Raw genomic sequence first — 114,565 nt, 5'->3', positions numbered from 1 at the left:
ATGTGCCAGCACCGCCCGATTGACCATGATCACCACACCCGGATCATGCCACCTGCCAGGCATGACACCTCACCCGCTATCACGCACCAACTCGTAAGTAGAGGACACCGGTACAGAACCGGCCTCGGCCGGCGGCATCTCCTGGCCGCCGCTCACGTCCTTGTTCGCGTCCCAGCCGGGCAACCCGGCCTCGTCCTCGTTCTGCTCGCGGGTTGGGTCGAAAGCACTGAACGTCACAAAGACCAGATTGGTGAACGCCCCGGCCGCCCCGCCCGGCCAGACGATCTCCCCGGCCCCCTGCCGCTGCCCCTGCCGGCCGACCACCGCCGCAGCGATATCACCGAGCAGGGTGGTCTTGCCTACCCCATTGCGGCCGATCAGTACATGCACGTTGGTGGGGGGCTGTGCATGAGGGGTGACAAAGAACGACAACCGCCAACGCCCACACCCCTCGTCGTCTTCCTGCACGGTGTCGGCGAAGGAGGTGACGTAGTCGAAGCGGTACGCAGTAAGCCGGGTACCGCCCTGGGCGATCCGCCGGAACTGCACCTCCACCGTCTGTGGCTCGACGCTGCGCAGCAACGACGTCTGAGTCACATCCCACTGCACCGCCTGCCCGAAGCGCCCCGGGCTCAACGCAATGTCGCACAGGCTATCCAAGATCTCCCTGCCCACCCGGGGGCCGAGCCGCCGGATGTTCTCGTAGTAGAGATCGTTCTGGCCCACCGAGAACCAATACAGCCGCCGCCCCAGCCCCTCCATACGGGCAAACTCCCCGGCCTCCAGCGGCCATTCCTCTCTCAGCAGATCGGCATAACCGATCTTGACCGGCCCCAGCTCGGCGACCACCCCGCCACCGTCCCGGAACCACAGGCGATACAGCGTCATGTAACCGTCGTCCCCGGCCTCCCGCCTCGGCACCAGGAGACAGGCGCGCGGACCGTCCTGCACCCGCTCGCCATCCCCCAGCACGATGAACCGCATGCATCTCCCCCATGAAATCGAAACCGAGCCCCCCGCCCCGGGCAGCACACTTCCTCACAAACCCCCGGGCCGCAAAAGCGCCCAGGAGGCGGCTCAGCCGCAGTCCTTCATACTGCCCTCGCCGCCACTGACACCCCAAGGGCAACTGTCCACCCGCATACGCGGTGAAACAGGCTCAAAGCAGAAGTGGGACCGCTGTCGCAAGGCGCCAACTGTGGACGGGTGGCATGGAAAGCCGCCCAGTCACGGATCCGCCCAAGCCCTGCCCGGGCCCGTCAGGGCAGAAGCACTCGACCGCCGCCCGCCCGTGGTGTCAGCGCACCACCGCGGACGTCAGTGGTTGCCAGCGGGGACCGTCCGGGCCGCCACTCCAGACCCACTGCTCGTGCTCGGTGCGGGTGAGACCGAAGTCGTACAGCACCGGCGCACCGCGTTCCTCCCACACCTGCCAGGCGCGCGCCACCTCCTCGGCCAGACGCCGCGGCCCGCCTTGGAGGGCCACCGCGCCCTCTGACGCACCCAGATTGGCGTCGGCTCCCACACGGGGGGTGAGGGTGGCCCAGGAGGCATAGCCGTCGTGCAGCCACACCACCCCCGCCTGCCCGGCCTCGGCGGTGACATGAACGTGGATGCCGGGCAGCAGCACGCGCAGGGCGAACAGCAGATGCCCCCGCTCCGGCCCGACCAGCGGCCCCAGGGCGCGGGGAAAGGGCCCTTCGGCTTCCTGGGGCTGCCGGTCGCGGAGGTGGCCGAACGGCGCGCCCGGACCGGCGCCGCGGGCGGGCATGAACTGGGCCAGCCCCTGCACCCACCCCGACGCCGACCGCCCATCAGCGCCGACCGTGAGCGCGACATGACCAAGGCGCCCCCAGGGAGTGACGATCCGCCCGCCGGGCAGGACCTGTTCCACCCATGCCCACGGCACCTCCTCGACGGCGTAGGTGGCGACCAGCCGGTCATACGGGCAGCCCTGCGGCCACCCGGCTGTACCGTCCCCGATTTCCACCTCCACCCGGACATCGCGAACGGCCAGCCGCTCGCGGGCCGCAACCGCCAGCTCCCGGTCGACCTCGACACTGACCACCCGTCCCGCACCGGCACGATGGGCGAGCAGTGCGGCGTTCCAGCCCGTACCCGTCCCCAGCTCCAGCACCTGATGGCCGGGCTCCAGCAACAGCGAGTCGAGCATGTCCACCACGACCGCCGGACACGACAGGCTCGAAGAAGCCAGCCCGTCGGTGACTTGAGTGACGGCAGGGGCATCCGGCCCGGCGTAGACCTCGGCCACCCATCGCCTAGGATCGGCCGCCCGATCCACCGGCACGTAGACACCAGCAGTACCGTCCCAGTGCCAGAGCCGGTCGGGAGCGAATTCGTGCCGGGGCAGGGCCTCGACGGCCTGGCGGATCCATGGGGAGCGCTCGGGCCACAGACCGCGCTTTGCCATGGCCTCGGTCAGCTGGGCGCACCGCTCGTCGAGGCGCACCGGCTCAGTCCTTCTTGTGCTTGCCGCCACCCGGCGGCGGGGTGGGCACCTGCCCGTCGGCGTTCCCCGGTGGCGGCGTGCCCTGCCCGGGGTCCGGTTCCGGCTTACGGTGACCACCCACGGCAACCTCCTGTATCGGGAAAGTGACGCCCCATCATGGCTCAGCATCGGGTCCTGAAGTCGCCATATCCGCCAATCCGGCCGAGAACCCCGCCGCGCGTCCGGACCGGACGGCCCGATACGCCACAGACGGGCCCGCGCCGGGTTCCGAACCTGAGCGGACGCGTGCCGCCTTCTCCGCATGACGGACGGGTGGCACAGCGCCCGGGTGTCGAGCCCGGTTCCGCCGGTGGCCTTCGCGCGGAGCCGCCCGCCCGGCGGGCGAAGCCCGGCCGTCGGCTGTCCCCCGAGCGGCACCTGCGATCAGTGTTGCGGCCAAGTGAAAAGTCCTTTCCGTCCGGAACGGAGGCCGCCGGACGCGCTCTCGCACGGAGGCCCCGGGGGCAGGGCGGACCTGTACGCCTCGGCCACGCGCAGCAGGAACGCGGTCTCGTCCGCCAAGCCCCCGTCGTGGAGCCCCACGGGAACCGCCGGGACACTTGCCGCCGGGAGGCCCGAGAGCTTGGCCCGCCGGGCGCTGCGCAGCACGCACGCCAGTACGACGGCGTCGGTGTCCGTCCGTGGGACCCCGGCCCGCACCACGGCACAGCGGATCCGCTCCGGCACGTCCCGCCCGACGTACTGGTGCAGTACGAGGATGGCGTCCCGCACCTCGATCATCTTGCGGTAGGTGACGAGGTTCCAGGAGGCCCGGGGACGGAGGAACTCCATCACGCGGGGCCGGAGCTCGGTCAGCACCACGTGGGGTACCGCCTCCGTCAGATCCCGCCACATGGGCCACAGCCTCCAGGCCGTGGCGATGTGGCCTGCGGCCTCACAGGCTGCGGAAACCGTGGGGATGAGGATGGCCGCCGCCCTCAGCAGCGCGTGCAGGGACATAATGAAGGGCAGGAGGGGCATCAGCGCGTCCACCGGGAAGAAGAGATGGACCAGGTGGACGGTCCAGAACAGCCCGGCAAGCGCCGTCCCCCAGCCGAACAGCCATAGGCCCACGCGCAACGAGCGGCAGGCAATCCGGCGCCCGTACCGCCAGAACAGCCACACGCAGGCGGTGTTCCCCACCAGGTGCGTGCCGGTGGCGATCAGCCAGTAGACCCTCTCGTCCACGGAGCCGCCGGACCCGCATCCCCCGGACGAATGGTGCGCCTGAGTCGTCACCGCGAGGATCAGCAGGGCCGTCGTCACCGTGCCGACCCCCGCGAGCAGCACACCCTTCAGCCGCCGTCTTCCGGTGATCGACGCCACGAAGTGCAGGATGGCGCCGGCCGAGCAGACGCCGATGAGGTTCCGCACCAAAGTGACCAGGTGGGGCGGGCCGTCAGCGCGCGTCACGGCCTCGGTCAGAGGTGGCAGGCTCAGCGTCATGGCCGCCGCGGCGGTGGCGCCCGCCAGCCACAGCCCGCGCTGTTCGAGGGAGTGGACCGCGGAGCGGGAACGCAACAGGACGGCGGCCCACAGGGCGCAGGCGCCGATCGCCAGGGCGAGGTTGCCAAGGTCCCTCGGCTCAGTGTCCATGCGCGGCACTCACTCCCCGATCACCTCGGGGACACCCCGCGGGCCACGAGAAGACCCTGCGCCGCAGCCCTCGCGGGAACTCGGCCCGATGGTGAGCACATCGCCTCCTGTCCCTGGTGCAGGCCGAATCGCCTCACATGAAAAAGCACGCCGGAGCACGCGGTTCCATATCGTCCCCTCCATGCAATCAGCGGAAGGCAGGGACACGGAAGCGGCAGCAAGCGGATCTGGCCGATTCACTGCGACAAACATGCCTGAATTCATGAAGCGCTTCCCGTTCCGCGCGCCGCGCCCCTGACGCGGACGGGCGTCGTGTGCCGCCCGCGGGGGCACAGCCCAGTACCGCGCCCGGCACAGCCCCCGACGCACTCCTGCCGGGGCGGACATCTCACTGGTCCCCGCCCGCAGGACGCGCGCCGACCCATCACGACCTGGACCGAACCGCGCCGCCGGACAGACCGGGCGCCGCGCACTCGTCCACCGGCGGCGTCCAGCCCTCGGCCGCGGCACGGTGCCGCACCCTGCCGAAGGGGCGGCCCCGGTCACACTTCCGGATCGTTCTCTTTCATCCCGCGGTCGATCGTGCACTCCCCCTCCAGACCCGGAGGAGGAGTGCACGAAAGGATAATTGCCCACCACACCGACACCCGAAATAATTTCCTCCTCGCCGCTTCGGCGGATTCACACGGAGGTACCTTTCAGTGCGACGCGTGGGTTTCACCGCAGGCCGACGGGTTCCGGAAGACCGGACCGATCTCCACGACGGGAACGCAACCGTCGCGCCTTATCCGGACAGCATGTGCGTCCATGAATTGTTCGCGGCGCGGGCGGGGGAACACCCCGAAGCGCGGGCGCTGGCGTGGGGCGACGCGACCATGACGTACGAGGTGCTCGACGCCCGGGCCAACCGGCTGGCCCACCACCTGCGGCACCAAGGCGTGAAACGCGGCTCCCTGGTGGCCGTGTGCGTCGAACGCGGACCCGACTTCGTGGTGGCGTTGCTGGGCGTGCTCAAGGCCGGCGGCGGCTACGTCCCCCTGGACCCGTCACACCCGGCCGAGCGGATCGCCTCCCTCATCCGCAGCGCCGACCCAGTCCGGATCATCACACGGACGGCCACGGCCCGCCGCCTCTCCCTGGATCCGGACCGCACAGTGCTCCTCGACGAGGAGCGGCCGCTGATCGACCGGCTGCCGGCGAGCGCCCCCGCGGTGGCCGTCGCCCCGGACGACGTCGCCTGCGTCATGTTCACCTCCGGGTCGACCGGTGGACCCAAGGGGGTCGTGTCCACGCACCGGGCCATCCTGCGCACATTCTTCGGGCAGGATTACATCGATTTCGGCCCCGACCAGGTGTCCCTGCAGTGTTCTCCGGTCTCCTGGGACGTCCTGGCACTGGAGCTGTGGTCGGTACTGCTGCACGGCGGGCGGTGCGTGCTCGCCCCGGGCCAGAGCCCCGACCCGGCGATACTCGCCACTCTGGTGGCCGAACACGGGGTCACCACCCTCTGGCTGTCGGCCGGGTTGTTCGCCGTGGTCGCCGACGAGCACCCCCAGGTCTTCGCCCGGCTCCGGCAGGTCATGACCGGCGGGGAGACGCCCTCGGTCTCCCACGTGCGGCGGATCCGCCGCCGCTTTCCCCGCCTGCGGATGGTGCACGGCTACGGGCCGGTAGAGAGCATGGTCTTCGCCACCTGCCACCGCATCACCGAGGAGGACGGTGCGGACGGCGAGCCGATCCCCCTCGGGTCGCCGATCGCCAACACCCAGGTGTACCTCCTGGACTCCGCCCTGGAGCCCGTCCCCCTCGGCGTACCCGGCGAGATCCACATCGCCGGCGACGGACTGGCCCGTGGCTACCTCAACCAACCCCGCCACACCGCCGACCGCTTCATCCCCGACCCCTACGGCCCCCCCGGCACCCGCCTCTACCGCACCGGCGACCTCGCCCGCCGCCACCCCGACGGCCACCTCGAATTCCTCGGCCGCACCGACCACCAACTCAAGATCCGCGGCTTCCGCATCGAACCCACCGAAATCGAGACCACCCTCACCCAACACCCCCACATCCACACCGCACTCGTCACCGCACACCGGGCCGGTGGCGTCGGGAGCCCGCGCCTGGTGGCATACCTCGTCGGCGCGCCAGATCAGGCGCCCGCGCAAACGGTCACGGAGCACACGGACGAGTGGCGGCACGTCTTCGACCAGTCGCAGGGTCCCGGCCGGCCGGACAGCCCCTTCTTCGACCTGGCGGGCTGGACGTCCAGTTACACCGGGGAGCCGATCCCCGAGGACGAGATGCGCATCTGGGTGGAATCGACGGTGTCCCGCATCCGGGGCACCCGCGCCCGCCGCGTTCTGGAGATCGGCTGTGGTACCGGGTTGCTGCTGTGGCGGCTCGCCCCGCACGCGGAACAGTACGTGGGGACCGACTTCTCCGCCTCCACTCTCGACTCCCTAGGACAGGCCCTGCGGACCGGCGGGCTAGACCACAAGGTTCGGCTCGTGCACCGCGAGGCGGACGACTTCACGGGTTTCACACCGGGCGAGTTCGACACGGTGGTGGTCAACTCGGTGGTCCAGTACTTCCCGGACAAGGCATACCTCGATCGCGTCCTACGTGGTGCCGCTCACCTTCTGGCACCCGGCGGCACCCTGTTCGTGGGTGACATACGGAACCTGGCGCTGCTGACCGCACACCACTGTTCCGTGGAGTGGTCCAGGGGAGCGCGAGGCGCGCGGCTGGCGCGGCAGGTGGCCCGGCAGACCACTCGGGAGAGGGAGCTCCTGGTCAGTCCGCGCCACTTCACCGCCTTCTGCGGTCCGGACCGGGAGTTCACGAGCCTGGAGGTGCTGCCCAAGCGGGGCCGCGCGCACAACGAGCTGACGAAGTTCCGGTACGACGTGCTGCTCCGCAAGGCCGGACGGCCCCGGGAAGGCACTTCGGCCGACGCGCCCGCGATGGTGGCGACGTGGTACTCCTGGGATGCCGACGGAATCACCGCTGGGTGGTTGCGCGAACGGTTGGCCGGGGGCGGATCCTTCGGCATCCTCGGGGTGCCCAACGCAAGGGTCCGCACCGACGTGGCCCTGGCCGCCGGCCAGGGCGCGCAGGCGGTTCCCGACAGCGACGCGATCGACCCGGAGGACCTGTGGGAGTGGGCGGAGGAGCACGATTGTCACGCGGCCGTCAGCTGGGCGTCCGGACGAACGGACGGTTCGGTCGACGTGGCCTTCATACCCGCCGGCGCGGTCACGGAGCCCCTGAGGGTCGTGTTCCCCGACACCGCTGGGCCGTCGGGCGACACGACCAACGATCCACTGCGCGCCCGCTTCCTGAGGGAGGCCCGGCGCGACCTCGTCCCGGCCGTACTCACCTTCCTGGCCGACAAACTGCCCAGCCACATGATCCCGTCGGCGTTCGTCCTGCTGGACCGCCTGCCACTGACGGAGAACGGCAAGGTGGACCGCCGGGCGCTGCCCGAACCCGACGGCGACCGGCCCGACTGGCTGGGTGAGTCCACCGCACCGCGCGACGCCTGGGAGGAGATCCTCGCTGGACTGTTCGGTGATGTCCTCGGAGTGGAGGACGTGGGCGTCCACGACGACTTCTTCGAACTGGGTGGACACTCGCTGTCCGCGACCCGCCTCGTTTCCCGTGTCCGGAGCCGCCTGGGAGTGGAGCTGCCCCTGAGCGAGGTGTTCACGCACCGGACGGTCGCCCGGCTGGCGGCACGGGTGGCCGGGGGCGGCAGCCGTACTGTTGTCGAGCTGCCGGGGCGACTGCCGGCGGCGCGCGCGGAAGGGGCCCTGCCGTTGTCCTTCGCGCAGCGACGGCTCTGGTTCTTGGAACAGCTGGATCCCGGGACCGCCCGCTACCACGTGCCGTGCGCCGTACGACTGCGCGGCCCCCTGGACGCGGAGGCGCTGCGGCACGCCCTGGCCGAGGTGGTCCGGCGGCATGAGTCGCTGCGCACCACCTTCTCGCAGGAGGGTGGGGTACCCCGGCAGACGGTCCACGAGCCCGGACCCGTGCGCCTACGGGTCGAGGACGTCTCCAGGGCGGCCGATCCGCAGGCCCAAGCCCGTGAGCGGGTGGCCGACGAGCTGTCCCGGCCCTTCGACCTGGGCGGCGCGGCCCCGCCATGGCGGATCCTGCTGGTACGGACGGGGGCCGACGACCACGTGCTGTGCGTGGTACTGCACCACCTCATCTCCGACGGGTGGTCCCTCGGTGTCCTCCTACGTGAACTGAGCGTCCTCTACCGGGCGTTCGACGAGGGCGTGCCCTCTGCGCTGCCGGACCTGCCCGTGCAGTACGGGGACTTCGCCGTCTGGCAGCAGGAATGGCTGACCGAGGGCGCCCTCCGGCCCCAGTCGGAGTACTGGCAAGACCGGCTGGCCGGGGCGCCGGCGGCGCTGGAACTTCCCATCGACCACCCCCGCCCGGCCGTGCCCACCGGCCGCGGCGCGACGGTGGACGTCGATATCCCGCCTGATGTCGCCGAGCGGCTACGCGCGCTGAGCCGCAACCGGGGCGTGACGCTGTACATGACGCTGCTCGGCGCGTTCCAGGTCCTGTTGTCCCGCTGGACGGGCACCACCGATGTGACCGTGGCCTCTCCGGCCGCCGGACGGCGGCATCCGGACGTGGAAGGGCTCATCGGGTTCTTCGTGAACACGCTGGTCATGCGGACCGACTGCTCGGGGAACCCCTCCTTCACCGACATCCTGCACCGGGTGAGGGAGACAGCCCTGGGCGCCTATGCCCACCAGGACCTGCCGTTCGAGCGGGTGGTGGAGCAACTCGCGCCCGTCCGTGACCGGGGGCGTACGCCGCTGGCGCAGGTCGTCTTCCAACTGCTCAACGTCCCCCGCTCCGCCCTTGAGCTCACCGGGGTGCGCGGCGAACCCTTCGACGCACCGGACACCACGATCCGTACGGATCTGGAGTGCCACCTCACCGAGGAGGACGGGCGGCTGTCCGGGCGCATCGTCTACAGCACGGACCTGTTCGACCGCGGGACCGTCGAGCGGTTCGCCGGGCACTTCCAGCGCCTGCTGGCCGGTGTGGCGGACGACCCCGAACGGCCCATCGGAAAGATCGGCATCCTCACCGACGAGGAGCGCGAGTCGGTCCTGCACGCCTGGAACGCCCCCGTGACCGGTCTGTCGGACGGCCGGTGCTTCCACGAGCTGTTCGAGGCGCAGGTACGCCGCACGCCGCACGCCACGGCCGTGCTGTGCGGTCGTCGACACGTGTCCTACGCGGAGCTGAACGCACGGGCCAACCAGTTGGCGCGGCTGCTGGCCGCTCACGGGGTCGGCCCCGAGACGCCAGTGGCGGTGATGCTGCCCCGGTCGGTGACGGCGGTGGTGGCGCAGCTGGCAGTCGTCAAGGCCGGCGGGGCGCACTTGCCATTGGATCCGCAACTTCCCGCCCAGCGGGTCTCGCTCGTACTGGAGGACGCGCGGCCCGTCTGTCTGCTGACCGACTCCGGCACTGCCGCGTCGGTGCCCGGAACCACGGCGTGCGCCCGGATCGTACTGGACGAGCCCGGCACCACCGCGCGGATCGGCGCCTGCCCCGACGGGGACCTGACCGATGCCGAGCGCGGGACGCCGCTGTCCGTGGACTCGCCCGCGTACGTGATCTACACCTCGGGGTCGACGGGCGCGCCGAAGGGAGTGGCCGTCACCCACCGCGGCCTGGAGCCGCTGCGTGCCTCGCTGGCTCGGCGGCTGGGAGTGACCGGGGACAGCCGGGTGCTGCGCTTCGCCTCGCCGGGTTTCGACGCCTCCTGGGGAGAAGTGTGCCTAGCGCTGCTCAGCGGAGCGGCGCTGGTGGTCGCCGACGCCGCGCGCCTGCTCCCCGGGCCCGCGCTGTCCACCCTGGTGGCGGAGACGGGTGTGACCGTGCTGTCACTGCCCCCCAGCGCGTTGGGGATGGTGGACGAGAAGACCTTTCCCGAAGGGGTCACGATGGTGGTGGCGGGCGAGGTGTGCCCGCCCGGTCTGGTCAACCGGTGGGCCCCGGGCCTCCGGATGGTCAACGCCTACGGGCCGACGGAGGCCACCGTGTGCTCGACGACGAGCGGTCCGCTCCGGGCCGGGGAACGCCCTTCGCTCGGGTCGCCGATCGCCAACACCCAGGTGTACCTCCTGGACTCCGCCCTGGAGCCCGTCCCCCTCGGCGTACCCGGCGAGATCCACATCGCCGGCGACGGACTGGCCCGTGGCTACCTCAACCAACCCCGCCACACCGCCGACCGCTTCATCCCCGACCCCTACGGCCCCCCCGGCACCCGCCTCTACCGCACCGGCGACCTCGCCCGCCGCCACCCCGACGGCCACCTCGAATTCCTCGGCCGCACCGACCACCAACTCAAGATCCGCGGCTTCCGCATCGAACCCACCGAAATCGAGACCACCCTCACCCAACACCCCCACATCCACACCGCACTCGTCACCGCACACCAGCCAGCGGACAGCCCTGCCGTCCTCGTCGCGTACTGGACTTCGCAGCCCGCGGCTGCTCTTGGAGCAGACCCGTCCCCGGCGGAGCTGCGCCGCCATGTGTCCGATCGGCTGCCGAGGCACATGGTGCCGTCCGCCTTCGTCCGCCTGGGCAGCCTGCCGCTGACACCCAGCGGCAAGGTGGACCGGGCGGCGTTGCCCGCCCCGGTGTTCTCCGCCTCCAAGTCGCGACAAGCCCCGCGCACACCCGCTGAGGAAGCCGTGGCCGAGATCTGGGGACGGGTTCTCGGTGTGGAGCAGGTGGGCGTGGAGGACAGCTTCTTCGAGCTCGGCGGTCACTCCCTGCTCATTCCCCAGGTGATCGCCCGCGTGCACGAGCGGCTGTCGGTGAAGCTGCCCGTGGAGACGGTGTTCTCGTGTGAGACGGTGGCCGCACTGGCCGCCGCCGTCGACCGGGCGAAGCTGCCGGGGGCCCACCCGGTACACCGGGTGGACCTCGTGGCGGAAGCGGTGCTCGACCCGGAGATCACCGCAGTCCCGCACGGACGGACACCGGCCGGTGCCACGCCCCCGGCCGCCGCACGGCGGATCCTGCTAACCGGCGCCACCGGCTTCCTGGGAGCCTTCCTGCTCCGCGAACTGCTCGACAGCACCGACGCCGAGGTGTGGTGCCTGGTACGCGCCCCGGGAGAGCAGGAGGCATACGAGCGGATCCGCCGCAACCTGGAGGGGTACGGCCTCTGGGACGGAGCCCGGCACCAGCGCATCGTCGCGGTTTCCGGGGACTTGGAGCTGCCGTTGCTGGGGCTGGGTGCCGAGCGCTTCGCCTTCCTGGCCGACACCGTGGACGCGATCCACCACAACGGTGCCGCCGTCAACGGCGCCGCCCCCTATCACCGGTTGAAGGCGGCCAACGTCCTGGGGACACAGGAGATCCTCCGGCTAGCCACCCGCTCCCGGACCAAACCGGTGCACTACGTGTCGACCTCGGCCGTCGCCCTCGGCGCCGGCACGCCCCCTTCCCGTCCCCTGCCAGAGCGCCGCGCCGATCCGGCCCTGCTTCCGCCGGGCGGTTACATCGCGAGCAAGTGGGTCGCGGAAGAGCTGGTGCGCACCGCCGGAGCCCGCGGCGTACCCACCACCATCCACCGTCCCGGACGGGTCAGCGGCGATTCGCGGACCGGCGTGTGCGGGAGGGACGACGCGTTCTGGAACCTGGTCCGGGCCATGGTGACGCTCGGCGCCGTCCCCGAACTTCTCGGAGCCCACGGGTTCACGGATGCGGGGGCGGACGTGGGCCTCGTACCCGTCGACTACGTGGCTAGGGCGATCGTGCACCTGTCCACCAGCCGGTCCGCGCACGGTGAGACGTACCACCTCACAGGTGGCCGGCCGGTCGCCTTCGGCACCGTGGTGCGACGTCTCGTCCGCAGCGGCTACCGGCTCGACAGGGTGCCCTACGCGCAGTGGCGCGCGCTGCTCGACGACGGGCCGGCCGAGCTGGCTCCCGCCCGGCTGCTGGCCGGAACGCTCCAGGACCTGCCCCACACAGGTGCCTTCCGCTTCGATCGCCGCAACGTTCTCGCCGGGCTCGCCGGATCACCGGTGCGCTGCCCGGGCGTCGACGCGAACCTGCTGGACACCTACATCGGCCACTTCGTGGCCTCCGGTTTCCTTCCCGCTCCGCCTCCGCCCTCCGGGCGTCGGTGAACGGGCCCCATCCGTCGTCTGGTCAAGGAGGCGCTCCCGTGGACAGCACCACGACACACCGCACCGGCCCCGCCCTCGCACAGCAGTCGTACACGGATTTCCTCACCGACCGGATGGCACGCGCGTGCGACGCCCTCGGCATCGTGCGGGGACTGTCCCGGCCGGTCCTGCGGGAGGTCCGCTCGTTGCTCGACCCCTGGGGCCGGCAGCCGATCGGCACTCGCAGCCGCTACCCGTCCGCCGTGTCCCACGACGGCTTTCCCGCCGAGCTGTCCGTCAACTGGAGCGATGGACCGCCACAGATGCGCATCCTGTTCGAATCGCTGGGCGGTCCTATGACACCGCTGTCCTGCCGGCGGGCCGGGGTCGCGCTGAACGGCAGGCTCGCCGCACGGCCGGGTGTGTCCCTGGACCGGTACCTGAAGATCGAGGACTTGGTCCTCCCCTCACCGCCGGAGCCCGGTCCCGGACTGATATGGCACTCGCTGGCCTGGACCCCGGGCCGCTCCCCCCGCTACAAGGTCTACTTCAGCGCGCAGGCCCAAGGGCGTGCGCACAGCCACCACCTGGTGGAAGAGGCCATGGGGAGGCTGGGGCTGAGCACCGCGTGGAGTCATGTCCGGGGCGTTCTCGGACCGTCCGAGGACCAGGAGCACGAGCTGGAGTTCCTGGCGCTCGACCTCAGTGACACCCCGCGCTCCCGGGTCAAGGTCTACTACCGGCACCACGCCCCGACGGCGGCGGTGCTCAACCGGGTGGCGGGCCTGTCCGGTCGCCACGACAGCGAGCGCGCGATGGCGGCGTACCGCCGGATCCTGGGCGACGCTATGGTGCGGCAGTCCCTTCCCATCCCCAACGAACCCCTGACGTGCCTGGCCTTCCTCCAGGACCACGACATCCCGGTTGAGGCCACGACCTACCTCCGCCTCCCTGGCCTGGTCGGTTCCGACGAGGAGGCGTGCGGCCGGGTCAGCGGTCTGATGGAGGTCCAGGGGATCGACCCCGCTCCGTACCGCTCGATGATCGAGTCCCTGGCGCCCGGACCGCTGTCGCAGACCACCGGGCTGCAGGAGCTGGTCAGTGTCAGGTGCGGCCGACGAACCCCCGACGTCACGCTGTACCTTCGTTTCGCGGCCTACCCGTCGGACTGACGGGGCGGCGGCCGGCCCGGGTGTCAGGGGCGAGACCCATGGCCGCCTGGAGTCTGTCCAACACGCTGGCCGACTCGCTGCGCCCGCCCACTCGCCCGTGCCCCGTCCGCAGGAGGTCAGCGAACGTCTCGGCCTGCAGTTCCTGACGGGTGGTGTAGCGGGAGCGCCCGAGGAGCCGACGGATCAGGTCGGGATGAAGGTCGGGCAGGAGCCCGCCCGGGACCAGCCGGCCAATGGTGTCGTCGTCGAGCAGCACGTGGTGGTCGAACAGCAGGTGCCCGATCTCGTGGAGCACGATGTGCTCCTGGTGCGGAAGCACGGTGTACCGCTCGAAGAAGATGTGGTCGTCGGTGTCGGTGGCCAGTAACAGGCCGCACATCCCGGAGACGGCGGCCTGCGGCGGCAGGGGGTGGAGGTGGAGCGGACGCTGCCGCTGCTCGGCCAGCCGCTCACAGAACGCCTCGATCGAGAAAGGGTTCGGTACCGTGATCCGGCGTAGTATCGCTTCGCACTCTCGACGTATGTCGGCATGCCGGTAATGCGTACGCACGTCCTCTGGACCCTTCTTCACGCAGTGGTTGTCAGGAGAAGGACAGGAATTTCCGGGCGTGTTCCGTCTCCCGGCGTCGGCGGCCGGTCAGGGGCCGGACTCCGGGGATCTTTCCGGTGATGCGCCGCCGTTCTCGTCCGCGCTGGGAAGGTTCTGCACTCTGCGGGCCTCGTTGACCATGGCGAGCAGCGCGTCCAGGGTGGCCGGGGAGAGCCCCTCGGCTCGCAACGCCAGATTGCGGACCTTGGTGTCCCGCAACGCCACGGCGAGTGCCAGCTGGGCACTCACTCGTTCCGACACCTCGTCGTTGAAGAAGAACTCGGGTGGAACGCCGAAGAACTCGGCGAGAACGTCGAGCTGCTCAAGGGTCACATTGGACTTCTTGCCCGTCGCCAGTTCCCACAGATAGGTGCCGGAGATCTTACCGCCGGTCGTCTCGCTGATCTCCTTGGCGAGCTTGGCGTAGCCCGGGCGCCTGCGCTCGTCCGGATAGAAGGCCCCGATGAGTTCGTTGAGCCGCTGGGCGAGCTTGCGGGGCAGTGGCCGCTCGACTCCCCGAGGTGCTGACCTGTCGCTGCCCATGTGCCGCCTTCACGTGACGAGAGGGACCCAACGCTTCCGGCCTGTCCGCCGGGGCGAACAGACTACCTCCTCAAACCAATACAGCCGTCCGGCAGGGTGCACAAGACGCCGGCCGGGGGCGGGAGCACCGGCTCGCCCGGCCGGCCCGACGAACGGCGCACCCCCTCACCTCCCTGAGAGGCCCCGCGCCCCCTACTCCGGTAGCGGTGTCCCTCTGACGAAATGGCCAGCTCCCTCACTACTCGAGAACAATTGAGGAATACAGCGCAACCTTGCCATCATGGTCACGTCGCGACGCCGACGACCCTCACTCCCCGTTCACCCCTAATTTTCCCTGCCGGGGAGTGTCGATGACATCGAGGAGAGCCTCTTGGCCGGCCCGGAATCGGAAGCGGAGCACCAAGAAGTCAGCACCACAGAACTCCACGCTCTGCCATGGCTGCAATGGGAATTGTCGCTGCGCGGAGCATTGGACGAGAAAGAGCTAGCAATGGCGTGGCACGACACGCTGGACAGCCGCCACAAAACGGCTTCGGGCCCGTCGAGGCTGTGCGTGTTCGACGCGGGTGAGGCAGGAGAGGAGATCGGGGCTTTACGCGGGGCCGCGCCCGTCGACATGCGGCACGGCCCCCTCGTGCGCGGGGATCTGGTCCGCGAGGGAGAAGGTCGCTGGAGACTCGTCGTCACAGGGCACCCGCTGGTGGTCGACTCGGAGGCCCTGCGGCTGCTGACCGAGGAGCTGTTCTCGGCGTACGAGGACCGGATCACCGCGCCCCACCGCCCGCCGACTCCGGGGCGCCCCCTCGCAGCCGTGCCGTCCCAGCCGGCCAACGGCCCGGCCGTCGCATCCCGGCGCGTGGCCCGTCGCTCCCTGACTACCGTCATGCTCGGCGAAACGGCCGCTCACGGTCTGTCCCGTCTGGTGACCGCGTGTGGCACCAGCCCGGAGGCGGTCTGCGCCGCCGCCTGGTCCGTACTGCTTACACGACTCGCCGGACAACCCCGCTTCGAACTCGGTGTCTTCAGTGACGGACCAGGCCGTGCCGGATCCCCCGGCCGCTCACGCGCCTGCGCTCCTCTCCTGGTCGACCTCTCCGGTGTCACGTCGTTCGTCACCGCCGCACACGCAGTGGAGGACCTGCTGCGCTCCGCACGGACGACCGGCGAGAGGCCCGCGGACACCGGTGCGGACCCGGCCGGCCCCCTCGACTCCCTCGGCCTGGCCGGGCCCGTCGGATTCGCGTACCTGGAGCGCCACGACTCTGTGCTGGCGGTCACTGGTCTGGAGCCGGTGACCCTTCCGGCCCGCTGGTGGACGGCTGATGATGCCCCGTCCGCCCATCCTCTGGTCCTCAGGCTGGTGGACGCCCACGGCAAGCTGTTCGCCGGAGTGGCCCACGCCCCGGGCCTGCTGGACGAAACCGGCGCCCGCCTGTGGGCCACCCGCCTGGCGGCGCTGCTGACGGCGGCCGCCCGGGACCCCCTCGCCGCTCCGGGCTCCCTGCCGGTCATGTCTCCGGCCGAGTACCGGGCCGTCGTCGCGGAGCCCAACGCCACCATCGTCGCGCCACCCGCCGCATGTCACGCCGACCTGACCCTGTGCGGCCTGGTCGACGCGCAGGCACGGCGCACTCCCGAGGCGGTCGCGGTGGTGCACGAAGGAACCCGGCTGTCCTACGCCGAACTGTGCGAACGCAGCAACCGGCTGGCGCACGAACTGTGCGCCACCGGCGTCGGCCCGGGCGCCCGCGTAGCCGTGCTCCCGGACCGCGGCCCCGAGGCGGTGGTCGCGCTGCTGGCGGTCATGAAGGCGGGTGGCGCCTTCGTTCCGGTGGACCCGGCCTATCCGACGGCGCACATCGCCCACATGCTCGACGACTCCGGGGCCGCGGTGGTCCTGACGAGTCGCGGGTCGTACCAGCGGCTGCCCCCCGCCGGCGGGAAGCTGAGGACCGTCCTCCCCATCGGCCCGGGCGACGGCGCGGAATACGCACACCGGCCCGCCACCGCGCCCGACGTCCCCCTGTCTCCCGCCGACCTGGCCTACGTCGTCTACACCTCCGGCTCGACCGGCAGGCCCAAGGGCGTCCTGGTCGAGCACCGGGGCATCGTCAGCTATCTGCTGGGGATGCTGCACCACTTCCCCATGGGCCCGCGGGACCGGATGCTGCAGGCCACGTCGCTTTCCTTCGACGTGTCCGTCTACGAGATCTTCCTGCCCCTGCTCACCGGCGGCGCCGTGGTCCTGCCCCGATCGGGCAGCCACACCGACGCCCGGTACCTCGGCGAACTGATCGCCGAGCAGGGTGTCACCGGCCTGCACATGGTCCCTTCCCTGCTGCGGCTGGTGGTGCCGCAGCTCGACCCGGAACGGTGCCGCGGCCTGCGCCGTGTCTTCGTCAGCGGCGAGCCGCTGGACGGGACGCTGGTGGCCGCGCTGCACGATCGCCTGGAGGCGGCAGACGTGGTGAACCTCTACGGAGCCACCGAGGTCTCTGTCGACTCCACGTGGTGGATCCCCCCGCGGGACGGGCGGACGTCACCGGTGCTCGTCGGGCGCCCGATGGCCAATGCCACCGCGTACGTCCTGGACGGCGGGATGCGGGCGGTGCCCGCCGGGGTGGTGGGTGAGGTCTTCCTCGGCGGGGCCAGCGTCACCCGGGGCTACCACCGCCGGGCGGCGCTGACCGCCCAGCGCTTCGTCCCGGACCCGTTCGGCGCGCCCGGCGCCCGGCTGTACCGCACCGGGGACCTCGGACGGCTCACCCCGGGCGGCGAGCTGGAACTGCTGGGGCGGATCGACCACCAGGTGAAGCTGCACGGCCGGCGCATCGAGCCCGGTGAGATCGAGGCGACGATGGTCGCCCACCCCTCGGTGACGGGCGCGGCGGTCGTGGCCGAGGGGGATCGGGAGCAGGCCCGGCTGGTGGGCTTCTTCACCGGCACCCTGGCCGACCCCGCGGAGCTGCGTTCCTTTCTGCTGGAGCGTCTCCCCGGGGCCCTGGTGCCTGCCGCCCTGGTGCGGCTGGACTCCCTCCCGCTGTCCCCCAACGGCAAGACGGACCGTGCCGCGCTGGCCTTACTGGCGTCCTGTCCGCACGAGGAAGCGGACGGCGCCCCTCCGCAGGACGCGCCCCCGCAGGGCTCGCCCCGGCCCGGCGCGCACCCAGCCGGAGGCTGGGAGCCCCTCGTCCGGGAGGCGATGTCGCAAGCGCTCGGTGGCGTGTCACTCGCCGCGGACGACGACTTCTTCGCCCACGGCGGCAACTCGCTGCACGCCACCCGACTTGTGGCCCAGCTGCGGGCCGTGACCGGTTCTGCTGTCGGGGTCCGTACCGTCTACGACCACTCGACACCGGCACGGCTGGCCGAGGCGCTGAACACCGCCGAAGACGACGGTTCCCCGCCCGCCGCACCCGCACACGGGACCGGACTGTCCTCCGCGCAGCACCGGATGTGGCTGTTGTCGCAGCTGTCGCACACCCCTGCGGAGTACACCATCACGGTCGCCCACCGGCTGACCGGACGGCTCGACGTGGACGCGCTCGCCAGAGCCATGGACGCCGTGACACAGAGGCACGGCGCGCTGCGCTCCTGCTTCCCCGAGCGGGACGGCGTGCCGGTACGCCGCGAGGCGGCCACCCGGTCGCTCGCCCTCCAGGTGGTGCCGCCAAAACGGGGAGAGTCCCCGGACGAGACGCTACGCAGGGTCCTGGCAGAACAGGTCGCCGCGCTGGACCTCGCACACGGACCCCTGTTCCGTCCCGCTCTGGTGCCGCTGGCGGAGGACGACCACCTGTTGGTCATCGTGCTGCACCACATCATTGGCGACGGCTGGTCCACCGACGTCCTCCTCAAGGACTTGGCGGCCTGCTACCGGGCCCGGGTCTCGGCGGGCACGGGCCCTCGTGAGCCGGCCGCCGGCTACGAGCGGTACCTGGACGCCGAGCGTCGCCGGCGACAGGATGGCACGGTCGACCGTGACCTGGAGTACTTCACGGACGTGTTGGGCGACGCGCCGGACGAAGTCACCTTCCCGCTCGACCAGCCCCGTCCGCCCCAGCGCACGGGGCGGGGCGCGGCCCTCCACCTGGAGTTCGGCGCCGACACTTGCGCGGCGGTCCGGGAACTTGCCGCCGATCACCGCACGACACCGTTCTCGGTGCTGCTCGCGGGGCTGAGCGCCCTGTTGCACAGGACCGGGGGCCACCGGGACGTGGTGCTCGGCAGCGCCGTCGCCGGCCGGTTCGACGCGGGCCTGGAGGACGTGGTCGGCCTGTGCCTGAACAGTGTGGCGCTGCGCTGGCCCGTGGAACCCGGCACGCCCTTCACCACGCTGGTCAAACGGGCCGGAGCGGGACTGCTCAGCGCCATGGAGCACTCCGCGGCTCCCTTCGCCCAGGTGGTGGAGAGGCTCGGGGCCGTCCGTGACGCCCGGCGCACCCCCGTGTTCCAGATCGTCGCACTGTACGACGAGTACACCGACGTGCTGGACCTTCCTGGCGTGACGGCCCGGGTGATGGAGACGGACGACGGGTCCGCCCAGTGCGACGCGGTGTTCACCTTCTCACCGGCGCGCGACGGCGGACTGTCCCTGAAGGTCGAGTACTGCACCGACGTCTACCGGCCGGACTCGGTGCGGCGGTGGGCGGGCCAGCTGGAGACGTTGCTGACGGCAGCGGCCCGCTCCCCGCACAGCCCCGTACGCGACCTGCCGTTGATGCCGCCCGACCAGGTTCGTGCCGTACTGGAGGCGGGGCGGGGCGGCACCGGGCCGTTACCGGACGCCACGGTCGCGGACCTGTTCTCCCGGCAGGCCGCGAGCACCCCGGACCGTACCGCCGTCGTCACCGCGGACCGTACGCTCGACTACCGCGAGCTCGACGAGCGCAGCTCCCGACTGGCGCACGCGCTGCGAGCGCGCGGTGTGGTGCCGGGCACCCCGGTGGCGCTGTGCGTGACGCGTGGCGCGGACACGCTGATCGCGGTGCTCGGCGTGCTGAAGGCCGGCGGGGGCTACGTGCCGATCGAACCGGACACCCCTCCTGAGCGGGTGGACGCCCTGCTGGCCGACAGTGCGGTCCGGTTCGCGGTCACACAGCGGCGATGGGCGCACCTGCTCGGTCCCACCGTGCCGACCGTGCTGCTCGTGGACGATCCCGCGACGACGGCCGGATTCCCGGCCGACTCCCCGGCTCCGGTCGCCCGGCCGGCCGACCTGGCGTACGTGATCTACACCTCCGGCTCCACCGGGCACCCCAAGGGCGTCATGGTCGAGCACCGCAGCGTGGTCAACTACCTGACCGCCCTGCAGGACAGGTTCGGGCTTACGCCGCACGACCGGCTGCTCCTGAAGTCGCCGCTGTCCTTCGACGTCTCGGTACGCGAGGTCTTCTGGGCCCTGTGCACCGGCGCGTGCCTGGTTGTGGCCGAGCCCCGGCGGCACGCGGACCCCGACTATCTCGTGGAACTGATCGAGCGGGAGCGGGTCACTGTCGCCCACTTCGTGCCCAGCATGCTGCACGTGCTGCTGGAGACGCTCGACGGGCCCGGCCGGTGCCCAACGCTGCGCCAGGTGATGACCAGTGGTGAGACACTGCCGGTGCAGACCGCGCGGCGCTGCCTGGAGCTCCTGCCCGGTGAACTGCGCAACATGTACGGGCCCACCGAGACCACGGTGGAGATGACGGACTGGGATGTTCGAGGGTGGACCGAGGCCGAGCGCCTGCCCATCGGCCGGCCCTTCCCGCACACCCGGGTGTACGTGCTCGACGAACTGCTGCGTCCCGTGCCGGTGGGCACCGTGGGAGAGCTGTACGTGGGGGGTGCCCCCGTGGCCCGGGGCTACCTGGGTCGCCCCGCCCTGACCGCGGAGCGGTTCCTGCCGGACCCCTATGGCCCTGCCGGTTCCCGCATGTACCGCACCGGCGACCTGGGCCGGCTGACCGCCGACGGCCTGCTGGACTTCCACGGTCGCAACGACTTCCAAGTGCAGTTGCGCGGCCACCGCATCGAGCTGGGCGAGATCGAGAGCCTGCTGTGCCGGCAGCCGGGCGTCAGGACGGCCGTCGCGGTCGTACGACGCGCCGACGTCCCTGAGGCGGCTCACCTGGTTGCCTACGCTGTCACCGACTCGCCCAGGGCACCGGGAGCCGGGGCGCGGCTGCGTGCGGCGCTGGCCGCGCGGTTGCCCTCCTACATGCTGCCGACGGCCGTGGTCACGCTGGACGGGCTGCCGCTGACAGTCAATGGCAAGCTGGACCGCGCCGCGCTTCCCGCACCGCACGTCGGCGGCGAGGTGCACACCGGGCCCGACCCCCGGACACGCGCACCGGGCGGCCGCACCGCGCGGGTGATCGCCAGGATATGGCGCGAGCTCCTGGAGGTGCCGGAGGTCGGGCCGGACGACAACTTCTTCAGCCTGGGCGGGCACTCGCTGCTGCTCGCTACGCTCGCCGCCCGGATCCGCACGGAGCTCGGCGTGCGGGTTCCCCTGCCGCTGTTGCTGGGCAACCCCGTGCTGCGGGACCTGGCCGCTGCCCTGCCCACGGAGGATGACGACACGGGCGCCGGGCTGCGGCCGCGCCCCGAGGCCCGCGACCGGGCTCCGCTGTCGGCCGCACAGCGCCGGGTGTGGGTCGAGGAACAGATACGGCCAGGTACCCCGACCTACACGGTGCCCGAGGGCTTCCGGCTGCACGGACCCCTGGACGAAACGGCGTTCGAAGCCGCCTGGGGCGACCTGGTACGGCGGCACGACGCGCTGCGCAGCCACGTGACCGGGCACGAACGGCCAGAGCTGACGGTGTCCCGGGATGGGCCGTCGCTGCGCCGGATCGATCTGCGGGTCGCGGGCGCACCGGGCGAACGGGAGCTGCTGGAGCGCGAGGTCCGACGGGTGTTCCCCCTCGACGGGCCCCTGGTGTCGGGCACCCTCGCTCGGCTCGCTGACGACGTACGGCTGTTTCTGTTCACCGCCCACCACCTCGTGGTGGACGGCTGGTCGCTGGACGTGCTGTGGAAGGATCTGGAGCGGTTGTACCGCCGGCACCGGGAGGGAGCCGTACCGCCTCCGGAAATGCCGCGTCTCACCTTCACCGACTACACGTGGTGGGAGCGGGAGCAGGCCGCCGGGAGTGCCCTGGAACCCCACCTCGCCTTCTGGTCCCGGGAACTGACCGGCGTACCGGGTACGGCACTCCCCCTGCCGCCGCTTCCCGCCGAAGCAGACACGGTAGGCCTCAGCAGGACCGTCGCGCTCGGGACCGGGCTGTCGGAGCAGCTGCGGACCGTCGCCGCGGAGCTCGGAGCCACCCCGTTCCTGCTGACGCTCACCGCCTTCGGAGCGGCCCTGGCGGCGGAGCTGCCCGGTGAACCGGTGATCGGCGTGGAGACCGCCAACCGGACCGACGCCCGGACCGCCGAACTGGTGGGACTGTTCATCAACCATGTGCCGCTGCGGCTCCGCGGCCTGCGCGGCACCTCGGTGCGCGAAGCCCTGAACGCGGTGAACACCTCGTGGCAGCGGGTTCTCGGCCACGCCCACGTCCCCTTCGACACAATCGTGGACCACGTGGGACACCGCGAGCGGGGAGGCCAGCCCCCGGGCTCCGAGGTGGCCTTCTCCTACCTGGACCAGCGCGCCACACTGCGGATCGACGGCCTGCACGTGGAGCGGATGGCGCCGCGGTTCAACGGCACCACCAAGTTCGGGCTCCTGCTCGAGGTCTTCGACACCCCTGATGGAATCGTCGGTGTCTTCGAACATCGGCCCCACCGGATCGACCGCGGCCGGATGAACCGCGTCGTGCGGCGGTGGGAGGCCGCGCTGTTCGCGCTCCTCACCGGCACGGACGCCTCACTGGAAGCGCTGAGCTGAAAGGAGGCTCCGATGACGACACCACCGCTGGAACCCCCGGTGACACCGGAACACCGCGTCCTGGAGTACGTGAAGCGTTCGATCGCCGGCTACCCGCTGGTGCCCGTGCGGACCGTGGAGACGGAGATAGCCGGAACGACCAGGTCGATCACCCTCAAACTGGAAGGACACTCACCCTGGCGGTCCATCAAGGGCCGCACCGCGCTCAGCCTCATCAGGTCCGTGGCCGGGGAGATCACCTCACCGGACACCACCGTCGTCGAGTCGACCTCGGGCAATCTCGGTCTGGCGCTCTCCGCTATCTGCCACGACCTGGGCCTGCCGTTCGTCGCCGTCGTCGACCACCGGCAGTCCCCCGTCATCCAGCATGCCATCGAGGCCAATGGCGGGAAGCTGGAATGGGTCGCCACCTCTGCGGACGCCACGACGCATCTGCAGGACCGGATCGCCCGGGTCCGCTCCTTGGTGCGCGACTTGCCCCATGCCGTATGGCCCAACCAGTACGAGAACGACGCGAACTGGCGGATCCACGAGACGTGGACCGCCCCCGAGATCGACGCACAGGCCGGGGAGAGAATGCAGGCGCTGTTCGCGGCGGTCTCCACCGGCGGGACGCTGGCCGGGCTGTCCCGCTACTTCCGGCGCGCCAGGCCCGGAGTTCGGGTGGTCGCCGTGGACGTGGAGGGATCGACCGTCTTCGGCGGTACCCCCGGGCCCCGAGTCCTGACGGGGATCGGCGCCAGCCGGCGGTCCTCGTTCGTCCACGCGTCCCACTGTGACGAGGTCCTGGCCGTGGAGGAACGGCGGGCCGTCGCGTGCTGCCACACCCTGCGGGAGGACACCGGGATATCCCTGGGCGGTTCGAGCGGAGCGGTGATCGCCGGCTGCCTGGACTACCTCTACCGGCACCCCGAGATCCGCAACGTGGTGTGTCTCTGTCCGGACCTGGGCGACCACTACGTCCCGACCGTCTACCACCCGAGCTGGCTCGACCGCATCGGATTGCCCGGTGAGGCGAGCCGCCTGCGGCACCGCATGGGAGCGGCCTGCGCGGGTTTCCGCTTCGGCGACGCCGCTGACAGCCCCCACACACCGAAGGAGGACTCACCACGATGACCGTGCCCGGCACCCCGCCCCAGCACGCACTGCCCGGCGCCATGGGAGGCCCGTCCCCCGCGACGCCAGCGCTCGCCGAACTCCGGCTCAGCAAGGAGGAGGCCACCGCCGCCCAGGACCTGGCGCTCGACTGCGCCCGGTGGTACGCGGACGCGGACGCGCCCGACTTCCTCGTCGAGGCCGGGACGATCGCCCACGACATGCCCGCCCGGGTGCGCCGACACATCGAACGGGCCCGGCTCGGGGAGAGCGCACACGCCCTGCTGCTGCGCGGCAACCACGTCGACGACGACCGGCTGGGCCCCACCCCGGAGCACTGGCGCGAGGCGCGCACCTCCGAGTCCCGGCCGTACTCCTTCCTGCTCACGCTCTACGCGGCGCTGCTCGGGGACGTCTTCGCCTGGTCGACCCAGCAAGACGGCCGGGTGGTCACCGATGTGCTGCCCATCCGGGGCGGCGAACGCAGCCTGGTCAGCTCCAGCAGCCGGCTGGAGCTCGGCTGGCACACCGAGGACGCGTTCTCCGCCTACCGCGCCGACTACGTCGGGCTGTTCTCGCTGCGCAATCCGGACCAGGTGGCCACGACCCTGGCCGGCGTCCCGCTGGAACGGCTGGACCGCGACACCGTGGACCTGCTGTTCCAGGCACGCTTCCTCATCAGGCCCGACGACTCCCACCAACCCGTGAACAACGTGTCCACGAGCGCGGACGACCGGCACTTCGCGGACATCACCAATGCCTGCGACCACCCCTCCCCCGTGCCGATCCTGACCGGTCACCGCGCCGCCCCGCACCTGTGCATCGACGGTGACTTCAGCGCCCCGGTCGAGGGAGACGACGAAGCGGCGCGGGCCCTGGCCGAACTGCGTGAGGGCATCGGCACGGCGCTGTACGACGTGGTCTTGGACCAGGGCGACGTGGCCTTCATCAACAACCGTCACGCCGTTCACGGTAGGAGGGCCTTCGAGCCGCGCTACGACGGCCGGGACCGCTGGCTCAAGCGCATCAACGTCACCCGGGACCTGAGCCGCTCCCGCCGGGTCCGAGCCGATGCCGGCTCACGCGTCCTGGGGCACGCGTGAGGGGGCCGGGCGGCCTGCGGCGGGCCGCTCTGGAGGACTGGCTACGCGAACGCTACTTCCGCGCCACGACCGACATCAGCAGCAGCGGAGTGCACAATTACCCGCTGGGCGCCCTGCGGGAGCTGGACGCGGACCTGCGCGAGGACGAGCTCGACCGCCTGGTGTTCCGGGACGGCCCGCCGACGGGGACCGAACGGCTGAGGACCGCGATCGCGGCACGGGTACGCCCGGGGCCCGACCACACGGTGATGACGACGCACGGGTCGAGCGAAGCGCTGTTCCTGGCCTTTCACGCGCTGCTGGCCCCGGGGGACGAAGTCGTGGTGCCGGCACCGGCGTACCACTCGCTGGCGGCGCTGCCCGCCTCTCTGGGCGCCGTCCTGCGCGTCTGGCCACTGCGGCCGGAGAACGGCTTCCAGCCCGATCTCGACGACCTGCGGGAGGTCCTCAGCCCCCGAACCCGTCTGGTGGTGGTCAACTTCCCGCACAACCCGACCGGGGCCTGTCTGGACCCCGCGGATCGCGCGCCCTTCCTCGACCTGGTCGAGCGCAGCGGTGCCACGCTGCTATGGGACGGTGCCTTCGCGGACCTCACCCTCGACCATCCCCCGCTGCCCGACCCCACACGGGACCTGGAGCGCTCCCTGTCCTTCGGCACCCTGTCCAAGGCGTACGGCCTACCGGGTCTGAGGGTCGGCTGGTGCGTGCTGCCGACACGGCTGGTCCCGGAGTTCCTGCGGTACCGGGACTACCTGACGCTGAGCCTGTCGCCGCTGATCGAACTGCTGGCGGCGGTCGCCGTGGAGAACGCCGAGGCTCTGATCACGCCCCGGCTCATCGAGGCGAGGGAGAACCGGAAGCGGTTGAGGCAGTGGGCCGCCGCCCGTCCCGACGTGGTGGACTGTGTGGTACCGCGCGGTGGAGTGACCGCCTTCCCCCGGTTCCCCGGACACCCGGACACCGCCGCGCTGTGCGAGACCCTGCTGACCGACCACGGGGTGCTGACCGTACCCGGCGATTGCTTCGGCCATCCGGACCGTATGCGCGTCGGGTTCTCTCTGCCCGCGGCGGACCTGAACCGCGCCCTGGACGTGGTGGCGTCGGTGGCGGTGCGCACCGCGTCACCACAGGGGGCGGCTCCATGACGGCCACGGCCGCCGAGGGGCGGCCACAACGGCTGCGGGACAACCGCGACTTCCGCCTCTGGTGGGGCGGCACCCTGCTCAGCTCCGTCGGCGACGAGGCCACGCGGGTCGCCCTGCCCCTGCTGGTGCTGCTGGTGACCGGATCGCCGCTCCACGCGGGACTGGTCGGTAGCGTCCAGGCGATCCCGCCGCTGGTGCTGGGGCTGCCCCTGGGCGTGCTGGTGGACCGGGTCTCACGCCGATCGGTGATGACCACGGCCGCGTTCGTCAGCACCGTGTCCATCGCCACCGTGCCGGTCGCGTTCCTCATGGACGCGCTGACCCTCCCCCAGCTGTACCTGGTGGCCCTGTGCAACAGTGCCACCGCCACCGCGTACCGCATCGCCAACACCGCAGCACTGCCGCACATCACCGGCCCCCACCGGCTCGGTGAGGCGGCCGGTCAGAACGAGACGATCTGGGGTGTCTCCGCCCTGCTCGCCCCGCCGCTGGCCGGCCTGCTGTTCGAGACGGTCAGTCCCGCCGCACCGTTCCTGGTCGACGCGCTGTCGTTCACCGTCCTGGCCGTCGCCCTCCTGGCGATCCGCTCCCCGCTCGGTCCGGACGCGGACTCCGCGCCGCTGCGCTGGCGCCGCGAGCTGACCGAGGGCGCCCGCGTCATCCTGCGGCTGCCCGTGGTGCGCTGCCTGACGGTGCTGGCCACCATCGGCGACTTCGTCTTCGCCGGCATCGGCCTGCTGCTGATCGTGCTGGCCCGGGAGAGCGGCGCGTCAGGGCTCGAGGTGGGCGCGGTCTTCACTGCGGCCGGGGTCGGCAGTCTGGCCGGCTCTGCGCTGGCACGCCGCGTCGAACTGACCCTGGGACTGCGCGCCGCGGTCATCGGCAAGCACTGGCTGACCGCCGCGTTCTTCCCGGCCCTGCTGCTGGACGTACCGAGCTGGGGCATCGCGACGGTCTGGGGGCTCATTGCCTTCCAGGTCGCCGTCCTCAACGTGATGCAGATGAAGTACTTGATGGCGCAGGTGCCGGGCGACCACCTAGGCAGGGCCCAGGGCCTGATGACTCTGCTGTCGCAGGGCAGCGTGCCCTTGGGCTACGCCCTCACCGGCCTGCTGCTGGACCTGTTCGGTGCCCGGGGCACGGTGTTGTTCCTCGATGCCGTCCTGCTCGCGCTGGCCGGGTACGCCACGGTGGCCCGGGGGTTGCGGGCCACGGTTGAGAACGTCCACTTCGACGGGCAGCCACTGGGCGGCCCTGGGGGTAAGCCATGACGGACCTGGACTTCACCACATGGGATCTGCGCACCGAGCGGGAGGTACGGTCCGCCTCCGCCGTCCTCACGGGACCCGAACCGGACTGGGACTACGAGACCACGCTGGCCGCCCTGGTGCTCGACCAGGCGGCCCGGACCCCAGCGGCCGTCGCCGTACGGCTGAGCGAACAGCAGCTTACCTACGCGGAGCTGATCGGCCGGGCGGGCGCGGTGGCCTCCTGGGTCGCGGCTCTGCCAGCCGAACGCCCCCTGGTCGGCGTGGTGGGGCACCGCGGCCTGCCGGTGTACCCGGTGCTCCTGGGCGTTCTCCTGGCCGGCGGCGCGTATGTGCCCCTCGATCCGGACAGCCCTCCCTCGCGGCAGCGCGCCGTGGCGGAAAGGGCCGGTGTGGCGGCGGTGGTGACCGACGCTGAGGGATGGGCGCGGCTCGCGCTGCCCGGGACACGGGCCCTGATCACCGATGAGGTACTCCCCTTCCAACGCGCCCGGTTACTCCGGGGGGACCTGGTGGAGTACGGCGAGCTGCCGGAGGCCACCGACCCTAACGAGTCCGGCGGGTCCGGCAGCCCGGTGGCGCGCGGGAGCGGCCCACGACCGCACGACCTGGCCTACGTGATCTTCACTTCGGGCTCCACAGGCACCCCCAAGGGGGTGCAGATCGAGCACCGCAGCGCGGTCAACCTCGTCCGCTGGGTCCAACACACTACCGGCATGGGGCCCGGCAGCCGCGTCACCCAGAACGCCTCGCTCCACTTCGACGCCTCGGTCCAGCAGATCTTCTCGGCCTGGTCGTGCGGCGCGACCCTGCTGCCGGTGCCCGAGGCGGTCCGGGTGGACGGAGCGCGCCTGCACGCTTGGCTCGTCCAGGAGGGCGTGACCCACTGGGATTCCGTGCCCTCCCTGTGGCGACCCGTGGTGGAGCTGTGCGCACGGCGGATCGCCGCGGGCGAGCGGGTGCTGCCCGCGCTGCGGGCGCTGATACTCGCCGGGGAGACGCTCCCCGGCGACCTGGTCAACCAGTGGCGGCCCTGGGAGCAGGGCCACCGCCTGTTCAACGTCTACGGTCCCACCGAGGTGACCGTCGACGCCACCGCGCACGAGGTGACCGCCCCGGTGGAGGGCGTCGCGCCGCCGATCGGCCGGCCGCTCCCGGGCATCACCGCTGCGGTGCTCGACGCACAGGGCCATCCCTGCCCCGTCCACGCCGACGGCGAGCTGCACCTGTCCGGCGTCGGGCTGGCCCGCGGGTACCTCGCCGACCCCGAGCTGACCGGGCAGCGTTTCGTCACCCGGGACGGAACCCGCTGGTACCGCACCGGTGACCTCGTGCGCCGCACCGGGGACGGCGAACTGCTCTTCACCGGGCGCCGTGACGACCAGCTGAAGGTGAACGGCGTCCGCGTGGAGCCGGTCGAAGTGGAGACCGCGCTGCGCTCCTTCCCCGAAGTCACCGACGCGATCGCCTTCGCGGCCCCCGCGGATGGCGGCCGGACCACCCTCGCCGCGTGCGTGGTGACGGCGGTCCCGGTCAGTACGGCGGCTCTGCGCACCTCGCTGTTCGACGTGCTGCCGGCCGCGATGGTCCCGTCCCGGCTGCTCGTGGTGGATTCCCTCCCCCGGACCGCCAGCGGCAAGACGGACCGGCACGCCTGTGCCGACCTGATGGGAGACTTGCCGCCGGACGTCGAGGGCGACACGGACACCCAGGTGGTCACCGGCACCGCGCGCCGTCTGCTCGACCTGTGGCGCCAGGTCCTCGGTCACGCCGGACTCGGCCCCGACGACGACTTCTTCCGCAGCGGCGGCGACTCCATCGCCACCATCCGGCTGCGGCAACGGTGCGCCGAGGCGGGACTGCCGATCCAGGCGATGGACGTGTTCGCCCACCCCACCGTGCGCAGGCTCGCCTACCACCTGGACCGCACTCGGGCACTCACCGCCCCGCCCCGGCACCCGGCCGAGGCACCCGGGTACGACGCCAGCATGCCGCTTCCCCTGCTGCCGGCCCAGCGCAGCCTCGCCCTGACGGCGCTGCTGTCCGGCAAGGAGCAGCAGCCCGGACTCGTCCAGGAGACCCACTTCTACGACGAGGTGCTCGACCTTGAAGCCCTGCGAGGCGCCCTGGACCTGCTCACCGAACGGCACGAACTCCTGCGGATGGGGGTGCTCGACCTGGCGGACGGCCTGCAGCAGGTTCCTGGCGCCGACGCGGTGATCCACCTGGCCCACCACGATCTCGGCCGGTCCGCCCGCGATCAGCAGCAGGAGGCCGTCCGCGCCGTCGGTGACGCCGAACTGCGCGCCGGCTTCGACCTCGCCGGGCCACCGTTGCTGCGGGTGTGCTCATTCGACCTGGGCGCGCACGGGTTCGCCCTCACCTGGACCCTGCACCACGTCGTCTCCGACGGCTGGTCCTGGGAGCTGGTCCAGCGGGAGTTCGAAGCCGTGTACGCGGCGTTGCGCGCGAACCGCTTCCGGCCCCTTCCGCCCGTCCCGCTGTCTCTGAGGGACTTGATCGGCAGGCTGCAGCGCCTCCGGCCACCGCAGCCCTCGCCGGAGTGGCTGGCAGCGCTGCACGCGGTGGAACCGCTGGCGTTGCCGCCCGGACCACTGGAGCCGCAGGCGGCGCGACAGTACGACGAATGGGAGCTACCAGCGAGGGCCGACCGGGCGCTGCGCCACATCGCCGTGGCGGAGGGGTGCACACTCAGCGCCGTGCACCTGCTGGTGTTCGCCGAGGCGCTGGGCCGTGTCTGCCGGCAGAGCGACTTCCCCGTGGCCGTGGTGTCCTCGGGGCGCAACGTCGACCTGCCGGGCATCGACGGTGCCGTAGCCTGCCTGGCTCGGTCGATGCCGGTACCGGTGCGGCTGGATGGTGCTCCGACGGAGCGACTCGGGCTGCTGCACCACGGGCTGGCGGCGGTGGTCGAGCAGGACGCCGCCGATCCGGACGAGGTGCTGGGCGGGCTGCCCGCGCCGGTACGGAGTCCCGTCGCCACGTTCGTCTTCCAGAACTACCCCGACGCACCCGGTAGTTCCGCTCCCGGCACGGCTCCCCTGCGCCGCGCCCCGGTGCCGGTCGTCTGGCGGGAGACCGGGGCGGAGCCGATCGCCCTGGTCTGCCACGAAGGGCCCGACGGCGGTCTGCGCTGCCGTCTCGAGCACGACCCCGGGGCGGTGTCCCGGAACACCGCACAGCTCCTCGCACGCGAGATCCGACGAATCCAACTCCACCTGACGGACCGAGGTCTGTCATGACACCCGCAGGAAGGACGGTGCACCCGGTGACCACCACCGCGCCGGCACCCGCCGAGTCCCAGTTCCCGGCAGACGCCTCGCTCGACGCCGACGAACGCCAGGCATGGCGGTCCTTCAACGACAGCGCCACCGTCCGGCCGGACGGAACGTCCCTGCTGGACCGGCTGGAGCGGACAGCCGCCCGGCTGCCGGACCGACCGGCCGTGCAAGCCGTTGACGGCACGTACACCTACCGTGAATTGCACTCCGCGGCCGAACGCACGGCGCGACTCCTGGCCGCGCGGGGCATCCGTCCCGGGCAGACCGTCGCCGTCGCGGCCACTCGGCGGCGAGCGGACTACGTGGCCCTGCTGGCCGCGCTCAAGGCGGGCTGCCGCTACCTGCCGCTGGCCCCCGACAGCCCCGCGAGCCGGCTGTCCTTCACGCTCCAGGACGCGGGCGCGGTGGCGCTCCTGGCCGCAGCGGAGGCCGTACCCGGCCTCGCGGACGTCGGCCCCCATCTGGCCGTACGGATCAGCCTCGGTGACGGTCCCACCCGGCCACCCGGCTGGACAGCGGCCGACGCGGCGCCGTCACCGGCCGACGCGGCGCCCTCCGGTCCGCTCCCGGACGGCGCCCGGCCGGCCGGTCCGCCTCCCGCGGAGAGGGCGGAGGAGCGCGACTGCTACGTCATCTATACGTCCGGCAGCACGGGCACCCCCAAAGGCGTGGTGACGGGTGAGGAGGCACTGCTCAACCTCGTCGACTGGTATGTCGACCGACACGGCGTGCTGCCGCACGACCGGCTGTGCCAGACCGCGCCGCTGACCTTCGATCCCTCCGTCCAGCAGATCTTTCCCGCCTGGGCGACGGGGGCGTGCCTGGTGGCGGTACCCGATCAGGTGCTGCGCGACGGCGACCTGCTCCTGGACTGGCTGCGCGACGAACACATCACGCACCTGGACATCGTCACCCCACACTGGGTGCATCTGCTCGACACCGCGGGGCGCCGCGATCAAGTGGCCCTGCCCGCACTGCGGTGGATCGTTGTCGGGGGCGAGACGTACTTCTATCACCAGACCCACCGCTGGCACCGCGTCGTGGACTCGCCCGCCCGCCTCAACACCATCTACGGCCCGACGGAGGCCACGGTCAACGCGACCGAGTTCCTGGTCGACCCGCGGCTCGACAACGGACAGGTCCCCATCGGGTACCCGTTGCCCAACTACCGGGCGTACGTGCTGGACAAGCACGGTGCCCTGTGTCCTCCGTACATCACCGGGGAGTTGCATCTCGCCGGGGTCGGTCTCGCCCGCGGTTACTGCTCCGAGGGGGCCACCCGCCGCAGTTTCCACCACCGGACCGTCACCGACGGGGTGACCGAGCGTCTGTATCGGACCGGTGATCTGGCACGCCTGGTGGAGGCTGACGGTGAGTGGGTGCTGGAGTTCCAGGGCCGCACCGACGACCAGGTCAAGATCTCCGGATACCGTGTCGAGTTGGAGGAGGTCCAGGCCGCGGTCGCCAACGTACCGGGCGTCGTCGCCTGTGCGGTGGCGCTGCGCACCGAGCCGGCCAAGCAGATCGTGTGCGGCTACGTCGCCCCCGGGCTGCCCCCTGCGGACCTGCGGGCCGAACTGGTCGAGCGGCTGCCCGGCTACATGGTCCCGCATGTGCTCGTGCCGCTGGCCGCCCTTCCCCTGACGCCCAATGGGAAAGCGGATCGGGACGCCGTTCTCGCCCTGGTCGCCGAGGCCGGCTCCGGCCCGGACACCGGAGACGCGGTGCTGCCGGAAGGCCCGCTGGAGACCGCCGTCGCCGCGGTGTGGGAGCAGGTCCTGGGCGTGTCCGGCATCCGCGCGACGGACGACTTCTTCGAGCGGGGCGGCTCATCACTGCTCGCCTTCCGCGCGGTCGCGCTGCTGCGGGAGCGGGGCGTGACCGTACGGGCGACCGACGTACTGGAGGCCCGCACCGTGCGGGCACTGGCGCGACGGGCCGACACCTCCGGGGCGCCCCCGGGCTCCGGCACGGGGGCGGCGCCGGCAACGAGCGCGGATGCGGGGACCGGGGCACCACCGCGGACGGGGCCGGACAACGGGCCGGTCGCGAAGGACGGCGCGGCAGGTCCGGGCGACGACCGGTCGACAGTACGGCTGCCGCCCGACGACCACCTGCTGGGGGAACGCCTCGGCCCCCCGCTCGCCCTGCCACCGGCCACCGAACTCGTGCTGCTCAAGGATCCCCACGCGGGCGGCCACGCCCTCCTCGACCTCGACCTGCCCGCCGGAACGCCACCGGAAAACGTGCGTCGCGCCGTGGAGCAGGTCTTCCAGCGGCATCCCCTGCTGCGTGCCCGGCTGGACACCGGGGGCTCCCGGCCCCTGCTGCGGGAAGTGCGGCTCGAACGGCTGGCGCTGCCCGTCGTCGGCGCCCCGGACGGCGGTGGTGCTGTGGAGAGCGGTCCGCCACCGGCCGACCAGGCGGATTGGGTACGCCCCCTGCTCGCGGCGCGCTCCACACCGGGTGAGGGGCTCCCGGCGGCGGGCGCACTCCTGTGCTCGGGCCCGGCGCGTCGGCTGCTGCTCAGCATCTGGCACCCGCTGGTGGACGGCACCGCCCTCCGGCGCGTCGCCGCGGAGATCGCGGCGGATCTCGGCACATCATCCAGCGTGGCCGGGCCCCTTCCGCCGCTGGTCCCGCTCTCGGACCACCTTGAGGTACTGGAGGGCCAGGCCCGCCGCATGGTGACCGCCGCGCCTCACCTGGCAGCGTTCGCCGAGGCCGAACAGGCCGCGCAGCTCGCCCTAGCCGCCGCTGGGAGCACCCCGGGCATGGTGGCGGAGGTGGACCTGGGCCAGGCTCCACCGGCTCTGGCCCGTACCGTGCCCCGGGAGTGGCAGCCCCTGCTGGCGGCGGCCGCCGCGCTGGCCGCGCACGACCGCCTGGGTTTGCCGACCGTGCCGTTGTCCGTGCCGCGGCAGTGGCGCGCCGCGACCGGCCGATCGGGGTCCCCAGACGCGGTGGCGCACCTCTCGGACACCGTGCCGCTGCTGATCGGAACGGACGGCGGTGCCGGAGCGGCGGCGCGGTCCGCGCGGGACGAGTGGGCCCTGCGCGCCGAGGGGACGCAGCACTGGACGGCGGCCCTGCTGGCCCACTGCCCGGAGCTCGCGGCACGGTGGCCGGGGCCGCGTCTGGCCCCTGCCGGTTCCTTCCTGATGGTCGTGGAGTCGGACACGGCAGCCGGTGACGGGAACGGGGCGCACGAAGACCCCGCGGGCCGAAAGAGCCCCACGGCCTACGACCCACAAGGCTCCGGCGCGGTGCAGTTCACCCTGGGCGTCCGCGACTCGGGCCTGCACCTGCGACTGATCGGCTGGGACTTGCAGCAATCGTTCCTCGCGGCCCTGGGCGAGCGGTGGCTGGAGGCCGTGCGGCACCTCTGCGCCGGGCGCGGGGCCGGGACAGCAGCCGAGGACGACCGAGAGGACGGCGAGGTATGACGGGAACGACCACCGGCCCGGCCGGCACGGACACCCGGTGGGTGCGCCCCTGCGCGGGGCACTGGCGGACGGGAAGGGGGCCGGTACTGCTCTGCCTGCCGCACGCGGGGGGCGGAGCGCTCTCCTACTCCGGCTGGGAACGCTATCCGCTGGGCGGATACGAGCCGGTGGCCGTCCGGCTGCCGGGCCGTGAGGACCGGTTCGAGGAGGCACCGGTGAGGGACTGGCCCACCTTGGTGACCGCGATCGCCGACGCCTTGGGCGACCTGGCGAACCGTCCCATGGCGGTCTTCGGACACAGCATGGGCGCACTCACGGCGTACGAACTGGTCCGCGAGCTCCTGCGACGCGGTGGCGTCCCGCCCGTCCTGCTGGCGGTCTCCGCGCACCTGCCGCCGCAGCGGATGCCCGGCACCACCCGTCCGCCCCGGACCACCGCGGAACTCCTCGACTACGTCAGGAAGCTGAATGACGAGGACCTCGACGGCCTGCTGGAGGACCAGGAGTGGCGTGAACTGCTGCTGCGGCCGCTGGGGGGAGACCTCGCCCTCCACGATTCCTACCGGCACCGGCCAGCCGACCGGCTACCCACACCGATCGCCGTGTTCGGCGCTGACGACGACCCGTCGACCGCGGACGACGCACTCGCCGGCTGGGCGGAACTCACCTCGGCGGAATGCGCACGCACCTCCTACCCCGGAGGCCACTTCTACCTGCGCACCCAGCGGGACCGCCTGCTCACCGACCTGGACCGGCACCTGGCCCGGGCGCTGCGCGGGCACCGGACGACCGTGGCGGAGGGGGGCATCCGATGACCAGTGGCCCCGTCCCCGTACCCGCCGGTTCCGCCTCCGCGGACTCCGTCCCCTCGGACCCGGCCGAGTTGAGGGAGGTGACGACCGCGGTCCTGCGTGAGGTACTGGGCGTCCCCGAGGTCCTGCCCGACGACGACTTCTTCGCCCTCGGCGGCAATTCGCTCCTCGCCGTGCGTGTCGCCGGGCGGCTCAGCCGGGTCGTACAGCGCCGGGTACCGGTGACCGCCGTACTCGACCACCCCTCCGCCCGGGCGCTCGCCGACACCCTGTCCCCCGCACCCGGCGCACGCATCCCCGACACGGAAGGGGACCGCGCCGCACCCGCGGTGGCGCCGCACGGGCCCGCCGTCGGCACGGACGTCAGGAACCCGCTGACCGCCGCGCAGCGCCGCGTCTGGCTGCTGCACGCGGTGGACCCGGAGCGGATCGACCACCTGGTGACGTCCTCCTTCCGTATCACCGGCGCGTTCGACCCCGCCGTCGCCCGAACGGCCTGGACGAGCGTGGTCCGGCGGCACGAGGCACTGCGCACCCGGTTCGAGGAGGACGGCGGCGAGACGGTGCAGATCGTCGATCCCGAACCGCTCACCGACTTCCGGTACCTGGATCTCACCGCCCTCGACGAGGCGGTGGCCGCTCAGGTGGTGAGCGAACAGGTGAGGCTCCAGCGCGGTACCCCCCTCGACCTGGTGACCGGGCCGCCGGCCCGCGTCCTCCTGCTGCGCACCGCTCCGGACACGTACCGGCTGGAAGTGGTGGTGCACCACATCGTGTGCGACGGCTGGAGCGTGGCCGTCCTGTTCGACGACTTCCTCGACGCCTATCGCGCGACGGTCCACGGCGAGCCGGAGGCACCGCCCCCGGCACACCGCTTCTCGGACCACGTGCGATGGGAGCGGGAGGTGGAGTCCCGTCGATGGCCCGGGATGACCGAGAGGGTGGCCCGCCGTTTCGAGGGAAGGACGGACCACCTGCCGCTGCCCGTCGACCCGCGGGACGTCGACGAGCACGAGGACGGCGACGACGTGGAGCTGCCCGTCCCGCCGGAGGTGTCCGCAGCGCTGGCCGGGATCGGCAAGGTGACGGGGTACACCCGGCTGACGCCGGCGCTGGCCGCCCTGGGCATCCTCCTGCACCGGATCAGCGGCACGGATGACGTGCTGATCGCGGTGCCGGTCTCCGGGCGCGTGCGCCCCGAGGACGAGTCGACCGTGGGGCTCTTCGTCAACACCGCTCTGGCCCGAGTCCGGCTCGCCGGCGCCCGCGACGTGCCGAAGCTGCTGGCGCGGGTCCACGAGGAGGTGCAGGAGGTGCTGGACTGCCAGACGTTCCCGTTCGATCGTCTGGTCAGCCGTCTCGCGCCGCACCGTGAGGCGGGCAGGATGCCGCTGGTCCGGGTCTCGCTGGCGGTGCAGGACTTCGCGGAGCCGGCCGCGCCGCCGCCCGGCCTGGGATTCGGCTGGGAGTGGAGCGACCCCCCTGAGCGCCAGAGCAAGCTAGATCTCGCCTTCAGCCTCTGGGGTGGCAGGGCCGGAGCAGCCGAACGCAGCCTGACCATCACCTACCGCCCTTCGCTCTTTCGCCGCTCGACGGTGGAGGCGTGGGGCGAGCAGTACCTGGTCGCTCTGGGCCGGGTCTGCGACGCCGCGAGGAGGGCGGAGACGTGCGACTGACCCGGCAGCATGAACTCTTCCGCGAGACGATCCGGGTGGTGCTGGAGCGCGAGTGCGGCTCCCAGACGCTGACGGAGTGGGAGTGGCAGGGCCGGATGCCGGTCCGCGAGCTGTACCGCGCGCTGGCCGGGGAAGGGCTGCTGGGTCTGACGCTGCCCGAGGAGGACGGCGGGCTGGGCCTGGACCTGGGGTACTCCCGCATCTGGGCGGAGGAACTGGGGCGGCTCACGTCCGGGTCGCCCGTCATGAGCCTGTCGGCGCACACCGACATCGTGCTGCCCGTGCTCGTGGAGGCGGGGTCGACCGCCGTGCGCAGGACCTTCGTGCGGTCGGCCGTCCGCGGTGAGTCGGTGGGCGCGCTGGCGGTCACCGAACCCGGTGGCGGATCGGACCTGGGCGCGCTGCGGACGACGGCCGAGCCGGTCGGGGACCACCTGCGTCTGAATGGGAGCAAGGCGTACATCACCAACGGCTCCGTCGCCGGTTTCGCCCTCGTGCTGTGCCACATCCGGCCGCCCGGGGCCCCGGCGGGTCTGGACACCCTGTCGCTGCTTGTCGTCCCCACCGATCTGCCCGGTGTCGCCCGGCACCGCCACACCGTCAAACTCGGCCACCACGCGTGCGACCACGGCAGTCTGGAGTTCACCGACGTCCTGGTGCCCCGCGAGTTCCTGCTGGGCGCGCCGGGGTCGGGATACGCCCTGCAGACCGGGGTGTTCGCCCGGGAACGCGCCTTCCTCGCGGCAGCCATGGTGGCGAGTGCGCGGCATGCCCTTGAAGAGGCCGCCGGGCACGCCCGGGAGCGCGTGGTTCTGGGCAGGCCGCTGCTCGATCACCAGTCGGCCGGCTTCCGTCTGGCGGAACTCGACGCCGAACTGAGCCTGCTGGACCCCTATGTCGGCCATGTCTTCGACCTGCTGGCCGAAGGTGCCCCGGCACTGCGGCAGAGCAGTGTCGCCAAGCTCCGGGCTGCGCGCCTGTTGCGGGAGGTCGCCGACCTGGGGCTCCAACTGCACGGGGCGGCGGGCTATCTCGACGGTGGCACGGTCGAGCGCCGCTATCGCGACGCACGGGCCTTCTCGCTGGCGGGTGGCGCCGAGGAAGCGCTGCTCCACCTGCTCGTCGGCCACCTTCCCACCGGCACCCGACCCTGAGGACGGACGAGATGACACCGACCGAACAACTGCTCTTTTTAGACAGGGCGACCGTCACGCGGTGCGCCGCCGCCATCGATCCGGTGGAGGCCGTGGAGACCGTGCTGCGCGCCCATGCCGCGGGCCGTACCGAACTCCCTGCGGAGGGCTACCTTCCCTGGGAAAACTCCCAGGGGGCGTACTGCAGGTCGATCGCCATGCTGGGCGCCGTGACCGGCCCCCGCGGCGCCGTGCACGGCATGAAGCTGATCAACGCCGCCGTCTCGAACCCCGCCCGGGGACTGGACAGGGCGGGCGGTTGCGGCTTCCTCTTCGACCCCGAGACCGCGCGCCCCGTGGTGCTCGCGGAGGCCGCCTACCTCTCGGCGCTGCGCACGGCGGCGTACACCATGTCGAGCGTGCGCCACCTGGGGCCGGCGCACTTCGACAGCGTCACCCTGATCGGCTGCGGGGCGCAGGCCCGCGCCCATGCCCAGCTGCTGGCCCGCTACTTCCCGAACGTCAGCCGGCTGCATGTGCACGACTCCCTGCCGGAGCGCGCCACGGCCTTCGCCGCCTGGGTGGTGGAGCGGAAGCTGCCCTTCTCGGTGGTGGCGCACGAGCGGCCCGACAAGGCGTCACTTGCCAGCTCCGTGGTGGTCACGGTCACCGTCACGGACGCCGGGTATCTGACCGCCGACTGCTTCCGCCCCGGCAGTCTCGTCGCCCATGTGTCTCTGGACGACCTGCTGCCGGAGGTCTTCGACCGGGCCGAGGCGGTGTACGTCGACGACGTGGACCTGGTGCGGGACAATCCTCGTCGCGTACTGGGCAGGCTGATGTGCGAGGGCCGGGTACTGCCGCCCGGGGGCTCCGGCCACGGCAGGCCCCTGTCCGGGACCCTCGGCGCGGTGCTGACGGGTTCCGTGCCCGCGGTGCGGCCCGGCGACGGTGTCGTGGTGAGCAACCCGTTCGGCATGGCCGTGCTGGACGTGGGGCTCCTGTCCGACGTTGCGGCCCGGGCCGAGGAGGAGGGGCTCGGCCAGCGGCTCGACCTGATCGGGGTGGGCCGATGACGAGGCGTGCCCTGTACTCGCTGGCCGATCTCGACACCGTCACGGTCCACCGCCTCGTACGGCGCTCGCTCGAACTGTACGAGGATCCGACCGCCCATGACCGACCGCTGGCCGGCCTCGTCGCGGGCCTGCTGTTCACCAAGACCTCCACCCGCACCAGGACGGCGTTCACCGCCGGAACCGTCCGGCTGGGCGGCACCGCGGTCGCCTTCGGGCCCGCCGACCTCCAGACGAACACCGGTGAGTCCATGGCCGACACCGGCCGGATGTTCGCCACCATGCTCGACCTGCTGGTGGTGCGCACCGCCGGCCCGGTGGCCGAGCACCGGGCCTTGGCAGCCGACGGCGCGCTCGCGGTGGTCAACGCGATGTCCATCGAGGAACATCCCACCCAGGGCCTGGCCGACGTGGCCACCCTGGTGGGTCATTTCGGCGATCTGGAGGGCGTACGCGTTCTGTACGTCGGCGAGGGCAACAACACCGCCACGGCCCTGGCCCGCGCGCTGGCCCACTACCCGGGCTGCCACCTGGTCCTCGCCTGCCCACCCGGCTACGGACTGCCGGAATACGTACGCGCCGGGATCGCCGGTCTGGCGGCCGCCGGCGGGGGCTCGATCACGCAGGTCCATGACATGGGCGAACTACCGACCGACGTGCACGCCGTCTATACCTCACGGTGGCAGACGACCGGCAGCAGCAAGCCCGATGCCCACTGGCGGGACGTCTTCCGTCCCTTCCACGTGGACACGGCGCTGATGAACCGCTGGCCCGGAGCGGTGTTTCTGCACGACCTGCCCGCCCACCGCGGCGAAGAGGTGTCCGGTGAGGTCCTGGACGGCAAGGCCTCACTGGCGTGGGCACAGGCGGGCGTCAAGGCGGCGGGCGCGATGGCGGTCCTCGAATGGGTGGCCGCCTCCGTACCAGCATCCGCCGTACCCGACACCACGGGCGCGGCACCCCCGGGCTTCCCGGTGCCCGGCCCGACGATCCAGAAGGAGGAGGAGTGATGAGCGAGGGCGCGCAGGACCGCGACGACGTCGCCTACCAGGTCGTGGTGAACCACGAGGAGCAGTACTCGGTCTGGCCCACCGACAGGCACGTTCCCGACGGGTGGCGGGGCGAGGGCACCATCGGTACCCGCGAGGAGTGCCTGGACCACATCGAACGCGTCTGGGTCGACATGCGGCCCCTGAGCGTGCGACGCGGCGGAGAGACCGGTGCCGACGTGCCGGCCGTGCCCTGACCGGTCCGGCGGAAAATGGACCGCCGTGCCGTCGGCCCGTTCACGGCCGACGGCACGGCGTACCGCCCGGGGGGACAGCCAGTGCGCGCTGGCGGTTCAGCGGTAGCCGAGGAGGCCGTCGTCGAGTTCCGCTCGGTCCCCGTCCCGGAGGGCGAAGAGTGCCTGCTGGAGCGCGAAGGTCCCACGGATGACCGGGACACGCTCGGCCTCCTGCCGGAGGGAACCCGCCTCGTGCTCCACGATCTTCCGTACCAGCTCCTCGCCGTAGCTGGCCTGGATCGCGGCCAGGTCCACCGCTTGGTCGCCCATGGCCACCTCGTCCCAGTCCACCACGCCGTTGAGCTGGGGCAGTCCGTCCACGGTCTCCCACAGCACGTTCTCGCCGCCGAGGTCACCGTGGACGACGGCGGAGGTGAGGTGCGGGAGGGAATCCAGGGCGTCCAGTTCCCGGCCGGCGCGTTCCCGGCCCGCGTCGGACATCAGTGGAAACAGCTCTTCCCGGACCCCGGCGGCGAACTCCTGCCACCGGTTCGGCGCGGTGTGCGGGAGCGTCCTTCCCGCGATGCCGCTCGACCCGGCGCGCGCCAGTCCGCGCAAGAGCCGGGCGAACTGGGCCGCGGCCGCCCGCAGGACACGCGGGTCGGCCAGCTCCGCGGCGTCCAGCGGGGATCCGGGTACCCGGCTGAGAACGAGGTACGGCTCCGGTTCCCTGCCCTCGTCCAGGGGAACCGGTGTACGGAAACCCAGGTCGAGCTCGGCGAGAGAGCGGAGCACGGCCGCCCGCTCCGGCAGTCGTGCTCCCGCCGCGTCCGTCCTGGCGAAGCAGATCACGCGTTCCGCACCGACCACGACGTCGTGGAACTGTCCCCGGTGAGCCAAGAGTCCGTCCCCGTCCTCGTCCGGCAGGAGGCGCTCCACCGTCTCAAGGTGCTCGTCGATGATGTCCATCGGTCTCTCCACTCCCTTGCTCACAGGTTGTCTTCTGATGCGTCGAAGGCGAGACCGAGCTGCCAGATGAACAGTGCGGCGTGGACCCGATCCCGCAGGTGGAGCTTGGCCAGGATGCGCGAGACGTGGCTCTTCACCGTCGCCTCGCTGAGGTTGAGCCCGCGTCCGATCTCACGGTTGTTGCTGCCCTTCGCGATGAGGCGGAGGACTTCGCGCTCTCGTGCGCTCAGCAGACGCAGTTCCGCCGGGACGTCCCGGGCCCTGGGGACCAGCCGGAAGCCGCCGAAGAGGCGGCGGGTCACGCCCGCCGGCAGGAACGCTCCTCCCTCCGCCATCGCTCGGATGGCCGCCACGAAATCGCTCTGCGGGGAGCTCACCGGGAGGTACGCCTTGACGCCCGCCTCCAACGCCCTATGCAGCAAGGTGTCGGTGTCGTCGTCAGCGACCATCACGGCCCCCAGAGAGGATTCGCCGGAAAGCAGGTGGAGGAGCTCGAACCCGTTGGGTGCCAACAGGGACGAGCCGATGATCATTACGTGTGGTTCGGTCTTCTCGGCGACTGTGAAGAGTTCGTCACGGTCACGAGCCGAAATGACGTCCACCTCGGGAATGCGCTCCAGAAGGGCCATTATCCCGCTTCGGTACACGTCCTTTTCCTCCGCGAGCACGACGCGCAGAACGTCCTCCCCGCCCGTTCTCACGAGTCCTGCACTGGCGTACCGCCCGGCTGGCATCGGTGCCATCACTCCCTTCCCCACAGGTGGACGGGGCGGGGTAATCGTGGATTCAGGCCCGAGCGTGCCGGGCGTATCGGGTCACGGACCGGAGAGTGCATCATGCTGAGCCTCCAGGTCGGAAGCGCACGCCAACCGCAGAAAAGCCTCACCCTCGTCGCGAAGGGCACGTTCGGCTCTCGTGCGCAGGGTGCCGGGCAGACAGCCAATCGCCTGCCCTCCACAGGGAAGTGATCGCCCGCATTGTAGGCAGGACCCGAAGGTCATTGTCAACTATAGCGGATGTTCTGTATCGTTCGTCAGGCCCGGCCGACCGCAACAGCGGCCGGACAAGCCTCCCCACCGGCACAGACGAGTGCAGCGCCCCGCCCCGCCGCGCCGAACGACGAGCGTGAGCGCCACGGGGGCATCCCGATCGCGACACATCCGTGAAACACCCCGGAGGGTGACGATGGATCAGATCGAGTACAACTTGCTCCGGCACACCTGGTTTCCCCTGGCTCGTCTCGACGACCTCAAGGACGGTGTCGCGAGCGGTCATATTCTCGGTGAGGAACTGGTGGTGTATGGCGACGGCGGGAACGTGACCGTCGCACAGGGGCACTGCCCGCACCGGGGAGTCGCCCTGCGGCTCGGCAGGACCAGGGGCGACACCCTGGAGTGCCCGTACCACGGCTGGCTCTTCGCCGGCGGGACCGGCCGATGCGTCCGCATCCCCTCACTGCCCGACGGAACGGGGAAGCCGAACGCGTCACTGCGCACCTTCCCCACCAGAATCGCCTACGGACTGGTGTGGAGCTGTCTGGAGGAGCCGTTCCTGCCCTTCCCCCGGCTCCCGCGGTACATCGATGACTCATGGCGGATCGCCCCGGGCTCCCCGTACTCCCTGCGTTGCGGAATGCGCCAACTGACCGAGAACTTCAGGGACAAGGCCCACTTCCCCTTTGTTCACGCCGGGACGATGGGAGACGTCGAGACGACGGTCGCCCCCTACCGCGTCCTCCAGGACGGCTGGGAACTGAGCTGGTCCTCCTCCTGGCGCTCCGCTAACACACCCAGCCGGTTCGCGACGGAGCCCGGACACCGCCTGGATTATCACGTGACGCTGCCCATGTTCGCCTCGATCCGCGTGACCTCTCCTTCGGGCGGCCAACGGCTGGTGGCTCAACTCGCCACGCCCGTCACAAGCGACGGCCAGCGGGTTCGGCAGTTCTGGCTGGCAGGCGTCGACGGCGTCTCCATCGACCAGGGCGCGGATCTGGCCGACATCCTCGACTACGAGCGCCAGGTCTTCGAGGAGGACCACCCCATCGTCGAGAACCAACTTCCGGCGGAGGCCCCTCTCGACCTCCACTCCCAAGTACACACCGGCGCAGACAAGTTCAGCATCGCCTATCGCCGCCGCTACGCCGAGCTCCTCGAGGAGTACAAGACCCGAGCGTAGCGGCGGTGGTCTCTCTGCGATCCGGCGAACTGAACCGCCCCGTGTTCGATAGAGACTCGATTCCGTGAAAGGATTGAGTCATGGCACGTCCTTCTTCCTATCCCCCTGAGCTGCGCAAACGAGCGGTCCGTATGGTCGCCGAGGTCCGTGGTGACTATCCGAACGAGTCGGCGGCCTTGAGGGCGGTCGCCCAGAAGCTCGGGATCGGTTCGGCCGAGACCCTGCGGAACTGGGTGAAGCGGGACGAGGTCGACTCCGGGCGGTGGCCGGGGACGACCACGGAGGAGTCCGCGCAGATCAAGGCGATGAAGAAGGAGATCGCCGAGCTGAAGCGGGCGAACGATATCTTGAAGGCCGCAGCAAGTTTCTTCGCGGCCGAGCTCGACCGGCCACACACACGCTCGTAGCGTTCATCGACGAGCACCGGGCCCGCTTCGGCGGTGTCGAGCCGATCTGCCGCGTGCTGACCGCACACGATTGCAAGATCGCCCCTTCCACCTACTACGCCCACCACAAACGACTCCGGGCACCGTCGGCCCGCACCGTCCGCGACGCCGAGCTGAAGCCGCTCATCCGGCAGATCTTCGAGTCCAACTACCGGGTCTACGGGGCCAGGAAGGTCTGGCGGGAGCTGCGCCGACAGGGCCACATCGTGGCCCGCTGCACCGTCGAACGCCTGATGCGCGAGCTGGGCGTCACCGGAGCCGTCCGCGGAAAGAAGATCATCACCACGATCCCGGACAGCTCCGTGGAGCGGGCACCGGACCTCCTGGACCGCAACTTCGTCGCGCCGGCCCCCAACCGCTGCTGGGTTGCCGACTTCGCCCACGTCAGCACGTGGTCGGGAGTGGTCTACGTCGCTTTCGTCGTGGACACCTTCTCCCGCCGCATCGTCGGCTGGTCCGCCGCCCTGACGAAGGAGACACGGCTCGTCCTGGATGCGCTGGACACGGCCCTGTGGCAACGCGACCGTGACGAACAGCCTCATCAGCGGGGCGAGTTGATACATCATTCCGATGCCGGGTCGCAATATACGAGTTTCCGGCTCGCCGAGCACCTGGACGCCGCCGGCATCGCGGCCTCGATCGGCTCGGTCGGCGACGCCTACGACAACGCCCTCATGGAGTCCACGATCGGCTTGCTCAAGACCGAGCTGATCAAGCCCCGACGGCCCTGGCGAACCCTGTCCCAGGTCGAACTCGCCACCGCCGAGTGGATCGACTGGTACTGCCACCGCCGACTCCACGGTGAAATCGGGCACATCCCACCCGTCGAATACGAGACCAACCACTACCTCGCCACCACGAAACCCCAGGTCACAACCACAACCTGATGTCTCCACCGAACCCGGAACGGTTCATCATCGATCTTCCGAACCTGCACACGTTCCGCCACGAGATCATTGTGGCCGTCCGACGCCGCCCGGAGCAGCAAACCGAGCGACACTTCACGACAGGGCGAACGTTGCCTGATGCGGCACTACTGATCTTTCCGTTAGTTGGGTGGGGTTGGTGGGTGGATGGTGAGGCCGGTGTGGGTGAGGAAGGACCAGGGCAGTTGCGGGTTGTCGTTGATGCGACGGATACCTTGTTCGGTGGCATCGGCGACATCGGCGAGGTGATCGCCGGCGAGGTTGGCGAGCTCGCGTTTCTTCAGCGAGGACCACAGCAGTTCCACCGGGTTCAACTCAGGTGCGTAGGCGGGTAGTCGCTCCAGGGTCAGCCAGTCCTGCTCGGCGACCCAGGCCCGCATGTCCCGGCTCCAGTGAACCGACAGCCCGTCCCACACCAACACCACCCGCTCGCCGCGGTAGAACACCTTCATCTGCTCCAGGACCTCAATGAGGCCGGCGGTGCCGTAGCTGCCGGGCTTGAGGTGGAAGCACAACCGAGGACCTCGATCGGGGTCGGTGGAGTGGTAGCCCAGGGCCCCGGCCATCGAAGCGCGTTTCCAGTTCAGCCGGTGCCGCAGGAGAGGTGTGCGGCCGCGGGGTGCATAGGTGCGGCGGACCTGCGGCAGCAGCGACACTCCTGATTCGTCGAGAAAGACGATCCAGGCACGTGTGTTCACCGCCCCTTTTTGATCCGCGGCCACTCATGAGCGATCCAGCGGGCGATCTCCGACTCCTTCCTCTCCACCGCCCGCCGCTCAGGGCGTTGCAGACTCCACCCGAGCCGGCCGGTCAGCAACCGCCACACCGACGCCCGCGACAGGACTACTCCGGTCGCCCGCTCGATGACCAGGCCGACCCGCTCCAGCGTCCACAGATCAGCCTCGAACCCATGCGCCTGAGCGCCTTGCTCCAGCGCGGTCCGCACCTGCTCAACCTGGGCATCGTCCAGCTTGGGCGGACGACCGGTGGCCGGACGCCGACGCAAGGCGTCAGCGCCGCCCTCCTCCCAGACCCGTTTCCACCGCCGCACACTTTCCTCGCTGACCCCCAGCATCCGAGCGATCTCGGCACCCGAACGCCCCTGATCGAACAACTCAGCCGCCCGCACCCGCCGGGCCTCGGCCAACTGCGGCCGCGTCAAAGGGGGAACGACAGGCCCGGAACCGAAAGACGAAGGCTTGAAAGACACGAGCCCAGGGTCCCACCGACGAGCCCGCCACACCCACAGAACTAACGAAAATATCAGTAAGCGGAAACGGTGCCCGGCCGTTCCCCAGCCCGCCCCCGCACGCCGGGTCCGGGCTGGTCGACGGGCCGCTGGAACAACACCTCACACGACACCCTGGGTCAGTGCGAACCCTCACGCGGGAACGGTGCCAGCGGCTTCTCCACCAGCCCGGACCTACCGCTCCTGGCGCTCCGCCGGGGACGGCTTCCGGTGCCGGCCGCGCCTCTCGCCCAGGACTGGCGGGCGGTCCCACTCGGCGGGCTTCTCCTCAACCGGCGGGACCGGGAACAGCAGGGCCTTGGCGGCAGCCAGGTTCTCGACGAGACCGACGGCCTCCCACTCCGTACCGGTCCACCTCTGGATCACCCGGGGCGCGTCCGGCTCGACGTGTGCCCCTCGGTGCGGCCCGTCTCCGAGTGGCAGCCCGGCCACGAGGAGGAGACCACTCCGGCTTCCGTTCTCGCCATCGTCGACTACAAGAAGCAGCTCGGAGTGGAGTTGTAGCCCTTACGGCCAGTGGCCGTAAGGGCTACACCCGACTACGACGACGTCTCCTTCTCCTTCTCGTCGTCGTCAATCTGTGTGCCCTTCCACGCGGACCGCACTGTCCGCAGGGCATGGATGGCCCGCACCATCCGTTGCGCAAGTCCTGCAATCGCGTCGAAAGCCTGCTGCAGAATCAAGACAACGCCTGCAATGGCTCCGACTGCGGCCAGGACCCAGCCCCCATCCATTACGGGGCCCTCCCTCTTCTCGGTACCCCCGAGGCACAAGCGCCGTCGGGGCGTTCGAGGTGTCTCGCCGTTGCGTGGCGAGTTGGAAGGGAGGTCGTAGTGAAGATGGGCGGCCCACGCGGCTGGGGGCCGTGTGCGCAGACCAAAAGTAGTAGCCCGGACACTCTGTGTCAATGGTACGGGGGGTGGTGAATGGCTCAAATGTCCCTCACCCCCGAGGAGATCGACCTCCTGGACTCGTCCTTCATCGGCCTCATCTGGCAGAAGGACGTCTTCGGGCGCTGGATCTTGCCAGGCAAGACGTTCGGCTGGCAGATCGCTGGCTGGTGCGCCGAGTTTCTGAGAGCGGAAGACGGCGGACCGTGACGGTTCACGCGCGAGCAGCTCCGCTTCGTGCTCTGGTGGTACGCGGTCAACGACACCGCCCGCTTCATCTACCGCAAGGGCGTGCTCCAGAGGCTTAAAGAGCGGGCGCCGCGAAGGCACCCCGCGCGGAGACGGGGTGCCTTCGCCCGGGTCCGCCTGCGGGCGGATGCGACGCAAGCGTGCCGCACCCGCATGCTGCCCCTTCGTCCCGCCCCCCTTCCCGGGTCGGCGGTCTCCTGGCCGCTGCCCGGCCACGAACGGAGCAACCATGCAGACCGAGATCGAGACCGACATCATCGACGCCCTCGACTCCTGGGAGCAGCACTGGAGCGACACCCAGGATGCCGCCCTCCTCGCACTGAAGACCGCGTTCCCTACCCTTGTGGAGCACCCGCGGTTCGTCGGCTGCGACCACCCGCGCCTGGAGTACAAGGAGGGTGGGAACGACGGGTTCGACGGGCGGGTGTGTCTCGACGAGAGCCGGGCGATCATCGAGTTCAACCAGGTGCCCAACGAGGTGATCGCGCGGGCCGTCGACGAGGTCGGTTTCCCGTACCTGGATTGTGCCGACGGTCCGCTCTCCGGGGCGCCGTCCGGCACGTACACCTACGAGTGCGAGGTGGCGTCCTCGCAGTTCGAGTTCACCCTTGCCCCCAGGGGAAGGGGAAGGTGAACATCTGGGGCGCCACGATCCCGGACGCCGTGGAGGTCCTGGACGCGCTCCGCCGGGCCTTCGACGAGCAGGGCTCCGAGGCGCGGCGACAGTAGCGGGAGGCTGCCCTGCGGTCCGCCGCCATGTATCGCTTCAACTACCGAAAGCTGCCCGGTGTTGCCATCTCTTCGCAGATCGTGACGTGTGAGGGCATCACGAGCTGGTCCTGGGACATCCTCGTCACCGGCGTGCCTGTCCGCTTCAACGTCCTGTTCGTCCTGATGAGCCACGCTGCCTTCTACGGGCCCGTCGCGGGACGGCCGCATGGCCTGTGGAAGCGGGTCCTACGGGCGGTCGTCGCTGGCCAGGGGCTGACCTACCGGGCGTACTGCCCGGCCATGCGGCCTGCCGTCCGCGGGATCGAGCTGTGCGTGCCGCGCCACAGCCGCGCGGTGAGCTACGCGATGCCCGCTGGTGATCGTGCGTTCCTCGACCACGCCGCTGGGCGGTGCGCGGCGTGCGAGTCGTCCGGCCGGGGTTCCACGGAGGCCGCGACGTAAGACAGAGGTGTCCTCCACCCTTCCGTCGCCCGGCCGCTTCCCCTCGGGCCGCACCTTGCGGTCCGGCGGCCGGGCAGGACGGAGGTCCAGTCGTGGCCCGACGACGTACCGGCCCCACGGACGCAGTTCGTGATCTTGTCTACCAGCGGGACGGCGGGCGCTGCGTCCGCTGCGGCTCCCTGCACCGGCTGACGGTCCACCACCGGGTCAATCGGGGCATGGGCGGCGCCCGCGAGTCCTTCGTCAACCAGGCTCACAACCTGCTGCTGGCGTGCGAGCTGTGCAACGGCTGGTTCGAGGACAACCCCAAGGCGTCGTACGAGGCCGGGTGGAAGGTCAGGCGCCCGCAGCTCCCCGACGAGGCCACGGTCCGCTACGCCGACGGGCGGGTGTACCGGCTCACCCCGGAGGGCGCCCGCGTCCTGGTCGTGGGAGCGGCCCGGTGAAGCGGAGCGCTGCGGGGTTCGTCGACTTCGGCCGGTGGACGGCCGGCTCCTGGACCACGGCCAAGCCCGGCATCTGGGTCGCGGTCGGCTACACCTACAGCCGCAACGAGCGGCCGTACGGCATCTGCGGGCCCGTGGTCACGATCGGCCGCCGCACCTGGACGGTGTTCCCCGTGTGCTCCCGCGCCGAGTACAGGGCCCGGCGCCAGAAGTCCCGGGCGCTCCGGCTGGGGCGCGGCTGGCTGGGGCGGCGATGAGGCGGCTGGCCGGGCTCGGTGTGCTGCGCCGCGGGACCGTCCCGCGCATGGCGGTCGGTCGGATCGCGCTCACCGACACCCCGAACTCGCGCGATCCAGGTACGTCGGGTGATGTCGAAGGTCCGCTGTTCTTGTTCGGTCGGTTCGGGTTTGCCCTGCTCAGGAGGGGCAGGCGGCATTCGCTGTGACAGCGATCACCTTCCGCTGTAATATCTCGGCGTTCGTCAGGAATGGGGTTGCCCCAGCCTTCGCCGGCACCCGCACGGTGCCCGATCACGGAGGCCAGTCATGCCCGCTGTGCACCACACGCTCGAGATCCCCAGGCACAAGGAGCTGCGCGCCGAGGCCGCGCAGAAGGTCGCGACCGAGCTGGGCAAGATCGCCGGGCCCGCCGACCGGTTCAAGAGGGCCTGCGAGATCGTGCAGCAGGCTGACCTGGAGATCGCCGCGCACGTCGAGGACCGCAACGCAGCCGCCCTGTCCTTGTGGTTCTACGACGGCGTCCGCGGCCTGGACAAGGTCCTGGGCATCCTCCCCAACGCCTACTCCGAGATGCGTCGCATCGCCCTGCGCGGTGACAAGCGGGCGCAGATCAACCCCGGTGGTGACCTCCAGGCCCGCATGAGCGCCGAGGAGCGGATCGAAGCCGCGAAGAAGGCCGGCGTACCCCGCTGGGACTTCGACGAGGCCGCGGACCGGCTGCCGTCCCTGGCCGCCACGGTGTCGGTCGCCACCGCCCGCAGGAAGGCCGCGATGCCGTTCTTGCAGGACGCCGCCCTCGTGCTCACCGAGCCCCCGTACGACTGGTCCACGGACCGCATCGCCAAGCTGGGCAACGTCACCTCGAAGTACGTGCGTGACGTGAAGAACACGGCAGCCAAGCGCCGCGGCCACTGACCCCGCCGAGTCCTCGACCCGGCCCCGAGCAGCACCGGGGCCAGGTTTTCAGTCGCCGGTGACCGGGGCCTGAAAATCCGGCGCCGGTGAACCCGGCTTCCGGTGGTCCGGGTCCCGGTAGGTCAGGCGCCTTTAGTAAAAACATCAAGTAGTTACGGTGCCTTCGCTGCGCTCAGGCACCGTCGACATGCGGTGGCCTGGCCTCACCGAGCCTGAGCGGCCTGCCGCGAGCGCCCCCTGAACTAACTCCGCCATCAGCCAGCTCTCCCAACTCTTCACAATCTCGCCGAGATTGGCTTACTGTCATGACAGTTGGCTTTCTCATCGAGAGGGAATCTTGTGCCGGACAATGAGGTGCCGCGCGTCCTGCGGCTGACGTTCGAGTTCACGGTGCCGAAGGGGCTCCGTGTGAACATCCGCAACACCCGCCGGATGGCTGCCGTGAAGGCGCTCGTGGCGGCGATGGAAGCTCTGGGCGCGCGGGAGTTCCCGTGGGCGCAGACGATGACTGTTCGGCACGAGTGGATGTACGCCTGGCACGACGAAACAGAGGAACGGGAAATGCCCCCGTCCCAGCAGAACGGCGGGCTCGCCGCCATCCGCCAAGCTGCCCCCGAGACCGACGAAGGGGACGGGCCGTGGACCCTTGCCCAGTTGCAGCGCCTCGGGGCGAAGGAACTACGGGACATCTACAGCGACGTGGGTCTCGGCCGGGCGGAGATCGAGGACGACCCGGAGGCTCACGCGTTCATCGCCCTCTACGCGCCCGACGAAGAAAACTAGAGTCCGTCTTCAAAGATCATCGGGTGGTGGATCATGGCGGGGTGATACGCCGCCACGAACTCACCGACCAGGAGTGGGAGTTGCTCGCTCCGCTGATACCGCGGGCCGCGACGGGACGGCCTCGCGTGCCAGACCGCCAGGTCATCAACGGGATAGTCTACAAGATCCGTACCGGGATCTCGTGGCGTGACCTGCCCGAACGCTACGGGACTTGGCAGACGGTCTACACCCGCTTCCGCCGCTACGCGATCGACGGCGTGTTCACCCGGGCCCTGCAGCAGATCCAGGCCCGGGCGGACGCCGCCGGGGACATCGACTGGCTGGTCCAGATCGACTCCACCATCGTCCGCGCCCACCAGCACGCCGCCGCCACCGGCCGAAAAGGGGGATCCACCGGCAGGACGAACCGGACGATCACGCCCTCGGCCGATCCCGAGGCGGACTGACCACCAAGGTCCACCTTGCCAGCGACGGCAAGGGGCGGCCTCTTGCCGTACTCATCACGCCGGGCCAGCGTCACGACAGCGTCTGTGCACGGACCCTGCTGGAGCGGATTCGCGTTCCTCGCACATGCCTTGGCCGGCCACGCTGCCGCCCCGACCATGTGATCGCGGACAAGGCATACAGCTCCCGTGGATTCCGCGGTTACCTGCGGCAACGCGGAATCGCGCACACGATTCCCGAGAAGGACGACCAGCGCAAGCACCGCCGCAACCGCGGCCGGCGAGGCGGCCGACCGCCAGGCTTCGACCACGAGACCTACCGCCGTCGCAACGCCGTCGAACGGTGCTTCAACCGCCTCAAGGGCTTCCGGGGCATTGCCACCAGATACGACAAGACCGCCACCTCCTACGAGGCAACGGTCAGTCTGGCGTCGCTCTTGCTCTGGGCAAGATCACTTTGAAGACGGACCCTAGCCTTCCTCGCGATCGGACCCGCCCTCGCCATCAGCACCATGACCGCGCTCCGCCTCTACGACCTGCCGCTCGGCGTCGACCTGGCCGTACAGGTCGGGTACTACACGCGCCGAGCGAGCGTCCTGGCCGCGGCCCTGTGGCTGTGCATGCTGGCGCGCGGGAAGCCCCTCGCCGTCCGCGTGCCGACCGTGCTGCTCGCCGGTACGGCGTGCGCGCTCGACGCGGGCGAGTTCGGCACCCTCGGGTGGGTGCTGCGCAACATCACGGTCGCGGTGCTGCTCACCCTCGTGGCGGTCGCGGTCGCGGACCGACACGGGGTGAACCCGGCGCGGCTGTGGACCGGCACGCGCCGGACCGGCCGCGCGCGGGGCGACTGGGCAGGAGCTGCTGTAGCCCTCGCCGTCGTCGTCACCAGCATGATCGTCAGCGACCTGCGCGCCATGGACCCGGCTCAGGGCGCGGCCCAACAGTCTCAGGGCGAGTTGCTCGGCTGGTACACCCACTGGCTGAAGATCGCGAACGTGCTCTACAGCGGGCAGTCGAGGACGTCGTCATGGTGGCCGCGGTGGGGTGCCTCCTCGCCACGGCGGGCCGGCCGGCCTGGGAGATGTACGCGCTCAGCGTGCTGCTCCGGGTCGTAGGACACGGGTACGTCGGCTGGCCGGCCGTCGGGTACGTGCTGGTCGCCGTCGTCAGCGTCGCGGTGTACCGGCGCACCGGCCACCTGGCCGCCATCCTCGTCGGGCACATCGCCGCCGACCTCGCCCTGCCCTTCCTGCCCAGCGCCACGCTCATCACGGTCCTGCTGATCGTCCTGGCCCTGACCCTGGCCGTCGCGTCGACACCAGCCGACGATCACCACCGGGGGAAGGGGAAGGCGTCGTGACGCAGATGACTTCGATTCCGGAGTCGTACTGGAATCGTCCAGCCATCGCTCGGATCGATGACTACCTCCGGGGCGGCGTGGAGAACCAGCAGAACGACCGAGAGCTGGCCTGGAGGCTACTGCGCTCGGCACCGTGGCTCACGCACATGCTGACGGTCAACGTCCGGCACCGTCGTCGTGTCGTCCGCCGCCTCGCGCGTGACCTCGGCATCGCCCAGTTCATCGACCTGGGCTGCGGAATGCCGCCCCAACGGACCCGGCGGTGCTACGAGCCGGAAGAGTCCGTGTACACGGCCGCGCACGCCGTGCGCGAGGGGCCCCGCGTCGTGTACGTCGACAACGACCCGGTGGTGTACGCGCACACCCGCACGTGGCTGGACGAGCACGAGACGACCGCGGCCGTCCTGGGTGACATCCGCGAGATCGACACGCTGCTCGACCACCCCGACATCGCGGGTCTGGACCGCGGTGCGCCCATCGCCGTCCTCCTCCACGACCTCCTGCCGTGGGTGGACGACGCCGCGGCTCACCGGGTGATGGCCGCGCTGCGCACGTGGCTACCGCCGGGCAGCGCCCTCTCCCTCACCCACGCCACCGTCGACTCGGCGCCCGAGGCGATGAAGGAGCTCGTCGACCACTACACCGCCGCCGGCATCCACTACCAGCCGCGTTCCCTCGAAGAGATCACCACCCTGCTCGACGGGTGGGAACTCCTGCCACCGGGCATCGTCCCGACCGGCCAATGGCCGGCCCCCGACGGAGTTCAGTCCCTCCTCGGGAAGCACTCACACGCCTACGCCGTCGTGATCACCAACAAGGCCGTGTGACGACAGACCACCACCTGAACCCTCTACTCAAGGACGACGTCCGCGCGCTCGTGCTGCGCGGCTACCGCCCCACCGACCGTAAGGAGAATCACCATGCCGCAGTGCCCATTCGGCTGCGCCCCCATGGAGCCCACCGGCTCTGGCTGGACCTGCCCCCGCTGCCAGACCACCACCACCCACAGTCCCGCCCCGGCGGACTGACCAAGACCCCGCCCCCCGCCCAACGCTCAGGGCTAAGGTCCCGGTAAAGGCTCGGGCGGGGGGCGGCTTCCAACACCGCTCGACTCCCCCACGCGTCCATCCAGCACCTTCCTGACGGAGGTCCGACGTGTCCACCTTCCTCAACCCGCCCTCGCAGGCGCCGGTCGACTTGACCGCCCTCGCGAGCTTCGCGGCCTTGCGGGGCCAGTTACGCGTGTCGCTCACCCCGCAGTGCAACATCGGCTGCCGCTTCTGCCACAACGAGAGCGACGTGCCTCCACCTCTCCTGCGCCTCGACCGAAGCCGGCAGCCTCGACGGCGGGAGCTCGACGCGCACGGAATGCTCACCATGATCAGCGCGATGCTGGATACCGGGTTGAGGCGCGTGTACTTCACCGGCGGTGAACCGCTCATCTCGCCCCTGGCCAAGCCCGTGCTGTCCGAACTGCCGGACGCCGGGCCCGACGGCTCGTACACGCTGATCACCAACGGCACACGCGTCCGGGCGAACCGGAGCTGGCTGGAGCACACGCGCCTGGACAAGGTGAAGGTCTCGCTGCACTACTTCTCCGACGCCTCCCTGTACGAGATCGCGCAGACGAAGGTCGGCATCGCCGCGGTGCTGGACGGCGTCGACGCCGCCAGGGAGATGGGGCTCCAGGTGGAGCTGAACTGCCTGCTGCTGACGGAGAACGCCCACGAGGTCCGCCGCATCCTGGACTACGCGCTGGAACACCGGCTGCCTGTGCAGTTCATCGAGCTGGTGGACACCGACTTCAACAACGGCATGACCGGATCCGCGCTCTCCGCAGACGGCATCATCAGCCACCTGCGCACCCTGACCGCCGACGAGCACACCGAGGTCGCCGGGGTTGGGCAGGGCCGTCGGGTCTTCCGGGTCGACGGTGTCGAGATTGACGTGATCCACCGGGACCTCGGCCGCTACCACGTCGGTCAGTGCGGTACCTGCCCCCGGCGTTCCTCCTGCGTGGAGGGGTTTTGGGCCCTGCGCGTCGACCACGCCGGCGGCGTGCAGCCCTGCCTTCTCCGCGACGACCTCCGCATCAAGATCAACGACCTGCTGGACGACCCCACGGCCCTCGCCCACGCCGTCGCCCACCACATCGACGCCTTCACCCAGGGGACGCTGTGACCACGACACCCGGCCCGTACCAGCCCTTGTACCACGACGGCCCCCGCCACCCCTTCATCGTCCTGGAGGGCGTCTCTGGCATCGGCAAGTCGACCCTCGCCCGCGCCCTGACCAACCAGCTCGGCGCCTCCTCCCTCCACACCCTGCCCCGGCCCCACGACACCTGGTCCAAGACGGTGAACAACGGACTGCGCCCGCTCCCGCAGTTCGCGTTCTACCTCTCCGGCGCGCTGCACGCCTCCGACCGGATCCGCGAATGCCGGGCCATCGGGCCGGTCGCCGCCGACCGCTACGTCTCCTCGGTCATCGCCTGCCACGCCGCCGTACACGGAGTTCCGGTCGAAGCGGTACGGGAGCTGCTGGACCCCTTCCGCCACTACCTGGTGGCACCCGACGTCACGTTCTACCTGCGGTGCTCGGAAGCCACACTGCGCGTGCGCCTGGGCACGAAGACGGACCTGAAGCAGGACGACACCGACCTGCTGGCCATGCCGGACCGGCTCGCCAGGCTGGTGGCGAACTTCGACCGCGTCGCCGCCGCGGACCCCAGCGCGGTCATCCTCGACACCGACAACCGCAGCCCGGACGACCTCGCCCACGCCATCCGCCACCACATCAAGGAGAGGTGAGGGATGCTGAACCCCATCGACACCGCCGCAGTGATCCGCGACGGCGGCGCCGTCGGCCGGTTCCCCGACGACCTGCACACAAGCGTCGGATGGTGGCTGGGCGCCTGCCACGTCGTCACCCAGAAGACCCGCACCCTGGCCGTGGCCCACAACGACCACCCCATCGCCGCCCGCTTCGCCGCGTCCTTCTGCCAGGGGGCCACCAACGCCGAGCACTACGCCTGCCTGGTCCGCGACGTCGGCCACCAGCCCGAGGAAGCGCTCCAGCACCTGCTGGCAACCGACCAGACCCCCGGCGCCTACCTCTCCGCCGAAGGCGACCCCACGACCTGCCTGATCCGCATCACCCTGTATGACCGCAACGCCGTCCCCTTGACCGATGAGTCCGGCCTCGCAGAGGTTCGCCGGCGTATCGCCGAGGACCGCGTGCCCATCCCCGTCAACACCCAGGCGAAGGGCAGCATCATCCGAGAGGGAGGAAGGGCATGATCGACGCCGCCGACATCATCCGGACCGGTAGCAACATCCTCTTCGTCACGCTGGACTCGCTGCGCTACGACGTGGCGCGCGACGCCCTCGACAGCGGCCACACCCCGCACCTCGCCGACCTGCTGCCCGAGGGCGGGTGGGAGCGCCGCCAGACGCCCGGGTCCTTCACGCTGCCGGCCCACGTGGCGTTCTTCTCCGGCTTCCTGCCCAAACTGCCCCAGCCGCAGCAACCGCCGCGCCTGTGGGAGTGCCGCCCGCCGGCCTTCAAGACGCCCGACCCCGGCACGTTCGTCTTCGAGGCCGCCACCCTCCTTCAGGGCCTGGCCCAGCACGGCTACCGGAGCGTCTGCATCGGAGGGGTGACCTACTTCTCCCGCGAGACACCCCTCGGGTCGGTCCTGCCGAGCATGTTCGACGAGGACCACTGGGAGCCGAGGTTCTGCTCTCCCGACTCGGACTCCACCCGCCACCAGGTCGACCGCGCGCTCGCCGTCGCCGACCGCTACTCCTCCCGGCCGCTGTTCCTGTTCGTCAACGTGTCGGCCACGCACGTCCCCCACGGCCACTACCTGGGCGACAGCACCGACACCCGGGCCTCCCAGCAGGCCGCGCTCGCCTACGCCGACGCACACCTGGCGCACCTGATCACCAGTCTGGCCAGCCGCGGCCGATGGCTGATCATCATGTGCGCCGACCACGGTGACGCCTACGGCGACGACGGCTTCCACGGCCGGGGCATCGCCCATCCAGCCGTCATGAACATCCCGTTCACGACCATGGTCCGCGGATGACGACTACGCTCGCGCACCATGAGCACCTCTACACCCAGCAGTGCCGGGCCGGACGCCTCGATCATCGTCGCCCGCGACGACCAGGGCCTCGTCGCCCTGCTGAGCGCTGACTTCCCCCGCCACGGCGGCGAATACCTCTTCCTGCCGGGCGGCCGACAGGAAGCAGGCGAGACCCCGCAGGAGTGCGCCGAGCGCGAGCTGAAGGAGGAGGCGGGCATCACCGCCTCCTCCTGGCGCTCCCTGGGCCCCTACGCCATCACCCTGAACTCCACGGCGCGCATCCACCTCTTCGAGGCCACCGACCTCGTCCTCGGCCCTCAGCAGCTCACCCCCAGCGAAGTCGACTTCAAGCTGTCCTGGTGGCCCCTGGACGAGGCCGTCGACGCTGCTGCGGCCGGTCGCTTCCTCCTCCCAGCCGGCCCTCTCGCGCTCATGCTCGCGCAACGGTGACCCCCGACTACATGAGGGAAAACGCTCTTCGCGATGAATGAGGAGCCCCTGGAAACGGGGGCAGCCCGGCGGCCGGAGGGGACGAAGGAACTGTACGAAGGACGGTGTGACTCCGATCATGGAAGAGTGCGCCTGTGACCAGCGAGTACACAGCCAAACCGTCTGAGGCAGGGGCTGCGTCGGCGACTGTTGATAACCAAACCGGATTCAACCGGTCGTTGCAACACCAGCTTGTTGAAACAACTGCAGCTGCTCATTGAACGCCTCGGCGGGTGTCTTCCAACCGAGCGTCTTGCGGGGTCTGCTGTTGGGAGTGCGAGCGACGGCCTCGACTTCCTCGGCGGACCTTCTCGAGAGGTCGGTGCCTTTCGGGAAGTACTGGCGCAAGAGCCCGTTGGTGTTCTCGTTCGTGCCGCGCTGCCACGGACTGTGCGGATCGGCGAAGAACACGGGAATGCCCGTCTCGACTCTGAATTGCGCATGGGCCGGTATCTCCTTGCCCCGATCCCAGGTCAGCGACCGTGCCAGCTGTTCGGGCAGCGTCGACATCGTATTGGCGAGGGCGGTCTTCATCGTGATCGCCCCATAACCGGCCAGCGCAGGACCGTTCTTGACCGGTTGCTTGTGCCGGTACCCTTCCTCGCGCGGCAGGTGAACCAGCATCGTGAATCGAGTCGACCGCTCGACGACAGTGCCGATCGCGGACCGCTCCAGCCCGATGATCAGGTCGCCTTCCCAGTGGCCGGGAACGGCACGGTCCTCGGCTTCGGCAGGCCGTTCACTGATCAGCGCTCCGGGCGTCACATGCGCCCAGGTCTTACGGCGCGAGCGAGCGCGCGGAGCACGCGGTGCGCGGCCCGTGCGAAGACACAGGATCAGCTCTCGCTTCAGCGCCCCGCGGCCCTGAACGTAGAGAGCCTGGTAGATCGCCTCGCGGCTGATGCGCATGGACTCATCAACCGGGAAATCAACCTTGATCCGGTTCGCGATCTGCTCCGGACTCCACGCCTGCACCCATGCGCGGTCCTTGCGGTGCGGCTTGTCCCGCCCCGTCCACGCGCCTGCCGTAGGTCCTGCGACCGCCCTGCCGCCAGGCGTGCTGATCCCCCCGGACAGCCGCTCCTGGACGTATGCGTGCAACCGCGGATTGACCACCGGCTTCGAAGTCTTCGGGCGGCGGGAGGCCATGTCCGACTTCCATTGCGCGACCGAGGCCCGGTAATCAAGCTTCCCGCCCCTGGTAGCCGCGTTGCGCCGCAACTCGCGGGAAATCGTCCCCGGATCACGGCCGACTTGCCGGGCGATTTCACGAACGCCCATGCCCTGGGCGCTGAAGAGCGCGATCTCCTCCCGCTCAGAGAACGACAGGTACCTGCCCGGATTCGGCTCCGGATCGAACGGTCGCATGCCGCCACACTGCCGAAACCAGCGCGTGGCCACCGCCGGCGCCACGCCGATAACCACAGCCGCCTCCTCCGCGAGGAGACCTTTGGCGATTTCATCCCAGGACGCTGCTTCGATATGACGCTGAAACTTCGGATGCCCCGGATACCTCAATTTTGACCGTATCGCCCGGTCGGCTGCCTGCTGACGACGAACCATGCCACACCTCGCTGATCATGAGGTGTTGCGACGACCGATTGAATCCGCCCTGGGTGCCGTGGTCGGTGTGCATGACCGCCCCGGTGAGGCTGCCGCGGGTCCGTTCGGCGGCTGCCAGGGCATCGAGGACGAGATCGGTTCGCATGTGATCCGCGACCGCCCAGCCGACGAGGCGGCGCGAGGCGAGGTCGATGACGGTGGCCAGGTAGAGGAACTTCCCTCCATCCAACGGGAGACAGGTGATGTCACCGACGTACTTCGTGTTCGGTCCACTCGCGGTGAAGACGCGGCCGATCAGGTCCGGGGCCTTCACCGCGGCCGGGTCCGCCACCGTGGTGCGGTGCCTGCGACGCAAGCGCAGACCCGCCAGGCCGGCCTGGCGCATCACGCGGGCGACCCGCTTGTGATTGACCCGCTCGCCCGCCTCGCGGAACTCGGCGGTGATCCTCGGGACACCGTAGGTGCCGTCCGACTCGCGGTGCACGGCCCGCATCCGTGCAGCGAGAGCGGCGTCGGCCGCCTGCCGTGCGGCCCGGCCCGCAGCAGTGCGGCGCCAGTAGCAGAAGCTCGAGCGGGCGATGCCCAGGATGGTGCACAGCCGCTTCACGCCGTAACGGCGCTGGTGGTCGGCGACGCACTGGAAGCGGTTCACCAGCGCGTCTCCCCGGCGACATACTTCGCCGCCTTCCGCAGGACCTCGCGCTCTTCCTCCAGCTCCCGGACCTTCTTCCGTAGAGCGGCGTTCTCCGCCTCCAACGGCGTCGGTGGCTCGGCCGGCACTTCCGCCCGGCGCCTCCGAGGCCGACTCGCCCCGGCCGCCCGGACCCAGTTCCGCAGGGTCTCGGGATTGATCCCCAGATCGGCGGCGATCTGCCTGATCGTCGCCTCGGGCCGCGACTGGTAAAGCGCGACCGCGTCCGCCTTGAACTCCGGCGGATAGTGCTTCACGACCACGAGATGTCCGTCCTCAGATCCTCAGGATCCAGTGTCTCGTGTGTCCAGGATCAAGGGGCAAGGCCCACCTTCACCCATCGAGATGAGTCCTTGGGAGCCCCGAGTGACCACAGGAGACCGAGGGCGCCTCGGCCGGATCGTGCGCTCCGGTCACGCGGCCGCCGCACGATGCCGCGGCGGACGGTTGCCGTATCGGCACGGGTGTTTCCCGTCCGGTGGCGGCATGGTGCAGCCTCCCCTCATGGGCGCCGCGCCGGAGGGCGCCCGACCGAGCAGACGACCACGCACAGCACCGGAGGCACGCCATGACCGACACGCCCGCGCCCGATCAGCCCGCCGAGTTCTGGGAGGCCCGCTACCGCGACAGCGACCGGGTCTGGAGCGGCCGCCCGAACGAACTGCTCGTCAGGGAGGTGACCGGCCTGGCGCCCGGCACCGCCCTGGACCTGGGGTGCGGGGAGGGCGGCGACGCGGTCTGGCTGGCCTCGGCGGGCTGGCGGGTCACCGGGGTGGACATCTCGGCCACCGCGCTGGCGCGCGCCGCCCGGCACGCCGCCGAGGCCGGGGTCGGCGAGCGCACCTCGTGGGAACACCATGAACTGGGCCGGTCGTTCCCCGAGGGCTCCTTCGACCTGGTGAGCGCCCAGTACCTGCAGTCCCCGGTGGAGCTCGATCGGCAGGGCATCCTGCGCAGCGCCGCCGACGCCGTCGCGGACGAGGGCACCCTGCTGATCGTCATGCACGCGGGCTGGCCCTCCTGGGTGACGGAGCCGCCTTTCGACGCCGTGTTCCCCACCTTGGACGGCGTTCTGGACGAACTCTCGCTGCCCGAGGAGGAGTGGGCCGTCGAGACCCGGGAGACGGTCCGCAGGCCGGGTGTCTCCCCCGAAGGCGTCGACGGCTTCCGCGAGGACCATGTATGGCGGCTGCGACGGCACCGGGGCGTGGGCCGGAAGCGGATCCCGACGGCGGGATGAACCCGGATCGTGGCGCGCGGGGGCCCGGCGGGCGGGCGGTGGGCGGCGCAAGAGCCGCCGCTGCCGCAGGTCAGGGGCCCGGCCGCCCACCGGCGCGGGTCCGGCGGTCCCCGCTGCCGGGCCGGACCGCGTCCCCCGGGCCGGTGGCCGGGCGGGGGCGGGTCCGGAACCTGCGGCCCGAGGCCGGGGCGTCAGCCCGCCGTGCGACGGCCGAGCGGCAGGAGGTACTGGAGGGGGTGGTCCAGGTCGTCCAGCCCGAACAGCTCCTGCGCCAGGTCGTCGTGGAAGCCGCCGAGCGGGGTGCCCGCCAGGCCCAGGGCGGTGGCGGTCAGCAGGAGGGTCTGGGTCAGGTGGCCGGCCTCCAGCAGGGCCAGCCGCAGGGCACGCAGTCCGTACCGGCGGCGCAGCAGCCCCAGGTCGACGTAGACCCCCAGCAGGACCGGTGCCTCCTCGACGCCGATCCGGTCGGGGTCCTGCGGCGGGCGGGAGAAGTACGTCGACAGCGGAGTGACGTCCGCGACGGGCGGTACCGGGCCCACGGGCCGCAGGGTCCGGCGTTCGGGCACGCAGTCGTACGTGGCCGCCGGGAGGCCCGCCACGTCGAGGGCGAGCAGCCGCACCCGGGCCGTGTAGAGGGCCCCCGCACTCGGGTAGGGGCGGTGGTCCAGCGTGCGCGTGGTGCCGTCGGCGAGGCGCTGCTCCGAAGTGCTGCTGTGCGCCAGCGCGTTCCACAGCAGCGTGCCGAGCCCTTCGGCGTCCAGCGGCCCCCGGAGCGCGCCGCGCAGGGAGGTCCGGCCGATCAGCGCGGCGCGCAGCGACACCTCGGGCAGCGGGCCGGCCGGAAGGGGCACCTCCGGCGGGCCGGAGGCGCCCGCCGCGCCCAGGGGGAGCGCCGACGGCGGCAGGGGGCGCAGCGAGGAGTCCTCGTTGCGTCCGATCCGGAACTTGCTGCGTTCCAGGTACTGGAGGTCCACCGAGTGGTGCCCCTCGGGGAAGAACGACTGCGGGTCGTCGGTGTCCAGCAGCGTCCGGGCGGCGAGCAGGCACACCGCGCGTTCCTCGTCGGGGGTGACGCCGAGGCGGTTGAACAGCATGTGCAGCTGCGACGCCCACACCCACGGCAGCACGGTGTCGGCCGCCCCCGCCCCGAGCTCGGTCCGCAGCCGTTCGTCGGCCTCCCGCACGCACTGGACCCACTCCAACAGCCACGGTTCTCCACTGCCGTCCCGCAGCGCCTCCCCCAGACTGCGCGCCCGCCGCCGCAGCGCCGTGCGCTGGGCCGCGTACACGGTGTGGACGCGGGAGTGCACCGCCGCGCCGGGGAGCAGCGCCACCTCGGTGACCCACCGCCAGCCGGACGCGTGGCGCCGCAGCCACCTCGTCGCCGCGAGCCGGTCCATGCCCAGGGCGTACGCCGTGGCGTGGGCGAGGTCGGCCGCGATCGTGAGGCGCGCGGCGCCGCCGGGCCCGCCCCGGAGCGTTCGCAGCGCCTCGACTGCCAGGCGGGAGGAGACGACGAACACCTCCTCGGCCGTGGGCAGGGCCCGCGGGCCGCCGTACCGGCCGGTCTCCGGTACGTACTCCACGGCGCGGATCTCCCCGTGGTGGGAGGGCCAGGGGCCGTCCGCCACCGCGGGCTGCTCCTTGGCGGCCCGCGCCAGGGCTCCCGGCAGTTCGGCGGCGGCGCCGGGGCCCAGCCCCCGCACCCGTACGCGCAGATGCGGTCCGTCCTCGCCGTACCGGATGAAGAACCACTGCGCGGCCTGGCCGGAGGCGACCAGCCCGTCCAGGTGGGGGGCCAGCCACCCGGTCAGGAAGGCGTCGGTGTCCTCGGTGCCGGAGTGCAGGAACAGGTGGTGGCTGTGCCAGGTGTCGGTCGTCACGTGCGGCCCTCGTTCGGTGGGAAGGTGGACGGGAGGATGTGCGGGGGGCCGGCCGGGGAGCGGCCGGTGGGCCGGGCGCGGTGCCGGGGCGGGTGGGCGGTCAGGGGAAGGGATGCGGGTGGAGCGCCAGGTCGCGGTGGCGCAGGGGCCGGGAGGCGCGGCCGAGCCGGTGGGGGACGTGCAGGAGCCGGGGCAGCCCCCGCGTGCGGTGGTTGACGTGCCCGAAGGTCATCGGCAGGGAGCCGGGCACGATGACCTTCGCCCCGTACAGGCCCAGGCGGTCGCGCAGTCCCGGCTCGGTCTGGTCGACGGCGATGACCTCGAGGTCCGCGTCCGCCAGCCGGGCGACGGCTGACGCGAGCAGGGCGCTCAGATCGGTGACCGGCTCCGGCGCGCCGGGCCAGACGGCGGCGACCGGCCGGGCGGGCGTGTCGCGGAACAGGAAGTCCAGGCGCGGCCCCGCCTCGGGAAGGGTGTTCACCCCCACGTGGTCGTCGAGGGTGACGACGAGGTCCGGCCGGTCCAGCATGGGCCGCAGTCGTTCGGGGTCGCGGGGCCGCCCGTCGGCGGTGGCACGGTGCGGGGACTCCAGGACGTTGGTGACGACTTCGGCGACCGCCGACCGGATGGCCGTGCGGGGGTCGTGGTGCGCGCCGGCGGCCAGGAACATCCGCGGCGCCCGCGGATGGGTGCCTTCGTAGCGGCAGACGGCCACGACCGCCGGGATCCCGAAGTCGTTGGTGGCATCGAGGAGGAGGAGCCGGTAGCCGAGGAGCGCCGCGCGGTCGGTGAGCAGCGCGGTGTCGGGGTCGTCGGCCGGCGGCTCGACCCGAGGAAGGGGCGTGGCCCCGTACCACGCCATCAGGAAGGCGTCCCGCTCGGCGACCTCGAACAGGCCGTAGAGCGTCGCCTCCTCCAGGCTGTTGCCGAGCCCGCAACCGTTGGACGACTCGTAGACCACGCGCGTGCCGCCGCCCGGTACGTCCCAGTACGCGACGTGCTCCGGTACGGCGACGGGCCGGCCCCGCGTGAGCGACCAGCCGTGCACCCAGTCCAGTTCCAGCGCGGGGTCGTACGGCACCGTCCGTGACGCCGGGTGGCCGTGGAAGGCGGGGTCGGGCAGCCCCAGCCGCCGCGGGTCGACCGCCCTGTCGGGTCCCAGCGCGGCGAAGGGCGCGCGCAGGACGGTGCGACGGCCGGTGGGGCGCATGCCCACGTACCGCTCGACGCTCTCGAAGAGGGCCACCCGCTCGCTGCCGGCGAAGTCGCCGGCGCGGCCGTATCCGCCGTCGTCGAGCGGACGTCCGTCGGTCACGAACGCCGTCGTCAGGCAGAACGCCGAGACCTCGGAGCGGAACAGCCGGCGCACCGGTCCGAAGCGCTCGTCGTGCAGCGCCGCGCGCAGGTCCTCGGCGCCGGTGCGGTCGTTGGCGCCGCGCAGCACCGCCGGGTCGGCCACCGTCCGCGGGCCGGCCGGGAGGGGGCCGACCGAGTCGGCCGAGTCCTCCGGCAGGGGGCGGCAGACCGCGCAGCCGCCGATCGGGCGGACCCGGTGGGTGGACCAGGTGGCGCGCCCGTTGTGCACGACGTGGACGGTCGCCGTCGCGGCGGGAGCGGCCGGTGTCGTCGGCGGCGCCTCCTCCAGCAGGTCGAGGGCGAGGGCCCCGACCGCCTCGCCCAGGGCGGGCGCCGGCACCCCGCCGAGCGTCAGCGCCGGGCTCTGCCAGGGCACCCGGCCACCCGCCGTGGCCAGACGCTGGTGTTCCGAGCAGCACAGGCACGCGGCGGCCGCCGGCCCGAGCACCGGTCCGACCACGGACAGCGCCCCGTCGAGGCGTACGGGAACCATGGTCACCGGATGGGCGAGCGCGTGGCGGCTCAGCTCCTCGGCGAGTCCCCGTGTCCACCGGGTCAGCAGGACGACGACCCGTCCCGCGGTGGTGGCCAGCGCGGTGTCCGGGTCGAGGACCGGCACGGGCAGCGGGCCCAGCGCCTCGTACGGGTCCGGCGCCTCGTGCGGCTCCAGGGTCTCGTGCGGGTTCGGTGTCATCGCTGGTCCCCTCCCACCGCGAGCACGGTGAAGCCGAACGCGCGCAGCAGCGCGGCGAACTCCCGCGCTTCGGGGGCCGCGGGGAGGGCCTCCCGGTCGTGCAGGCCGGTCAGCGTGCGCAGGGTGCCGCGCAGGGCCGCTTCGCGGGCGGCGACCTCGGTCAGCCAGCCGGTGGTCCAGCGGTTGTCCTCCCAGGGCGCGGGCCGGGCCCCGGCCACCGCCGAAGGGGCCGCCGAGCCGCCCGGCGCGCACGGGTCCGTGACGGCGGCACCCTGGCGGGCGGCGCTGACGGCGGCGGTGGCGGTGAGCGCGGCGAAAGCCGCCGCGTCGCCCGGAGTGGCCTCGACGGCCCAGCCGAGCCCTGACCCCGGTTCCGCGGCCGGATCCGGCACCGGCCCCGGATCCGGCCGACCGGTGTCCGCGAGCACCACGGCCCGGTACGCCTCCCGGTCCCGGTCCAGGCGGATCACCTCCATGCGGGCCCGGACGCCCAGGCGTTCCGTCAGCGTCGCCCACCAGTGGCGGGCCTGCGGATGGCCGAGCCAGACGGCCTCCGGCAGCGGACCGCTCACCGGACCGGGTGCGCCCGGGCCGGCGGCCCGGCGAAGGACCCGCCCCCAGGCGTGGTCGGGGTTCGCCCCGACCACGTACCGGACGGTGGGGTCCGCGCCCGCCAGGCCCAGCTCGGCCGCCCGGCAGAACGCCTCCAGGCGGGCGAGGTCCAGGCGCGGCGCCCCGGCGACGACCGTCTCGGAGCGCGGCGTCCGTACCGCGCCGCCCGGAAGGTCGCAGGAAGCCAGCGGTACGGGCAGTTGCCGCAGCGCTCCGGGGAGGGGCGCGGGGCCCGTGCCGATGTGCTCCGCGCCGAGCGCGACCGCCCGTTCGAGCGCCTCCGCCAGGCTGCCGGCGGGCTCCAGGGGGGTACGGCGGTCCGGATCGATCCGGTCGGGCCCGAGCCAGTTGCGGTACTCGGCGCGCGGCGGTCGCGCGCCGGCCACCAGCACGGCGGGCAGCCCGGGCAGCAGCCGGTGGTCGTCACCTTCGTCGGCGGGGTCGGGCAGTCCGCCCGCCGCGCACAGGAGCCGCTGGGCCGCCGCCGCGGTGAGCAGCGGGACGAAGGAGGCGGGGAGAGGCCCGGACGCCGGGGCGGTGGCGGACCGCGGCGGGGCCGCGGCCCCCCGCGGGTGGGGGGCCGTCGAGGCGCCGGTGCCGGCGGCCAGCCGGGCCGACAGGGCGCGTGCGTCCGCCGCGGCCTGCTCCGGGCTGCCCGGGGCGGTGACGAACCCCAGGCCGCCGTGCACGCCCGCGGCCACCGCGCGCGGCGGGCCGTCACCGCCGGCGATGCGCAGGAGGACCAGCCCGTCGGGCAGGGCGGGGGTGACGGCGTACGCCACCGTCACCCCGCCACGGCGCAGCGCCCGCCCGGCGGCGCCGGCCAGGTCGTCCGGGGCGGGTGGGGGCGCGGCCGCCCCGAGGCGGTCGTACGGCGGCCGGCCGGCGGGAGCACCCGAGACGACCTCCACCCGCGTCGTCGCGAGGACGGCCGCCGCCGTGGGCGGCCGCTTCGCCGACGCCGCGAGCCAGCCCGCCGCGGGTCCGGCGGGCTCCGCCACGAGCAGGTCGTGTTCCAGGAGTTGACCGACCACCGTGTCCACGGCCTCGCGCAGGGCGGTGCCCGGCTCCGCCTGCCGCAGGGGACCGGTCAGGCGGCCGGTGCGCAGCGGCTCTTCCAGAAGCTGCCACAGCCGGGGCAGCGCGGCGCTGCCCTCCAGGGTCACGCTGCCCCGCCGCCCGCGCAGGTGCAGGCCGTTGTGCAGGGGGGTCACGGCGACCCCGGGGCGCAGCCGCCACGGCAGGGGCGAGCCGTCCCGGTGCGCGTCCGTGCCGGAGGCGGCCGGGGCGGGCGTCCCGTCCGTCATGAGCGACCCTCCACCGCGTCGATGACCGCCCCGACCCGCTCCCGCCAGTCGCAGCCCGTCAGGCCCGGGACCGTACGGATGACCAGGTACGCGGCGAGGTAGCGCTCCAGCGGCCGGACGTCGCAGATCGCGAAGAGCCGGTACAGGGCGTTGGTGCAGGCCCGGTAGACGAGGTAGTCGGGGCGGCTCCACATCGTCCCGCGCGGGTCCGAGCGGCGCAGGAGCCGGTGGAACTCGCTGTAGCGGGTGCGGACGTCCTGGTTCCAGCGCTCCATCGCGGCGGCGTCGCCCGTCGCCGCCGCGCGCACGCGGTACTCGAGCGGGGAGCCGTGCAGGTCCGCCCCCGCGTCGTGACGGCTCTGCGCGAGGTCCCAGGCCGCGGCCGACCACGCGGCCCACGCCCTTTCCCACGCCAGGGCGCCGCCCTCCGCGATCCGGCCGACGAGCGCGGTCACCACCTCGCCCGCGCTGTCCCAGCGACGGGCGAACCCGTCCCGCAGCCGCCCGTCCGGGTCGGCGTGGACCAGGAAGTCCTCCAGGTGGGAGACGTACGAGTAGTGACCGCCGGCGAGTCCCCCGGGGTGGGCCGCCGCGTGGGCGGCGAGCGCCGCGACGGCGAGCTGGACGCGGGCCTGGGCGCTGTTCCCGTGCGTGCCCAGGAAGGCGGTGCCGGCGCGCAGCGCGCCCAGCCCGCTGCGCAGCAGGTCGTCCCGGAGGGCCACACCGTCGGCGCCGAGCAGACCGTGCAGGGAGGTGCGGTCGACCGGTTCGACGCGCACGGTGTTGTCCACCACGATCGGGCCGTAGGGCGGGGCGACGAGTTCGACGCGGCCCGCTTCCGCGGCCTGCGCGAGCAGTTCGTCCTCTCCGAGGTCACTGTGGGAGGGGTGGTCGCGGACCCAGTCGCGCAGGACGCGGGCGGCGTCCCGCGCGGCCGGGCGGACGCTCTGCGCGGGGCCTTCGAGGCGCAGCCGCACGTGGGGGCCGTGCAGCCAGTGCCGTTCGACGTGTGCGGCGAGGCCCCGACCCACCTGGGCTTCGGCGAGCGGGAGCACCGCCTCGCGCAGCAGCGGCGCCTTGACGGGCTGGTGGTAGTAGGCGACGACGTCGAGGGAGGTGGTCGTCCGGGACGGTCCGGCGGGCACGGTCTTCTCCTCGGCTCTCCGGTTGCGGCGGGTCATGACGGGCGGCGGGGGCGGTAGGTCTCCAGGACGAGTTCCACCGCCCGGGTCGGCGTGGCCGATCCACCGGGCGCGGGCAGCGCCTCCTCCAGGACCACGCCGTCGGGGTGGCGGGAGAGCCACTTGGCCAGGCAGCGCAGGTGCAGCGCGTTGCCCAGATCGACGAACTGCGGCTTCGGGCGGCTCAGTTGCGTCAGGAAGTCGTCGGCCGCGCGGCCCGTCGGCGCCGTGACGACGGGGTGTAGGAAGACCTGGTCGGGCAGGGCGAGCAGGGCCCGCCACCGGGCGGCGGCCTCTACCGGGACGGTCCCGGCGGCGGCCAGTTCCTCGCGCAGCGCGCGCACGACGCCGGACGGCAGGACCCAGCGCCGGCGGAGCAGGACGACGTGCCGGTGGCGCAACCGGGGGGTGCGCACCACGGATCCGCCCGGGGCCCGCACCGTGTGGCGGGGCACGAGGGAGCGGAAGTCGACCATGCCGTGAGGGTGGTCGGACAGATGGGCCGCGATGCGGCGCGAGAGCATGATCGGGGCGAGGAAGCCGGGGTACAGGACGTCCAGGACGTCACCGGTGTCCCGGATCCCGAACCGCACCTGGTCGGTGGCCTCGTCGTGGAAGAGCTCCAGTTCGTCCTCCGCGATCGATGCCGCCCCGCGGTCGGGGCCGATCTCGTCGGGGACGAGGAGGGGATGGAGGTTGGCGTTGAAGCCGTTCACGGGACGGATCTGGGCGACACGCTCCCCGGCCCCGTGCCCCAGACCGCGACGGATCTGCCGCGCCACGCCCTCGGCGGCCCGCGGGTCGAGGGCGTCCAGGAAGCGGCTGGTGAAGCGCCCCCAGCCGCCGTAGACGTGGTTGACGCAGAGCAATCCCCCGGCCGGGTCGCGCTGCAGGAAGTACGCGTAACTGACGGGCCGTTCCACCGTCCAGCGCGGCAACCGCGCCGCCAGGCCCCGGACGAGGTCGGGCGGCAGGACGACGTCGTCGTCCGGCCCGGGTGCCGGTGTCCTGGTGGCCGACGCCTCCCGTACGGCGTCGGCGACGTCCTCGCGCAGGGCGGCGAGTTCGGCACCACCGGTGGGGAACGCGGCGCTGTCCTCCCGGCGCAGGGCGGCGACGCGCCCCGCCCGCTCCCACGCCGCGGCGACGTCGGCGCCGAACTCCCACGGGTGGGCGCAGCGTCCGCCGCGGCCGTACCGCTCGACGAAGCGGTCCCGGGCGACGCGCCGCACGAGGTGGCCGAGGTCGAAGAGTTCGGCGAGGGCGGTGACCTCGCCGAGCGCCTCGTGGTCGGCGGAGCCGACGAAGCCGTCGAGTCGCAGCGCTCCCGGGGCGACGACGTCCTCGGACAGGAGGTTCAGCGGAGCCGACCCGGCCGGGACGGGGCGGCCGTTGTCCGCGAGCAGCCCGGTCCAGCGGTGCGCGAGCTCGGTGAGCACGCGGGGGCGCTCGTGAACCGGGGCGGCGGGGAACCGGGCGACGAGCGCCGCCAGTTCGTCGATGCGGTCCGCCTGGGCGATGTCCTCGGCGCGGGTGCTTCCTCCGGCGTCGGCGCCGTCCTCGCCGTGGGCGGCGTCCACGGCGTCGGCCGTGCCGAGGGTGCGCAGCCACGCGGAGAGGCGCGCCAGGGGGTCGGCGTCCTGGGGCGGCACCGGATCGGTGGGCACGAGGAGACCGGCTTCGGCGAGGCGGTCCAGGAAGGCCGTGGCGGCGGCGAGGTTGCCTTCCCCGCGGTCCTCGCCTTCCGCGCGGCTCGCGTTCCCCGCACCGGGCGCGGGGGGCAGGGCTGAGGCGAGCGCCAGGGCCAGTTCGTGGAGCGGGGCGGGGGTCCGGGCACGGTCGGTGAGCAGGCGCAGGGGGCCGCCGAAGGCCACCTCCACCTCGTCCTCGTCGGTGACGAGGTACCGTCCGCCGGCGAAGGCGGTCCGGCTGCGCGCGTACGTGGCGCGGCCGTCGGTGATCCGGGCGGTGCTGGTGATGCGGTGGGGGCGTGCGGCACGGCGGTGCGGCCGGTCCAGGAGGGCGGCGGTGAGGGCGGCCGTGAGCGTGCGGTTGACCGTGACCGTCGCGTGCAGCGGGCCGTCGAGGAGCGCCTCGTGTCCCCAGGGCCGCACGTGCGGCCGTGGCGCCGGGGACTGCGGCAGAGGGCCCCAGCCGACGGCGGTGAACCAGGACAGAGGGCTGGTCTTGGTGCTGGCCCTCAGGGCGTAGCGCAGCACGTTGGGTTCTTCCTTGCGCGCCTTCCGGTCGTCGGTGCCCCTGCCGGCACGTTCGAGGGCGCGGAGCAGGTCGGCGCTGGTGAGGGCGACGGCGCGGGCCAGGGCCGGCTCCCGGCACAGGGCGGCCAGGGCCGAGCGCTCGGCCGCGAGGGCACGGGGGACGGCGAGGTCCAGCTCGCGGAGCAGGGCGGCGCGGCGCTCCCGCAGGGTGAGCCAGCGGGTGAGCCGGGGCAGCCGCCCGGGCAGGTCGCCGAGCCGGGCCAGGAGGGCGGGCCGTGGGGTGCGCCCGTTGTGCACGGTACGCCGCAGCGGCAGGACGACGTCCCGGTGGAAGTCCTCCGGGTGGCCGTCCCGGCTGGCGTACAGGTCGTCGCAGAGGGGGTGGGAGAGGGCCGCGAGTTGCCCGTCCAGCTCCGTCAGGCGGCCGATCAGCGCGCGGAACCCCGCTGCGGCCGGTGTCTGGGGCGGATGGGCGAGCACGGTGGCGCGGACGAGCGCGTACGGCGCCGAGTGCACGAGCCGGTCCGGGGTTCGCGGGGCGGGCCCGGCGGCGGCCCCCCCTTCGCCCAAAAGGACGTAGGGATGGCTAATCCCCACCCCATTTCGTGGTACTCGCCCGCCGGGGGGCGCACCCGGGTGGGCCCCCCGCGGCGGGGCGGTCGGTCCCGTACGGCCGGGCCGTGGTCAGAGGACGCGGCCCGGGAACGGCACGGGTGCCGTCCCTAGAGCGAGAGGTCCGGCAGCTGCGGGGTGGCGCAGGAGGACGATCCGCAGGAGCAGGAACTGCCTCCGTTGGAGGCGCCGCCCTCGGGGAGCGCGACGGTGTCGCGCATCGAGGTCACGGTGAGTTCGCCCAGGTCCAGGTCCGCGAGGTCGAAGCCCGCGAGACCGGTGGTGTCGGACATGGATGTCTCCTTGGTCTGCCGGTGGCGGTGGACGGGGAGGTGCGCCCGCGTCGGTCAGCCCGCGGCGAGCGGGGTGGTCTCCGGCTGCGGCTGGGCGCAGGACGACGAGCCCTGGCAGGAGCAGGACCCCCACGACGCGCCGCCCTCGGGGAGGGCGGCGGTGTCGCGCATGGACGTGACGGTCAAGTCGCTGAGGTCCAGCTCCAGGTCCTGGAGGTCGAAGCCGGGGGTGGAGGTGTTGTCGGACATGCGGAGCTCCTTCTGTGAGGGTGGGAACCGTAAGGCACCGAACGGACGGTGCCGGATGGAGCCCTGCGGTCCGCGGAAAGCACGCCCCTCCGGCGGGAACTGCAGGAGGGACGCCCGCAACCGCAAGTGATCAAGCATGTGCGGTCCGACTATATGGCCGCTGTCGGGCGCTCCAAGAACCTTCACAAGCCCCTTGATGATTTGGCCGGTTCGATGCCCTGGCTCATAAGCGGCGGAGGCGTATTCAAGCCACCCAGAGAAGCCGAACTGGCCGCTCCAGGCCTTGCAGGGCAAGGCGTTCATCCCCATGTCACCACCCTCGACGGCCATGGACGCGACACCTCCGGATACAGCCACCGAGTGAGGGGCCTGTGAAGACCCCTCGTGCGCCGGCGGGGTGGTCAATTGAGCCGCAACGGGCCGGAATCCACCGATCCGCCACATCGGCCCGCGAACGGGCCCGGTACCTCGACCGCCGACCGCCGCAGCCCTTCGAGAACAGCGCTTCCCGGTGGTCCCGTGCTTCCGGAGGCTGCTCCGCACACGGGCCACGGACAGGTGCCGGAGGCGATTTCGAGACAGCGCGCGAGAGCGGCCTCACGGGCGTCCGCGTCACCGACGGCACCCCAGGAGGGGACCGCCCCGTGAACGGACGGCGGAAGGCGGCGCGCGATGCCCGGCTCGGTGGGTGCCGCCGGGGCGGTGAGCGAACCCGATCCCGTTCCGACCGACCCGACGGAACTCCGCTTGCGACTGCCCCCGCACCCGGTCCGGACCATCCCCGCTCGGCCATGGGCACCGGGCGCCGCGCCACCTCGCGTCCGGGGGTGGGCCGACCGCTGCCGTATCCCGGGGGCCGTCGCGTGGAGGCGCCGCGCCGACTCGCCTTGACGGGGACTTCGCGACGGGCCCGGCCCGTCCGGACCTCCTATGGGCGGCGCACCGGTGGGCTGTCGACGGCACTCGGGGGAGGGGCCATCCCCGGCGGAGGCGGACGTCGCCATCGACGCCGAGCGGACCGTGTCGGTGGGCCCGACGGCCGTACGAGCCCACCGCCCCCCACCGGATCACGCTGCCGTCCGACCGGGTCGGCCCCCGCCGGCTGTTGACTGGCGAGCGAGGGGTTTCAGGCGGTGGTGCGGTTGCCTTGGCGTGCGGCGAGCGCGGCGTCGGCGCTGGGGTAGACGGGCAGGAAGGTGTCCATCCCGGTGACGCTGAGCAGGCGGCCCAGCCGGTCGGGGATGGCCGCCAGGGTCAGGGAGCCGTCGACGTCCTTGGCGCAGCGCCAGATGCCGACGAGGGCGCCCAGCCCTGAGGAGTCGCAGAAGGTGACGCCCGCCAGGTCGGCGACCAGGTCGGGGTGGCCGTTCGCGATGAGTTCCAGGGCGCGGGCCCGCACGGCGGAGGCGGTGGCGATGTCGAACTCACCGGACAGTGCGATCACGGCCAGGGTGCCGTCGGTGTGCGGGACGTCGATGTGGAATGCGTCGGTCATGGGCGTTGGTTCTCCTGCCCGACGGAGGTGTCGGCGGTCGGGGCGGCGGCGCTGTGGGCGGTGGTGGTGATGCCCGCGGGAGCGGCATCGGGGGTGGGGACGGACAGGGCCAGCAGTGCCACGTCGTCGCGTTCGGTGTCGGGGAGGGTGTCCAGGAGCGCGACGGTGTCGTCGATCAGGCAGCCGGCACTGACCGGCGCCGGCCGCTGGGTCAGAAAGTCGATCAGGCCCGTGTCGGCGAGCATGCGGCCATCGGCGGTGCGGGCCTCGGTCAGCCCGTCAGTGTACAGCAGCAATCCCTGGCCGGGTGCCAGGTGCAGGGTACGTGAGGCGAAGGCGGCTTCGGCGAACGCGCCGACCAGCATGCCGCCCTTGGCACGGACCGCCTCCACCCGCACGCCGCCGCCCTCGATGGGGCTCAGGTGGTAGGCGGGCGGGTGGCCGCCGGTGGCCAGCGTGACCGTGAAACCGCCGTCCCGGGCCGGATCGAGCAGGCCGAAGACGGCGGTGCAGAAGCGGGTGCCGACTGCCGCGTCCAGCAGCAGCGCGGCGTTCAGGGCCTTGAGCGCGGCCGTGGGCTCGGCGTCGACGAGGGCTGCGGCCCGCAGCGTGTAGCGGGTCAGTGAGGTGACCGAGGCTGCTTCGGCGCCCTTGCCGCACACATCGCCCAGGAAGAACGCCCACCGGCCCCCGCCGACGGGGAAGACGTCGTAGAAGTCACCGCCCACTTCCTGCGGGGAGGCCGTCTTGTAGTGGCAGGCCAACTCCAGCCCCGGTACCGCGGGCAGTGCCGGGGGCACCAGGGTCCGCTGCAGGGTGGAGGCGAACGCGGCGATGGCCGCCTTGTCCCGCTCCGCGCGCTGCCGGGCCTCTTCCTCCGCCTGGCGCTTGTCCTGCTCGACCTTGCGACGCTCCTGCTCGGCGCGCACCACGCGCAACGCCGACAGCCGCAGCTCCAGCTGGTCACGCACTACCGCGGCCAGGTCCGCGAGCGTGGCCGAATCCGCCTCGCTGATCTCGCGGGGGCGGGTGTCCAGGACGTTGACCGTGCCCAGCCGGTACCCGTCGGCGGTGATGATCGGAGCGGCGGCGTAGAACCGCACCCCCATCGGGCCGGCGACCAGCGGATTGGAGCAGGCGACCGGATCGAGCAGGGTGTCGGGGATGACAGTGGTGTCATCCGTCAGGACCGCCGAGGCGCACAGCCCCGGATCCCGGCCGATCTCGGTGACACCCTCCAAGCCGTGCGTGGCCTTGAACCAGATCCGGTCCTCGTCCACGATCGTCACCGTCGCCACCGGCACCTCGAACAGGCGCGCGGCCAGCGCCGCGACCCGGTCGTAGGCGCCGTCCGGCGGAGTGTCGAGAATGTCGTAACGGCGCACCGCCGCCATCCGCGCCGCCTCGACCGACGCGGCCAGAGGTTCCTTCGGTGCTATCGCAGGCGGGCTCGCTTGCTCCGGCATGTTCCTCGTCTCGTCATCCCCCCCAGGAAGGCACCGACCAGACAGTCAGCACCCCGAAACCCTACCGAACGCCCCAGCGTCACCGCTCAGGAGACGTCGCCGAGCGGCCGGTCCAGAAGTTGCGGAAGACGCCCGTGACCCACGGACGTACGCGCTCGCGGTCAGCCAATGTGACAGTGCCCACGTACTCCCCCACGATGTCGTTCCGGCCGGTGGACTCCACTCGGTGGAGTGGATGCCGGACACCGTCGGTGCGCACCACCGGGTGCGCTCAGTGGCCGGCCTCCCGGCCGCGGAAGCGTCGACGGGCGCAGCAATCGGAGAGGCCGGTGTGTCGGCGGGCGAGCCGGGAGCGGATCGAGGGCGGGTCGGCCGACGCGGAGGGCAAGAGCGCCGGGTGCCCGCCGTTATGGCTCGACGCGCCGGTCATGGACCGGGCGAGCCGCGGCACGGCGGCACCCAGCCGGCACACCGCGGGGGACCTGCCAGGTCCCCCGCCGGCGAAGCACGCCGCGCCCGCCGGCCTTGGGCTGGAGCAGGCGGTGTGGGGCAACGGTGAATCCGGACGCCGTCGGTTCCCCGGCACTGCTGCCGGGGAACCGACGGCGTCGGCGTGAGGTCAGCGCTCCGCCGTACCGTCGCTTCCGTAGGAACGGCGCACCGCGTCGGCACCCTTGTCGGTCTGGGCGTCGTACTTGTCACCCGTACGCTCGTCAACCGCCCGTTCGGCGCTGGCCACGCCCTTGTCGGCCTGGCCCGGGTGGCCCTTCGCCATCTCCTTGGCCTTGTTCGCCATGTCTCCCAGCTTGCCCATGGGTACCTCCCGTAGGTAGCGCGTGCGTCGTACCCGACCGCAGGTACCCTTCAGATCCCGCTTGTCACCCCCCGATCCCCAGCAGGAAGACTCCGGCCGTACCGCGATGCCGGCGTCGAGGACCCGGCAAGCACAGGCGAGGAGCGTTTGCCCGGGCGCAGGCCCGGCGGCACGGCGGCACGGCACGACGTCAACGGCCGGCGGACACGGCGCGCGGCCGGAACCAGTCCCGCCATCGCAGGCTACGGGTGGGCACTCCACAGCAGAAGTGACGGCACCGTCAACGCGTGAAAGGCTGACCGGCATGATCACGAAGGCCGACGGACGATATCGAGAGCTGTTCCTTCGAAACGGTCTGCGGGCGGCAGACGTGGTGCTCGCCCACCGTGAGGCGCTTGGTGTCCTACGAGATGACATCGAGACCGCCCACCTCGACGCCCACAGCGACACAGCCTGGCCCGTGGAGGCGATACCCGCCTACGAGCGGGCGCTGTCGATGGCCCGAACCAGGACGGACGCGGGCACCCGCTCAAAGGGGGACGATCTGATGGGAATCGACATCGACGTCCGAGACGACATGCAGTTCGACGTGCTCCAGACCCTGGCGCCCTTCACCATTCACGCCGAGGCATGGCGGCGAAACCGCGTAATCTTCAGCGCCGGCGACACAGGCACAGCCCTGTGGATCGCCGTCACAGCACCACAAGAAGCACAGCTCCTGGCACGCCTCGACGCCGCGGGCGTCCCACCAACCGCATTCACGACACACCCCCACAGATGACCACACCGCCCCATCCCGTGGACATGCAGGCAGAACGAAGCAGCCGTCCCAGCGGGACGGCGGCCAGCAGCGCCGAGGCAACCGGCCAGGCAGGCCCTGGACCAGGGCACGGTCGAGGCATCGGACACCAAACGGAACCGTGAGGCAGGCGCAGCGGACCCGCGGCCGGACCGCGGTAGGCGGGCCGACGAGTACCACCGGACCGGGCAACGCACCAGGACCGGGGCCGATCGCGGCCGCAGCGGCGGGAGCGGGGATCGAGTGGCGGCGCCAAGCCGACCGGGACCGGGACACGGCACAGCGGCGAACGGCCGGGACGGCGCAGGCAGCCAACTCGATCCGGACAAGACGGCCCGGCGACGCCAGGCGGTCACGCGGTCGGACGGTGACCGGCGGGTCGGTGACGTGGGCCAGACTGGGCAGCACGACGGCGTCGGGGCGCCGAATAACTGGGGCGGACACCGGGCCGACCCGCGGCCAGGACGGCGAAGCGGCGCGGCGGCAGGGTCATACGGCGATCGACGGTGTACGGCCGGACACCGCCCCCCCCCCGGCGGCGGGACGTGGCGGCGCTGCTGTACGGCAGCGCGGCCGGAACCCGGCCAAGCGCGTCGAAGCTGAACGGCGCGGTGTCGGAGGCCGGGACGGCGCCGTACGGAGCGGCCAGCAGGACGGCGTCGCCAGCGACCACAGGGCGGCGCCCGACGACGGCGACGCGGCGAGACGGTAGGGCCCGTACGGATGAGCTCCGGCGGCCGGAAGGAGGCCAAGGAACGGGCAGGGCGACGGTGGGCCGGGACGGCGGCGCCGTACGGAGCGGCTGGCGGGACGACGACGGCGTCAGCACCGGGACTGTACAGCGGCCAACCGGGAGGCGGAGGCCGATGGGTGAGCGCCGGCGGCCGGACACCGCCCTCCGCAGCGGCACAGCGGCGCCTGCGACGGGCCGGACGACGGTCGACGACTGGCCGGAGCCGCGATCGACGGTGCGGCCGGGGCCCTGCCGCAGGCGGCCGGGAGGCGGAGGCCGTACAGACGAGCGCTGGCGCCCGGGACGAAGCGGTGACGGGGACGCCGGGACGGCGGCCGACGACGGGGAGACCAGGCAACGGAGCGACGGAGCGGGACACCGTACGGGAGTCGACGGCGGTAGTGGTCGACGGGCGAGCGCCGGTGGCCTGGACGGTCGGACACCCCCGGCGACAGCCGACGACGGGGCGGCGGGACGGCGCCGAAGCGACGGTCGACGACGGCGACGGGCGGCGCGGCGACAGGCGGCGCGGCGACAGGCGGCGCGGCGACAGGATGACGGGGCCGTGCGGCACCCAGTCGGAAGGCGGAGGCCGTACGGACAAGCACCGGCAACAAGGCGCGGCGGCAGGACGGCGAGCGCCCGCGTCGACGGCGGTACGACGCGGGGCCGGACACCGCGCGCGGCGGCCGGACACGGCGGCGCCGTACGGCGGCCGACGGCAGGGCCGAGCGCTGGCGGCCTGGACGGCGCCGAAGAACGAGGAGCACGGCCCGAAGTACAAGGAACAGGACGCGGCCAGGAACGCTGCCCTGGGCGACGGTCAGCGGCGGGCCGGCACCGGGCTGGCACCGGGCCAAGGGGCGGCGACGGGCTCGCCAGCCGCGGGGACGCCGGCAGGCGCGGCAGCCGGAGAGGCGGGCTCGGTCAGCAAGGAATCAGGCTGGGCGATCGCTCATGAGCGTCAGGCGCTGGCCGTACACCGCTTGGCCTCGTTCTTTCCTGACGGTCTGCCGACGGACTGCCGACGGACTACGGAGCAGATCTGCCGCATGTGGGCGATTCAACGCATGGGTTCTGTGTGCTTCCGTGCGCCCCGTCGTGTGGCTTCACTGCTCGGCGGTTCCGGGGAAGTAGTGGAGGCAGCGATCGGCCGGGCCGACCCGGCGGCACCATCCCGCCCGGCGGGCCCCACGGAGGCGAGGAGTTGGACATGGGCAATCCATCGGCCCGGGATGTCGGCGAATGGTACGACCGCTTCGGGGGCCTGTATGGCCTGACCATGGGCGACAGCATGCATCTTGGCATGTGGACCGACGGCGTACGGGCGCAGACGGGAGAGCTGACAGCCGACGAGATGTGGGAGGAGCTCACCAAGGCCCAGGACTCCTGGACCGACAGCCTCATCAGCGAGGTCGGACTGCTGCCGGGACAGCGGATGCTGGATGTCGGCTGCGGCACGGGCCGGCCCACTGTACGGATCGGTGCCGAGTCGGGCGCGAGCGTGCTCGGTGTGACGGTCAGCACCGCTCAGGTCCGGGCCGGACGCGACCGCGCCTCGAAGGCGGGACTGTCCGACCGCGTCGCCTTCGAACAGGCGGACGCCATGGCCCTGCCCCAGGAGTCCGAGACCTTCGACGCCGCGTGGGCCATCGAGTCGTTCGCGCACTTCTCCGACCGCCCCGCGGCGATCCGCGAGGTTCGGCGGGTGCTGCGGCCCGGCGGCCGCTTCGTCCTCGCGGACTGCTACGAAGCCGAGCCCTTCACTCCCGAAGAAGTCCAACTCTTCCAGGCCGCGTTCGCCCTCTCCCGCCTTCCCGCCGGTCCCGAGGACTACTCCCGCATGCTCGACGAAGCCGGCTTCACCATCCACCACACCCGTGACATGACTCGAGAGTTCAAACCCACCTACGACCTCATCCCACGCCTGTTCGCCGCAAGGCGCGCCCAGATCACCGAGCTGGTGGGCACCGACGCGATGGCGCGGCTCGACACCCTCTACCCGCGCATCCTGACCCTGTGCCGGAACAAAATGGGATACATCATGGTCAACGCCGTGAAGACCCCCTGACGGCGGCCAAGCCCGCCCCGACTCCTGGCCAGGCACAGCTGGGCGAGGGCGAGCAGGACCTCGCCACGGAGGTCCGCGCCGGCCTTCGCCGCGCTGGTCTTCGCCGTGGCGGCCTTCCGGGCCCGGGACACAACGGCCTCGAACTGGATGACCGTGCTCACGATGATGCCCCTCTCGGTGTCGAGTGGCGCGCGGCCGGCCCGGCGGACCGGCCATGGTGCTGTACGGCACCGCCCCCCGGGGACCCGTGGACGCGCCCGAGGGCACGGCGGTCTCAAAGGGCCCTGACGGGCTTCGGCGCAACGCCGGCGAGGCGGTCCAGGCGCTCACACAGGGCACGCACCAGTCAGGCCCGGCCCTGGACGCAGCACACGATGCCGTACGACGACCGGTGGAACGGCGGGCGCCAGCAACAAGGCGAGAGGGCGGGCAACAGCGGGCCGGGGCGGCCGGACACCGCGCGCGACGACGGCGCCGCACGGCGATCGGCCGGAACCCGGGCCGAGGACAGCAACACGACGTCCACGCCGACCATAGGGCCGGACGACGACGGACCGCTCCATGTCCACCAGGGCGCGGAAGGACAGCACGATGTCGTCGGCGACGCCCATCAGGCGGGCGGCCCACCGGACCCGCGCGTTCTCGGCCTCGGTGTACACGTCGTCCGCGCTGCACATCTGGATCGCGTGGCACACGAGGCGCGGAACGGCCTGCCAGGTTTCCACATCGGTGCAGGTAGCCAACAGCAGGCCTTCAGGTCGGCCTTACGGTAGTCGAAGTCCCTGTCCACCGTGCCCTCACCGACCTCCCGGTCGTAGGACACGATGTCGTCGTGCAGGCTGACTTTGCCGTCTGCCGGACTCATCAGTACTCAGCCCGAGAACGTGACGCGAGCATCCTCCCGCTTCCACCTGATCTCCTGCCGGGCTGATGCCGCTTCTGCCCACAGGAAGCCCGCCGCACCAGGGCGCGTGGCAGTGGCACGATACTGCCGACATGCCCGGGGCGTCCGGGGCGAGTTCAGCGCCCCAGGCTCTCGGCGATGGCGGTGTCGAGCAGGTTCGGCCGGCCAGGAAGGCCGAGTCCGGCTGCGGGGCCGGGGTCGAGGTGGAGGTCGTGCAGCAGGAGGTCGGGGAGGTGAGCGAGCGTGAGGCCCGACTGATGGCCGGTGAGGGATTCGAGGCTGCCTGCCAGGTGCAGGGCCGTCCTTAATACGGCAGAAGGCAGGCGGCGCACGGGGCGCGCCCTGTGCACGGCTGAGGCGACACGAGCAATCATGTCCTGCCAGGAGAGGTTGTCCTCCACCACCGGGAGGTCCTCTCCCGAGGCGTGCTCCAGCGCCGCGACCGCCACCTCGGCGACGTGCCGCGCGCTGGTCACGGCGGTGCTGCCGTCCGGCGCGTACAGGGGCCACCGCGACCGCGCCCATGACTCCAGCGGGCGGCACCAGTCCGGGCGCCTGCCGATGGCCGCGCCGAAGACGAACGGCACCTCCAGCACTGCAACTGGCAGGTTCGGCCCGGCTGCTGCCCGTCCTTCCTGTGCTTGCTCGACGCGGCTGCGGATGTAGGGGTGCCGGATCGCGAGGTGCCACGTCGGGTGGTGACGGTGGATGCAGGTGAAGTACGAGCCGATAACGGCCGCCCGGGTGAGTCCCTCCTGGCGGGCCGCCGTCAGCAACGCGACGACCGGCTCGACGTTGGCCCGGCGCAGCGTGGGGTAGGCGGGCCTGCGCAGCGGACGGCGATCGTCCAGGCCGGCCGCGAACACCACGCCGTCATGGCCCGCCAGCACCTCGCGCCAGTCGCCGACCGAGGCGGCGGAGACGTCGAGGGCGTGGTCGATTCCGGGCCGGTCGGTGCGTGCCAGGGCGGTTGTCACGTGGCCCCGCCGCTGGAGTTGAGTCACTGTGTGCTGCCCGAGCAGTCCGCTCGCGCCGACAACGAGAATCTTCACCCGTCGAACCCTTCCACCGCCTCGTCCCGGCTGCAAGAACGCCGCGTGCCGCCGCCACCCCCCTGCTCGGACTGGGAGGCTGGTTGGCGTTCCACCGGGCCGACGGCCGGCCTGCGGCCGTGAAGGGAGAACGACGGATGTCTCAGTGGGCGGCACGCGGCACACCCCACCAGAGCGGGCGCACCGCCGTGGTGACCGGTGCGAACAGCGGGCTGGGGTCTCGACCGCCCTCGAACTCGCCAGGCATGGTGCCCGCGTGGTGCTGGCCTGCCGCGACCTGAGGCGCGGCGAGGGGGCGGGACGGCTGGCCGCCCCCCTCGGCCGCGTGGGTCGGCGGCTGGCGACAGGGCGAGGTGGGCGGACACCGCGTACAACGACGGCAAAACCGTACGACGACTGACGACGGCGGGTCGGAGCCGCAGTCGACGACGCGGCCGAGGCCCTGTCACGGTCGGTCGAAAGGCGGAGGCCGTACAGACGAGGGTCGACACCCGGGATGAGGCGGTGACGGAAGCGCCGGGATGGCAGCCGACGACGGGGAGACCAAGCAGCGGAGCCACGGAGCCGGACGCCGTACGAGGGTCGACGACAGTGGTGGTCGACGGGCGAACGCCGACGGCCCAGGGCGGCAGCGGGCCGGGACCGCCGGACCGCGGCATGTCGCCCAGGCCTGCGATCGGGTGCTCGACGAACCGCGCCCACCACCGGTCCCCCGCATGCGGTGTCGAGCCGAGTCGAGCGGCGACATCCTTGTTCGACGCACCCGCCGCGCAGGTCAGGATGATCCGGCACCGCAGGGCCCACGCCTGCGACGTGGAGCGGCGCCGCACCCACTCCTCCAGCGCACCCCGCTCCTCATCCGGACAGGACCAACTCGGCCTTCGGCCGCCCAGTACGCGCCACCCCGCAGCCCTGCACATCTGAACAGAATTCCTGACTCAGAAGACCAGGTGGTTGATCCTTTCCCGTGCCCCCAGAATGGGATGCCACGGCCAATGCATCACCCTCAGGGTTTCTACGGTTCGTCCTGCATGCCGACTCCTTCACCACCTCCTCGGTCGGGGTGATCACGCTGAGCGTGGTTCTGCTCACGCTCGTCTCCACCGACACCGTCGCGGGTCTCATCGCCGCGGTGGTGCTCTTCACAGCCTGGGTCGCTATCGGCTGGACCGGTCGCAGGCATCAACGGCGGAGCGCAGGAGGAGAGAGCCAGCGAAGCGGCGCGGCAGCGGGCTGAGCAGGCGACGAAGGACAGGTCGTTACGGTTGGACATGCCGGTCACCACCCGGCAAGGGCGGACCGTCCGGCCCGGCACCACGACCGTTGACGACGAAGCGGAGGGGACGCTCGACGGGCTCCGCCAAGCAAGACCGGTACCACCCGGACCAGGCCGGAACGGCAGGCGGCACGGCGGCCAGGACGGCAACCAGTCTCGACGCAGAACACCGAGAAGGGCCTCAACCGGGCCACCGGGGTGCCGAACGGAGCGGCGCGGCCCCGGCCATGGCCCGCGGTCGACTTGACGGCGAGCGCCAGCCGTTACGGCTGGGCGTGCCGATCGTGGGCCGGACGGCCACCGGGGCGCCGAGCGGTCCCGTATCGGCGGCACCGGAACCGGCCACCGCCAACGACAGGCGGGCCGACAGGTTCCCGGGGCACGGCGGCGCAACCGGCGACATCCGTCTGCCGCCTGGCACCGGGCCAAGGGGCGGTGACGGGCCTGCCGGCCGCGGAAATGCCGACGGGCGCAGCAATCGGAGAGACTCGTGTGTCGGCGGGCGAGCCGGGACTATCCGGAGACCGTTATGCGCCTGGGCATCCTCGGCATCGTGCCGACGCTTCGAAACGTGGGGGGTGCTTCGAAACGTGGGGGGTCCTGCACGGCACGGCGTCCTCAACTGCCCATTTATTCCGCGTGTACCCGTGCATGCGACGGTGTTCCCGGCCTCAAGCCCCACCAGCGGACGGAGTACGCGTGACCACGGCAGCCGCTTACGAAAACCGGGCGATCCTGAAGTACCGGATCTCCTTCACCGCGGGCCCCGACCTCGAAGGAACGATCGAGCGCATGTCGGGCACCACCGTGGTCGGGAGCACCTACTACCACGGACAGCCCGAGCCCAAGGGCAAGTTCGCGGGCCAGTACCGACACGACAAGGATCCGGAGAGGCAGACCGTCAACCTCCTAGCCAACGCGATCTTCGAGCGGCTCGGCTGCAACGACGACCAGTACCTGGCCGAGATCCTGGCGCAGGTCACCGGGGGCAGCATCGCGCTCTACTCCGATAAGGGCCCCTGCCACTCCTGCCGGGCGGTCCTCAAGCAGTTCCTGCAGGACTACCCGATGATCGCCTCCTGCGTGGTGACCTACCGCAAGACGGACGGACGGGGCCGGCCGATCCTGGCCCTCGAACCCGCCGGAGGCGACCTCTACGGCTCCTACGGCTACGAGGACGCCGTGGAGGTCAACGGCAACTGGTGCAAGGTGCTGCGCTGACGCCGCCGGCCGACGAACCGGAGCGTTCGACGGCGCGGCCGCCCAAGCAACTGTTCGATCGGCGCTGTCACGTTGTTGGGCGTGCGGGCACCTGACGGTGTGTCGGTGCATGGTGAGGCCTGGGCTCAGTCCAGGGTGGACAGGCCAGCGGTGCCTGTGACCTGCTGCCAGATGGCGAAGCGGGTGGTCATTTCGGCTCGGTAGTCGGGGGCGGCCATCAGGTGGCGGCAGGGCCGGAAGTGCGGTGAGATACCGCTGAACGCGGACAGGAACCGCTGCGCCCCTCCAGCGGAGCGGAAGCCCTTCATCGCACGTTCACGCTGCCTCGTCGGCTGGTGGCTGTTCTCCGCCCGGTTGTTCAGCCCCTTGTGCGAGCGGTGCTCGACCGGGGGCATAACCTCGCGGTGAGCGGCGCCGTAGGAGCGGAGCTTGTCCGTGACAACCACCCGCGGCACCGTACGGGTCCTCTTCAACAGACGACGGAAGAATCGCCTGGCCACGGTCTTGTCCCGCCGGTTCCGCACCAGGATGTCCAGCACCATGCCGTCCTGGTCGACAACCCGCCAGAGGTACTTCCGCTCGCGGTTGATCGTGACGAAGACCTCGTCCAGGTGCCACTTGTCACCAGGCCGGGGCTGGCGGCGGCGCAGCGCATTGGCGTACTGCTGCCCGAACTTCACACACCAGCGGCGGATGGTCTCGTAGGAGACGATCACGCCGCGCTCCAGCATCAGCTCCTCGACCTCACGGAAGCTGAGCGGGAACCGGAAGTACAGCCACACGCAGTGGGAGATCACCTCGACCAGGTACCCCTGTACGACGGCGACGCGCTCCCCACGGACGATCCCCCTCCACCATGATCAACCTGAAGATCGTTCCACCCGCTCAGCCGGCGTGACAGTGTCCCCAGGACGCCGGGGCCGGCGAGCAGCAGCTGCGCGCCATCGCCGCCGAGGGCCTCGGCCCTATGTACTTCCGTGACGGAGGCCGCCGCGCTCACGGCCTGGACGTGGAGTTCATCGACGTGAGGCACCTGGAGTTCGAGCCGTAGCAGCCGCGCCGCACAGCTGCGAGCCCTCTCGTTGTGCGGCTGTCAGCGTGGGCCTGCTCCGCTTCATCCGAGGGATCGCCGTCGGGTTCTGGGCTCGGCTGGGCTTCCCTTACCCCTTCGACGCTGGATCAGCCCTCCGCGCCTGCTACGCCTTCCGTGCGGACGTCCAGCCTTGGCGGCGGAGGCTTTCGAAGCCGTCCAGGAGGAGGTCGAGGGCGAATTCGAACTCGAACTGGTCGTCGCAGCCGCCACCGACCGTGGAGCCCCCGTCGTGCGCGGCCGTCGCGGCCAGTTCCGCGATGTGCGGGTAGCGCGCCGCCAGGCCGGGGTCCGGTGGGCCGGAAGGGCCCGAGGTGTCGAACAGTTCCTGGCTGAAGCCGAGGAGGCGGCTGCCCATCGCGTGCATGACGTGGTGCGTGAGGTCGGCGGAGAGGCCGCCCTCCCGGAAGCTCCCGGCCATCGAGTCCAGGTACGCCAGCACGGCCGGGGTGGGGCCGGTCCGCGACTCGATGACCCGGACCGCCCAGGGGTGGCGCAGCAGGACCCGCCGGGCCGAGAGGATCCGCCCGCGGACCACGTGCTGCCAGTCGGGGCCCGAGGCCGGCGGGTCGATCTCGCCGACCACTGTGTCGACCATGCCGTCGAGCAACTCCTCCTTGTTGGCCACGTGCTTGTAGAGGGCCATCGGTACGACGCCCAGCTCCTGCGCGAGCCTGCGCATGCTGAGCGCGTCGATGCCGGTGGCGTCGGCGAGCGCGACGGCGGCGCGCAGGACGCGGTCCCTGTTCAAGGGGATCCGTTGCGTGCGCGTGGCTTCCTGCGGGGTCATTTCCGTTCGGCCCCTTCCCTCCTCGACAGCCTTCTCCTTGACGAGTGTACGCCGTACACCTATGGTCGCTGCCAGGTGTACGACGTACACCACCATGGAGCGAGGGGGGCTGGAGAAGATGAGTCCGGACCGGAGAACCGCGGTGGCCGCCGGGTCGCTGTTCCTGTTGACCGAGGGCGCCGCGATAGCCGGGGCGATCCTGTACCGCCCCTTGCTGGGAGCCACGGACGGCCGGCTCGCGCAGGGTGCCGACACACAGGCACTGCTCGGGGCGCTCTGCGAGATGGTGTTGGTGGTGGCGGTGGCCGGTACCGGGGCGGCGCTGTTCCCCGTCCTGCGGCGCCACGGCGAGGGGCTCGCGCTCGGGTACGCCTTCGGGCGGTTGCTGGAGGCGACCGTCATCGCCCTCGGGATCGTCGCCGTCCTGGCGCTCGTCACCCTGCGGCGGGACACGGGGACGGTGAACGGCGCCGACGTCGCGCTGGTGGCCGTGCACGACTGGACGTTCCTGCTCGGGCCCAACATCGCCCTCGGCCTGAACACCGTCCTGCTCGCGTACCTGGCGTACCGCGCACGGCTCGTACCGCGCTTCATCGCCGTGCTCGGGCTGGTCGGTGGACCACTGATCTGCGCCTCGGCCGTCGCCGTGATGTTCGGGGCCTACGCGCAGCTCTCCGTGGCGGGGGCAGCCGCCGCACTCCCGGTGTTCGCCTGGGAGCTGGGGCTGGCCGGGTGGCTGATCGCCAAGGGGTTCGGGCCCGTCTCAGGCAGCGCGTCCCGGGCAGACGGAGAAGTGGCTGATCCGGCAGGTGTCCGTCGGTGAGGTCGACCCGAGCCTGACGACAGAGCCGTCCGGGGGACGCGCCAGCCCTGCCCGGGTGGGGGACCATCATGATCTGCGAAAAGCAACGCCGCAGCGGGCGGCGGGACAGCGGCAGGATCGCGAAGCGGCGGGACGGCGCGGTGGCGCCGTGGGCGGGCCGAGCGGCGCCCGCCCCGCAGTCGCGAGCGAGGACGCCAAGAGCCGGGGCCGCGACAGCGCCGCGACGGGCGGGCGCGCGGCGCGACGCAGCGGCAGCCGGGTACCCGTGCCCCGGGCCTGAAGCGTCCCGCCGGGCGCGGTCGGCGCCCCCGAGGAGGCGGACCGGTGGCCGGGGCCGTCGGGCGGCGCGCTGCCCCCGGTCGGCCCGTCGGCGCCCCGGCGGGCGGCGGCGCCCGGCGGAGGTCCCGTACGCCTGCCCCGCCCGCTGCGGCAGGCCCCGAAGGGCCCCCGTGCCCCGGCGCGCGGGAGGGGCGGCGGGCCGGAGCCCGTCAGCTCCGGCGCGCCGCCCCCTTCCGTCAGGGCGTCACCTTCCGCGGTACGCCTGGTGGACGTCGAGCGAGGAGCGGTTGCCCTGCTTGTCCACGACCAGGGCGCGCAACGAGATCGCCTTGCCCTGGTCCGGGTTGCGCACCACGGCCCTGCCGTCGACCACGGTGAGCGCCGTCCAACTCTTCCCGTCGTCGTACGAGGCGTACACGGCGAGGGACTTGAGGTTCCCGCCCGCCGCGGCGCCCTGCACCGTCAGCGGCACGAGTTGGAGGTGCCGGGCCGGGACGGTGCCGTCGAGGCCGACGGCGGCGCCGAAGCGCACCGTGGAGACGGGCAGCCGGGTGGCGGTCGTCGTCTGCCGGGAGCGGAACTCCCAGCTCGCGTCGATGCGCGTGGAGGCGGCCGCCACGGCGGGGTCGCGCGTGACCGACGTCGACAGCCGGTACCGGGCGTCGCCGGCGGGCACGGTGAAGGGGGCCCGGTCGATCGGGGCGTCGCTCTCCGCGATCTTCACCCCGTCGCGGTGGAGCGTGGTCCGCGCCGACGTGTGGAGCGTGCGGCCCGCGTGCCCGCGGCCGTCGGAGAAGAGCGGGACGTCACCGGAGATCTCGTCCCCCTCGCGGGAGAGCCCGTACCGCGCGTCGACCAGGGGGCCGATGACCGCCGTGTTGAAGACCTCGTGGTAGGTCTGCCCGCCGCGGTACTCCTTGGGTTCCTCCGGCGCGAAGCTCACCTCCGTGGCCCAGCTGTCCCCGCTGCGGGCCATCTGCTGGAAGCCCATGTCCCAGCGCGCGCCGTCGAGCGTCGACAGGTACAGCGTCTGCTCGGTGGGGAGCTCCCGGGCGGACGAGGAGGGCGCGAAGAAGTTCGGCGGCGCGTCGGGGACGGTGGCCGTGGGGAAGAGGAAGCCGCTCTTGCCCGGGGCGGAGGCGCCGAGGCCCACCCGCACGGCGGCCATGTCGCCCGTGCCGAGGTGCCGGGTGACTCCGGTGGTGAACCGGTCCGAGCCGCCGCCCAGCGACACGCGGTAGTCCTTCGGGCCGTTGGTCCACACCCCCGACCACAGCTGGGTGAGCCCGGAGGTGACCGCCGGGCCGAGGTGCGCGGTGCGCAGGCCCGCGAACGACCGCATCGCGAGGAAGGTCATCTGACCGAAGTCGCCCTGTTGGTAGGAGAAGACCGCGACGGCGCTCTCCGGTGCCGCGTCGCGGTCCGGCACGGTGATGTCCACCGGCTTCGCCGCGCGCGCGTCGAGGGTGACGGTCTGCGTGCCCGTGACGTTGAGCACCGGCTGGACCAGCCAGTTGGTGCCCGTCTCGGAGCCGTCGACGTGGGATTCCAGGAAGTACGTGCCCTTCGGCAGGCGGACCGTGTCCGTGGCCGATTCCTCCGAGAGGTACACCTCCTTGCCGAACAGGTCCTCGGTGACGCCCCTGACGGAGGTGCCGTAGCTCGCGGCGGCCTGCCCGTCGCGGCCGACGTGGTCGAACGTCACGTCGTAGGACTCGACCTCGCGCTCCACCACCGCCGGGGTACGGACGCCCTGCCCGTCGCCGACGGCCAGGACCTGGACGGAGTACAGGCCGTCGAGCGTGCCGCCGAGCCGGGTGTCCGCGGACAGGTCCACGGAGGCGGTGCCGCCCGCGGGGACGGTCACCGTGTCGGCGCCGAGGGTGAACAGCCCGTCCGGGCCGGGCTCGCCGCGGGGGTCGCGGACGTCGAGCGTGAGGGCGAGGGTCACCGGCTCGTCACCGGTGTTGCGGTAGGTGACCTTCTCGGTTTGGACCGGGTCGTCGGCGTGGGGCCACTGCGCGACGCCGAAGTTCAGGGCCGCCGGCTGGGCGAACACGGTCTGCTCCAGCGCCGCGTCGACCCGGACGCGGCCGGTTCCCCCGGCGAGGAGGCCGTAGGGGCCCTCATCGGTGGAACCGGTCAGGGCGCCCTTGAGTTCGGCGTACGTCCAGTGCGGGTTCCGCTGCTTGAGGATGGCTGCGGCACCGGCGACGTGCGGGGTCGCCATCGACGTGCCGGAGATCGTCAGGTAGCCGTCGGGGCTCTGGCCGTGCCGTTCGGCCAGGGCGCTGCCGGGCGCGGCCGCCGCGGTGATGTCCACTCCGGGTGCGGTGACGTCGGGCTTGACGCCCCCGTCGCCGGTGCGCGGGCCGCGGCTGGAGAAGTCGGCCAGCGCGCCGGAGTCGTCGACCGCGCCGACGGTGAGCGCGGCCTCGGCGCTGCCCGGGGACTCCACCGTGGAGGCGCCGGACCCCGAGTTGCCGGCCGCGACGGCGAAGAGGACGCCCTTGTCGGCGGAGATCTGGTTGACGGCCGCTTCCAGCGGGTCCAGCTCGGGCGTGTCGGTGCTGCCGAGGCTGAGGTTGACGATGTCGGCGCCCTGGGCGACCGCCCATTCGATGCCCGCCAGGATCTGCGAGTCGCTGCCGAAGCCGTCGTCGTCGAGCACCTTGCCGCTGAGCAGTTTCGCGCTGGGGGCCACGCCCTTGTGGGCGCCCCCGGACCTGGCGCCCGTCCCGGCGGCGGTGGAGGCGACGTGGGTGCCGTGCCCCTGCCGGTCCTCGGCGTCGGCCGCCGACGAGAAGTTCCGCTCGGCGACCACCCGGCCGGCGAGGTCCGGGTGCGTGGCGTCGACGCCCGTGTCCAGCACGGCGATCGTGACGCCCGTGCCGTCGTACCCGCCGGCCCACGCCTTCGGCGCGCCGATCTGCGCCACGCTCTTGTCCAGGCTCGCCCGGCGCCCGCCGTCGAGCCAGACCCGGCTGATGCCGGGAGCGGGCGCGGCGACGGCGGCGCGCCGGGTGTCGGTGAGCGCGGACCACAGCGCCCCGGCGTCCGCGGCCGGGGTCTGGACGGCTTCCGCGTTGAGCGCCCCGAACGTCCTGCGGACCGCGCTGCCCTCGGCCTCGCGCACCTCGGAGCGGGCCGTCGCGGCGGAACCGCTGTATTGGACGATCACCTTGAGGCCGCCGCGCTGCGCGGCGAGGGTTTCGGGGCGGGTCAGTTCGGTCAGGTCGAACAGTCGCCGGTCGAGCTTGCCGGTGGCGATCAGGCGTTCCGCGTCGGCGGGCACCGCGAGGGTGCGCCCGTTCTGGACCCGTACCCACACGGGGATCTTCTCGCGGCCCTCGCCGCGCTCGATGCGGACGGGCCTGCCCTCGGCGTCCACGCTCACCCGGTCACCGGTGATCAGCGTGACGTGCTTCAGCGGCGCGGTGGCCTTCCCCGCCTCGGCGGGGCCTGTGGCGCCCGGGGGCGTCGCCCCGGCGGGGGTGCCGAGGCCCGTGGTGAGGGTGACGACGGCCGTGGCGAGGGCCAGGGCCGCTGTCCGGCGCCGGGCTCTCCGTAGGGATCTGTACAACTCTGCTCCTGTCGAGGGGGCGGATCGCCCGCCCGTGCCTCCGGGTCCTTCCGGGCCCCGCGGGGCGTGGGTGCCGCTCCCGTGGGGCCCGGGCCGGAGGGTGGTGGGCTCGACGCGTCTTCCGCGTCGCTGCGTTGTTCGCCAGAGCAGTTCACCGGCCCGTGGGTTGTTCAGCAGCCCCGTTCCGTGCTGCTGAACAACTGTTTTCGCACGTGGCCGGTGGGGTTCGCGCCGATGGGGGGAGATACGTTCCTCCTGTGCGAAGGGCCTTGATCAGTTGAACGGGGGCGGTGTGGGACGACCGGAGAAGGAGCTCGATCCGACGGCGGGGCAGGTGCCGCGCTTCGCCCACGAGTTGCGCGAGCTGCGCCGGGAGGCCGGGGGGCTGTCGTACCGGGAGATGGCCCGGCGCGCCGGGTACTCGGTGACGGCGCTCTCCCAGGCCGCCGCCGGGAAGAGGCTGCCGACGCTGCCCGTCGCCCTGGCGTACGCGGTTGCCTGCGGCGGGGACCCCGAGGAGTGGGAGCGCCGCTGGCGCGCCGCCGAGGCGGAGCACCTCGCCGAACTCGCCTCCGGCACGGACGACGGGAGCGACCCGCCCTACCGCGGCCTCGCCCGCTTCGAACCCGAGGACGAGGCGGTCTTCTTCGGGCGGGGGCAGCTCACCGACGAGCTGACGGACCTGGTCGCCGCGCACCGCTTCTCCGTGGTCTTCGGACCGTCCGGCAGCGGCAAGTCGTCCCTCCTGCGCGCCGGTCTCATCCCCCGGCTGCGCCGGTCTCGGGCCCCGCTGCCCCGGGCGGCCGCCCTGCGGGTCCTCACGCCGGGCGAGCACCCGATGCGGACCCACGGCAGGCTGCTCGTCCCGGCCGGCGGGGAGGGCGAGACCTGGCTGGTCGTGGACCAGTTCGAGGAGGTGTTCACGCTCTGCGCCGACCCGCGGGAGCGGGACGCGTTCCTCACCGCCCTGCTGGCCGCCCGCCGGGCCGACAGCCGGCTGCGGGTGGTGCTCGGCGTGCGCGCCGACTTCCATCCCCGGTGCCTCGCCCATCCCGGGCTGGCCGCCGCCTTCCGGGAGGCCGCGCTGCCCGTGGGCCCGTTGACCGCCGCGGAGCTGCGCGGGGCGATCGTGAAGCCGGCGGCCGCCTGCGGGCTCATCGTCGAACGGGCCCTGACCGCGCGTCTGGTGGAGGAGGTCGCCGACGAGCCCGGCAGCCTCCCCCTGCTCTCCCACGCCCTGCTGGAGACCTGGCGCCGCCGCCGCGGCCGCACCCTGACCCTGGAGGGGTACCGCGCCGCGAGCGGGCTGCACGGCGCCCTCGCGCAGACGGCCGAGGACCTGTACGCGGACCTCACCCCCGCCCAGGCCGAGGCGGCCCGCCGCATCCTGCTGAGCCTGATCACCCCGGGCGAGGGTGCCCCGGACACCCGCCGCCCCGTCAGCCGCTCCGAGGTCGTCCCCGCCGGGGCGGAGTCGGACGCGCACGCGGTCCTCGACCGGCTGGCCCGTGCCCGGCTCGTCACGCTGGACCAGGACACCGTGGACCTGGCCCACGAGGCGCTGATCACCGCGTGGCCGCGGCTGCGCGACTGGATCGACGAGGGTCGCGAGCGACTGCGCCGCCACCGGCGCCTGACCCAGGCGACCCACAACTGGCTGGCCCGGCAGCGCGACGGCGGGGCGCTGCTGCGCGGCGGTGAGCTGGCCGAGGCCGAACTCGCCTTCGCCTCCGCCCGGGACCAGCGGGAGCTGGCCCGGGCGGAGCGGGAGTTCCTGCGGGCCAGCACCGCGGCCCGCACCCGGGCGCGGTGGACCCGCCGCACGGTGACCTCCGCGGTGGCGCTGCTCGTCGTCCTCGTCACGGTGGCCGGAGCGGCGGCCTGGCAGCAGGGCCGCGACAGCCGGCAGCAGCGCGAGGAGAGCCGCCAGCAGCGCGAGGAGGCCGCCGCCCGCCGCGTGGCCTCGCTGGCCCAGGGCGTGCGCGCCTCCGACCCGGTCCTGGCGATGCGCCTGAGCCTGGCCGCGTGGACGCTCAAACAGACGACGGAGACCCGCTCGGCGCTGCTCGGGGCGTTCGCACAGCCGGAGGCGGACACGTACGACGTCCCGGACGGGGACAACCCGACGATGACCTCCGACGCGGTACCGGTCCGCCTCAGCGCGGACGGCCGCACCGTCGTCACCACCGGCGAGTCCGGGGTGCGGGCGTGGGACGTCACCACGCGCAGGGCGGTCGGACCGCCGGTCCCGACCTCCTACGACAGGCGGGTGACCGGGATCAGCCCCGACGGGCGGACGGCGCTGCTGTCCCGGACGCAGGGCGAGGGCCCCGACGTCCAGCGATGGGACCTGGCGTCGGGCGAACCGGTCGACGACCCCCGGCGGACGAACGGTTCAGTCGACGGCTACGCGCCCGACGGCCGCACCGTCGTGGAGACGTGGCTCGGCGGGAACGGCCGGGGCCGCCTCGGGCTGCGGGACGCGCGGGGCGGCCGGCTCCTGATCGAGCGGCCCACGGGGCTCGACCCGAGGTGGGCCGTGAGCCCCGACGGCCGCCTGCTGGCCCTGTGCGCGCGGGGGGCCGGCGGGAGCGCGGGGAAGGAGGCCACCGCCCTGGAGGTCTGGGACGTCGCCCAGCGCCGCAGGCTGCCCGCGACGTGGTCCGGCGCGTGCGCCGCGGAGTCCTTCGCGTTCACCGGGGGCGGCGGGACCCTGATGGCGCGGTCCCCCGACGGGCTGCGCCTGTGGGACCCGGTCGCCGGGCGGGAGCGCACCCCGGTCCGCCACCCGGGCCTGACCGACGCGACGGCGAGCCCCGACGGGCGGTTCGCCGTGGCGGCGGACAACCGCGAGGTCCTGCTGTGGCGCCTGGCCTCGCCCGGGGAGCCGGTCTTCCGCTTCCCGCTGGCCAACGAGGCCGCCACCCAGCTCAGGATCGACACGGCGGCCGGGGTGATCCGTTACGTGACCGAGCGCCACCGCTCGGACACCGTCGTGCGGACGGTGTCCTACGGCCCCGCGATGGCCGCGGACTGGAACCCGGAGCCCGCCTCCAAGGGCGCGTTCAGCCGGGACGGCCTGACCCTCGCGGTCGACCGCCGCCGGGGCGGCACGTCGTACTTCGAGGCGTACCGCGTCCCGAACGGACGCCGGCTGGCCCGCACCCCCGCCGTCCCCTGCTCGGAGGGCAGCCCTCCCCTGGGCGACGACGAGTGCTACACCCTGCTCGCGCTCAGCCCCGACGGCCGGACCCTGGTCCACGGCAGGACGAGCCTGTTCGGGGACGACGAGCGGAAGGACTACCGGCAGTTGGTCCTGTGGGACGTGCGGGCCGACGCGCCCGTCCGCCCCCTGGCGGACCCCCACCCGCCCTACTCGGCGCGGCTGCCCATGACCGGGCTCGCCTTCACCCCGGACGGACGGTCCCTGCTCGTCACCCGCTACGGCATGGACACCGTCGACATCTGGGACCTGTCCCGCAGGCAGCGGACGCGGCCCGCCGACCAGTCCCGGTCCCACTTCACGGTGCTCGACTTCTCCCCGCGCCCCAGCACGCCCCTGGTGCGCCCCGACGGCCGGCTGGTCGCCACCCCCCGGCACACCTTCGCCCTGCCCACGGGCCGGGTCACCTCGCGCGGCCTCCACATGGACGCCACCGGCGTGCTCGCCTTCAGCCCGGACGGCGCCCACCTGGCGGTCGGCGACGGCGCGGGAGGGGTGACCCTCTGGGACGGCGACGTCACACGGCGGCGCGGGGCCCTCCTCGGCGCCCAGAACGCCGCCCGCCGGGGCACGGTCGAGGCCGTCAAGGCGCTGGCCTTCTCACCCGACGGGACGACCCTGGCCGTCGCGGGCGACGGCGGCACGCTCCAGCTCTGGGACGTGGCGTCGGGCCAGCCGCTGGGGTCGCCGCTGCCGACGCCGGGCGACGGCATCGTCGCGGTGGCCTTCTCCCCCGACGGCCGCACCGTGCACAGCGCGGGCGAGCACAGCGGCATCCGGTCCCATCCGGTGGCCCCCGAGAGCCTGACGGCGTCCGTGTGCGGGCGCGCGGGCGGCGGGCTCTCGCCGGACGACTGGGAGACGTACCTGCCGGGCGTCCCGTACCGGAAGGTCTGCTGACCGGAAGGTGCTGCCGACCGGGCGAGGCGGCCGGCGGGCCGCGGCCTGCCGGCCCCTCGCTCGGCCGGCGGCCCGCCCCGGACGGCCGGGGGCGGGCGGCCGGGGACGGGCAGCCGGAGACGGGGGGCCGGGGCGCCCCGCCGTCCCGCGCGGAGGGACGCCTGCGGGACGGGGCCCGCCCGCCGTGGCCCGCCGGCCCCTCCCGGCCGAGCGGGCCGCCGGGGCCCCGGACGAAGCCGTGCAGCTCCCGGCGCGCGGACCCTCGCGGCCCGCAAAGCGCCGCCCCGGACCCGCGCCCGCTGCCCGACGGGGGCGGCCCGCCCCTCCTCACCGGTCAGCGCGCCGACGGCCACCGGGATCCGGAACTGCGCGCTTCACGCAGTTTGTTTGATCGAGAACACGTGAAACAGCCAGTTTTCAAGCATCCATTGACACCATGGCCTCGCCCCGACAGAGTCATGCCGCACACGAGCCCGTCTCTGCACCGAGGAGCGCCATGTCCGACTCCTTTTCCGTTTCCCGCCGTTCGCTCATGGGGGGCGCCGTCGCGACCGGGGCGGCCTTGACCGGGTTCGGGGCGGCGGTGCCGGCCGCCGCCGAGGCCGCTCCGGTCGCACCCCGGCGCGGGCCCGGCCAGAAGAGCATGGTCAGGACCCCCTTCGACGTGCACCGCACGGTGCGCGTCGGCGTCATCGGCCTCGGCAACCGCGGTTCGGGGATGGCCCTGGGCTGGGCCGCCGTGCCCGGCTGCGCCGTGACCGCCGTGTGCGACGTCCGGCGCGAGCGCGCCAAGCGCACCGCCGACCGGCTCGTCTCCGAGGGCAGGCCCAGGCCCGCCGAGACCGGGGGCTCGCCCGCCGCGTTCAGGGAGCTGCTGAAGCGCGACGACGTCGACCTCGTCTACATCGCCACGCCGTGGGAGTTCCACTTCGCACAGGGCAGGGCGGCGCTGCTGGCGGGCAAGCACGTCATGGTCGAACTGCCCGTCGCCACTGGGCTGGACGAGCTGTGGGAGCTCGTCGACACCTCCGAGCGCACCCGCAGGCACCTGATGCTGGCGGAGAACTGCAGCTACGGCCGCAACGAACTGGCCATGCTGAGGATGGCCCACGAGGGCCTGTTCGGCGACGTCACCAACGGCCACGGCGGCTACCTCCACGACCTGCGCGCGCTGCTGTTCTCCGACACGTACTACACCGACGCCTGGCGCCGGCTCTGGCACACCCGCAGCACTGCCAGTCTCTACCCCATGCACGGCCTCGCACCGATCGCCGCAGCCATGGACGTCAACCGCGGCGACCGCATGACCGCCCTGCGCGCCACCGCCACCGAGCCCAGGGGCCTGGCCGACTACCGCGCCCGCTTCGTCGACCGGTCGCACCCGTCGTGGAAGGAGACCTACGTCAACGGCGACCTCGTCACCTGCATGATCGACACGGCGAAGGGCAGGGTCATCCGCGCGGAGCACGACGTCAGCTCCCCCCGCCCCTACAGCCGCATCAACTCCCTCGCCGGAAGCCGCGGCATCTTCGAGGACTACGCCGGGGTCGCCTCGGCCGGCGGTGGTCGGATCTACCTGGAACCGGACCACACCGGCCACGCCTGGCGCGACTTCGCCCCGTACCGCGAGGAGTTCGACCACTGGCTGTGGAAGAAGGTCGGCGACGACGCGGCGAACAACGGCGGCCACGGCGGCATGGACTACGTCCTGCAGTGGCGCACCGTCCAGCTGATGCGCACCGGCGCGGTCCCCGACATCGACGTCTACGACGCGGCGGCCTGGTGCGCTCCCGTACCGCTCAGCGTCGCCTCCCTCGCCGCCGGCGGACGCCCGGTGGCCGTGCCGGACTTCACCCGCGGCGAATGGGTCAACCTGCGGACCGGACTCGACTCCCGGGCCTCCGACATGCCGCCCGCCGCCTGACGCCCCGCCAGCGGGGCCGGTGGACCGGGCCGTACGGCCCTTCCCGTGCGACGTCGACGCCACCTCGCCGGCGCGGTCGCCACCTTCGTCCGGTCCCTGCCCCGCGCGACGTCGGCGGCGCCCCGCCGCAGGCGCCACGGCACGGGCCGGGTTCCGGGTCCGGGTCCCCGAACGGCCCCGGAACCCAGGGCCCGGGCGCGGCGCGCCCGGCGGGCCCTCAGACTGCGATCACTTCGATGCCCGCGTCCGCGAGCCCGGCCGCCGCGTCCGGGGGGAGGTCGGAGTCGGTGACGACGACGTCGATCCGGTCCAGGCCGCAGATCCTCGCGAAGGCGCGCCGGCCCATCTTGGAGGAGTCCGTCGCCAGGATCACCCTGCGGGCGCGTTCCGCGAAGTGCCGGCTGATGCCCGCCTCGTCCTCGTGGTGGGTCATGACGCCCAGTCGGGGGTCCACGCCGTCGACCCCGAGGACGGCGACGTCGAGCACCACCTCGTTCAGCACCCCTCCCGTCAGCGGGCCCACCAGTTCGTAGGTCTGCGGGCGCGCCACACCACCCGTGACCACGATCTTGAACTGCGGCCGCACCGCCAGCTCGCCGGCGATGTTCAGCGCGTTGGTGACGACGGTGTACGACGGGCCGGACCGGTCCTCACCCGTCCGCAGGGCCAGCGCCCGCGCCACCTCGGTGGTCGTCGTGCCTCCGTTGAGGCCGACCACGTCCCCCACGCTCAGGAGGTCCGCCACGGCTCCGGCGATCCGCTGCTTCTCGGAGGCCCTGCGGGAGGACTTGTACCGCAGGGGCAGCTCGTACGAGACACCGTGCGCGATCGCCCCCCCGCGGGTGCGGACGAGCAGCCGCTGCTCGGCGAGCTCGTCGAGGTCCCTGCGGATGGTGGCGGGCGACACCGCCACGGACGCGGCCGCCTCCTCCACGTCCAACCTGCCCTCGACGGCCAGCAATTCGAGCAGCCTGCTCCACCGCTCCTGCTTGGACATGTGCCGCACCTTTCCGGGCCCCTGGGACGTCCGACCGCGCGCTCGGGCCTGCCGGCCGCGTGGGGCCCGCAGCGGGCCGAAGGAGCGTGCGCGAAGTTGATCGTAGCGCGGCCGACACCGAGCACCGCCGATCGTCCCGGACAGGGCCGCGGGGCACGTCCCGCACACGAGTCCAGCCATTACTACTGTTCATATCTGCTCGAATCAGCGATTTATCGAGCATCAATTGACATCAAGAGTGGGCATGATCGAGCATGTGCCGGACGGGGCACCGCCTGGTGCGGCGCCCCGTCCCCGCCCCGCCCGCGGCCCCGTCCCGCCTCGCCTCCCCGCCCCCACCGAGCCCAAGGAGTCGCGTGACCGCATCCGAGCCCTCCCTCACCTCCGTCGAGATCGCCTCCCAACCGGACACCTGGAGGCGCGCGGCCGAGTCCGTCGCCCCCCTCGCCCGGGCCCTGCCCCGGCGGGGCGAGCGCGTGGCGGTCGTGGGCTGCGGGACGTCCTGGTTCATGGCCCTCGCCTACGCCGGACTGCGCGAGGGCGGCGGCCACGGCGAGACCGACGCCTTCGCCGCGTCCGAGTTCCCGTACGGTCGGGCCTACGACCGCGTCATCGCCCTCACGCGCTCCGGCACCACCACCGAGGTCCTCGACCTCCTCGCCCGAACCAGGGGCACCGTCGCCACCGTCGCGATCACGGCCGACCCCGAGACCCCTGTGGTGACGGCCGCGGACGAGGTCGCCGTGCTGGACTTCGCCGACGAGGGGTCCGTCGTCCAGACCAGGTTCGCCACCTCCGCCCTGGCCCTGCTGCGCGCGCACCTCGAAGCCGAGGACGCCCTGCCCGCCGGGGTGCGCCCACTGGCACGGGCCGTCGAGGACGCCGAGCGCGCCGTCGCCGAGCCGCTGGACCCCGCCGTCCGCAGCGCCGAGCAGTTCACCTTCCTCGGCACCGGCTGGACCTACGGCCTGGCCCTCGAAGCCGCCCTCAAGATGCGCGAGGCCGCCGGCGCGTGGACCGAGGCGTACCCGGCCATGGAGTACCGGCACGGCCCCGTCAGCATCACCGGGCCCAACCGCGTCGCCTGGATCCTCGGCCCCGCGCCGCACGGCCTCACCGACGACGTCGCCCGCGCCGGCGGCCTCTGCTCCGCCGCCTCCGGCGACCGGGCCGACGCCCTCGACCCGCTCGCCGACCTCATCCGGGCCCAGCGCCTCGCCGTCCACCTCGCCGAAGCCCGCGGCCACGACCCCGACCGCCCCCGCAACCTCACCCGCTCCGTCGTCCTCGGTGGCGCCGGCGCCTGAACACCCGCCCGTACGGGTGCGACCGGCACGGGCAGGGCCCCCCGGCCCGCGGCGACCGCGCCCCGGCGCCGGCGGCCCTCGCCGCCGCGACCGCCCGGCCCGCCTCACCGGCCGTTCCCCCGCCACCGCTCCGTGGAGAACCCCATGCCGCTGACCCCCACCGACCACATCGTCGGACCCGCCCGCGCCGCCCGCATCGGTGTCGGAGCGTTCAACGTCGTGCAGATCGAGCACGCCGAGGCGATCGTCACGGGCGCCGAGCGCGCCGCGCTCCCGGTCATCCTCCAGATCAGCGAGAACACCGTCCGCTACCACGGCGCCCTCGCCCCGATCGGCCTGGCCGGCCTCGCCATCGCGCGTGCCGCCGCCGTTCCGGTGGCGGTCCACCTCGACCACGCCGAGTCGCAGCAGCTCGTCCACGAGGCGGTGGAACTCGGCTTCACGTCGGTCATGTTCGACGCCTCGAAGCTGCCGTACGCCTCCAACGTCGCCGCCACCCGCGTCGTCACCGACCACTGCCACCGGGCCGGCGTCTGGGTCGAGGCGGAGCTCGGCGAGATCGGCGGCAAGGACGGCGTCCACGCCCCCGGCGCGCGCACGGACCCCGGCGAGGCCCGCGAGTTCACCCGTGCGACGGGCGTGGACGCCCTGGCCGTCGCCGTGGGCAGTTCGCACGCCATGCTCACCCGCGACGCCGTACTCGACCTCGACCTCGTCGCGCGGCTCAGGGCCTCTCTCGACGTGCCGCTCGTGCTCCACGGTTCCTCGGGCGTCGACGACGAGGGCCTGGCGAAGTCCGTCGCGGCGGGGATGACGAAGGTCAACGTCTCCACCCGTCTCAACCAGCTCTTCACCCGCACGGTGCGCGACCGGCTGGAGGTGTCCCCCGCCGTGACCGACCCGCGCAGGTACCTGGGCCCGGCGCGCGACGCGGTGGCCGCCGAGGTGGCCAGGCTGCTGGACGTGCTGGCCGGCCGCTGACCGACGTGCGCCCGCGACGGCCGGCGACCACGTGCGTTCGTGCCCCCGGTGATCACGTCGGGGGCCGCCTCCACCACGCGGTTCCGGCGTCCCGGCCGTTCGGCCCCGCCGGCTCCCCGCCTCGGTCTCCCCTTCCTCCGGCCCTCCACCAGCGTGTAGGTTTGTGCATTCTCGTCCGAAGGGGACTCCGTCCCCGTTGAGTTTGGATCGAACCTGTTGTGATGGATCCGGCCACACGCCGTCGCCGCACGGCACTGTTCCTCTTCTTCCTGATGCCCGGCCTGTCGATCTCCTCCTGGGTGACCCGGACCCCCGACATCAGGGACCAACTGGGCGCCTCGACCGCGGAGATGGGCCTCGTCCTGTTCGGCCTGTCCGCCGGCTCCATGCTCGGCATCCTCGGTTCCGGGGCGCTGGTGGCCCGGTTCGGCACCAGGCCGGTCATGGGTGTGGGGACCTCGCTGGTGGTGCTCAGCCTGGCGGTGGTCGGCGGCGGCACCCTGCTCTCCTCCGCGCCCGCCGTCACGGCCGGGCTGTTCCTCTTCGGCGCCGGCATGGGCGGCGGGGAGGTCGCGGTCAACGTCGACGGCGCCGAGGTCGAGCGGATCACCGGCCGGGCGGTACTCCCCACCCTGCACGGCTTCTTCAGCCTCGGCACCGTCGTGGGGGCCGTGCTCGGCATCCTGTGCACCACCGTCGGTTTCCCGGTGCACCGGCACCTGGCCGCCGTGGCCGTCGTCACGGCCGGGATGTTCGCCTACGCCCTGAGGGCCGTCCCCTCCGGCGTCGGCAGGACCCGCGGCGGGCCGGAGCGGACCGGGGCCGGCCCGCGGTCGGCCGGGGCAGCGCCCTGGAAGGACCGGCGCCTGCTGCTGATCGGCGGCATCGTCCTGACCATGGCCCTGGCGGAGGGCGCCGCCAACGACTGGCTGCCGCTCCTCATGGTCGACGGCCACGGCATGGACCCCGCCCTGGGGTCGGCCGTCTACGCGGGCTTCGCCGCCGCCATGGCGGTCGGCCGCTTCGGCGGCGGGTTCTTCATCGAACGCCTCGGCCGCGCCCCCGTCGTCCGCGCCAGCGCGGTCTCCGCGGCACTCGGCCTCGCCGTCGTCGTCTTCGCCGACTCCCCCGTGCTCGCCGGCGTGGCGGTGCTCCTGTGGGGGCTGGGAGCCTCGCTCGGCTTCCCCCTCGCCCTCTCCGCGGCCGGTGACTCCGGTCCCGACTCGGCGGCCCGCGTCAGCACGGTGGCGATGATCGGCTACGTCGCGTTCCTCGTGGGGCCGCCCGCTCTGGGCTTCCTCGGCGACCACTACGGCCTGCGCGCCGCGATGACCGTCGTCCTCGTCCTCGTCGCCGCAGCGGTCTTCCTGGCCCCGGCGGTCGACGTCCGCCGCGTGCCGTCCGCCCCCCTCGTCCCGGAGCGGCGGCCGTCACCGGCGGACGGCTCCCCCCACCGCCGGCGCCGCTGACCGCGCGGCCCCGGCGGGGCCGCCGGACGCCGCGCCGCCCGGGCGCGGGCCCGGCCGCTCACCGCCGGTGCCGGTCCTCACCGGTCAACGCCGCCGCCCGGGGCGGCGGGCCCTTCGCCACCGGCCCCCGCGTCCCGGAAGACCGCCTCGTCGAAGTCGGCCGGCAAGCCACCCCCGGCCAGGTCCCAGGCACACAGACCGGCGAACGCGCCGGTGAAGCCCAGGGAACGTATCCGCCCGTCGACGACCTCCTCGGCGTGCTCGTCGGACAGCACGGACGTGTCGAGGGGCGGCCCGACGGGGCGCCAGCCGCCGGTGTCGTACCGGAAGCGCGCAGCCGGGGTCCCTCGAAGTCGAGGCCCAGACGGAGCCGTGCCGTGTCGCCGAACGGTTCCTGCCCGGCTTCGTCCACGCTCACCGCGCCCCGGTCGCTGGTCGCCACCCGCAGCACCGCGCGCCCTTCGTCGTCGGTGACGTGCAGGAAGTACCAGTCGCGGGAGTTGTAGTAGGCGGTGATGCCCGCCGGGTGCTGGAAGCCGCGGGGCCGGTACCCCATCGTGGCCTCCAGCGCGCAGTGCCAGGAGGTGACCCACCGGGTGACCAGGCTGGCCCCGCTCAGGCTCTGCGGGAAGCGGCCGCCGTGCAGCCGCAGGTGCGAGGGGCGCGCGGTGAGGTCGCACGACTCGGGCGCGGCGGGGCGGCGCAGGGTCGACCAGTGCGGTCCCAGGGCGGGCGCGTCGAACCCGTCGACCTCCTGTGCGTACGGGTCGCCGCCCTCCCGGGCGGGGACCTCGCCGGGCCTCGGGGCAGGATCTCGACGCCTGGCGGGCCGGATGGCTGGATACCGCGGGTCCTGACCGGCTGACCCTCTGCCATGAGTCTGGTGGCGTGGTGTTGCACGCGGTTGGGCCGTCCGGTTCCGCGCCCCGTCCGCACGTCCTGGCCGTGGGTGCCTACCGCCGCCATGGTCTACACGGGCCGGCTCCTGCCGCGGTTCGCGATCGACGGCGGCTTCCTCGACCAGGTACTGGAAGCGGCCGGGACGGCGCCCCCGGTCGTGCGCAAGACACTGACCGAACACACCGACGTCACACGCCGCATGCTCCGCTCACGGAGCACCCCGGTGTAGGGCTCGCCGGCGGCCGGGAGGGGCCCGCGCCGCGGCGGGGTGCCCCGGCCGCCGGGCCCGGGGCCGATGCTCCCATGGCGCGCCCCACTTGACCTTGACACCGTGACAAGGTCTTCACTGGGGCCCAGGAGGTGGTCCCGATGACCATGCCGGAACAGGACACGGATACGGTGCGAGCGCTCCAAGGACTGGAGGACGGCCGCCCGTCGGTGCGGCTGCGGGCCGCGCTGGCGGTCGGCACGGCCCCCGACCCGCGGTTCGTCGACAAGCTCGTCGAGCGCTGCGCGGTCGAGCCCGAGTTCCAAGTGCGCGAGATGCTCACCTGGGCGCTCGTCCGCCACGCGGCGGCGGCGACGGTCCCGCGGCTCGTCGGCGAACTCTGCTCGGAGCGGACGCAGGCGCGGAGCCAGGCGTTGCACACCCTGTCCAAGATCGGGGACCGGCGGGCGTGGCCGGCGGTCACGCGGGCGCTCCTGACCGACGCCGATGACGAGGTGGCGCGCAGCGCCTGGCGGGCGGCGGTCGCGCTGGTGCCCGAGGGCGAGGAGCCCGGGCTGGCCGGAGTGCTGGCGACGCAGCTCGGTCGCGGCGGGCGCGAGACGCAGCTGAGCCTCAGCCAGGCGCTGGTCGCGCTCGGCGAGGTGATCCTGCCGATCCTGCGCGCCGCGGCGGCGGATCCCGACCCCCGCGTGCGCCGGCACGCGATCGCCACGGAACGGCTGCTGCGCGACCCGGACGCCGGATTCGAGTTCGCGGTCGAGGAGGCGAAGCGCATCGTGCTCCTCGGCGGGGCCGGCCGGGAGGGATGACCGACCGTGCTGATCGGTGACGTGGCCCGGCGCTCCGGGGTCAGCGCCCGCATGCTCAGGCACTACGACTCGCTCGGCCTGGTGCGGCCGACGGGCCGTACCGAGGCCGGCTACCGCGAGTACTCCGACGAGGACATCCGGCGGATCTTCCACATCGAGAGCCTGCGGTCGCTGGGGCTGTCGCTGCGTGACGTCGGGCGCGCGCTGGACGACCCCGGCTTCGCGCCCTCGGAGCTCGTCGACGACCTCGTCCGCCGGACGCGGGAACGCATCGCGGCGGAGACGGAGCTGCTCACGCGACTGCGCCGGATCGGCGCCGCGGAACCCGCCGGCTGGGAGGACGTCCTGCGGACCGTCGCCCTCCTCAAGGCGCTGGGGTCGAAGAGCCCCGGGAAGCGCCAGCGCGCGGCCCTGTCCTCGGCCGAGGGGGCCCCGGTGCCGGTGGAAGCGCTGGTCGAGGCCGTGTTGGGCGAGAAGGACCCGAACGTCGCCGGGGCCCTGCGATGGGCCCTGGCGCGGTCGGGCGGGGGCGTGTCGGCGCTGCTGGCGGAGGGCCTCGACTCACCCGTGGCCGAGGTCCGGGAACGCGCCGTCCAGTGCCTCGCCGAGATGCCGGACGACGAGGCGGCCGCGCTGCTGCGGGACGCCCTCGCGCACCCCGACGCCGTGGTGCGCGGGCACGCCGCCTTGACGCTCGGCGCGCGCGGGGTGGCCGACGCGGTCCCGACGCTCGTCGACATGGTCGTAGAGGAGGTGAACGACGTCGACGCGGCCGACGCCCTGAGCGCGCTGGCGGGCGACCCCGCGTCGGCGGACCGGATCGCCGCCCTGCTCGTCGACCGCCTCGCCCGCGGCGCCGCCGGCCCGTCCGTGCGGCGGCGGCTGACCCAGGCGCTCGCGGACATCCCGGGGGCCACGGCGTCACGTGCCCTCGCGGACCTGTCGCACGACGAAGACCGTGGTGTCGCGCTCACCGCGGCGTACGTCCTGCGGATGCGCGACGCGCGGTGACGGGCCCTTCGGGGTGTTGCGCGCCACCGGCCACCCGCTTCGTCTCGGCGGCCCGGCGGCGGTGCCGGCTCCCGGGCCACGCGCGGGAGGACGGCCCGGACGCGCCGCCGGCCGGGGGCGGGCGGCGCCTCGGGGGTCGCCGGCCAGTCCGCAAGTCCGTCCTCGAAGTCCTCGATGGTGGCGTTGCCCGACGGGTACATCGACATCAGGTACAGCGGCTTGGTCAGGTCGGCCAGGGCCTGTTGCGAAAGTGGATCTTGTTCGTTGATCATCATGCCCTGTGGGGCGTGGGGATCTGTCGAACGGCCAGTGGGCCCGGCTGGAGCCTTTGCTACCGCGGGGTATCAAGCCGGGTCGGCCGCAGGTGTGGACGCGGCGGCAGCTGATAGACGGCATACGGTGGCGGACCCGGACCGGTGTCCCTGACGGGACGTACCCGAGCGTTATGGGCCGTGGGACCGGGTCTATGACCTGTTCCGGCGCTGGCAGCGGGACGGCACCTAGGCAAGGATCCTCACCCGGCTCCAAGCCGAGGCGGACGCCAAGGGCCTGATCACCTGGGACGTGAACGTCGACTCCACCGTCTGCCGGGCCCACCAGCACGCCGCCGGAGCGGCGAAAAGGGGGACCTGCAGAAGGAACCGCCCGGCGGGACCTTCGTCGAGCCGGCCGGCCACGGCCTTGGACGCTCCCGCGGCGGGCTGACCAGCAAAATCCACCTCGCGGTCGAGCAAGGGCAAAAGCCCTTGTCGGTGGTGATCATGGCCGGGCAGCGGGGCGACTGCCCGCGGTTCGAAGCGGTCCTGGAAGCCATCCGGGTGCCGAGGCTGGGGCTGGGCAGGCCGCGCAAGCGCCCGGAGCGGGTCCGGGCCGACAAGGCGTACGACTCGCGCGGCAATCGCTCCTACCTGCGTAGAAGCGGTATCAAGGCCACTATCCCGGTCCCGGCGGACCGAGTCCGCAACCGCCTCAAGCGCGGATCGCGCGGCGGGCGACCCCCGAAGTTCGACAAGGACGACTACAAGCAGCGGCACACGGTCGAGTGCGGGATCAACCCACTCAAACGCCACCGGGCTGTCACCACCCGGTACGACAAACTCGCCGTCCGCTACGAAGCTACAGTGCTGGTCGCAGCCATCAACGAATGGCTGCGACCAGCACTTTCACAACAGACCCTATGGTCCCGACGCCGCCCAGCCTTCTTTCTTGGAGGCACTGCCTGGGGCGTGTGCGACAGGGGAGGTGGCAGCGGTGCGTCCTAAGTGCTATGGACGATGTGCGCGAGCTTGCCGAAGACGAGGTGAACGACCTCTGCTCAGCACCGACGATCGCGATGCCGGGTAGGGCGTGGACGACGGTTACGAGCAGATCCAGTAGTGCCGGTGCCCGGGTGGGGTCGTCGCTCTTTCCTCCCTGGGCGCCTGGGTTCGCGGGCCGCTCCTACCGGGACAAGCGCAGGTCCCGGCCCCCTTGCGCGGAGGTCCAGGAGCCTCCCGGACGCCAACCCATCCCGCAAGGCCGTCTGGGTCGGGGGCCGGGTCAGTCAGTGCGGATCGTGCCATCCTGCTGAAAGGCGGCGGCCATGGCCGGGGCGGAGCGGCCGGCGGTCCGCAGGCCGGGGTCCGGCTGCCGTAAGCCGCGAGTGGGCAAGGTGAGTGGCGAGGGTTCGCTCAGGCTGCCGGCCGGCCTCCGGTCTCGTCGTACGGCTGGGTGCGCGCGTCCTTCAGCGGCTGGTGCAGGGTGGTGCGGGTGCCGGTGTGCCGGTGGCCATCTGCTGTGGAGTCAGGGCAGGCGGGCCAGGATGGCGTGGCAGGTGCGCTGTAGTTCTTCGTCGTGGGCAATGCTCCTGAAGCGGCCGCTGCGGCGGGTCAGTGCCAGTTCTGCTCGGATGCGGGACAGGGCCGGTGCTGCGGCCGGGCCCATGCGGTCCAGGCAAGCCGCGGCGTGGTTCGAGGTCGCGTCGTTCTTCTCCCAGGCGGTCAGCAGCGTCTGCACGACGACGGGAGCCTCGGCCTTGCCACCGACGTCCCACAGCGCACTCGCGGCGTGGACTTGGGTCCACTCGTATCGGTCGGTCAGCATCTTGCGGAGGCGCGGCAGCACGGGTGCGGCCGGCGGTCCGATCCGGCCGAGAATGTCGGCTGCCTCGTGCTGTTGGTGGCTGTCGAGCAGGTCGTTCAGTCGAGGCACGACACTTTCCGGGGCGCGTTCAAGTGCCCACCAGGCGGCCGTGGCGGCTGTCCGGAGGCCCACGTCCTGCGCGTCGGCCAGCGGCCGCACTACGTCCAGGGCGGGTGCGGCCACGGGGCCGAAGGACGCGAGCGCCTCCAGGGCAAAGGCCGCGGTGCGCCACTGCTCATGGCGGACCGCAGTGGTGGCGGCGTGCGTGAGGGCGGGAACAGCCGCCGGGTCGCCCAGGTCTGCCAGGGCGGAGATCAGCGCTGCGGCGCTCATGTCGGGCCACTGCTTGGAGAAGTCGGTGCCGGCGAGGCGCCGGGCCAGCCGCGGCACCAGCTCGCCGGCGGCCGGGAGCAGGCGACCGGCCACCTGTACGGCGCGCCAGGCATCGACGTCGCTGTCCAGGGCCGTCAGCAGGTCGGGCAGGACCCGTAGGTCTCCGAGGCGGGCCAGCGCCATGACGGCCTCCTGGTGCGCGCGGCGCAGCAGTGGTTTCGGGGTCGCCCACACCTGTGGTCCGTGCGCGGTGATGTAGGTGGCGAGGGCTTCGCGGGCGGGTTCGGATACCGGCGCCAGGGATCCGAGGCTTTCGGCCGCCGCGGCGGCGGTGTACGCGTCTTTGGGCAGCAGGCATTGGGCCAGGAGCGTGATCAGGTCTGTGTGGTCGCCTCTCCAGGTGGTGATCAGGTCCTGGGTCATGCCGATCGCGTCGTAGCGGGTGGCCGGGTCCGGGCTACTTAGCTGTTCGGTGAGCAGGGCTGTGCGTTCGGCCGTGCGGGCGTCCAGTACTGCGTGGAATGTGCGCAGCAGGGGGGTGGTGGGCGTGTGGTCGCGGTTGTGCCGTTCGAGGTCCTCGAACGCGGCGGCTATCTGCGGCGGCACGCCCTGGGCTGTCGCCGGCTCGGGGGCGGTGCACGCGCACTTTGCGGAACCGTCTCGGCATGCCTCCTCGTCGACCTCGTGCTGCGGCGCGGGCGCAAGTCGGCGCAGCAGGCCGATCGCGGTGGGCACGGTGTCGTCGCCGATGTCCTGGGGGGCGCAGCGGGCCCGGTGGACGAGAGCGGCGAGCCGGATGTCGGGATCCGTCGAGGTGTCGTCGGCCAGGGTACCGAGCCAGGCTGTGGCGGCGGTCCGTGCGGCCGGAAGCCGAAGGGCCAGGGTGGCCGTCGTCTGGACGATCAGCAGCCGCTCCACGATTCCGTTCTCGGCCGGCAGTCGGCCGCGCAGCGTTTCGACCGCGCACTCGGCGTCGTCGAGGAAGAGGCCCAGGCCTTCGATCGCCGCTCGGCGCATCAGCGGATCCGGGTCTGCCGCGTAGGAGGCGAAAGCGTCGGCACGTGCGCGCATCACCGCCGCGCTGTCCGCGTAAGCCGTCGATTCGGTGCCGTCCGGCGCGAAGTAGAGGCCGTCGCCGCGGACGACGGCCTCACGTCCGATGCTGAGCAGCAGTTCGACGATCACAGCGCGGTCGGGGGTGGCAGGGTCGTCGGCGAGGGCGAACAGGAACGGCAGACTCGCCGTCGTACACGGGTACACATCCCCCTGGTGGTGGACCGCGCTGTAGAAGTCGCCGAGCGCCTTGCGCCGGACCTCGGGGTCGGCCGAGGCCATCGCCCGCAGCCACACCGGAACGTCGCCGGCCGGGCCGTAGGCGTGACTCATCGACGACCAGTCGACGCCGTCCAAATCGTTGATCATGCACGGCACTGTGCCAGAGGGCACTGACATCGATGCCCCTGCCATGCAGGCATCGCACACACCGCGCGATCTCACCAGCGTCAGACCTTCGAACCACCTGCTGCCGGGGCTCCGCCATGAGGCGCAGTCCCGGCAACAGGCCCTGCTCCGCGCATGCCGGGGCCGCAGGAGGCTTGGGGCCGGTGGCGCCCGGCTGCGCCGGTGTTTGCGGGTGTCGTTGCGTGCGTGTCTCCGTCCGCGTAATCGCTGGGGTGGCTGGCAGTGGCCTTTGTATCGTGGCGTTATGACGGGCGAGGCAGGGACGGGGCTCCATTACGTGAACCGCTGGGGCGACATGTCGGAGCCGGCCCCGGAGCGGCGCGGGGTCCGCCAGGAAGTCTGCCGGTGCTTCGACCAGTCCAGGCCCCGTCCGCGGGCCAGGGTCGGATTCCACGCCGAGCGGCAGGACACCTCCGCCCCGGGCTGGCGGCGCCTGCTGGAGCTGGTCGACGAGGCCGCCGCCGACGGGCGCGAGGAGTTTCGCCCCCTGGTCGAGCTCACCCCTGAGGAGCGGCGCCAGGTCGTCACTCTGCCGCCGAGCATCGCCCGGCTGACGGCGGTCAGGCACCTTGTGCTCTACGGCAGCAACCTGGTCCGCATCCCGCCCGAGATCGGGGCCATGACCAGCCTGGAGGAGTTCACTCCCTACACCTCCTACCGGCTGCACTGGTTCCCCTACGAGATCACCCGGTGCCGGAAGCTGGCCCGCAGCACGGTGAGCACACGCGCCCTGTTCGGCAACCACAAGCTGCGGCCGCCCTTCCCGCGGCTCCGACCCTCCCTGGACTCCGCCTCAGACCTGGACCTCGCAGACCTGGACCCCGAACGCTGGGGCGCTACCGCCATCCGCGCCTGCAGTGTCTGCGACCGCCCGATCAGCCAGGGCGGCCTTCACCAGGTGTGGATCTCCCCGCGCGTAGCCACCGACGTGCTGCCCCTCCTGGTCAACGCCTGCTCACCGACATGCCTCGCCGCACTGCCCGATGGCGCCCCTCACCACATCGCCTCACCGCACAAGGGCGGCCGAGTCGACCAACCGCCACCCGCCCGGGACTGACCGACCGGCTTCCCCGCGCACAGCCCCGGAGAAGCGAACACAGCCGAGGACCTGAGGTCTGAAAGTCTGGGCAGGTGAAGTGCTGCTGCTGGTCCGGCAGCCCGCCGCGGCCTGTGGCGTGCTCGGTCATGGGGCGGGGCGTAGGCGGGTGGCGGTGAGGAGTTCGCGGACAGCGCTGGCGTGGGGGTGGCGATGGGCGAGGTCGGTGACGATGGCGCGGATGCTGGGGCGGTCGCGGACCTCGGCGGGTGCGGTGCGGTGGGCGGCGAGGAGGGCGCGGGCGGTCTGCTCTGGTTTGCCCCATAGCCACCAGGCGCGGGCGAGGTCGGTGTGGAGGCGGCCGCGGCGTTCGGCGGTAGGGAACTGGCCGGGGTGCAGGGCTTGGCCGGTGTGGACGGCGGCGCCGGCGTCGCCGAGGGACCACAGGACGCCGACCTTGTACAGGGCGACGGAGGCGGGGGTGACGGAGAGGGGCTGGGCGTGGGGCTGCTCGGGTAGGAGTGCGGCGGCACGTTCGGCGTCGCGAATCATTTCCAGGGCGCGGTCGCGATCGCCGGCTTCGGCGGCGGCATAGGCAGTAGTGCAGAGCATCTGGGCGAACGTCGCGGCCTGTGCGGGGGTGGTCAGGCCGGTGGCTTCGACTTGGGCGGCGGCATGGAGGGTGACGCGTTGCGCGGTGGTGGCGCGGTTCTCGTGGCGCAGGACGATGCTGAGGGCGCGGGCGGAGGAGGCTGCGGCCACAGGGTCGCCGGAGAGGCGGGCGTAGGTCGTGGACCGGTCGGCGGTGATCCGGCTGGCGCCATAGCGGCCGACTTTGGAGAGTGTTTCGGTGGCCAGGTCGTAGCAGGCGGCGAGGCGGGCATAGTCAGCGGCGTCGCCGTCGGTGGCACAGGCGTCAGCGGTGGCCAGGAGGTCGGGCAGGGCCCGTACGAGGTCAGTGTGGGCGCCGCGGTTGAACAGAGTGCGTGCCGCCCGGTACTGGAGGGTCAGCCTTTCCCGGGTGGGTGCGGCGGCGGGTGGGGGCAGGAGGGCGAGGGCCTCGTCGAAGTGGTCCAGGGCGGCGAGCGGTACGGCGAGGCCGGCGGTGAGGAGGGACCGGCGTTTCATCGGGTCCTCCTCAGATACTGCTGTGCGTGGGGTGCTGGCCACTGTAGTGCTCCGGGGGCGGGTTACGCCGAGGACCGCGGCAAGAATCTCCGGAGGGATGACGAGGGCGTCGGCGAACAGCTTGAGCATGTCCAGGTCGGTTGCGGGTCGCTCGGCGGTCTCGAGTCGGCTGACGGCCGAGGCGGAGTAGCCGGTCGCCTTACCGAGGTCGACCTGGCGCCAGCCACGTTGCCGGCGGGCCCAGCGGATCAGGCCACCTACGTCACCTTCCGTGATCAGCTTCTGGGCGCGTGGGGAGTTCCAGTCCGGTACCTGGTCGCGCATGGCCGCCCCCTTTGGGAACCCGCCGGACATCAGCCCGCTCACGGTAGCCGGACGGTCACGTTCCGTCGAGGTCGTGTGCGTGGTGCGCAAACGGCATGCGTCTGGCGGGAGCCGTCTCGAAGCGGGTCCAGATCGGCGGTGTTCTGATGCGGCACCGCCCGCCGCGCACCGTTCGGCGGGAACCAACCGCCTTTCTCGATGGAGGAGTCGTCATGGACGGTCAGATCGAACGTGTCACCAGCTCCGAGTCCGAGCAGCCCAAGTCGGTGATCGTGGAGCTCGGTGAGCTCGTGGCCCTCACTGAGGGCCAGGGCAAGGGCGGCAGCGAGGACAAGCGCCGCGCTTACAACTGCGCCTGATCCACCGACGCCGTGCGGTGCGGTGCTCCCTGGGTCGGGGTGCCGCACCGCGCGGCCGGTCACCGGAGCCGGAGAAGAGGGAGGGTTGTTGTGATCTTTGGAGGGTTCACGCCCCGGTGCGGGGGCGGGTTGTGTCCGGGCGGGGCCGTGTACCTCGCCGGGAGCCCACTGGTGTGGCAGGCCGGCGCGCCCGCGGGCCGGCAGTTCGAGGTGCTCGGTGGGGGCGTGGTGACGGTGCTGGGCTGGTGCGGCGCGTCCGATGTTGAGCTGCGGGCGCTGGCCGACCGCCGGGTTCCGGACGATGCCGCGTGGCGGTGGCCCGGCGCTTACGCGGTGGTGGAGCAGCTCGGCGACCGTACGGTGGTGCACACCGATCCGGCCGGCGCGCTGCCGCTGTACGCCGCCCCGTACGGGGGCGGGTGGGCATGGTCGAACTCGGCGCGCGTGTTGGCCTGCCTCACCGGTGCCTCGGTGGACATCACCCGGCTCGCGGTCGCGGTGTTCCTGCCTCATGTGCCGGCGGCGGTCGGTGGCCGGTCGTTCTTCGCCGGTGTCCGGCAGCTTCCGCCCGGCGCCCGGATCACCCTCGCCCGCAATCAGAATCTGCGGTGCACCGCGGTGTGGCGGCCAGACCCCCTCCCGGGCCCGGCCGCCTTGCGGCTGCGCACCGCTTTGGAGGAGGCCGTGCGGGTGCGGACGGCGGCGGATTCGGAGCTGTCGTGCGACCTGTCCGGTGGCCTGGACTCCTCCACCCTGGCGCTGCTCACCGCGGCCGCCCGCCCCGTCGGCACGGCCCTGAACGCGGTCACCGTCCACCCGGACGGCCAGCTGGACGGCGCCGATGTGACCTACGCGCGCCTGGCCGCCTCCCACCGCCCGGGCCTGACCCACCACCTGCTTCCCCTGGGCGCCGAGCACCTGCCCTACACCGACATCACCGCCGTCCCGGCCACGGACGAACCCGCCCCCTCCACCGTGACCCGGGCCCGGCTGGAAGCACAGCTGCGCTGGATGCGCGACCGGTTGGGCAGCCGCACCCACCTGACCGGTGACGGCGGCGACAGCGTCTTGTTCCTGCCGCCCGCCCACCTCGCCGATCTCCTGCGTCACCGGCACTACCGGCGCGCTGCCGCCGAGGCCGCGGGCTGGGCCCGCCTGCGTCACACCTCCGTGCTCCCGCTGCTGCGCGACGCCCGCACCCTGGCCCGCACCAGCCGCGCCCAGGCGCTGAACGACCTGGCCCGCAGTCTCAACGCTCCCGTGATCGGCGTCGGGCGGGGCGACATCGGCTGGTTCCCGGCCCTGCCCGTGCCCGACTGGGCCACCGCCGAGGCCACCGGCTTGCTGGTCGCCGCGCTGCGCCAGGTAGCCGCCGACGACCCTCTGCCCGGCCTGGACATCGCGATCCGGATCCTCGTGGACGACATCCGCGAAGTCGCCCGGAGTGCCGCGGCCGACGCCCAGCTCGCCGCCGCCTGCGGCATCGACCTGCACAACCCTTTCCTCGACGCGCGTGTCGTCGACGCCGTGCTGCGCACCGAGCTGCGGGCCCGGCCGCCCGTCCACGCCTACAAACCGCTCTTGGTCCGCGCCATGACCGGTGTGCTGCCGGGCCGGCTCGCAGCACGGACCACCAAGGGCAGCTTCAACGCCGACCACTACACCGGGCTGCGCACCCACCTGCCCGCGCTCCAGGACCTGGCCGACGGCCGTCTTGCCGCACTCGGCTTGGTCGAGCCAGCCCGGCTGCGCGCCCACCTTGTCCAGGCCGCCGCCGGCATCCCCATGTCCCTCGCTGCCCTGGAGCAGGCCCTGGCCGCCGAAGCGTGGTTGCGCGCCCTCGATGTCTCCCCGTCCCCCTGGACCTGCCACCGGCAAGGAGGTCGTCGCCGTGGGTGAGCCGCCCGTCTTCGCGACCTGTCCCCCGCATGTCCGGGCCGTCGACTTCGGCCACGTCATGGTCCTCATCGACTACCACACCGGTCGCGTCCACTGCCTCCTGCCGCCGGCTGGGCGGCAGTGGGATGCGGCGTCCCGCGCCGGAACCCCGGGCTTCCTGGATGCCGTGCTCACCCGTCGCCTGCTCGCCCTGGGTCTGCTGACCCCCACACCAAGGCCGGTGCCGTGGCCGGCCGCGATCCGGGGCACCACCGCCCAGGCCAGTTGGGGCACGGTCGAGCACGTGGCCGGTACCAGTCAGCCGCCTCGCGCTCCCGCCGCGGCGATGCTCGCGGGAACCGCCGCGCTCACTGCCGCTTTCGCCGCCACCCGCCGCGGCGACGCCGGCATGCGGCGGGCCCTGACCCTCATGAGCGCCGCCTGCGCCCGCGTCCGTCACCCCGCGACGCCCCGCCAGGCGGCCGCGGCCGTGCACGCGGTCCGCCGCGCCGGCTGGTACTGCCCCGGCCGCACGGCCTGCCTGGAGGAGTCCGTCGCCGCTTTCCTGCTGTTGGCCTCTCGGCGCCTGGGTGTGTACTGGTGCCACGGCATCGCGTCCGACCCGCTCCGCCTGCACGCCTGGGTGCAGACTATGGACGGCGCCGACGCCGCCGAGCCGGCCTCGACCCGCGCCTACACCCCCGTGCTCACCATCGGAGGCCACCATCACCAGCCCTGCTGACCCCACCCTCTGGCTTCGCACCGACACCTGCGGGCTGGGCCCCTACCGCGCCGACCTCGTCGAGACGTACTGGCGCTGGGAACAGGACCCGGGGCTCCTGGTCGGTTACGGCCGCCAGGCACCCGAATCGCTGGAGGCCCGCACCGAGGGCATGGCCCACCAACTGCGCGGCGAGAACATCCGCTTCACCATCTACGACCTCACCGGCAACCAACCGGTACCGGCGGGGGTCTCGACCCTGCTGCCCGACCACAGCGTGCGCACCGCGGAGTTCGTCATCCTGCTGGGCCCCGAGGCCCGCGGCCGCGGCCTGGGCACCGCCGCGACCCGGCTCACCCTCGACTACGCCTTCCACGTCACCAACCTGCGGATGGTCTGGCTCAAGGTCCTCGCACCGAACACCAGCGCGATCCGCGCCTACGGAAAGGCCGGCTTCCAACACGCCGGCACACTCCGCCAGGCCGGATACTGGCTCGGCCAGGTCTGCGACGAGATCATGATGGACGCCCTGGCCGCCGACTTCACCAGCCCCTCGACCATCGCCGCCCCTTTCGACGGGATGACTCCCCACGCATAGCAGGTCACCAGGCGACAGTCAGAGCGGCCGTGCCGTCCGCTCCCCAGGCTTCAACATGACCGGCCGGCCTTCTCCACACGAGCCTGGCGCAGCACGGCGGTCTCGCTCCCCGCGGCCTGGCAGCGAGGCTGGACGCGGGCCTGCTCATCGGGGCTGACGCGTCGGCCGCCACAGTGTGGGGCTGGCCCTCTTTGGTGGACGACCACCCACCATGTCGGAAGTGCTCTTCGCGGCTGGATGCCGTCACCGTTGGGGTCCGGCCGCGGTCGACCAGCTCGCCGCCGTCCACCGGGCCTACGTCCGCCTCCCCCAGGCCGCCCGCCGGCCCGTCACCGAACTCACCGGCCCCACACTGGTAGCCGCAGCCCGAAGAAGACGGAGGAACCATGACCGACACCCCCACCTCATCCACCGCCTTCCCGGGCCCGCCCGACGAACCCCTCCCCACTCCCGCCCGATCCGACGGCCCGGCCCCGGACCTTGCGAACCGCGCCGCTGACCTGCCCGGGTCAAAGGACGTTGCCGGCACCGCCGGGCCCTCGGTCGAGTTCCTCGATGCCCGCGGGCTGGTGTTCGCCGAGCAGGCGGCGCCTGCCCTCTCCTGCCGGGAGGAGCGTGAAGTGGACCGGCTCTGGGAGGAGACGACAGCCCGCAACCCCGCCACATTCGACGGCCCGCTGGTAGCCGCTCTCGGCATCGACCGGCCCGGAGACGGAAGCCTGGTCGTGCGCTGGGCCCCGATGACCTACCGCTACCGTGCCCTGCGCCGACTACGGCCGCCCGAGCAGGTCCCCGGCTCCGCGTTCGTCACCGTTCTCGTGCCCACCGAGGATGGTCTCGTGGTCGGACGCGGGTCTCCCACCACAGCGGCGCCCGGCCGGTGGGCCCTGCCGGGCGGCACAGCCGAACCACCCCAGGCCGGCAAGCCCCTGAACGCGGCAGTGCTGCGCCGGCACGCCGCCCGCGAACTGGTCGAGGAGACCGGCGTGCGCGTCGCCGACGAGGAGCTGCACCTGTGGGCCCTCACCCGGGGCAACCGGTTCGGCAGCCTCGGCTTCCACTTCCTGTGCCCACCCATCTCCGGGGCGCTGGTACGCCGCCTGCACACGGACCTGTCCACCGCACAGACCGGGTCGAGTACCGAGCCGGAGCTCGACGAGATTTCCTTGGTGTCCTCGCCGGCCGCTGCCGGTCGCCTCGGCTTGACCGCGGACTACCTGCCCCAAGTACTCGACCGCTACTACACCACCTGACCCGGGCAGCGCCCCCTCCCCGAATCTCCCTGCCCACGACCGGCACACGAAGATGTCAAAACTCATGGAGACGTTTCCAGCGAGCCGAGCCCGTTTATCCGTACCTGGTTGAACACAGCGACGAGTACGTCGGCACACAGGGCGCCACGCGCTTCGAAAGCAGCGCCCGCGGCGGCCGGGACGCCGGGCAGGTGCCTTCCTCGCCTCCGTCCACTACCGGGAACCGGCTTTGGGAGTGGGTGTGCCGCTTGCCGGGGAGTGTCTTTTCTCAAGGAAGTACTCGCTGCGGGTGTCGGGGTCGCCGAAGAAGAAGTAGAGATCGACCCCCTCGTCGTTGCGCGTCATCTCGAAGACCCAGCGGTACGACTGCGGTGCGTCGCTCCTGCGGTCAGGGCGAACAGGGAAGTCCGCTTCTACCCGCTCTTCCCAGGAGCTGCGGGCGGTGAGGGTCAGCACCACGTGCTGGCCGTCGCTCCAGCCATCGTCCGCTCCGGTCAACTTCCATGTGCCCGTCCCCGACATGCGCCAGCCGGAGTCGAAGTCGAACTCCTGCCCGTCGAGGCGGCTCACCACGGCCTTGCCATCCGGCCGCAGGACGACCTCGGTCTCGTTCACCCCGTACCAGCTGCCCGCGACCTCCGCCGCCCGCACTCCGGTTACGCCGGGCACCGAGGAGTACCGCTCGGGATGACACCCCGGCACCAGAAGAAGCGTGGCGGCCATCCCCA

The 114,565-nt window shown here is 72.3% G+C and carries 83 protein-coding genes and 4 pseudogenes; 54 read left to right on the top strand and 33 right to left on the bottom strand.

Annotated elements, in window-relative coordinates:
• Window positions 1-69: 69 nt before the first annotated feature.
• The 3 genes from AC07D6_RS29035 to AC07D6_RS29025 all read right to left on the bottom strand — a co-directional run bounded on the left by AC07D6_RS29035 (window position 70) and on the right by AC07D6_RS29025 (window position 4,105).
• On the bottom strand, window positions 70-984 hold the full coding sequence (locus AC07D6_RS29035) for a PH domain-containing protein (protein WP_479049282.1): 915 nt from the start codon (window positions 982-984) through the stop codon (window positions 70-72).
• 313 nt (window positions 985-1,297) lie between these two features.
• Entirely contained in the window at window positions 1,298-2,470 is a 1,173-nt protein-coding gene (locus tag AC07D6_RS29030) for a methyltransferase domain-containing protein (RefSeq protein ID WP_479049280.1), read from the bottom strand.
• 423 nt (window positions 2,471-2,893) lie between these two features.
• Window positions 2,894-4,105, bottom strand: coding sequence for an MAB_1171c family putative transporter (locus AC07D6_RS29025; protein WP_479049278.1), 1,212 nt, complete (start codon window positions 4,103-4,105; stop codon window positions 2,894-2,896).
• A 797-nt stretch (window positions 4,106-4,902) separates the two neighbouring features.
• Here AC07D6_RS29025 and AC07D6_RS29020 point away from each other — a divergent pair.
• Both AC07D6_RS29020 and AC07D6_RS29015 read left to right on the top strand, forming a co-directional pair.
• On the top strand, window positions 4,903-12,294 hold the full coding sequence (locus tag AC07D6_RS29020; protein WP_479049276.1) for an amino acid adenylation domain-containing protein: 7,392 nt from the start codon (window positions 4,903-4,905) through the stop codon (window positions 12,292-12,294).
• A gap of 38 nt (window positions 12,295-12,332) precedes the next feature.
• Window positions 12,333-13,445, top strand: coding sequence for a tryptophan dimethylallyltransferase family protein (locus AC07D6_RS29015; protein ID WP_479049274.1), 1,113 nt, complete (start codon window positions 12,333-12,335; stop codon window positions 13,443-13,445).
• Here AC07D6_RS29015 and AC07D6_RS29010 read toward each other — a convergent pair.
• Window positions 13,405-14,016 (bottom strand): hypothetical protein, encoded by a 612-nt coding sequence (locus AC07D6_RS29010; protein WP_479049272.1) that lies wholly within the window; start codon window positions 14,014-14,016, stop codon window positions 13,405-13,407. The genes AC07D6_RS29015 and AC07D6_RS29010 overlap by 41 nt on opposite strands.
• A 66-nt stretch (window positions 14,017-14,082) precedes the next feature.
• Window positions 14,083-14,577: a hypothetical protein gene (locus AC07D6_RS29005; protein ID WP_479049270.1), complete on the bottom strand. Its 495-nt coding sequence runs from the start codon at window positions 14,575-14,577 to the stop codon at window positions 14,083-14,085.
• Between the two features lie 490 nt (window positions 14,578-15,067).
• Here AC07D6_RS29005 and AC07D6_RS29000 point away from each other — a divergent pair, with 490 nt between their 5' ends.
• Genes AC07D6_RS29000 through AC07D6_RS28940 form a run of 13 tightly spaced genes read left to right on the top strand, consistent with a single transcriptional unit; the run spans window position 15,068 to window position 39,755 of the window.
• Complete coding sequence (locus tag AC07D6_RS29000; RefSeq protein ID WP_479049268.1) at window positions 15,068-22,456, top strand: amino acid adenylation domain-containing protein; 7,389 nt, start codon at window positions 15,068-15,070, stop codon at window positions 22,454-22,456.
• A gap of 12 nt (window positions 22,457-22,468) precedes the next feature.
• Window positions 22,469-23,572 (top strand): cysteine synthase family protein, encoded by a 1,104-nt coding sequence (locus AC07D6_RS28995; protein WP_479049266.1) that lies wholly within the window; start codon window positions 22,469-22,471, stop codon window positions 23,570-23,572.
• Window positions 23,569-24,654 (top strand): arginine beta-hydroxylase, Fe(II)/alpha-ketoglutarate-dependent, encoded by a 1,086-nt coding sequence (vioC, locus tag AC07D6_RS28990; RefSeq protein WP_479049264.1) that lies wholly within the window; start codon window positions 23,569-23,571, stop codon window positions 24,652-24,654. Before AC07D6_RS28995 ends, vioC begins: the two co-directional genes overlap by 4 nt.
• A complete protein-coding gene (gene vioD, locus AC07D6_RS28985; RefSeq protein ID WP_479049262.1) occupies window positions 24,651-25,799 on the top strand; it encodes a capreomycidine synthase in 1,149 nt (382 codons plus the stop codon). The genes vioC and vioD overlap by 4 nt, the downstream gene beginning before the upstream one ends.
• A complete protein-coding gene (locus tag AC07D6_RS28980; RefSeq protein WP_479049260.1) occupies window positions 25,796-27,070 on the top strand; it encodes an MFS transporter in 1,275 nt (424 codons plus the stop codon). The genes vioD and AC07D6_RS28980 overlap by 4 nt, the downstream gene beginning before the upstream one ends.
• Window positions 27,067-30,330, top strand: coding sequence for a non-ribosomal peptide synthetase family protein (locus AC07D6_RS28975; RefSeq protein WP_479049258.1), 3,264 nt, complete (start codon window positions 27,067-27,069; stop codon window positions 30,328-30,330). Before AC07D6_RS28980 ends, AC07D6_RS28975 begins: the two co-directional genes overlap by 4 nt.
• A gap of 26 nt (window positions 30,331-30,356) precedes the next feature.
• The gene (locus AC07D6_RS28970; protein ID WP_479049256.1) at window positions 30,357-33,815 is read left to right on the top strand and encodes an amino acid adenylation domain-containing protein; all 3,459 of its coding nucleotides are present in this window, start codon (window positions 30,357-30,359) and stop codon (window positions 33,813-33,815) included.
• Window positions 33,812-34,630: a thioesterase II family protein gene (locus tag AC07D6_RS28965; RefSeq protein WP_479049254.1), complete on the top strand. Its 819-nt coding sequence runs from the start codon at window positions 33,812-33,814 to the stop codon at window positions 34,628-34,630. Before AC07D6_RS28970 ends, AC07D6_RS28965 begins: the two co-directional genes overlap by 4 nt.
• A complete protein-coding gene (locus AC07D6_RS28960) occupies window positions 34,627-36,303 on the top strand; it encodes a condensation domain-containing protein (protein ID WP_479049252.1) in 1,677 nt (558 codons plus the stop codon). The genes AC07D6_RS28965 and AC07D6_RS28960 overlap by 4 nt, the downstream gene beginning before the upstream one ends.
• Window positions 36,294-37,457: an acyl-CoA dehydrogenase family protein gene (locus AC07D6_RS28955; RefSeq protein WP_479049250.1), complete on the top strand. Its 1,164-nt coding sequence runs from the start codon at window positions 36,294-36,296 to the stop codon at window positions 37,455-37,457. The genes AC07D6_RS28960 and AC07D6_RS28955 overlap by 10 nt, the downstream gene beginning before the upstream one ends.
• 11 nt (window positions 37,458-37,468) lie before the next feature.
• Window positions 37,469-38,512 (top strand): ornithine cyclodeaminase family protein, encoded by a 1,044-nt coding sequence (locus AC07D6_RS28950; RefSeq protein WP_479049248.1) that lies wholly within the window; start codon window positions 37,469-37,471, stop codon window positions 38,510-38,512.
• Window positions 38,509-39,519 carry an ornithine carbamoyltransferase gene (locus AC07D6_RS28945; protein ID WP_479049246.1) on the top strand — a complete coding sequence of 337 codons (1,011 nt, stop codon included), beginning with the start codon at window positions 38,509-38,511 and terminating at the stop codon, window positions 39,517-39,519. Before AC07D6_RS28950 ends, AC07D6_RS28945 begins: the two co-directional genes overlap by 4 nt.
• A complete protein-coding gene (locus AC07D6_RS28940) occupies window positions 39,519-39,755 on the top strand; it encodes an MbtH family protein (RefSeq protein ID WP_479049244.1) in 237 nt (78 codons plus the stop codon). The genes AC07D6_RS28945 and AC07D6_RS28940 overlap by 1 nt, the downstream gene beginning before the upstream one ends.
• A 96-nt stretch (window positions 39,756-39,851) precedes the next feature.
• Here AC07D6_RS28940 and AC07D6_RS28935 read toward each other — a convergent pair whose 3' ends face one another.
• Both AC07D6_RS28935 and AC07D6_RS28930 read right to left on the bottom strand, forming a co-directional pair.
• A complete protein-coding gene (locus AC07D6_RS28935; RefSeq protein WP_479049242.1) occupies window positions 39,852-40,703 on the bottom strand; it encodes a phosphotransferase family protein in 852 nt (283 codons plus the stop codon).
• Window positions 40,704-40,723: 20 nt separating this feature from the next.
• Window positions 40,724-41,446 carry a LuxR C-terminal-related transcriptional regulator gene (locus tag AC07D6_RS28930; RefSeq protein WP_479049240.1) on the bottom strand — a complete coding sequence of 241 codons (723 nt, stop codon included), beginning with the start codon at window positions 41,444-41,446 and terminating at the stop codon, window positions 40,724-40,726.
• Window positions 41,447-41,888: 442 nt separating this feature from the next.
• Between AC07D6_RS28930 and AC07D6_RS28925 the strand changes: the two genes are divergently transcribed.
• Window positions 41,889-42,881: a Rieske 2Fe-2S domain-containing protein gene (locus tag AC07D6_RS28925; RefSeq protein ID WP_403488835.1), complete on the top strand. Its 993-nt coding sequence runs from the start codon at window positions 41,889-41,891 to the stop codon at window positions 42,879-42,881.
• 80 nt (window positions 42,882-42,961) lie between these two features.
• A protein-coding gene (locus tag AC07D6_RS28920) for an IS3 family transposase (protein WP_479049237.1) occupies window positions 42,962-44,214 on the top strand; the annotation gives its coding sequence in 2 pieces (ribosomal slippage) (window positions 42,962-43,244 and window positions 43,244-44,214; 1,254 coding nt in all).
• Between the two features lie 161 nt (window positions 44,215-44,375).
• On the opposite strand, the gene AC07D6_RS28915 is transcribed toward AC07D6_RS28920, so the two are convergent.
• The 3 genes from AC07D6_RS28915 to AC07D6_RS28905 form a co-directional block, all read right to left on the bottom strand.
• The gene (locus AC07D6_RS28915) at window positions 44,376-44,951 is read right to left on the bottom strand and encodes an IS630 family transposase (RefSeq protein ID WP_479049234.1); all 576 of its coding nucleotides are present in this window, start codon (window positions 44,949-44,951) and stop codon (window positions 44,376-44,378) included.
• A complete protein-coding gene (locus AC07D6_RS28910; RefSeq protein WP_479049232.1) occupies window positions 44,948-45,463 on the bottom strand; it encodes an IS630 family transposase in 516 nt (171 codons plus the stop codon). The genes AC07D6_RS28915 and AC07D6_RS28910 overlap by 4 nt, the downstream gene beginning before the upstream one ends.
• Window positions 45,464-45,676: 213 nt before the next feature.
• Window positions 45,677-45,868: a DUF6087 family protein gene (locus AC07D6_RS28905; protein WP_479049230.1), complete on the bottom strand. Its 192-nt coding sequence runs from the start codon at window positions 45,866-45,868 to the stop codon at window positions 45,677-45,679.
• Window positions 45,869-46,428: 560 nt separating this feature from the next.
• Between AC07D6_RS28905 and AC07D6_RS28900 the strand changes: the two genes are divergently transcribed.
• The 16 genes from AC07D6_RS28900 (at window position 46,429) to AC07D6_RS28825 (ending at window position 56,540) form a co-directional block, all read left to right on the top strand.
• The gene (locus AC07D6_RS28900; RefSeq protein ID WP_479049228.1) at window positions 46,429-46,602 is read left to right on the top strand and encodes a hypothetical protein; all 174 of its coding nucleotides are present in this window, start codon (window positions 46,429-46,431) and stop codon (window positions 46,600-46,602) included.
• 268 nt (window positions 46,603-46,870) lie between these two features.
• Window positions 46,871-47,275, top strand: coding sequence for a hypothetical protein (locus tag AC07D6_RS28895; RefSeq protein ID WP_479049226.1), 405 nt, complete (start codon window positions 46,871-46,873; stop codon window positions 47,273-47,275).
• A gap of 122 nt (window positions 47,276-47,397) precedes the next feature.
• On the top strand, window positions 47,398-47,814 hold the full coding sequence (locus tag AC07D6_RS28890) for a hypothetical protein (protein WP_479049224.1): 417 nt from the start codon (window positions 47,398-47,400) through the stop codon (window positions 47,812-47,814).
• A 92-nt stretch (window positions 47,815-47,906) separates the two neighbouring features.
• Window positions 47,907-48,260 (top strand): HNH endonuclease, encoded by a 354-nt coding sequence (locus AC07D6_RS28885; protein WP_479049222.1) that lies wholly within the window; start codon window positions 47,907-47,909, stop codon window positions 48,258-48,260.
• Complete coding sequence (locus AC07D6_RS28880; RefSeq protein WP_479049220.1) at window positions 48,257-48,517, top strand: hypothetical protein; 261 nt, start codon at window positions 48,257-48,259, stop codon at window positions 48,515-48,517. The genes AC07D6_RS28885 and AC07D6_RS28880 overlap by 4 nt, the downstream gene beginning before the upstream one ends.
• A gap of 288 nt (window positions 48,518-48,805) precedes the next feature.
• On the top strand, window positions 48,806-49,414 hold the full coding sequence (locus tag AC07D6_RS28875) for a hypothetical protein (protein ID WP_479049218.1): 609 nt from the start codon (window positions 48,806-48,808) through the stop codon (window positions 49,412-49,414).
• A 339-nt stretch (window positions 49,415-49,753) separates the two neighbouring features.
• Complete coding sequence (locus AC07D6_RS28870; protein ID WP_479049217.1) at window positions 49,754-50,197, top strand: hypothetical protein; 444 nt, start codon at window positions 49,754-49,756, stop codon at window positions 50,195-50,197.
• A 44-nt stretch (window positions 50,198-50,241) separates the two neighbouring features.
• A protein-coding gene (locus AC07D6_RS28865) for an IS5 family transposase (protein WP_479049290.1) occupies window positions 50,242-51,101 on the top strand; the annotation gives its coding sequence in 2 pieces (ribosomal slippage) (window positions 50,242-50,608 and window positions 50,608-51,101; 861 coding nt in all).
• A 51-nt stretch (window positions 51,102-51,152) separates the two neighbouring features.
• Entirely contained in the window at window positions 51,153-51,755 is a 603-nt protein-coding gene (locus AC07D6_RS28860; protein ID WP_479049215.1) for a hypothetical protein, read from the top strand.
• Window positions 51,737-52,000, top strand: coding sequence for a hypothetical protein (locus AC07D6_RS28855; protein ID WP_479049213.1), 264 nt, complete (start codon window positions 51,737-51,739; stop codon window positions 51,998-52,000). Before AC07D6_RS28860 ends, AC07D6_RS28855 begins: the two co-directional genes overlap by 19 nt.
• Before the next feature lie 5 nt (window positions 52,001-52,005).
• The gene (locus AC07D6_RS28850) at window positions 52,006-52,827 is read left to right on the top strand and encodes an SAM-dependent methyltransferase (protein WP_479049288.1); all 822 of its coding nucleotides are present in this window, start codon (window positions 52,006-52,008) and stop codon (window positions 52,825-52,827) included.
• Between the two features lie 328 nt (window positions 52,828-53,155).
• A complete protein-coding gene (locus AC07D6_RS28845) occupies window positions 53,156-54,181 on the top strand; it encodes a radical SAM protein (RefSeq protein ID WP_479049211.1) in 1,026 nt (341 codons plus the stop codon).
• The gene (locus AC07D6_RS28840) at window positions 54,178-54,810 is read left to right on the top strand and encodes a dTMP kinase (protein ID WP_479049210.1); all 633 of its coding nucleotides are present in this window, start codon (window positions 54,178-54,180) and stop codon (window positions 54,808-54,810) included. Before AC07D6_RS28845 ends, AC07D6_RS28840 begins: the two co-directional genes overlap by 4 nt.
• Before the next feature lie 3 nt (window positions 54,811-54,813).
• Window positions 54,814-55,299, top strand: coding sequence for a hypothetical protein (locus AC07D6_RS28835; protein ID WP_479049208.1), 486 nt, complete (start codon window positions 54,814-54,816; stop codon window positions 55,297-55,299).
• Entirely contained in the window at window positions 55,296-56,090 is a 795-nt protein-coding gene (locus AC07D6_RS28830; RefSeq protein ID WP_479049206.1) for an STM4013/SEN3800 family hydrolase, read from the top strand. The genes AC07D6_RS28835 and AC07D6_RS28830 overlap by 4 nt, the downstream gene beginning before the upstream one ends.
• An 18-nt stretch (window positions 56,091-56,108) precedes the next feature.
• The gene (locus AC07D6_RS28825; RefSeq protein WP_479049204.1) at window positions 56,109-56,540 is read left to right on the top strand and encodes an NUDIX domain-containing protein; all 432 of its coding nucleotides are present in this window, start codon (window positions 56,109-56,111) and stop codon (window positions 56,538-56,540) included.
• A gap of 207 nt (window positions 56,541-56,747) precedes the next feature.
• On the opposite strand, the gene AC07D6_RS28820 is transcribed toward AC07D6_RS28825, so the two are convergent.
• Together AC07D6_RS28820 and AC07D6_RS28815 are read right to left on the bottom strand one after the other, a co-directional pair.
• On the bottom strand, window positions 56,748-58,142 hold the full coding sequence (locus tag AC07D6_RS28820) for an IS30 family transposase (protein ID WP_479049201.1): 1,395 nt from the start codon (window positions 58,140-58,142) through the stop codon (window positions 56,748-56,750).
• A 49-nt stretch (window positions 58,143-58,191) separates the two neighbouring features.
• Window positions 58,192-59,096: pseudogene (locus tag AC07D6_RS28815) on the bottom strand (IS3 family transposase); the annotation flags it as partial.
• A gap of 305 nt (window positions 59,097-59,401) precedes the next feature.
• Here AC07D6_RS28815 and AC07D6_RS28810 point away from each other — a divergent pair.
• A complete protein-coding gene (locus tag AC07D6_RS28810; protein WP_479049199.1) occupies window positions 59,402-60,073 on the top strand; it encodes a class I SAM-dependent methyltransferase in 672 nt (223 codons plus the stop codon).
• Window positions 60,074-60,264: 191 nt separating this feature from the next.
• On the opposite strand, the gene AC07D6_RS28805 is transcribed toward AC07D6_RS28810, so the two are convergent.
• The 10 genes from AC07D6_RS28805 to AC07D6_RS28760 all read right to left on the bottom strand — a co-directional run bounded on the left by AC07D6_RS28805 (window position 60,265) and on the right by AC07D6_RS28760 (window position 74,254).
• The gene (locus AC07D6_RS28805; protein ID WP_479049197.1) at window positions 60,265-61,956 is read right to left on the bottom strand and encodes a thiopeptide-type bacteriocin biosynthesis protein; all 1,692 of its coding nucleotides are present in this window, start codon (window positions 61,954-61,956) and stop codon (window positions 60,265-60,267) included.
• Window positions 61,957-62,056: 100 nt separating this feature from the next.
• Window positions 62,057-64,006 carry a TOMM precursor leader peptide-binding protein gene (locus AC07D6_RS28800; protein WP_479049196.1) on the bottom strand — a complete coding sequence of 650 codons (1,950 nt, stop codon included), beginning with the start codon at window positions 64,004-64,006 and terminating at the stop codon, window positions 62,057-62,059.
• Window positions 64,003-65,925: a hypothetical protein gene (locus AC07D6_RS28795; RefSeq protein WP_479049194.1), complete on the bottom strand. Its 1,923-nt coding sequence runs from the start codon at window positions 65,923-65,925 to the stop codon at window positions 64,003-64,005. The genes AC07D6_RS28800 and AC07D6_RS28795 overlap by 4 nt, the downstream gene beginning before the upstream one ends.
• Window positions 65,922-67,070, bottom strand: a complete 1,149-nt coding sequence (locus AC07D6_RS28790) for a hypothetical protein (RefSeq protein WP_479049192.1) — start codon at window positions 67,068-67,070, stop codon at window positions 65,922-65,924. The genes AC07D6_RS28795 and AC07D6_RS28790 overlap by 4 nt, the downstream gene beginning before the upstream one ends.
• A gap of 32 nt (window positions 67,071-67,102) precedes the next feature.
• Window positions 67,103-69,841 (bottom strand): lantibiotic dehydratase, encoded by a 2,739-nt coding sequence (locus AC07D6_RS28785; RefSeq protein WP_479049189.1) that lies wholly within the window; start codon window positions 69,839-69,841, stop codon window positions 67,103-67,105.
• Between the two features lie 206 nt (window positions 69,842-70,047).
• Window positions 70,048-70,230 (bottom strand): thiazolylpeptide-type bacteriocin, encoded by a 183-nt coding sequence (locus AC07D6_RS28780; protein ID WP_315875961.1) that lies wholly within the window; start codon window positions 70,228-70,230, stop codon window positions 70,048-70,050.
• A 54-nt stretch (window positions 70,231-70,284) separates the two neighbouring features.
• A complete protein-coding gene (locus tag AC07D6_RS28775) occupies window positions 70,285-70,479 on the bottom strand; it encodes a thiazolylpeptide-type bacteriocin (protein WP_479049187.1) in 195 nt (64 codons plus the stop codon).
• Window positions 70,480-71,605: 1,126 nt separating this feature from the next.
• Window positions 71,606-71,974, bottom strand: coding sequence for an STAS domain-containing protein (locus AC07D6_RS28770; protein ID WP_315875963.1), 369 nt, complete (start codon window positions 71,972-71,974; stop codon window positions 71,606-71,608).
• On the bottom strand, window positions 71,971-73,440 hold the full coding sequence (locus AC07D6_RS28765; RefSeq protein ID WP_315875964.1) for a PP2C family protein-serine/threonine phosphatase: 1,470 nt from the start codon (window positions 73,438-73,440) through the stop codon (window positions 71,971-71,973). Before AC07D6_RS28765 ends, AC07D6_RS28770 begins: the two co-directional genes overlap by 4 nt.
• Window positions 73,441-74,059: 619 nt before the next feature.
• Window positions 74,060-74,254, bottom strand: coding sequence for an antitoxin (locus AC07D6_RS28760; protein ID WP_479049185.1), 195 nt, complete (start codon window positions 74,252-74,254; stop codon window positions 74,060-74,062).
• Between the two features lie 304 nt (window positions 74,255-74,558).
• Here AC07D6_RS28760 and AC07D6_RS28755 point away from each other — a divergent pair, with 304 nt between their 5' ends.
• Window positions 74,559-75,035 carry a hypothetical protein gene (locus tag AC07D6_RS28755; protein ID WP_315875966.1) on the top strand — a complete coding sequence of 159 codons (477 nt, stop codon included), beginning with the start codon at window positions 74,559-74,561 and terminating at the stop codon, window positions 75,033-75,035.
• A gap of 1,964 nt (window positions 75,036-76,999) precedes the next feature.
• Window positions 77,000-77,857 (top strand): methyltransferase domain-containing protein, encoded by an 858-nt coding sequence (locus AC07D6_RS28750; RefSeq protein ID WP_479049182.1) that lies wholly within the window; start codon window positions 77,000-77,002, stop codon window positions 77,855-77,857.
• Between the two features lie 326 nt (window positions 77,858-78,183).
• On the opposite strand, the gene AC07D6_RS28745 is transcribed toward AC07D6_RS28750, so the two are convergent.
• Window positions 78,184-78,582, bottom strand: coding sequence for a tellurite resistance TerB family protein (locus AC07D6_RS28745; protein ID WP_479049180.1), 399 nt, complete (start codon window positions 78,580-78,582; stop codon window positions 78,184-78,186).
• Window positions 78,583-78,877: 295 nt separating this feature from the next.
• Complete coding sequence (locus tag AC07D6_RS28740; protein ID WP_479049178.1) at window positions 78,878-79,813, bottom strand: NAD(P)H-binding protein; 936 nt, start codon at window positions 79,811-79,813, stop codon at window positions 78,878-78,880.
• A 137-nt stretch (window positions 79,814-79,950) separates the two neighbouring features.
• Between AC07D6_RS28740 and AC07D6_RS28735 the strand changes: the two are divergent.
• Together AC07D6_RS28735 and AC07D6_RS28730 are read left to right on the top strand one after the other, a co-directional pair.
• Window positions 79,951-80,111 (top strand): annotated as a pseudogene (locus tag AC07D6_RS28735) (SDR family NAD(P)-dependent oxidoreductase); the annotation flags it as partial.
• 1,677 nt (window positions 80,112-81,788) lie between these two features.
• Entirely contained in the window at window positions 81,789-82,310 is a 522-nt protein-coding gene (locus AC07D6_RS28730) for a hypothetical protein (protein ID WP_479049176.1), read from the top strand.
• A gap of 125 nt (window positions 82,311-82,435) precedes the next feature.
• On the opposite strand, the gene AC07D6_RS28725 is transcribed toward AC07D6_RS28730, so the two are convergent.
• Window positions 82,436-83,155 (bottom strand): IS6 family transposase, encoded by a 720-nt coding sequence (locus AC07D6_RS28725; RefSeq protein WP_479049286.1) that lies wholly within the window; start codon window positions 83,153-83,155, stop codon window positions 82,436-82,438.
• 351 nt (window positions 83,156-83,506) lie between these two features.
• On the bottom strand, window positions 83,507-84,190 hold the full coding sequence (locus AC07D6_RS28720; RefSeq protein ID WP_479049175.1) for a TetR/AcrR family transcriptional regulator: 684 nt from the start codon (window positions 84,188-84,190) through the stop codon (window positions 83,507-83,509).
• A gap of 94 nt (window positions 84,191-84,284) precedes the next feature.
• On the opposite strand from AC07D6_RS28720, the gene AC07D6_RS28715 reads away from it, so the two are divergent.
• The gene (locus AC07D6_RS28715; protein WP_479049173.1) at window positions 84,285-85,013 is read left to right on the top strand and encodes a DUF4386 domain-containing protein; all 729 of its coding nucleotides are present in this window, start codon (window positions 84,285-84,287) and stop codon (window positions 85,011-85,013) included.
• 523 nt (window positions 85,014-85,536) lie between these two features.
• On the opposite strand, the gene AC07D6_RS28710 is transcribed toward AC07D6_RS28715, so the two are convergent.
• Window positions 85,537-88,875, bottom strand: coding sequence for a S8 family peptidase (locus AC07D6_RS28710; protein WP_479049171.1), 3,339 nt, complete (start codon window positions 88,873-88,875; stop codon window positions 85,537-85,539).
• Window positions 88,876-89,167: 292 nt separating this feature from the next.
• Here AC07D6_RS28710 and AC07D6_RS28705 point away from each other — a divergent pair, with 292 nt between their 5' ends.
• Both AC07D6_RS28705 and AC07D6_RS28700 read left to right on the top strand, forming a co-directional pair.
• Window positions 89,168-92,998, top strand: a complete 3,831-nt coding sequence (locus tag AC07D6_RS28705; RefSeq protein WP_479049169.1) for an nSTAND1 domain-containing NTPase — start codon at window positions 89,168-89,170, stop codon at window positions 92,996-92,998.
• A gap of 496 nt (window positions 92,999-93,494) precedes the next feature.
• Window positions 93,495-94,922 (top strand): Gfo/Idh/MocA family protein, encoded by a 1,428-nt coding sequence (locus AC07D6_RS28700; protein WP_479049167.1) that lies wholly within the window; start codon window positions 93,495-93,497, stop codon window positions 94,920-94,922.
• Window positions 94,923-95,139: 217 nt separating this feature from the next.
• On the opposite strand, the gene AC07D6_RS28695 is transcribed toward AC07D6_RS28700, so the two are convergent.
• Complete coding sequence (locus AC07D6_RS28695) at window positions 95,140-95,919, bottom strand: DeoR/GlpR family DNA-binding transcription regulator (RefSeq protein WP_315875978.1); 780 nt, start codon at window positions 95,917-95,919, stop codon at window positions 95,140-95,142.
• A 356-nt stretch (window positions 95,920-96,275) separates the two neighbouring features.
• Between AC07D6_RS28695 and AC07D6_RS28690 the strand changes: the two genes are divergently transcribed.
• The 3 genes from AC07D6_RS28690 to AC07D6_RS28680 all read left to right on the top strand — a co-directional run bounded on the left by AC07D6_RS28690 (window position 96,276) and on the right by AC07D6_RS28680 (window position 99,676).
• On the top strand, window positions 96,276-97,226 hold the full coding sequence (locus AC07D6_RS28690; protein ID WP_479049164.1) for an SIS domain-containing protein: 951 nt from the start codon (window positions 96,276-96,278) through the stop codon (window positions 97,224-97,226).
• A 144-nt stretch (window positions 97,227-97,370) separates the two neighbouring features.
• Window positions 97,371-98,207: a class II fructose-bisphosphate aldolase gene (locus AC07D6_RS28685; RefSeq protein ID WP_479049162.1), complete on the top strand. Its 837-nt coding sequence runs from the start codon at window positions 97,371-97,373 to the stop codon at window positions 98,205-98,207.
• 221 nt (window positions 98,208-98,428) lie between these two features.
• Window positions 98,429-99,676, top strand: coding sequence for an MFS transporter (locus tag AC07D6_RS28680; RefSeq protein ID WP_479049160.1), 1,248 nt, complete (start codon window positions 98,429-98,431; stop codon window positions 99,674-99,676).
• Window positions 99,677-99,753: 77 nt separating this feature from the next.
• Here AC07D6_RS28680 and AC07D6_RS28675 read toward each other — a convergent pair whose 3' ends face one another.
• Window positions 99,754-99,951, bottom strand: a complete 198-nt coding sequence (locus AC07D6_RS28675; protein WP_479049158.1) for a beta-xylosidase family glycoside hydrolase — start codon at window positions 99,949-99,951, stop codon at window positions 99,754-99,756.
• Between the two features lie 164 nt (window positions 99,952-100,115).
• A pseudogene (locus AC07D6_RS28670) lies at window positions 100,116-100,382 on the bottom strand (beta-xylosidase family glycoside hydrolase); the annotation flags it as partial.
• 243 nt (window positions 100,383-100,625) lie between these two features.
• On the opposite strand from AC07D6_RS28670, the gene AC07D6_RS28665 reads away from it, so the two are divergent.
• From AC07D6_RS28665 to AC07D6_RS28650, 4 genes and pseudogenes are all read left to right on the top strand, one after another.
• Window positions 100,626-100,805: a hypothetical protein gene (locus AC07D6_RS28665; RefSeq protein ID WP_479049156.1), complete on the top strand. Its 180-nt coding sequence runs from the start codon at window positions 100,626-100,628 to the stop codon at window positions 100,803-100,805.
• Between the two features lie 140 nt (window positions 100,806-100,945).
• Window positions 100,946-101,614 carry a HEAT repeat domain-containing protein gene (locus AC07D6_RS28660; protein ID WP_479049154.1) on the top strand — a complete coding sequence of 223 codons (669 nt, stop codon included), beginning with the start codon at window positions 100,946-100,948 and terminating at the stop codon, window positions 101,612-101,614.
• A 6-nt stretch (window positions 101,615-101,620) separates the two neighbouring features.
• Window positions 101,621-102,625: a HEAT repeat domain-containing protein gene (locus AC07D6_RS28655; protein ID WP_479049152.1), complete on the top strand. Its 1,005-nt coding sequence runs from the start codon at window positions 101,621-101,623 to the stop codon at window positions 102,623-102,625.
• Between the two features lie 280 nt (window positions 102,626-102,905).
• Window positions 102,906-103,779: pseudogene (locus AC07D6_RS28650) on the top strand (IS5 family transposase); the annotation flags it as partial.
• A 628-nt stretch (window positions 103,780-104,407) separates the two neighbouring features.
• Here AC07D6_RS28650 and AC07D6_RS28645 read toward each other — a convergent pair.
• Entirely contained in the window at window positions 104,408-106,501 is a 2,094-nt protein-coding gene (locus tag AC07D6_RS28645) for a HEAT repeat domain-containing protein (protein WP_479049150.1), read from the bottom strand.
• 283 nt (window positions 106,502-106,784) lie between these two features.
• Between AC07D6_RS28645 and AC07D6_RS28640 the strand changes: the two genes are divergently transcribed.
• A complete protein-coding gene (locus tag AC07D6_RS28640) occupies window positions 106,785-107,597 on the top strand; it encodes a leucine-rich repeat domain-containing protein (protein ID WP_479049148.1) in 813 nt (270 codons plus the stop codon).
• 126 nt (window positions 107,598-107,723) lie between these two features.
• Here the strand turns inward: AC07D6_RS28640 and AC07D6_RS28635 are convergent, their stop codons facing one another.
• A complete protein-coding gene (locus AC07D6_RS28635) occupies window positions 107,724-109,028 on the bottom strand; it encodes a helix-turn-helix domain-containing protein (protein ID WP_479049146.1) in 1,305 nt (434 codons plus the stop codon).
• Window positions 109,029-109,240: 212 nt separating this feature from the next.
• Between AC07D6_RS28635 and AC07D6_RS28630 the strand changes: the two genes are divergently transcribed.
• The 5 genes from AC07D6_RS28630 to AC07D6_RS28610 all read left to right on the top strand — a co-directional run bounded on the left by AC07D6_RS28630 (window position 109,241) and on the right by AC07D6_RS28610 (window position 113,837).
• Window positions 109,241-109,387 carry an albusnodin family lasso peptide gene (locus AC07D6_RS28630; protein ID WP_479049144.1) on the top strand — a complete coding sequence of 49 codons (147 nt, stop codon included), beginning with the start codon at window positions 109,241-109,243 and terminating at the stop codon, window positions 109,385-109,387.
• A gap of 12 nt (window positions 109,388-109,399) precedes the next feature.
• On the top strand, window positions 109,400-111,286 hold the full coding sequence (locus tag AC07D6_RS28625; RefSeq protein WP_479049142.1) for an albusnodin/ikarugamycin family macrolactam cyclase: 1,887 nt from the start codon (window positions 109,400-109,402) through the stop codon (window positions 111,284-111,286).
• Window positions 111,279-112,007 (top strand): lasso peptide biosynthesis B2 protein, encoded by a 729-nt coding sequence (locus AC07D6_RS28620; protein WP_479049140.1) that lies wholly within the window; start codon window positions 111,279-111,281, stop codon window positions 112,005-112,007. The genes AC07D6_RS28625 and AC07D6_RS28620 overlap by 8 nt, the downstream gene beginning before the upstream one ends.
• 34 nt (window positions 112,008-112,041) lie before the next feature.
• A complete protein-coding gene (locus AC07D6_RS28615; protein WP_479049284.1) occupies window positions 112,042-112,584 on the top strand; it encodes a GNAT family N-acetyltransferase in 543 nt (180 codons plus the stop codon).
• Window positions 112,585-112,970: 386 nt separating this feature from the next.
• Window positions 112,971-113,837: an NUDIX hydrolase gene (locus AC07D6_RS28610; protein ID WP_479049138.1), complete on the top strand. Its 867-nt coding sequence runs from the start codon at window positions 112,971-112,973 to the stop codon at window positions 113,835-113,837.
• Window positions 113,838-114,050: 213 nt separating this feature from the next.
• Here AC07D6_RS28610 and AC07D6_RS28605 read toward each other — a convergent pair.
• A partial coding sequence (locus tag AC07D6_RS28605; RefSeq protein WP_479049136.1) for a hypothetical protein occupies window positions 114,051-114,565 on the bottom strand: 515 nt, incomplete at its 5' end.

This window comes from Streptomyces sp. NPDC045287 (assembly GCF_056432325.1).
This window is presented reverse-complemented; position numbering and strand designations above follow the sequence as displayed.

Bases quoted from the DNA above. Each gene is read 5' to 3' on its own strand.
- AC07D6_RS28900 (WP_479049228.1), top strand. From the start codon at position 46,429: ATGGCTCAAATGTCCCTCACCCCCGAGGAGATCGACCTCCTGGACTCG.
- AC07D6_RS28630 (WP_479049144.1), top strand. From the start codon at position 109,241: ATGGACGGTCAGATCGAACGTGTCACCAGCTCCGAGTCCGAGCAGCCC.
- AC07D6_RS28770 (WP_315875963.1), bottom strand. From the start codon at position 71,974: ATGACCGACGCATTCCACATCGACGTCCCGCACACCGACGGCACCCTG.
- AC07D6_RS28695 (WP_315875978.1), bottom strand. From the start codon at position 95,919: ATGTCCAAGCAGGAGCGGTGGAGCAGGCTGCTCGAATTGCTGGCCGTC.
- AC07D6_RS28765 (WP_315875964.1), bottom strand. From the start codon at position 73,440: ATGCCGGAGCAAGCGAGCCCGCCTGCGATAGCACCGAAGGAACCTCTG.
- AC07D6_RS28635 (WP_479049146.1), bottom strand. From the start codon at position 109,028: ATGCGCGACCAGGTACCGGACTGGAACTCCCCACGCGCCCAGAAGCTG.
- AC07D6_RS28610 (WP_479049138.1), top strand. From the start codon at position 112,971: ATGACCGACACCCCCACCTCATCCACCGCCTTCCCGGGCCCGCCCGAC.
- AC07D6_RS28680 (WP_479049160.1), top strand. From the start codon at position 98,429: ATGGATCCGGCCACACGCCGTCGCCGCACGGCACTGTTCCTCTTCTTC.
- AC07D6_RS28810 (WP_479049199.1), top strand. From the start codon at position 59,402: ATGACCGACACGCCCGCGCCCGATCAGCCCGCCGAGTTCTGGGAGGCC.
- AC07D6_RS29000 (WP_479049268.1), top strand. From the start codon at position 15,068: ATGGCGTGGCACGACACGCTGGACAGCCGCCACAAAACGGCTTCGGGC.
- AC07D6_RS28875 (WP_479049218.1), top strand. From the start codon at position 48,806: ATGCCCGCTGTGCACCACACGCTCGAGATCCCCAGGCACAAGGAGCTG.
- AC07D6_RS28830 (WP_479049206.1), top strand. From the start codon at position 55,296: ATGATCGACGCCGCCGACATCATCCGGACCGGTAGCAACATCCTCTTC.
- AC07D6_RS28700 (WP_479049167.1), top strand. From the start codon at position 93,495: ATGTCCGACTCCTTTTCCGTTTCCCGCCGTTCGCTCATGGGGGGCGCC.
- AC07D6_RS28965 (WP_479049254.1), top strand. From the start codon at position 33,812: ATGACGGGAACGACCACCGGCCCGGCCGGCACGGACACCCGGTGGGTG.
- AC07D6_RS28760 (WP_479049185.1), bottom strand. From the start codon at position 74,254: ATGGGCAAGCTGGGAGACATGGCGAACAAGGCCAAGGAGATGGCGAAG.
- AC07D6_RS29025 (WP_479049278.1), bottom strand. From the start codon at position 4,105: ATGGACACTGAGCCGAGGGACCTTGGCAACCTCGCCCTGGCGATCGGC.
- vioC (WP_479049264.1), top strand. From the start codon at position 23,569: ATGACCGTGCCCGGCACCCCGCCCCAGCACGCACTGCCCGGCGCCATG.
- AC07D6_RS28935 (WP_479049242.1), bottom strand. From the start codon at position 40,703: ATGGACATCATCGACGAGCACCTTGAGACGGTGGAGCGCCTCCTGCCG.
- AC07D6_RS28820 (WP_479049201.1), bottom strand. From the start codon at position 58,142: ATGGTTCGTCGTCAGCAGGCAGCCGACCGGGCGATACGGTCAAAATTG.
- AC07D6_RS28775 (WP_479049187.1), bottom strand. From the start codon at position 70,479: ATGTCCGACAACACCTCCACCCCCGGCTTCGACCTCCAGGACCTGGAG.
- AC07D6_RS28895 (WP_479049226.1), top strand. From the start codon at position 46,871: ATGCAGACCGAGATCGAGACCGACATCATCGACGCCCTCGACTCCTGG.
- AC07D6_RS29005 (WP_479049270.1), bottom strand. From the start codon at position 14,577: ATGGGCAGCGACAGGTCAGCACCTCGGGGAGTCGAGCGGCCACTGCCC.
- AC07D6_RS28980 (WP_479049260.1), top strand. From the start codon at position 25,796: ATGACGGCCACGGCCGCCGAGGGGCGGCCACAACGGCTGCGGGACAAC.
- AC07D6_RS28715 (WP_479049173.1), top strand. From the start codon at position 84,285: ATGGAGCGAGGGGGGCTGGAGAAGATGAGTCCGGACCGGAGAACCGCG.
- AC07D6_RS28860 (WP_479049215.1), top strand. From the start codon at position 51,153: ATGACCGCGCTCCGCCTCTACGACCTGCCGCTCGGCGTCGACCTGGCC.
- AC07D6_RS28940 (WP_479049244.1), top strand. From the start codon at position 39,519: ATGAGCGAGGGCGCGCAGGACCGCGACGACGTCGCCTACCAGGTCGTG.
- AC07D6_RS28780 (WP_315875961.1), bottom strand. From the start codon at position 70,230: ATGTCCGACACCACCGGTCTCGCGGGCTTCGACCTCGCGGACCTGGAC.
- AC07D6_RS28930 (WP_479049240.1), bottom strand. From the start codon at position 41,446: ATGGCACCGATGCCAGCCGGGCGGTACGCCAGTGCAGGACTCGTGAGA.
- AC07D6_RS28960 (WP_479049252.1), top strand. From the start codon at position 34,627: ATGACCAGTGGCCCCGTCCCCGTACCCGCCGGTTCCGCCTCCGCGGAC.
- AC07D6_RS28750 (WP_479049182.1), top strand. From the start codon at position 77,000: ATGGGCAATCCATCGGCCCGGGATGTCGGCGAATGGTACGACCGCTTC.
- AC07D6_RS28850 (WP_479049288.1), top strand. From the start codon at position 52,006: ATGACTTCGATTCCGGAGTCGTACTGGAATCGTCCAGCCATCGCTCGG.
- AC07D6_RS28835 (WP_479049208.1), top strand. From the start codon at position 54,814: ATGCTGAACCCCATCGACACCGCCGCAGTGATCCGCGACGGCGGCGCC.
- AC07D6_RS28890 (WP_479049224.1), top strand. From the start codon at position 47,398: ATGTATCGCTTCAACTACCGAAAGCTGCCCGGTGTTGCCATCTCTTCG.
- AC07D6_RS28755 (WP_315875966.1), top strand. From the start codon at position 74,559: ATGATCACGAAGGCCGACGGACGATATCGAGAGCTGTTCCTTCGAAAC.
- AC07D6_RS28685 (WP_479049162.1), top strand. From the start codon at position 97,371: ATGCCGCTGACCCCCACCGACCACATCGTCGGACCCGCCCGCGCCGCC.
- AC07D6_RS28825 (WP_479049204.1), top strand. From the start codon at position 56,109: ATGAGCACCTCTACACCCAGCAGTGCCGGGCCGGACGCCTCGATCATC.
- AC07D6_RS28795 (WP_479049194.1), bottom strand. From the start codon at position 65,925: ATGACGGACGGGACGCCCGCCCCGGCCGCCTCCGGCACGGACGCGCAC.
- AC07D6_RS29020 (WP_479049276.1), top strand. From the start codon at position 4,903: ATGTGCGTCCATGAATTGTTCGCGGCGCGGGCGGGGGAACACCCCGAA.
- AC07D6_RS28950 (WP_479049248.1), top strand. From the start codon at position 37,469: ATGACACCGACCGAACAACTGCTCTTTTTAGACAGGGCGACCGTCACG.
- AC07D6_RS28995 (WP_479049266.1), top strand. From the start codon at position 22,469: ATGACGACACCACCGCTGGAACCCCCGGTGACACCGGAACACCGCGTC.
- AC07D6_RS28800 (WP_479049196.1), bottom strand. From the start codon at position 64,006: ATGACACCGAACCCGCACGAGACCCTGGAGCCGCACGAGGCGCCGGAC.
- AC07D6_RS28645 (WP_479049150.1), bottom strand. From the start codon at position 106,501: ATGATCAACGATTTGGACGGCGTCGACTGGTCGTCGATGAGTCACGCC.
- AC07D6_RS29035 (WP_479049282.1), bottom strand. From the start codon at position 984: ATGCGGTTCATCGTGCTGGGGGATGGCGAGCGGGTGCAGGACGGTCCG.
- AC07D6_RS28945 (WP_479049246.1), top strand. From the start codon at position 38,509: ATGACGAGGCGTGCCCTGTACTCGCTGGCCGATCTCGACACCGTCACG.
- AC07D6_RS28720 (WP_479049175.1), bottom strand. From the start codon at position 84,190: ATGACCCCGCAGGAAGCCACGCGCACGCAACGGATCCCCTTGAACAGG.
- AC07D6_RS28640 (WP_479049148.1), top strand. From the start codon at position 106,785: ATGACGGGCGAGGCAGGGACGGGGCTCCATTACGTGAACCGCTGGGGC.
- AC07D6_RS28925 (WP_403488835.1), top strand. From the start codon at position 41,889: ATGGATCAGATCGAGTACAACTTGCTCCGGCACACCTGGTTTCCCCTG.
- AC07D6_RS28975 (WP_479049258.1), top strand. From the start codon at position 27,067: ATGACGGACCTGGACTTCACCACATGGGATCTGCGCACCGAGCGGGAG.
- AC07D6_RS28660 (WP_479049154.1), top strand. From the start codon at position 100,946: ATGACCATGCCGGAACAGGACACGGATACGGTGCGAGCGCTCCAAGGA.